Origin of the sequence: Flavobacterium sp. WC2409, from assembly GCF_041200085.1 — a bacterium.
In the GTDB taxonomy this organism is placed as follows: Bacteria; Bacteroidota; Bacteroidia; order Flavobacteriales; family Flavobacteriaceae; genus Flavobacterium.
This window is the reverse complement of sequence record NZ_CP165625.1, coordinates 1,896,443-2,011,785: the sequence shown is the minus strand read 5'-3', so window position 1 is coordinate 2,011,785 and position 115,343 is coordinate 1,896,443. Positions and strand designations below refer to the sequence as shown.

Annotated in this window: 93 protein-coding genes, 4 tRNA genes, 1 other RNA gene and 1 pseudogene (2 of these 99 running past the window's edge); 47 read left to right on the top strand and 52 right to left on the bottom strand. The window is 33.2% G+C overall.

The features are described from left to right. Nucleotides 1-789, bottom strand: a protein-coding gene (prfB, locus tag AB3G34_RS08630) for a peptide chain release factor 2 (protein ID WP_367770814.1) whose coding sequence is annotated in 2 segments (ribosomal slippage) — nucleotides 1-725 and nucleotides 727-789 — 1,098 coding nt in all; it reaches 310 nt to the left of the window's first position. Because the reading frame shifts where the segments join, the coding sequence is not laid out codon by codon here. An 89-nt stretch (nucleotides 790-878) separates the two neighbouring features. Between prfB and AB3G34_RS08625 the strand changes: the two genes are divergently transcribed. Then, nucleotides 879-1,898: a low specificity L-threonine aldolase gene (locus tag AB3G34_RS08625; RefSeq protein WP_369752154.1), complete on the top strand. Its 1,020-nt coding sequence runs from the start codon at nucleotides 879-881 to the stop codon at nucleotides 1,896-1,898. Between the two features lie 64 nt (nucleotides 1,899-1,962). On the opposite strand, the gene AB3G34_RS08620 is transcribed toward AB3G34_RS08625, so the two are convergent. After that, complete coding sequence (locus AB3G34_RS08620) at nucleotides 1,963-2,283, bottom strand: YbaB/EbfC family nucleoid-associated protein (RefSeq protein ID WP_367753977.1); 321 nt, start codon at nucleotides 2,281-2,283, stop codon at nucleotides 1,963-1,965. Nucleotides 2,284-2,417: 134 nt separating this feature from the next. On the opposite strand from AB3G34_RS08620, the gene AB3G34_RS08615 reads away from it, so the two are divergent. Both AB3G34_RS08615 and AB3G34_RS08610 read left to right on the top strand, forming a co-directional pair. Continuing rightward, nucleotides 2,418-4,478 carry a S9 family peptidase gene (locus tag AB3G34_RS08615; RefSeq protein ID WP_369752153.1) on the top strand — a complete coding sequence of 687 codons (2,061 nt, stop codon included), beginning with the start codon at nucleotides 2,418-2,420 and terminating at the stop codon, nucleotides 4,476-4,478. 70 nt (nucleotides 4,479-4,548) lie between these two features. Further along, nucleotides 4,549-5,589, top strand: coding sequence for a PLP-dependent cysteine synthase family protein (locus AB3G34_RS08610; RefSeq protein ID WP_367753975.1), 1,041 nt, complete (start codon nucleotides 4,549-4,551; stop codon nucleotides 5,587-5,589). 85 nt (nucleotides 5,590-5,674) lie between these two features. On the opposite strand, the gene AB3G34_RS08605 is transcribed toward AB3G34_RS08610, so the two are convergent. From AB3G34_RS08605 to gcvT, 5 genes are all read right to left on the bottom strand, one after another. Next, nucleotides 5,675-7,747 carry a hypothetical protein gene (locus tag AB3G34_RS08605; protein WP_367770807.1) on the bottom strand — a complete coding sequence of 691 codons (2,073 nt, stop codon included), beginning with the start codon at nucleotides 7,745-7,747 and terminating at the stop codon, nucleotides 5,675-5,677. 391 nt (nucleotides 7,748-8,138) lie between these two features. Then, nucleotides 8,139-8,996, bottom strand: a complete 858-nt coding sequence (locus tag AB3G34_RS08600; RefSeq protein WP_369752152.1) for an EamA/RhaT family transporter — start codon at nucleotides 8,994-8,996, stop codon at nucleotides 8,139-8,141. A gap of 84 nt (nucleotides 8,997-9,080) precedes the next feature. After that, complete coding sequence (locus AB3G34_RS08595) at nucleotides 9,081-9,794, bottom strand: YebC/PmpR family DNA-binding transcriptional regulator (protein ID WP_367774160.1); 714 nt, start codon at nucleotides 9,792-9,794, stop codon at nucleotides 9,081-9,083. Nucleotides 9,795-9,893: 99 nt separating this feature from the next. Then, nucleotides 9,894-11,933, bottom strand: coding sequence for a carboxy terminal-processing peptidase (locus AB3G34_RS08590; protein ID WP_369752151.1), 2,040 nt, complete (start codon nucleotides 11,931-11,933; stop codon nucleotides 9,894-9,896). Between the two features lie 110 nt (nucleotides 11,934-12,043). After that, nucleotides 12,044-13,126: a glycine cleavage system aminomethyltransferase GcvT gene (gene gcvT, locus AB3G34_RS08585; protein WP_369752150.1), complete on the bottom strand. Its 1,083-nt coding sequence runs from the start codon at nucleotides 13,124-13,126 to the stop codon at nucleotides 12,044-12,046. A gap of 218 nt (nucleotides 13,127-13,344) precedes the next feature. Here gcvT and AB3G34_RS08580 point away from each other — a divergent pair, with 218 nt between their 5' ends. The 6 genes from AB3G34_RS08580 (at nucleotide 13,345) to AB3G34_RS08555 (ending at nucleotide 17,217) form a co-directional block, all read left to right on the top strand. Further along, nucleotides 13,345-14,199 carry an NAD(P)H-hydrate dehydratase gene (locus AB3G34_RS08580; RefSeq protein WP_367770796.1) on the top strand — a complete coding sequence of 285 codons (855 nt, stop codon included), beginning with the start codon at nucleotides 13,345-13,347 and terminating at the stop codon, nucleotides 14,197-14,199. Between the two features lie 16 nt (nucleotides 14,200-14,215). Continuing rightward, complete coding sequence (locus AB3G34_RS08575) at nucleotides 14,216-14,683, top strand: hypothetical protein (protein WP_369752149.1); 468 nt, start codon at nucleotides 14,216-14,218, stop codon at nucleotides 14,681-14,683. 71 nt (nucleotides 14,684-14,754) lie between these two features. After that, entirely contained in the window at nucleotides 14,755-15,549 is a 795-nt protein-coding gene (locus tag AB3G34_RS08570) for a HipA family kinase (protein ID WP_367770790.1), read from the top strand. Then, nucleotides 15,527-15,910 (top strand): DUF3037 domain-containing protein, encoded by a 384-nt coding sequence (locus AB3G34_RS08565; protein ID WP_367753959.1) that lies wholly within the window; start codon nucleotides 15,527-15,529, stop codon nucleotides 15,908-15,910. The genes AB3G34_RS08570 and AB3G34_RS08565 overlap by 23 nt, the downstream gene beginning before the upstream one ends. Nucleotides 15,911-16,023: 113 nt before the next feature. Next, the gene (locus AB3G34_RS08560) at nucleotides 16,024-16,554 is read left to right on the top strand and encodes a carboxymuconolactone decarboxylase family protein (RefSeq protein WP_367753957.1); all 531 of its coding nucleotides are present in this window, start codon (nucleotides 16,024-16,026) and stop codon (nucleotides 16,552-16,554) included. 120 nt (nucleotides 16,555-16,674) lie between these two features. Continuing rightward, the gene (locus tag AB3G34_RS08555; RefSeq protein WP_367770784.1) at nucleotides 16,675-17,217 is read left to right on the top strand and encodes an NADPH-dependent FMN reductase; all 543 of its coding nucleotides are present in this window, start codon (nucleotides 16,675-16,677) and stop codon (nucleotides 17,215-17,217) included. 91 nt (nucleotides 17,218-17,308) lie between these two features. Here the strand turns inward: AB3G34_RS08555 and AB3G34_RS08550 are convergent, their stop codons facing one another. From AB3G34_RS08550 to cdd, 3 genes are all read right to left on the bottom strand, one after another. After that, nucleotides 17,309-17,812 (bottom strand): SRPBCC domain-containing protein, encoded by a 504-nt coding sequence (locus tag AB3G34_RS08550; protein ID WP_369752147.1) that lies wholly within the window; start codon nucleotides 17,810-17,812, stop codon nucleotides 17,309-17,311. A gap of 55 nt (nucleotides 17,813-17,867) precedes the next feature. Beyond that, nucleotides 17,868-18,377 (bottom strand): GNAT family N-acetyltransferase, encoded by a 510-nt coding sequence (locus AB3G34_RS08545; RefSeq protein ID WP_367770779.1) that lies wholly within the window; start codon nucleotides 18,375-18,377, stop codon nucleotides 17,868-17,870. A gap of 288 nt (nucleotides 18,378-18,665) precedes the next feature. Continuing rightward, nucleotides 18,666-19,622: a cytidine deaminase gene (cdd, locus tag AB3G34_RS08540; protein WP_369752146.1), complete on the bottom strand. Its 957-nt coding sequence runs from the start codon at nucleotides 19,620-19,622 to the stop codon at nucleotides 18,666-18,668. 413 nt (nucleotides 19,623-20,035) lie between these two features. On the opposite strand from cdd, the gene AB3G34_RS08535 reads away from it, so the two are divergent. Then, nucleotides 20,036-20,575: a YSC84-related protein gene (locus AB3G34_RS08535; RefSeq protein ID WP_367753947.1), complete on the top strand. Its 540-nt coding sequence runs from the start codon at nucleotides 20,036-20,038 to the stop codon at nucleotides 20,573-20,575. Between the two features lie 164 nt (nucleotides 20,576-20,739). Here the strand turns inward: AB3G34_RS08535 and AB3G34_RS08530 are convergent, their stop codons facing one another. The 4 genes from AB3G34_RS08530 to AB3G34_RS08515 form a co-directional block, all read right to left on the bottom strand. Continuing rightward, nucleotides 20,740-21,378: a hypothetical protein gene (locus tag AB3G34_RS08530; protein WP_369752145.1), complete on the bottom strand. Its 639-nt coding sequence runs from the start codon at nucleotides 21,376-21,378 to the stop codon at nucleotides 20,740-20,742. A 256-nt stretch (nucleotides 21,379-21,634) separates the two neighbouring features. Continuing rightward, complete coding sequence (locus AB3G34_RS08525) at nucleotides 21,635-22,795, bottom strand: FAD-dependent oxidoreductase (protein WP_369752144.1); 1,161 nt, start codon at nucleotides 22,793-22,795, stop codon at nucleotides 21,635-21,637. Nucleotides 22,796-22,825: 30 nt separating this feature from the next. Next, complete coding sequence (locus tag AB3G34_RS08520) at nucleotides 22,826-23,584, bottom strand: helix-turn-helix domain-containing protein (protein WP_369752143.1); 759 nt, start codon at nucleotides 23,582-23,584, stop codon at nucleotides 22,826-22,828. Between the two features lie 241 nt (nucleotides 23,585-23,825). After that, complete coding sequence (locus AB3G34_RS08515; RefSeq protein WP_369752142.1) at nucleotides 23,826-24,719, bottom strand: sugar phosphate isomerase/epimerase family protein; 894 nt, start codon at nucleotides 24,717-24,719, stop codon at nucleotides 23,826-23,828. A gap of 529 nt (nucleotides 24,720-25,248) precedes the next feature. On the opposite strand from AB3G34_RS08515, the gene AB3G34_RS08510 reads away from it, so the two are divergent. Genes AB3G34_RS08510 through AB3G34_RS08500 form a run of 3 tightly spaced genes read left to right on the top strand, consistent with a single transcriptional unit; the run spans nucleotide 25,249 to nucleotide 27,206 of the window. Then, a complete protein-coding gene (locus tag AB3G34_RS08510) occupies nucleotides 25,249-25,662 on the top strand; it encodes a DUF1348 family protein (protein WP_369752141.1) in 414 nt (137 codons plus the stop codon). A gap of 5 nt (nucleotides 25,663-25,667) precedes the next feature. Beyond that, entirely contained in the window at nucleotides 25,668-26,294 is a 627-nt protein-coding gene (locus AB3G34_RS08505) for a pyridoxamine 5'-phosphate oxidase family protein (RefSeq protein WP_369752140.1), read from the top strand. A gap of 24 nt (nucleotides 26,295-26,318) precedes the next feature. Then, a complete protein-coding gene (locus AB3G34_RS08500) occupies nucleotides 26,319-27,206 on the top strand; it encodes a helix-turn-helix domain-containing protein (protein WP_369752139.1) in 888 nt (295 codons plus the stop codon). A 3-nt stretch (nucleotides 27,207-27,209) separates the two neighbouring features. Here the strand turns inward: AB3G34_RS08500 and AB3G34_RS08495 are convergent, their stop codons facing one another. The 5 genes from AB3G34_RS08495 to thrA all read right to left on the bottom strand — a co-directional run bounded on the left by AB3G34_RS08495 (nucleotide 27,210) and on the right by thrA (nucleotide 32,982). Continuing rightward, nucleotides 27,210-27,350, bottom strand: a complete 141-nt coding sequence (locus AB3G34_RS08495; protein WP_369752138.1) for a hypothetical protein — start codon at nucleotides 27,348-27,350, stop codon at nucleotides 27,210-27,212. A gap of 260 nt (nucleotides 27,351-27,610) precedes the next feature. Continuing rightward, nucleotides 27,611-27,838, bottom strand: coding sequence for a hypothetical protein (locus AB3G34_RS08490; protein ID WP_367770754.1), 228 nt, complete (start codon nucleotides 27,836-27,838; stop codon nucleotides 27,611-27,613). 273 nt (nucleotides 27,839-28,111) lie between these two features. Next, nucleotides 28,112-29,401 carry a threonine synthase gene (gene thrC / locus AB3G34_RS08485; protein WP_369752137.1) on the bottom strand — a complete coding sequence of 430 codons (1,290 nt, stop codon included), beginning with the start codon at nucleotides 29,399-29,401 and terminating at the stop codon, nucleotides 28,112-28,114. Nucleotides 29,402-29,518: 117 nt separating this feature from the next. Then, nucleotides 29,519-30,439, bottom strand: coding sequence for a homoserine kinase (locus AB3G34_RS08480; protein ID WP_369752136.1), 921 nt, complete (start codon nucleotides 30,437-30,439; stop codon nucleotides 29,519-29,521). Between the two features lie 95 nt (nucleotides 30,440-30,534). Continuing rightward, nucleotides 30,535-32,982, bottom strand: coding sequence for a bifunctional aspartate kinase/homoserine dehydrogenase I (gene thrA, locus AB3G34_RS08475; RefSeq protein WP_369752135.1), 2,448 nt, complete (start codon nucleotides 32,980-32,982; stop codon nucleotides 30,535-30,537). Between the two features lie 662 nt (nucleotides 32,983-33,644). Between thrA and hutH the strand changes: the two genes are divergently transcribed. Genes hutH through AB3G34_RS08460 form a run of 3 tightly spaced genes read left to right on the top strand, consistent with a single transcriptional unit; the run spans nucleotide 33,645 to nucleotide 37,240 of the window. Further along, nucleotides 33,645-35,153 carry a histidine ammonia-lyase gene (hutH, locus tag AB3G34_RS08470; protein WP_369752134.1) on the top strand — a complete coding sequence of 503 codons (1,509 nt, stop codon included), beginning with the start codon at nucleotides 33,645-33,647 and terminating at the stop codon, nucleotides 35,151-35,153. Nucleotides 35,154-35,206: 53 nt separating this feature from the next. Next, nucleotides 35,207-35,851 carry a DUF47 domain-containing protein gene (locus AB3G34_RS08465; RefSeq protein ID WP_367753923.1) on the top strand — a complete coding sequence of 215 codons (645 nt, stop codon included), beginning with the start codon at nucleotides 35,207-35,209 and terminating at the stop codon, nucleotides 35,849-35,851. A gap of 36 nt (nucleotides 35,852-35,887) precedes the next feature. Further along, nucleotides 35,888-37,240, top strand: a complete 1,353-nt coding sequence (locus tag AB3G34_RS08460; RefSeq protein WP_369752133.1) for an anion permease — start codon at nucleotides 35,888-35,890, stop codon at nucleotides 37,238-37,240. A gap of 100 nt (nucleotides 37,241-37,340) precedes the next feature. Here the strand turns inward: AB3G34_RS08460 and AB3G34_RS08455 are convergent, their stop codons facing one another. The 3 genes from AB3G34_RS08455 to AB3G34_RS08445 all read right to left on the bottom strand — a co-directional run bounded on the left by AB3G34_RS08455 (nucleotide 37,341) and on the right by AB3G34_RS08445 (nucleotide 41,913). Beyond that, nucleotides 37,341-37,799: a DUF421 domain-containing protein gene (locus tag AB3G34_RS08455; RefSeq protein ID WP_369754090.1), complete on the bottom strand. Its 459-nt coding sequence runs from the start codon at nucleotides 37,797-37,799 to the stop codon at nucleotides 37,341-37,343. A 54-nt stretch (nucleotides 37,800-37,853) separates the two neighbouring features. Continuing rightward, nucleotides 37,854-39,224, bottom strand: a complete 1,371-nt coding sequence (gene rimK / locus AB3G34_RS08450) for a 30S ribosomal protein S6--L-glutamate ligase (RefSeq protein ID WP_367753917.1) — start codon at nucleotides 39,222-39,224, stop codon at nucleotides 37,854-37,856. Between the two features lie 139 nt (nucleotides 39,225-39,363). Next, entirely contained in the window at nucleotides 39,364-41,913 is a 2,550-nt protein-coding gene (locus AB3G34_RS08445) for an ATP-dependent Clp protease ATP-binding subunit (RefSeq protein ID WP_367753915.1), read from the bottom strand. Between the two features lie 254 nt (nucleotides 41,914-42,167). Here AB3G34_RS08445 and gyrA point away from each other — a divergent pair, with 254 nt between their 5' ends. Both gyrA and AB3G34_RS08435 read left to right on the top strand, forming a co-directional pair. Next, complete coding sequence (gene gyrA, locus AB3G34_RS08440; RefSeq protein WP_369752132.1) at nucleotides 42,168-44,816, top strand: DNA gyrase subunit A; 2,649 nt, start codon at nucleotides 42,168-42,170, stop codon at nucleotides 44,814-44,816. A gap of 49 nt (nucleotides 44,817-44,865) precedes the next feature. Next, the gene (locus AB3G34_RS08435) at nucleotides 44,866-46,134 is read left to right on the top strand and encodes a tetratricopeptide repeat protein (RefSeq protein WP_367757955.1); all 1,269 of its coding nucleotides are present in this window, start codon (nucleotides 44,866-44,868) and stop codon (nucleotides 46,132-46,134) included. Between the two features lie 51 nt (nucleotides 46,135-46,185). Here the strand turns inward: AB3G34_RS08435 and AB3G34_RS08430 are convergent, their stop codons facing one another. After that, nucleotides 46,186-46,947: an NlpC/P60 family protein gene (locus AB3G34_RS08430; protein ID WP_369752130.1), complete on the bottom strand. Its 762-nt coding sequence runs from the start codon at nucleotides 46,945-46,947 to the stop codon at nucleotides 46,186-46,188. 71 nt (nucleotides 46,948-47,018) lie between these two features. Next, nucleotides 47,019-48,197 carry an acetyl-CoA C-acyltransferase gene (locus AB3G34_RS08425; protein ID WP_369752129.1) on the bottom strand — a complete coding sequence of 393 codons (1,179 nt, stop codon included), beginning with the start codon at nucleotides 48,195-48,197 and terminating at the stop codon, nucleotides 47,019-47,021. A gap of 241 nt (nucleotides 48,198-48,438) precedes the next feature. Here AB3G34_RS08425 and AB3G34_RS08420 point away from each other — a divergent pair. The 5 genes from AB3G34_RS08420 (at nucleotide 48,439) to AB3G34_RS08400 (ending at nucleotide 54,579) form a co-directional block, all read left to right on the top strand. Then, nucleotides 48,439-48,522, top strand: a tRNA-Ser gene (locus AB3G34_RS08420). Between the two features lie 19 nt (nucleotides 48,523-48,541). Then, a tRNA-Pro gene (locus AB3G34_RS08415) sits at nucleotides 48,542-48,616 on the top strand. Between the two features lie 22 nt (nucleotides 48,617-48,638). Continuing rightward, nucleotides 48,639-48,712 (top strand) — tRNA-Arg (locus AB3G34_RS08410). 276 nt (nucleotides 48,713-48,988) lie between these two features. Continuing rightward, the gene (locus AB3G34_RS08405; protein WP_369752128.1) at nucleotides 48,989-53,806 is read left to right on the top strand and encodes a LamG-like jellyroll fold domain-containing protein; all 4,818 of its coding nucleotides are present in this window, start codon (nucleotides 48,989-48,991) and stop codon (nucleotides 53,804-53,806) included. 107 nt (nucleotides 53,807-53,913) lie between these two features. After that, the gene (locus AB3G34_RS08400; protein ID WP_367770711.1) at nucleotides 53,914-54,579 is read left to right on the top strand and encodes a M15 family metallopeptidase; all 666 of its coding nucleotides are present in this window, start codon (nucleotides 53,914-53,916) and stop codon (nucleotides 54,577-54,579) included. Nucleotides 54,580-54,583: 4 nt separating this feature from the next. On the opposite strand, the gene AB3G34_RS08395 is transcribed toward AB3G34_RS08400, so the two are convergent. The 5 genes from AB3G34_RS08395 to AB3G34_RS08375 all read right to left on the bottom strand — a co-directional run bounded on the left by AB3G34_RS08395 (nucleotide 54,584) and on the right by AB3G34_RS08375 (nucleotide 59,800). Continuing rightward, nucleotides 54,584-55,150 (bottom strand): hypothetical protein, encoded by a 567-nt coding sequence (locus tag AB3G34_RS08395; RefSeq protein WP_369754066.1) that lies wholly within the window; start codon nucleotides 55,148-55,150, stop codon nucleotides 54,584-54,586. A gap of 4 nt (nucleotides 55,151-55,154) precedes the next feature. Next, entirely contained in the window at nucleotides 55,155-56,333 is a 1,179-nt protein-coding gene (locus AB3G34_RS08390; protein ID WP_369754065.1) for a class I SAM-dependent methyltransferase, read from the bottom strand. Between the two features lie 2 nt (nucleotides 56,334-56,335). After that, nucleotides 56,336-57,427, bottom strand: coding sequence for an AI-2E family transporter (locus AB3G34_RS08385; RefSeq protein ID WP_369754064.1), 1,092 nt, complete (start codon nucleotides 57,425-57,427; stop codon nucleotides 56,336-56,338). A gap of 72 nt (nucleotides 57,428-57,499) precedes the next feature. Continuing rightward, nucleotides 57,500-58,738, bottom strand: coding sequence for an imidazolonepropionase (gene hutI / locus AB3G34_RS08380; protein ID WP_369754063.1), 1,239 nt, complete (start codon nucleotides 58,736-58,738; stop codon nucleotides 57,500-57,502). A 6-nt stretch (nucleotides 58,739-58,744) separates the two neighbouring features. Continuing rightward, entirely contained in the window at nucleotides 58,745-59,800 is a 1,056-nt protein-coding gene (locus tag AB3G34_RS08375; RefSeq protein ID WP_367770698.1) for a glutaminyl-peptide cyclotransferase, read from the bottom strand. Nucleotides 59,801-59,887: 87 nt separating this feature from the next. Here AB3G34_RS08375 and ffs point away from each other — a divergent pair. From ffs to fsa, 3 genes are all read left to right on the top strand, one after another. Beyond that, an RNA gene (gene ffs / locus AB3G34_RS08370) (signal recognition particle sRNA small type) lies at nucleotides 59,888-59,985 on the top strand. Between the two features lie 138 nt (nucleotides 59,986-60,123). Then, the gene (locus AB3G34_RS08365; protein WP_369754062.1) at nucleotides 60,124-60,927 is read left to right on the top strand and encodes an SDR family oxidoreductase; all 804 of its coding nucleotides are present in this window, start codon (nucleotides 60,124-60,126) and stop codon (nucleotides 60,925-60,927) included. A 145-nt stretch (nucleotides 60,928-61,072) separates the two neighbouring features. After that, a complete protein-coding gene (gene fsa / locus AB3G34_RS08360) occupies nucleotides 61,073-61,729 on the top strand; it encodes a fructose-6-phosphate aldolase (protein ID WP_367770693.1) in 657 nt (218 codons plus the stop codon). A gap of 68 nt (nucleotides 61,730-61,797) precedes the next feature. Here the strand turns inward: fsa and fahA are convergent, their stop codons facing one another. Further along, on the bottom strand, nucleotides 61,798-63,081 hold the full coding sequence (gene fahA / locus AB3G34_RS08355; RefSeq protein ID WP_369754061.1) for a fumarylacetoacetase: 1,284 nt from the start codon (nucleotides 63,079-63,081) through the stop codon (nucleotides 61,798-61,800). 107 nt (nucleotides 63,082-63,188) lie between these two features. On the opposite strand from fahA, the gene glyA reads away from it, so the two are divergent. The 7 genes from glyA (at nucleotide 63,189) to AB3G34_RS08320 (ending at nucleotide 69,772) form a co-directional block, all read left to right on the top strand. Next, a complete protein-coding gene (gene glyA, locus AB3G34_RS08350; RefSeq protein ID WP_367753887.1) occupies nucleotides 63,189-64,463 on the top strand; it encodes a serine hydroxymethyltransferase in 1,275 nt (424 codons plus the stop codon). Between the two features lie 129 nt (nucleotides 64,464-64,592). Continuing rightward, the gene (locus AB3G34_RS08345) at nucleotides 64,593-65,186 is read left to right on the top strand and encodes a tRNA-(ms[2]io[6]A)-hydroxylase (protein WP_367753885.1); all 594 of its coding nucleotides are present in this window, start codon (nucleotides 64,593-64,595) and stop codon (nucleotides 65,184-65,186) included. A 170-nt stretch (nucleotides 65,187-65,356) separates the two neighbouring features. Then, nucleotides 65,357-65,911: a helix-turn-helix domain-containing protein gene (locus tag AB3G34_RS08340; RefSeq protein WP_367753883.1), complete on the top strand. Its 555-nt coding sequence runs from the start codon at nucleotides 65,357-65,359 to the stop codon at nucleotides 65,909-65,911. Between the two features lie 23 nt (nucleotides 65,912-65,934). Continuing rightward, complete coding sequence (locus AB3G34_RS08335) at nucleotides 65,935-66,387, top strand: response regulator (RefSeq protein ID WP_367753881.1); 453 nt, start codon at nucleotides 65,935-65,937, stop codon at nucleotides 66,385-66,387. Between the two features lie 11 nt (nucleotides 66,388-66,398). Next, entirely contained in the window at nucleotides 66,399-68,189 is a 1,791-nt protein-coding gene (locus AB3G34_RS08330; RefSeq protein ID WP_369754060.1) for an ATP-binding protein, read from the top strand. A gap of 21 nt (nucleotides 68,190-68,210) precedes the next feature. Further along, nucleotides 68,211-69,251, top strand: a complete 1,041-nt coding sequence (locus AB3G34_RS08325) for a GMP reductase (protein WP_369754059.1) — start codon at nucleotides 68,211-68,213, stop codon at nucleotides 69,249-69,251. Between the two features lie 23 nt (nucleotides 69,252-69,274). Continuing rightward, complete coding sequence (locus tag AB3G34_RS08320) at nucleotides 69,275-69,772, top strand: GNAT family N-acetyltransferase (RefSeq protein WP_369754058.1); 498 nt, start codon at nucleotides 69,275-69,277, stop codon at nucleotides 69,770-69,772. On the opposite strand, the gene AB3G34_RS08315 is transcribed toward AB3G34_RS08320, so the two are convergent. The 6 genes from AB3G34_RS08315 to AB3G34_RS08290 all read right to left on the bottom strand — a co-directional run bounded on the left by AB3G34_RS08315 (nucleotide 69,773) and on the right by AB3G34_RS08290 (nucleotide 74,291). Then, nucleotides 69,773-70,342, bottom strand: coding sequence for a pentapeptide repeat-containing protein (locus AB3G34_RS08315; protein ID WP_369754057.1), 570 nt, complete (start codon nucleotides 70,340-70,342; stop codon nucleotides 69,773-69,775). A 70-nt stretch (nucleotides 70,343-70,412) separates the two neighbouring features. Beyond that, a tRNA-Arg gene (locus AB3G34_RS08310) sits at nucleotides 70,413-70,486 on the bottom strand. Nucleotides 70,487-70,572: 86 nt separating this feature from the next. Further along, nucleotides 70,573-70,713 (bottom strand): SsrA-binding protein, encoded by a 141-nt coding sequence (locus AB3G34_RS08305; RefSeq protein WP_367770674.1) that lies wholly within the window; start codon nucleotides 70,711-70,713, stop codon nucleotides 70,573-70,575. A 74-nt stretch (nucleotides 70,714-70,787) separates the two neighbouring features. Next, nucleotides 70,788-72,446, bottom strand: a complete 1,659-nt coding sequence (locus AB3G34_RS08300; protein WP_367770672.1) for a M56 family metallopeptidase — start codon at nucleotides 72,444-72,446, stop codon at nucleotides 70,788-70,790. Between the two features lie 4 nt (nucleotides 72,447-72,450). Then, nucleotides 72,451-72,810, bottom strand: coding sequence for a BlaI/MecI/CopY family transcriptional regulator (locus tag AB3G34_RS08295; protein WP_367770669.1), 360 nt, complete (start codon nucleotides 72,808-72,810; stop codon nucleotides 72,451-72,453). A gap of 260 nt (nucleotides 72,811-73,070) precedes the next feature. Then, complete coding sequence (locus AB3G34_RS08290; RefSeq protein ID WP_367770667.1) at nucleotides 73,071-74,291, bottom strand: MDR family MFS transporter; 1,221 nt, start codon at nucleotides 74,289-74,291, stop codon at nucleotides 73,071-73,073. A 97-nt stretch (nucleotides 74,292-74,388) separates the two neighbouring features. Between AB3G34_RS08290 and AB3G34_RS08285 the strand changes: the two genes are divergently transcribed. From AB3G34_RS08285 to AB3G34_RS08260, 6 genes are all read left to right on the top strand, one after another. Beyond that, nucleotides 74,389-74,991: a DUF1684 domain-containing protein gene (locus tag AB3G34_RS08285; RefSeq protein WP_367770664.1), complete on the top strand. Its 603-nt coding sequence runs from the start codon at nucleotides 74,389-74,391 to the stop codon at nucleotides 74,989-74,991. Next, nucleotides 74,991-75,647: a TatD family hydrolase gene (locus AB3G34_RS08280; protein WP_369754056.1), complete on the top strand. Its 657-nt coding sequence runs from the start codon at nucleotides 74,991-74,993 to the stop codon at nucleotides 75,645-75,647. The genes AB3G34_RS08285 and AB3G34_RS08280 overlap by 1 nt, the downstream gene beginning before the upstream one ends. 64 nt (nucleotides 75,648-75,711) lie before the next feature. Further along, the gene (locus AB3G34_RS08275) at nucleotides 75,712-76,425 is read left to right on the top strand and encodes a ThiF family adenylyltransferase (RefSeq protein ID WP_367753735.1); all 714 of its coding nucleotides are present in this window, start codon (nucleotides 75,712-75,714) and stop codon (nucleotides 76,423-76,425) included. A 44-nt stretch (nucleotides 76,426-76,469) separates the two neighbouring features. Further along, the gene (locus AB3G34_RS08270; protein WP_367770657.1) at nucleotides 76,470-77,141 is read left to right on the top strand and encodes an HAD family hydrolase; all 672 of its coding nucleotides are present in this window, start codon (nucleotides 76,470-76,472) and stop codon (nucleotides 77,139-77,141) included. A 55-nt stretch (nucleotides 77,142-77,196) separates the two neighbouring features. Beyond that, nucleotides 77,197-78,039, top strand: coding sequence for a DUF2911 domain-containing protein (locus AB3G34_RS08265; protein WP_369754055.1), 843 nt, complete (start codon nucleotides 77,197-77,199; stop codon nucleotides 78,037-78,039). 90 nt (nucleotides 78,040-78,129) lie between these two features. After that, nucleotides 78,130-79,491 (top strand): TlpA family protein disulfide reductase, encoded by a 1,362-nt coding sequence (locus tag AB3G34_RS08260; protein ID WP_369754054.1) that lies wholly within the window; start codon nucleotides 78,130-78,132, stop codon nucleotides 79,489-79,491. Nucleotides 79,492-79,497: 6 nt separating this feature from the next. Here the strand turns inward: AB3G34_RS08260 and AB3G34_RS08255 are convergent, their stop codons facing one another. The 12 genes from AB3G34_RS08255 to AB3G34_RS08200 form a co-directional block, all read right to left on the bottom strand. Continuing rightward, nucleotides 79,498-81,213 (bottom strand): sodium:solute symporter, encoded by a 1,716-nt coding sequence (locus tag AB3G34_RS08255; RefSeq protein ID WP_367770649.1) that lies wholly within the window; start codon nucleotides 81,211-81,213, stop codon nucleotides 79,498-79,500. A 115-nt stretch (nucleotides 81,214-81,328) separates the two neighbouring features. Then, on the bottom strand, nucleotides 81,329-83,860 hold the full coding sequence (locus AB3G34_RS08250; RefSeq protein ID WP_369754053.1) for a PIG-L family deacetylase: 2,532 nt from the start codon (nucleotides 83,858-83,860) through the stop codon (nucleotides 81,329-81,331). A 145-nt stretch (nucleotides 83,861-84,005) separates the two neighbouring features. Beyond that, entirely contained in the window at nucleotides 84,006-84,557 is a 552-nt protein-coding gene (locus AB3G34_RS08245) for a hypothetical protein (protein WP_367753723.1), read from the bottom strand. A 167-nt stretch (nucleotides 84,558-84,724) separates the two neighbouring features. Continuing rightward, nucleotides 84,725-85,210: a hypothetical protein gene (locus AB3G34_RS08240; RefSeq protein ID WP_367770644.1), complete on the bottom strand. Its 486-nt coding sequence runs from the start codon at nucleotides 85,208-85,210 to the stop codon at nucleotides 84,725-84,727. A gap of 169 nt (nucleotides 85,211-85,379) precedes the next feature. Continuing rightward, a complete protein-coding gene (locus AB3G34_RS08235; RefSeq protein WP_367753719.1) occupies nucleotides 85,380-85,691 on the bottom strand; it encodes a hypothetical protein in 312 nt (103 codons plus the stop codon). Between the two features lie 170 nt (nucleotides 85,692-85,861). After that, nucleotides 85,862-87,682, bottom strand: coding sequence for a hypothetical protein (locus AB3G34_RS08230; RefSeq protein ID WP_369754052.1), 1,821 nt, complete (start codon nucleotides 87,680-87,682; stop codon nucleotides 85,862-85,864). Nucleotides 87,683-87,790: 108 nt separating this feature from the next. Beyond that, a complete protein-coding gene (locus AB3G34_RS08225; protein ID WP_369754051.1) occupies nucleotides 87,791-88,966 on the bottom strand; it encodes an AI-2E family transporter in 1,176 nt (391 codons plus the stop codon). A 183-nt stretch (nucleotides 88,967-89,149) separates the two neighbouring features. Beyond that, nucleotides 89,150-89,518 (bottom strand): mechanosensitive ion channel domain-containing protein, encoded by a 369-nt coding sequence (locus AB3G34_RS08220; RefSeq protein ID WP_369754050.1) that lies wholly within the window; start codon nucleotides 89,516-89,518, stop codon nucleotides 89,150-89,152. A 172-nt stretch (nucleotides 89,519-89,690) separates the two neighbouring features. After that, nucleotides 89,691-90,275 carry a Maf-like protein gene (locus AB3G34_RS08215; RefSeq protein WP_367770637.1) on the bottom strand — a complete coding sequence of 195 codons (585 nt, stop codon included), beginning with the start codon at nucleotides 90,273-90,275 and terminating at the stop codon, nucleotides 89,691-89,693. Further along, on the bottom strand, nucleotides 90,262-91,194 hold the full coding sequence (locus AB3G34_RS08210; RefSeq protein ID WP_367770634.1) for a geranylgeranylglycerol-phosphate geranylgeranyltransferase: 933 nt from the start codon (nucleotides 91,192-91,194) through the stop codon (nucleotides 90,262-90,264). Before AB3G34_RS08210 ends, AB3G34_RS08215 begins: the two co-directional genes overlap by 14 nt. Before the next feature lie 70 nt (nucleotides 91,195-91,264). Beyond that, nucleotides 91,265-91,792: a KdsC family phosphatase gene (locus AB3G34_RS08205; RefSeq protein WP_367770631.1), complete on the bottom strand. Its 528-nt coding sequence runs from the start codon at nucleotides 91,790-91,792 to the stop codon at nucleotides 91,265-91,267. After that, the gene (locus AB3G34_RS08200) at nucleotides 91,776-92,549 is read right to left on the bottom strand and encodes a Rossmann-like and DUF2520 domain-containing protein (protein WP_369754049.1); all 774 of its coding nucleotides are present in this window, start codon (nucleotides 92,547-92,549) and stop codon (nucleotides 91,776-91,778) included. Before AB3G34_RS08200 ends, AB3G34_RS08205 begins: the two co-directional genes overlap by 17 nt. Before the next feature lie 195 nt (nucleotides 92,550-92,744). Here AB3G34_RS08200 and ccsA point away from each other — a divergent pair, with 195 nt between their 5' ends. The 4 genes from ccsA to AB3G34_RS08180 all read left to right on the top strand — a co-directional run bounded on the left by ccsA (nucleotide 92,745) and on the right by AB3G34_RS08180 (nucleotide 106,852). Further along, entirely contained in the window at nucleotides 92,745-95,936 is a 3,192-nt protein-coding gene (ccsA, locus tag AB3G34_RS08195; protein ID WP_369754048.1) for a cytochrome c biogenesis protein CcsA, read from the top strand. Nucleotides 95,937-96,202: 266 nt separating this feature from the next. Further along, the gene (locus tag AB3G34_RS08190; RefSeq protein WP_369754047.1) at nucleotides 96,203-96,673 is read left to right on the top strand and encodes a T9SS type A sorting domain-containing protein; all 471 of its coding nucleotides are present in this window, start codon (nucleotides 96,203-96,205) and stop codon (nucleotides 96,671-96,673) included. Between the two features lie 289 nt (nucleotides 96,674-96,962). Continuing rightward, nucleotides 96,963-103,739 carry a hypothetical protein gene (locus AB3G34_RS08185; RefSeq protein WP_369754046.1) on the top strand — a complete coding sequence of 2,259 codons (6,777 nt, stop codon included), beginning with the start codon at nucleotides 96,963-96,965 and terminating at the stop codon, nucleotides 103,737-103,739. Nucleotides 103,740-103,765: 26 nt separating this feature from the next. Next, complete coding sequence (locus tag AB3G34_RS08180) at nucleotides 103,766-106,852, top strand: LamG-like jellyroll fold domain-containing protein (protein ID WP_369754045.1); 3,087 nt, start codon at nucleotides 103,766-103,768, stop codon at nucleotides 106,850-106,852. Nucleotides 106,853-106,920: 68 nt separating this feature from the next. Here AB3G34_RS08180 and AB3G34_RS08175 read toward each other — a convergent pair whose 3' ends face one another. From AB3G34_RS08175 to AB3G34_RS08165, 3 genes are all read right to left on the bottom strand, one after another. After that, nucleotides 106,921-107,865 carry a tRNA dihydrouridine synthase gene (locus tag AB3G34_RS08175; RefSeq protein ID WP_369754044.1) on the bottom strand — a complete coding sequence of 315 codons (945 nt, stop codon included), beginning with the start codon at nucleotides 107,863-107,865 and terminating at the stop codon, nucleotides 106,921-106,923. 181 nt (nucleotides 107,866-108,046) lie between these two features. Then, nucleotides 108,047-108,832, bottom strand: a complete 786-nt coding sequence (locus AB3G34_RS08170; RefSeq protein ID WP_369754043.1) for an anti-sigma factor domain-containing protein — start codon at nucleotides 108,830-108,832, stop codon at nucleotides 108,047-108,049. Next, nucleotides 108,832-109,362 (bottom strand): RNA polymerase sigma factor, encoded by a 531-nt coding sequence (locus AB3G34_RS08165; RefSeq protein ID WP_367770607.1) that lies wholly within the window; start codon nucleotides 109,360-109,362, stop codon nucleotides 108,832-108,834. The genes AB3G34_RS08170 and AB3G34_RS08165 overlap by 1 nt, the downstream gene beginning before the upstream one ends. Nucleotides 109,363-109,593: 231 nt before the next feature. On the opposite strand from AB3G34_RS08165, the pseudogene AB3G34_RS08160 reads away from it, so the two are divergent. The 4 genes and pseudogenes from AB3G34_RS08160 (at nucleotide 109,594) to AB3G34_RS08145 (ending at nucleotide 115,152) form a co-directional block, all read left to right on the top strand. Next, nucleotides 109,594-110,820: pseudogene (locus AB3G34_RS08160) on the top strand (DUF4331 family protein). Nucleotides 110,821-110,897: 77 nt separating this feature from the next. After that, nucleotides 110,898-112,193 (top strand): hypothetical protein, encoded by a 1,296-nt coding sequence (locus AB3G34_RS08155; RefSeq protein ID WP_369754042.1) that lies wholly within the window; start codon nucleotides 110,898-110,900, stop codon nucleotides 112,191-112,193. A gap of 5 nt (nucleotides 112,194-112,198) precedes the next feature. Beyond that, on the top strand, nucleotides 112,199-114,412 hold the full coding sequence (locus AB3G34_RS08150) for a TonB-dependent receptor (RefSeq protein ID WP_369754041.1): 2,214 nt from the start codon (nucleotides 112,199-112,201) through the stop codon (nucleotides 114,410-114,412). Nucleotides 114,413-114,564: 152 nt separating this feature from the next. After that, nucleotides 114,565-115,152, top strand: a complete 588-nt coding sequence (locus AB3G34_RS08145) for a glutathione peroxidase (protein ID WP_367770599.1) — start codon at nucleotides 114,565-114,567, stop codon at nucleotides 115,150-115,152. 66 nt (nucleotides 115,153-115,218) lie between these two features. On the opposite strand, the gene AB3G34_RS08140 is transcribed toward AB3G34_RS08145, so the two are convergent. After that, a protein-coding gene (locus tag AB3G34_RS08140) for an N-acetyltransferase family protein (RefSeq protein WP_367770597.1) crosses the window boundary here: on the bottom strand, nucleotides 115,219-115,343 show its final stretch. It continues 373 nt past the right edge of the window; only the last 125 of its 498 coding nucleotides appear in the window; its start codon lies off the right edge, out of view — the gene reads right to left on this strand; the stop codon is at nucleotides 115,219-115,221.

Here is a 115,343-nt window from a genome sequence, read left to right as displayed (position 1 = left end):
CCCGTTGGTTTATGAAAAAGCTGTACTTTGGTCTCTACTTTGTTCACATTTTGACCTCCAGCTCCACTGGAACGCGAAGTTGTAATTTCAATATCAGCAGGATTAATGTCGATTTCAATACTATCATCAACAAGTGGATATACATAAACGGAAGCAAATGACGTATGGCGTTTGGCGTTGCTATCAAAAGGGGATATTCGCACTAATCGATGCACACCATTCTCGCCTTTTAAGTATCCAAAAGAATAATCGCCTTCAAATTCAAGTGTCACTGTTTTTATACCTGCAGCATCTCCTTTTTGAAAGTTTAACTCTTTTATTTTGTATCCATATTTTTCGCCCCACATCATATACATACGCATGAGCATTTCAGCCCAATCACAGCTTTCAGTTCCACCAGCACCAGCAGTTATTTGTACTACAGCACTTAAAGTGTCACCTTCATCCGAAAGCATGTTCTTGAATTCGATCGCTTCAATATGATTCTGAGTAAGATTATATTGTTCGTCTAACTCTTCTGCGGTAAGTTCACCTTCTTTATAAAACTCATAAGCTAGTTGCAATTCGTCAGTCATTTCAACTGCTTTATTGTAATCTTCGATCCATTTTTTCTTGTTACGAAGGTTTTTTACAATAACCTCTGCTTCCTTGGCGTTGTTCCAAAAATCAGGGGCAAAAGTCTTTTCTTCTTCGTTAGAAATTTCAATTAGTTTGGCATCAACGTCAAAGATACCTCCTCAACGCACCAAGGCGCTCTACAATACCTTTAATTTGTTCGGTAGTTGTCATAAATTATGTAATTTTGTGGGGCAAAAATAAGAAAATTTTATGCAGTGACAAGTGGTGACTTGTCTTTTAAATATTTATAAAATCAAGATATGGAAATAAATTTGGTCAGCGATACAATTACTAAGCCTAACTATGAAATGTTGCAGTACATGTTTAATGCCGAAGTGGGTGATGATGTGTACAAGCAAGATCCTACCGTTATTGAATTAGAAGATTCTATTGCACAAATTTTCGGTATGGAAGCGGGGCTTTTTTTTCCTTCTGGAACCATGGCAAATCAAACAGCTTTAAAACTACATACCCAACCTGGAGAACAAATAATTGCCGATAAATACGCTCATGTTTACCTGTATGAAGGAGGAGGAGCTTCTTTTAATAGTGGAGTTTCTTTTTGTTTGTTAGACGGTAATCGAGGAATGATCACTGCCGAGCAAGTAGCTGGAGCCATAAATGATCCCGAGTCTTATCACAGTCCGTTAACGAGTTTAGTTTGTGTAGAGAATACCACAAATAAAGGGGGAGGAGCTTGTTATGAAATTGAAGATTTAAAAAAAATAAAAGAAGTTTGCGTCGCTAACAATTTGAAATTTCATCTTGACGGTGCCCGAATTTGGAATGCATTGATTGCTAAAAAGCAAGACCCAAAGTCTTTTGGGCAACTTTTTGACACTATTTCAGTTTGCTTGTCAAAAGGGCTTGGAGCTCCAATAGGTTCTGTTTTACTTGGAGACAAAGCAACGATTCATCGTGCATTAAGAATTAGAAAAATATTAGGAGGTGGTATGCGTCAAGTGGGTTATTTGGCGGCAGCCGGACTATATGCTTTAGAACATAACATCAGTCGCCTTGCCGAAGATCATAGAAGAGCTAAAGAATTAGCAGCGGTATTGAATAAGTTGGATTGGGTCGCTTCTGTAGAACCTGTCGAAACGAATATTTTAATTTTTTCTTTGGCACCCAATTACGGGGATAAGCAATTGATTGAAAAGTTAAAACAAAAAAACATATCAATTAGTTCGATGGGACAAGGTAAGCTTAGAATGGTTACGCATCTTGACTATAGAGAAGTCATGCATACCTATGTTTTAGAAACTTTATCTAAGTTATAAATTAAAAGTGGTGAATTAGAAAATTTCAACTATTGAGACTCCTAATTCACCACTTATTTTTTTACTATTTAAACAAATTGTCCATACCTGGAATCATTGGCATATCCATTTTTGCAACAGCATCTAGTTCCGCTTCATTTACTTTAGTTGCTTTCTCGATCGCTTTATTAAGTACTAAAATCATATAATCTTCCAGTTGCTCTTTGTCTTGCAATAAGTCATCAGCAATGGTTATTGATTTTATTTTTCTGTTGGCTGTAATTGTTACTTTCAATAAACCATCAGTACTTTGTTCGTCTACTAGAACTGAATCCAAACGTTTTTTTGTTTCCTCAATTTTATTTTGGGTTTCTTTCAATTTACCCATCATTCCCATTAAATCCATTTTTCCTATTTTATAAGTTATTGAAACACGAAATTACTATATTTGAAGGAATAACCAATGTTAAATAACATGAAAAGCTTTTGTATTCTAATTCTGCTTTATGTTATTTTTGTAAAAATTTGAAAGTTCAATAAATGACAGAAAAGATACAAGCACCAATAGCAAAGAAGATTCCTACTCAATTAGAAAAGTTTGACGACATTAGAATCGATAATTATTTTTGGTTAAAGGATAGGGAAAATCCAGAAGTCATTGATTATCTTAATAAAGAAAATGAATATTATGAAGCAATGACGGCTCATACTAAGGATTTTCAAAAAGATTTATATGAAGAAATGAAAGCTAGAATTAAGGAGGATGATGAGTCGGTTCCTTATTTATACAATGGCTACTACTACATTACCCGATTTGAAAAAGGAAAAGATTATCCTATTTATTCTAGAAAAAAGGGAAGCCTTTCGGCAAATGAAGAAATAATGTTTGACTGTAATGAATTGGCGAAAGGCCACAAATACTTTCAATTAAGCGGGCTTAGCATTAGTATTGATAATAATCTGGCAGCTTATGCAGTAGATACCGTAGGAAGGAGAATTTACACATTGCATGTTAAAAACCTTACTACAGGAGAAATTTTAAAGGATAAAATCGAAAATACTACTGGAAACTCAACGTGGGCCAATGATAACCAAACTATGTTTTATACCAATCAAGATGCTAAAACCTTGCGTTCTGATAAAGTTTTAAAACATAAGTTAGGTAATGAAACTACAGATGATGAGTTAGTTTATTTTGAAGAAGACGATACTTTTGATGTCGCGGTTGGAAAGGAAAAATCAAAAAAATATATTTTAATAAGCTCTTCAAGTACTTTAACAACGGAGTTTAGAACTTTATTAGCCGATAATCCTAACGGAAAATTTAAGGTTTTCCAAAAAAGAGTCCGCGGACTGGAATATAGTATTTCGTATTACGGAGGTAGTTTTTATATTGTTACCAATAAAGATAAAGCAACTAATTTTAAGCTAATGAAAACGCCTGAAAAGGCAACCAATAGAAAAAATTGGGAAGAAGTAATCATGCACCGCGAGGATGTTTTGCTAGAAGATATTGATATTTTTAGAGATTTTCTTGTAGTTTCTGAGCGTAGTAATGGTTTGAACAGAATCCGTATTATGCCATGGAATGGAGACACGGAGTATTTTTTACCATTCGAAAGTGAAACCTATACGGCTTATACTACTGCTAATATTGATTTTGATACTGATATTCTTCGTTATGGCTATCAATCTATGGCAACACCGTCATCAGTGATTGATTTCAATATGAAAACCAAAGAAAAAGAAGTTAAAAAAGAGCAAGAGGTTTTAGGGGGACAATTTGATAAAAACAATTACCACGAAGAAAGAGTTTGGGCTACGGCCAAAGATGGTACCAAAGTGCCTATTTCGATGGTGTACAAAAAAGACCTGAAGAAAGATGGTACAAACCCCTTGTTATTATATGCTTATGGTTCATATGGACACTCCATGGACGCTTATTTCTCTTCAACAAGACTTTCGCTACTGGACAGAGGATTTGTTTATGCGATTGCACATATTAGAGGGGGAGAGGATTTAGGGAGACCTTGGTATGAAGGAGGAAAATTAGCCAAAAAGAAAAATACATTTACTGATTTTATAGATTGCTCAAAATATGTAATCGAGCATCAATACACATCTGCAAAACATTTATATGCTGAGGGAGGTTCTGCAGGAGGATTGTTAATGGGAGCGATTATTAATATGGCACCACAACTGTATAATGGTGTTATTGCTCAAGTGCCTTTTGTGGATGTAGTGACCACAATGCTAGATGATTCTATTCCATTGACAACAGGAGAATATGACGAATGGGGAAATCCTAATGTTAAAAAGTATTATAAATATATGAAGTCGTACTCGCCATATGATAACTTAAAAGAGAAAAAATATCCTAATATTTATGTTTCTACAGGTCTTCATGACTCTCAAGTGCAGTACTGGGAGCCTGCAAAATGGGTGGCTAAGATGCGAACATTAAAAAAAGATGATACGGTTTTATACTTAGATACTAATATGGATGCTGGTCACGGAGGTGCTTCAGGTAGGTTTGAAGCACTTAAAGAATTAGCTAAAGAATTTAGTTTTTTATTAGATTTAGAGAAAATTAAAAAGTAATTCGAAATTTTTTGTTAAATTTGCAACGTTTCGAGGTTGAATAAAATTGCCCTTGATTAACTATTTTTTTATGAAAGAAGAAATAAACGCTTATAATAATGTTTTAGAATTAATAGGTAACACACCACTTATTAAGCTAAATAAAGTCACCGAAAAGTTAGAAGGAAATTTCTATGCTAAGGTAGAAGCTTTTAATCCGGGACATTCCTCAAAAGATAGAATCGCATTATACATTATTGAAGAGGCTGAGAAAAAAGGAATTTTATCCCCAGGAGATACTATTATCGAAACAACATCAGGTAATACTGGTTTTAGTTTAGCAATGGTAAGTATCATTAAAGGGTACAATTGCATTCTTGCCGTAAGTTCAAAATCATCAAAAGATAAAATCGACATGCTTCGCAGTTTAGGAGCAAAAGTTTATGTATGTCCAGCTCACGTATCAGCAGATGACGAACGCTCTTATTATAATGTTGCCAAAAGATTACATGAAGAAACGAAAGGATCTGTATATATCAATCAATACTTCAATCAATTGAATATTGATGCCCATTATAAATCAACTGGACCAGAAATATGGAAGCAAACAAATGGAAAGATTACCCATCTTGTTGCTTGTAGTGGTACCGGTGGTACTATTTCAGGAACTGCAAAATATTTAAAAGAACAAAACCCTAATATTAAAGTGCTTGGAGTAGATGCTTTTGGTTCTGTATTGAAAAAATACCATGAAACAAGAGAATTTGATAACGACGAGATTTATCCATATAGAATAGAAGGTCTAGGTAAAAACTTAATTCCATCGGCTACCGATTTTGACATGATCGATAAGTTCATGAAAGTAACTGATGAAGAGAGTGCTCATACCGCAAGAGAAATCACTCGTAAAGAAGGATTGTTTGTAGGGTATACTTCAGGAGCTGTGATGCAAGCCATCAAGCAATATGCTGAAGAAGGAGAATTTGATGCAAACAGTAATGTAATAGCAATCTTCCCAGATCACGGTTCTCGTTACATGAGTAAAGTGTTTAGCGACGACTGGATGAATGAACAAGGATTCTTTGACAGTGTCAATGAAGAAGAAGTTCAAAAAATAGAAATGATAAAATAAGTTTATTATTATAAATTTTAAAAGTCCCATCTGCTTTTGCAAATGGGACTTTTTTATGGAATAGAATTGGCAATAATTATTTTATTTAGTCAAGCAATTCAGGATTGCTAAGAATTAATTCTATCTTTTTAATTATGATTGTAATTTGGTTCATTTGTAATTCTATATTTCTAAAAAAGAGACTAATATCTCTATTGACCCAACTTTCAGAAATTACTCTTGAACCCAAACTAATTCTTAAAACGGCACTTGCAATATCATTTGTATATTTTACATTAACCGCTTGGCCGATATGACATTTTTGGGCAGCAAGCCGAATGATTTCTATAGAAGAATCTTCAAATTGATCCGATAAATCAGAGTTTAATAAAGTATACATTTTTTTTACTTTATCAACAGATAAGGCTTCATTATCTTTAAAAATAAAGAAAGGAAAAATGGTACGGATATTTCTTATTCCAAATTCTTTACTATTATAACTATTTGTTTTGGCTTCGTCGGCATAAATAGGTTCTAAAAAACCTGCGTCTTTTATGGAGTCTTCAACAAAATTACAAAACATTTCAACACCCATATTTCGGTATAAAATGGGGGTTTTGTAATATCTATCCATTTCAACTATGGCAGCATTCCAGCGCATATAAGACCCGTAATTATAACCATCTGACAATTCATTGGAGCAGAACCATGAAGCAGGCCAATCAGAATGATTGTAATATTGGGTTAAACCTGCGGGTAATGAGGTTTTTACAGAATGAATTAATTTATTGACATTTTTAGGTAGAATTAATGCGCCACAATAGGGAGGACCGGTAAAGAATTTACTCCCTGTAATAGTTACAATATATCCTTTGTTTAGGTAATTTTGTATGTCTTTTGGATCTAGTCTTAACTGTGAACCATCTACAATAATCTGAATTGATAAATCTTCAAGTGTATTTAGCTTTTTAATTAATTGGTCACTAGGAGCTTGATAGCCTAATTTAGATTGATCCATAGTATGCAACACAACATGTCTGCCTAAATCTTTAGTTTTAGAAACAGCATTAAATACTTCTTCGTCTAATTGCTTAGCCGATTTTAACGCGCCATTTTCATCTCTAAAAGGGATTTTAATTACATCGACATCTCTAAATCCTTCAATTTTATCCCCTTTTTTAATTGGATAATTAAGCGCTGTTGTGTTTTCAAAATGACATCCTTTCAAGGCCGAAGCCACACCACTACCTGTTTCATCAGAGGCTACCAAAATATGTGTAATTTCTTTATCAGAAATAATTTGTGTTATAGCCGCTATTTGAAGAGAGGAATCTGTACCTGATGGGGAAAAAATTATTTCACATTCTTCATTTAGTTTAAATATTTTTCGAAGATTATTTTTTAACAATTCCGAAAACTCGATAGTTGTTTCTTTAAAACCGTTTTTCAAGCTATTTCTAATTAAAATACTTCGCACTTTATCTGTTTTGTCAAAAGCAAAATTGGAAACGCTTGAAGCTGTTGATGAGGCAAATGTAAATGCATCCGGTCTGGGGAATGGGCGACAACCATATTTGTTTAACAAATGAATTTCGTCAATATTCAATCTAAGATCACCTCCAGCCATCAATAAATATTCGGTAGGTCTTGCTAGATTTTCAACAATAGGTTTCCAAGATGAATTAACTTCTGTATTTGGATTTTTTAAGCCGTGAAAAGACTGTAGCTCTTCGTTTTTTATGGTAGATACCGTACATAAATCGGCATCATTTTTAATTAAGTTAATTAAGAGATAATCAAGGTCTTCTAATTTTTCCTTATCGTCTTTTGGGAGTAAATTATAAAATATTCGAATCACTTCAAGTGCTGCTATATCACATAAAACAGCATCTTTTTTTTCGTTATTCAACGCTTTGTACCAGAGCTGCCATTCAATACCATAGCGTAAATAAACTAAAGCTAAAACGGGCTTGTCTAGGTAGGACGAACCAATTATAATTGATTTATTGGGTACAATTTTAAAAATAGTAGGGGCACTAGTAGAGGTAATAATATTGATGTTATTTACCTTTGGTACGGTATTAAATCTTTTTAAAATACGAACCAAATAGTTTACATTTTCCTTTTCAAATAAACTTGTTCTATTATATTGATTTTCAATTAGAATGTTGTTTGTCATAGATGTTATAATTTAAAACGTTCCTTAGAACGATATTCTTTATTAGGAATAGTTGTACGATTCATTTATTTTAATCAGCAGCTATATCCTTTGGAAAATCATTGTAAATAAATGACTTTTCCTTGTGTATTATTTGTGTTAATTTTTAACGACTTAACTTTCAAACGATTAATTTCTAAATGGTTTAAAAAACCTTTAGTTTTATGGGCTTCGCATAGATCAAAAGTCAGACAAATATAATGAACTTGCATTTATCAAAAAAAATATAAAAAACTACTCGTTTACTAACGTTCCTTACTTTAATTTATGCGTATTTGATCGGTTGTATTTATGAAACAAATAGTTAGGTAATATACCAATTATAAACACTAATTATTCAATATTATTTTTATTAATTCAGGACCTGAGAAAAAGCAATAAGTACAATAGAAACTAAGGCAAAAAATAAACCGATATAATTTTTTGTATTCAATTTTTCTTTAAATATTAAAATACCTACCACGCTTCCTATGATAATTACGCCCATATTCATAGCCGCAAAAACAGTCGATGGATTTTTGGCGAAAGCCTGATGTGCTTTAAGATAAAATAAAATATTCCCAAAATTAAACAGTCCTACAAGCGTTCCAAAAAGTATATTGTTACTTTTAAATGGCACTTTTTTTAAAGCTATTTCGTAAAGTGCTACTGCCAAAATTAAAAGGAGCGAAATACCAAATACAATAAATAATGAAGTTGTAAAAGGAAGGCTTGTCGCCAAAGCGATTTGTTTGAATAAGATGTCAATAGCACCAAACCCAACTAATACGACTGCTGGATAAATCCATTTATTGTTAGCGTTATCTGTTTTTTTAGAAAGAATCAATAACAAAGCGGGTAGGGCAATCATGAAAGCAACCAATTTAAGGCTGTTAAACTCTTCGTTAAATAATAACCAAGCTGCCAGTATAGGAATGAAGAGTGAAAGACGTTGTGCAGCATCTGTTTTTACAATTCCCATATGCTTGATGGAAGCTGCTAAAAATAGGAATATAGTGGGCAATAAAATCCCCAACGGAATATAAATCTCCCACGGTATCGACGCATCAATTAAGCTTAAATCTGGACTAAAAAAGAAATAACAAAGTATTAGTGCGAAAACATAATTCCAAGCTACGATTTGTGTCGTACTAATGGTATATTTTCGAGCAACTTTAAAGATAACGCCTACTGTAACGCTACATAATATACTTAAAAGAAGAAATAACATTCGAATCGATTTTAAAATTTTCAATAATTTCAAACAAAAAACTCCAGCCGAAGCTAGAGTTTTATCTATTATAAGAAAGAAGTATTATGCTTCTTCCATTGTATGATACACGTTCATTACATCATCATCTTCTTCCATTTTTTCAATCAATTTTTCTACATCAGCCATTTCAGCTTCAGTTAGTTTTTTAGTGATTTGCGGAATTCTTTCAAATCCAGAAGAAAGGATTTCTAAATTACGATTTTCCAATTCTTTTTGAATAGTTCCAAAGCTTGTAAAAGGAGCGTAGATTAAAATTCCATCTTCGTCTTCAAAAACTTCTTCGGCACCAAAATCAATTAATTCTAATTCTAATTCTTCAGCATCCAATCCTTCAGCAGGAATTCGGAAGTTGCACGTATGGTCAAACATAAATTCTACTGAACCTTGTGTTCCCATTGTACCGTTGCATTTGTTAAAATAACTTCTAACATTGGCAACTGTTCTATTATTATTATCTGTAGCAGTTTCTACTAATATTGCAATTCCATGTGGTGCGTACCCTTCAAATAGAACTTCTTTATAGTTGGCAGTATCTTTATCGGTTGCTTTTTTGATAGCACGTTCTACATTTTCTTTAGGCATATTAGCTGCCTTTGAATTTTGAATAACGGCTCTTAATCTTGAGTTAGCTTCAGGATTTGGTCCACCTTCCTTAACGGCCATTACAATATCTTTTCCAATTCTGGTAAATGCTTTAGCCATTGCTGACCAACGTTTCATTTTTCTACCTTTTCTGAATTCAAACGCTCTTCCCATTTCTAATTTATTATTTTGAACTGCAAAAATACAGTTATTCCTTATTTTACCAAAATCATAGTATCTTCTTTTCAATAAATTAAGGTAATTAGTGCTTTTTTAATTTCTTTTCAAAGAATTTGCGTCATCAAGTATCGATATTGCCTCATTTAAATAGTGATTTGTTTTCAAATTTTCCAATTGAAATTTGTTATTCTCGTTCTCGTTTGGATAAAGGGTTAATAGAAAATTATTTATATTGGAATTGTAAATGTTTAATCCGTTATTTCGGGTTTCAAAAGAGTTTATAAGTTCCCATAATTGACTTATAATAGTTTGTTCTTTGAATATGGCATCGATAGTTATTGGTACAGCCGATTTAGGTTTTTCAAGGAGTTCTTCAATTTTTTTATTGATTTGAATTACTTCATTCAAAGTCGGGTTTACTGCAATTCTATTTTTACTGTTTTCCACTATTTTTGACACCGCTTTAGTAGACATATAGGGTAAAAAATAAATAGTACTTGCAATACTGTCATTTTTTAAGGCAGTGGGGCTATTGCTCTCTTTTTGAGTAATAGTTTCATAAATTGCAGGTAGTTTTATATTTGGAATTACACCAATTCCTTGATGGCTTTTCCCGTTTATTCGGTAAAACTTATTAATGGTTATTTTTACAAAGTTTTCATCATCATTATTTTCTAGAGGAAAAATAGATTGCATAGTTGCTTTTCCTACTGAAGTACTTCCCACTAATATTGCCCTATTGTAATCCTGAAGTATTGAAGAAAAAAATTCACTTGCTGAAGCTGAATTTCCGTTTATAAGCACCACGATCGGTTCTTTATAAATCATTCCTTTGTAGGGGTCGTTAATAACCGTTCGGTCTTGGTTATTGTTAACTACAATAGAAATCGGACCAGAATCAATGAACATTCCTGCCAATTTTATGGCTTCTTCCATCGAGCCACCACCATTATCGGTTAAATCGATAATTAACCCTTTTATATTGTCTTTTTGTAATTTAAGTACTTCCATGGCAGTGTCTTCGGCACAACCTTTTCCATTATTTCCTTCCAGATCACCATAAAAACTTGGAATCTTTACATAACCGTATTTCTTATTGTTGTTTTCTATGACAAAGCTGTAAACTGAATTCCCCTCATCTTTAATTAGTTGTTTCTCTACGACCACATCAAATGACTTGCCTGAATTCCGTCTTAAGGTTAACATGATTTGTTTATTAGAATCGGATAAAATCATATTGGATATAGACTCCAGTGTAGCGCAGGAAACCTGCAGGGTATCTTTAAGGTTTGAAATGGAAACAATTTGATCTCCTTTTTTTATTTTACCAGTTTTAAAGGCAGGACCATTGGCATCTAGATCTTGTACAATAATTTCATTTCGTTTATTTAAATTCACATTCATTCCCAGTGAAAGGTGTTCTTTTGATAAAGAAGCTACAAAACTAGATTTTGAATCATTACTGAAATAAGCAGTGTGTGGATCAAAATAGGAACAAAAAATGGTAAAAAGAGCTTCTTGATAATTAATTTCATTTTGAAGGATGGCATTTATTTTACAAAGTTCATTTTCTATGATTCTGTTTTTTGTTTCTTTTTCTAATGAAGTGAAATGTAAATTTAAGGAGTCTCTGTTTTCATTTGCAGCGGCGATATCTTCAAGAATTTCGTATCGCACTTTTTTCTTCAAAACTTTTTCTACATCTATTTGCTGCATGTAGATTGGAAATATTTTTTTGTAAAACCGAATAGTATCTTTCTGTTCATAATCAATATTTTCCAATTTCATTTTTTCTAAAATCGACTGATTTCGTAAGAGATCTCCTTTATAAACAGAAATAATGTCTGTCAAAAAGCTACAGTTTTTATTTTTTATAAAATCATCAATATTTAAACGGTACTTTTTAGCAAGTAAATCGTATTCGGATTTTAAGAAAACATTTCTGGAATTGTCGAGATTGTCAATGAAAGTATCAAAAACAAAAACCGATAGACTGTCGTCTACCGGTTTAGGCTGAATATGTTTGTTTTGTATAAGTGTGTTTATTTTAGAAAGTATCTCACATGTTTTAACCTCATTTTGAGCAAGTGCTAAAAACGGAAACAGGAAAAATACGATTAAAATTTTATTCATAAAAAAAGAAAGCGTTTTGGTTATTATAAAATTACATAAAGCAACTTTAAATTCGCTGTTTTTTATGATTTATAACCGCCAATTTTAAAATTAGCGGTTAAATAGCTATTTTATTTCTTGTAGAATGGCAATTTTACCACTTTCGCAGGAACATCATTTTTTCTGATGCGAATATAGATGTCGTTATCCAATGCGCTGTTAGCTACAGTTACATAACCTAGACCAATTCCTTTGTTCATTGATGGAGACATTGTTCCTGAAGTTACAATCCCAATTACAGCTCCAGTTCCGTCTACGATTTCGTAGTCATGTCTTGGTACTGCACGTTCTTGCATTTCAAAAGCAACTAATTTTCTAGTAACACCTTCTTCTTTTTGTTTTTTCAAGTTTTCAGAATTCGTAAACTCTTTTGTGAATTTAGTAATCCATCCTAATCCAGCTTCAAGTGGAGAAGTGGTGTCGCTAATGTCATTCCCGTACAAACAGAAACCCATTTCAAGACGCAACGTATCTCTTGCCGCTAAACCAATTGGTTTGATTCCAAAAGCCGCTCCAGCTTCAAAAACTTTATTCCATATTTGTTCCACTTCAGTATTTTTGCAGTAAATCTCAAAACCTCCTGAACCAGTGTAACCCGTTGCAGAGATAATCACATTGTCAATTCCAGCAAAATCAGCCACTTCAAAATGGTAATATTTTATGGCAGCCAAATCTATTGAAGACAAAGATTGCATTGCTTCAACTGCTTTTGGTCCTTGAATCGCTAATAAGGAATAGTCTTCAGAAATGTTTTTCATGTCCACTCCCAAATCATTATGAGATGAAATCCAGTTCCAGTCTTTTTCAATATTCGAAGCATTTACAACCAATAGATACTGTTCTTCTTTCATTTTATAGATAATCAAATCATCTACAACACCACCTTTATCGTTTGGTAAACAAGAATATTGTGCTCTTCCTATTGTCAATACAGAAGCATCATTTGAAGTCACTTTTTGGATCAAAGCCAAAGCATTTGGACCCGAAAGCAAGAATTCCCCCATGTGCGAAACATCAAAAACACCCACAGCATTTCTAACTGTTTCATGTTCAGCATTCACCCCTTCATATAAAATAGGCATATTGTATCCAGCAAACGGAAGCATTTTTGCTCCCAAACTTTCGTGTATGTGCGTAAGCGCAGTATTTTTCATTGTGTGTGTATATAAAATTTGAAGTCGCTAAATTATTGAAAAATTATCATATTAAAGGCATTAAATATGTAAATTCAATACTATTTAGGAGCTATATCCAGCTTTGCACTGCAATCTTTTTATTTTTAAAGAAAAAATAAAAAGGATTTCCATTTCAATCTGGGCTAGGGGATTTCGTTTCCCTATTAATTTTGTATTTTTAAACAAATAATTCAAAAATGAAACAGCCCATTTCTATTCATAAAGCCGAAATCATACAACGTTACAAACCCATTGATTCTCAAACGCACAAGGGGATTCAGGGGCACGCATTAATTATTGCAGGAAGTTATGGAAAGATAGGAGCAGCCGTACTGGCTTCCAGAGCTTGTCTTAAATCGGGTTGCGGACTCGTAACGTCCTATGTTCCTGAATGTGGTTATGAAATTCTGCAAATTTCAAATCCCGAAGTCATGACGCTTACCGATGAAAGCGAGAAATATATTTCCAACATTACATTCAACATAAAACCACAAGCGATTGCTATAGGTCCAGGTTTAGGACAAGAAACAGAAACTCAAAAAGCATTTCTTAATTTTCTAAAAACCAACAAAATTCCGCTAGTAATCGATGCCGATGCCTTAAATATTTTGTCAAAAAATAAAGATTTGCTGAAATTATTACAACCAAAAACTATCCTAACGCCACATCCCAAAGAACTAGAACGACTAATAGGAAAATGGACTTCAGACGAAGATAAATTCGATAAAACGATTACTTTTTCTAAACAATACAATGTCGTTATTGTAATGAAAGGCGCGCCAACGCATATTATTGATGGGGATACGGTTTACGAAAACACAACTGGAAATGCCGCTTTGGCAACAGCGGGAAGTGGTGATGCACTCACTGGAATAATTACTAGTTTACTGGCTCAATCGTATGAACCTATTGACGCTGCAATTCTCGGCGTTTACCTTCACGGTTTGATCGCGGATATTGCTTTGCCTGAAACGGGCTATCAATCCTTTATCGCTTCGGATATTATTAAGTATTTAGGAAAAGCATTTTTGAGTTTAGAAAAAAACAAATAATTTAATCGCTATTAACATGAAAAAATGGAAACTACTAATTGTTCTATTTATTTTTATTTCCTGTTCTCCAAAAGACAGAATTATGGAGGGGGATTTAGCCTTTAAATCCGTTGAAGTATTTAATTATTATAATCTGGATCAAAAGAATATTAATAAATGGGAAAATATTTTGGATAGTATACGTCAAATAAAAGATCCTAGTAGAAATGATTTAGATCTTTTAGAATATTTTGATAATTTAAAAAAATATAAAGTCATTGATTCTCCTTGGGTCAGGGTAATGTTTAATGATTCTGTTAAGATAGTATATTTTGATGAGGCAGATTATAAATTGCTAAAGCCTTATGTTTCTCATGATTTAGTGAATAATAATAGGAAAGTGACATTAAAAATGAATATAGAAGTAAGAGATGAGTCTATTTATTATTGCAAGCAACTTCTATCGATAAAAAAAAGCAAAGGGAAAACCTATACTAGTAAGTAGTAGGATTTTTAATGCTTCCAGTTAAACTCACTTAACTTATTTGTAAGTTTGTACTTCAGTAAAACCCGAATATGAAAACCAACTTCAATCTTCGAACCGTAAATGTTACGCGGTACATCACTCCTTTGCGGGAAGGCGGTTCCTTGCCTGCTTTGGCGGAAGCCGATGATGATTTCAAATACGTACTTAAATTTAAAGGTGCTGGTCATGGTGTAAAAGCCTTAATCGCCGAATTGATTGGTGGTGAAATCGCACGTGCATTGGGTATTAAAATGCCAGAACTTGTCTTTGCTAATCTCGATGAAGCCTTTGGACGAACAGAGGCCGATGAGGAAATTCAGGATTTATTACAAGGAAGTCAGGGGATGAATCTAGCACTGCATTTTTTATCGGGAGCGATTAATTTCGATCCTGTTGTAACCGTTGTTGATCCCGTTTTGGCTTCGCAAATTGTATGGCTGGATGCTTACATTACTAATGTGGACCGAACGTTTAGAAACACCAATATGTTGATTTGGCATAAAGAATTATGGCTTATTGATCATGGCGCAAGTTTGTATTTTCATCATTCTTGGACAAATTGGGAGAATCATGCTCAAAGTCCGTTTGCCTTGATCAAAGACCACGTATTATTGCCTCAAGCATCCGCATTAACTGAAACGGATACCGCTTTCAAAAAACTATTAACTCCAGAAATTCTTCAGGAGATTGTTAGCCTAATCCCAGAGGATTGGTTGCAATGGGAAGACGTAGAAGCCACACCTGCCGAATTGAGAAATGTATATTTACAGTTCCTATTGACCCGCTTAAATCATTCAGAAATTTTTATAAAGGAAGCACAAAATGCAAGAGAAAAACTTATATGAGTATGCTGTAATTCGGGTTGTACCTAGGGTAGAGCGCGAAGAATTCCTGAATGTAGGGGTTATTCTATTTTGCAAAAAAGCCAAATTTATAAAAGTAATTCATGCTTTAAACGTTGAAAGAGTTCTTTCTTTTTCGACAGAAGCTGATGTAGAACAAATCCAAATGAACTTATCTGCTTTCGAAAAAGTAGCACACGGTACAAAAGATGGTGGGTCAATAGCAGTAATGGATATTCCGTCTCGTTTTCGTTGGTTAACGGCCTTGCGCAGTTCCGTAATTCAAACTTCAAGACCCCATCCAGGATTGTGTGACGATTTAGAAAAAACCATTCAACGCTTGTTTGAAGAGTTAGTGCTGTAAATTTCAAAGAAATAAATCGTCCATCAACTGGCGTTTATTATCCATTTTATACTGTTTATTGCTGTCGCATCTTTGCTAAGTCAAAATTGACAACCAATTTAAACAAAAATAAAATGACAACATTTACAGTTCCAACTAGAGAACAAGTAGCCCCAGCAAACCAAGACATTTTTGACAATCTACAAAAAGCATTGGGTTTTGTACCAAATTTATACGCTACTATCGCGCATTCTACTAACGGATTATCTCGTTTTTTGGCTTATCAAAATGCAAAAACTTCTTTGAATAATAAAGAAAAAGAAGCAGTGAATTTAATAGTAAGCCAAGTCAATGGATGTGTTTACTGCCAAAGTGCCCATCTGGTTTTAGGTAAAATGAATGGGTTCTCGGATGACCAATTGTTAGACATTCGTAAAGGTAAAAGTACGGATACCAAATTAAATGCTTTAGTACAACTTTCAGCAGAGATAGCTGCAAACAAAGGAAATGCAAGCACAGAAGCAGTAGATGGATTTTTTGCACAGGGCTATACTAATGAAAATTTAGTAGATTTGATTTTGCTTGTAAGCGATAAAACGGCGATGAATTTTTTGCATAATTTAACTCAAGTTCCTGTAGATTTTCCTCTGGCTCCTGCGTTATAAAAATAGTATATTCTGTAAGATACTACAGAAGGAATATGGTTATAAAATTGAATTTAGAAAAGTAAAAACTAATTAACGAGGTTAGTTTTTACTTTTCTATTTTTGAAATAAATAAGAAAAATGAAACAGATTACGACTATTATTGCTATTTCGGGAAGTTTGAAATCAACTTCAGCAAATAGTAATATTTTAAGGGAAATAGCTAAAATTGCTCCAGAAAATGTTATTCTAAATATAGTTGATGGATTGGATCAATTGCCTCATTTTAACCCTGAAATAACCGAAGGAATACCCACAGTTACCTATTTTAGAAACCAAATTAAAGCGGCTGATGGCATTATATTCTCTACCCCCGAATATGCTTTTGGTATTCCCGGAGTATTAAAGAACGCTTTAGATTGGCTCGTTTCTTCAGGAGAATTGAATGATAAACCAGTTGCTGCAATCAGTGTATCTCCCATGCAAATGGGTGGCGACAAGGCATTAGCATCGTTGTTATTAACGCTTTCGGCCTTGGGGACTAATACACCCCAAAAAGCGACTTTGACTATTGGAACCATCAAAAGTAAAATGAATGAAATAGGGGTAGTTACAAATCCTAGTACGCTTCAAGAATTAAATGGAGTTCTTGTCTCTTTGTTAGAGAGCATACATCCTAAATAAACCAAGTTTTTCATTATGTTCTGAGCTTAAATTAATGCTGATAATCTCAGCTATGATTCACTAATTTGTTGTTTTTGGATTGGGTTTTTAGTTATATTTTATTTTCTTGAAATAGCCTTTCTAATTGTTCAAGACAAGTTGTAATGCCTTGCTCAAAACCCATTTCAATCATAGTTTCCACTTCTTTTTCAGTGTTATAGAACATTTTGAATTCTACCAAAGTACCTGAATCACTTGGATTAAAAATAATAGATCCAGTTGAAACGGGTAGGGAAGTGTTTAAATTCCCCTCTTCATCACAAAAACCATCTTTAATTTCCAAACTTTCGTATGGTTTTATTGCAGTATAATCCATTCGACTCCAGTGCTTTTCGTTTTTGGGGCCTACCATCGCATACAACCAATAGCCACCAACGGTAAAGCTTATGGATTTGGTCTCGGCTTTCCATGGTTGTGGTCCCCACCATTTTTCCAAGTATTCACTTTCGGTATAAGCACGCCAAACTTTATCACGAGGAGCTTTAAAGACTCTGGATACCAAGATAGATTTCTCTTTTAAATCTTTTATAACGAGTGTTTTGCTATTGTTTGCCATTTGATTTTAATAGTATTAAATGAATAGTTTATAATCTTGAAAATGAAGTGTTAATTTAGCTTAATTTTTTCTCTAAAACCATAAACTCCAAAGGTTTTTCAGAGATTGAAATATGAACATCACTGCTAGGGAAAGGATCTCTTTCTCCAGTATCTGCATAACCATGACGCTGGTACCATGCTATTAATTCAGTTCTAACAGATATGACAGTCATTACAATTTTTGGTAATCCCAAGGCCAAAGCTTGCTTTTCAGCTTCTTTTAAAAGTTGTTTTCCAATACCACTATTTTGCAGGTTAGGCGAAACCGTTAACATTCCTAAATATAGTTTTTGCGCTTTTTCAATCAGTAATACAGAACCTATTATTTGGTCGTTCTCCGTAAATTTAAGAATCGTATTTTTAGCATCAGCCATGATTTCCGTAAGTTCCGCTTCGGTAGTTCTGAGTCCTTCTAGAATGTTGGCTTCGGTGGTCCATCCTTTTTTAGAAGAAGCACCACGGTAAGCTGAATTGATTAATGTATTTAAGTGAGAAACATCTTTTAAGCTTGCTTTTGTAATCATGATATTCAAGATATTCTAAAATGGGATTGATCATACAAATTTAGATAAAAAGTACAATAAAAAAGAGTTTCAAGGAATTTCTTATTGAAGACCAAAACTTATTTGGGCGTCACCCCAAATCGGACTGATTGTATGCTGTGAGAATGCATCTTCCGCTTTGAGGTCGGGCTTTTGGCTTTATCTTTATTTTTTTGAAAGGAAAAAATAAAGGATAGCGCCGCAATCCCTTACGCTTTAATTTGGTGTGATTTAGGAGATTATAATGTACCAAATAAGAAGGTAATGACACTACACCATTTCTTTTGTGTTTAATGTATTGCCATTTTTTTTGCTATTTACGCTGTAGTATTCTACAGTAATATCCTTTGCTACTACTGCCAATATATCTTTAGTAGCCGATAATTGACTGCATTTATTGTTTTTGGCTTCAACTAAAATAGCCCGATAAATATTGTTGTATGAATCTCCGTTCATGATTAACAAAACGATTGCCGCTTCTAAAGGTGACATACTTGGATTGTAAGCGGCATTTTCTGCATAGGAACCTACATAAGCACCATAATTTGTAGCTATACAAACACCAGAATAATCACATGTATATGGAGAGTAGGATGTATTGGCAGCATTAAAGGCTGCAATTACAAATGGATCTGCATGAACGGGAATCATTTGTAAATTATTATTTTGTGCCAACATTAATCGGGTAGTAACCCCTAGGTCCTGTGGACCAAATGCTTGTGGAAGTAAATTAGACAAGGAATTACTCTCATTATTAATTAAAATGGTAATATCTTTTGTTGAAGGACAATTTGTAATTTCATACAAAAACTGGCGACAATACCCACATGGAGCAGCAGAAATAGCAAGATAGTCGATACCTGTTTCCCCATAACTTATAGCGTGCGCTATAGATGCTTGTTCAGCATGAACGGTAAAAGACAATGCCTGATCTTGAAATTCAATATTAGCACCAAAATAAATAGCTCCAGAAATTCCATGTGCAACAGCACCCACTTTAAAACCTGATATAGGGGACATGGCGAACTTAGTGGCATAGGGTACTAAATAATTCATTAATTCCTGCAAATTTAGGTGCAAACTTTGCATCAGGGACTGTACTTGCTGTGGAGATAAATACCCTCCATCTGTAGAATTGTTCATGTAACTTAAAACCTTGTGTTGCTTTTCATCAGTTTTTGATAAATGAATATCTGACAAATCGATTTTTTTACCCTGTACTTTCATAACATTTGCTTTAGTTTCTACTCCTTTGGCTTTTCTAATGGAACCTTTTTTTGAGAATGTACTAGACTCGTCTTTATTTTAGAATTGAGATGTAATTTCTGAGTTCTAATAAAAGGACCATTTATTGTTCTTACTTTTTAATCTAGCTGAATAGTAATAGATTAGAATGTTTTATTTATCAAATTTCTATAAAAAATAATATTTTTTATAACGTATAAATACCTGTTTTTTATAAGCCTATTTTTTTTAAATAAAATACAGACAATTGATAAAAACACTCAAAGCAAACTATTAGTAAATATAGTTAGGGTATTAATAATTAAAACACTGATAATCAGTAGTTTTTAAATATTTAAATGATTTTTTCGTTATCTTTAATATAGAAAAATAGCAACAATTAAATTATTTAAGACATGAAAAATTTAAATATTATTTGGGTAATAGTATTGGCATGTGCAATCAATGCTACGCCTGCAATAGGGCAATCAAAAGCCAAAAAGAATAGAATTATTGCCGACAGTAATGCAGCAAAAGTAGAGTTCATTAAAAGTGATCCGCTAATGAAAGGGCTTTTTGACAAAGCAACTGGTTATGTCATTTTCCCTAATGTGGGTAAAGGAGGGTTTGGTATTGGTGGTGCTGCTGGTAATGGAACGGTATATGAACACAATAAGATTGTTGGTCTGGCCAAATTATCACAACTAAGCATCGGTTTTCAAGCAGGGGGACAAGCGTACCGAGAGGTTATATTTTTTGAATCCAAAAATGAACTGGAAAGATTCAAAGACAGCCGATTTGAGTTTGCAGCCCAAGCCTCAGCTGTAGCGGTAACTGCAGGCGCATCAGCAAACGTAAAATATACTGATGGCGTCATGGTATTCACCATGCAAAAAGGGGGACTCATGTATGAAGCTTCTATTGGTGGTCAAAAGTTTAATTTTAATAAACTCTAATGATTTTTAGAAGTAGTTGATTAGGCTTCTACTCACTTTTGAACATAAATAAATCAAGTCATAAAAAAGCGACTAACTCATTGTAAGTTAATCGCTTTTTTATGTTGTATTCGTTTAAATATAGAGTAATTCAATACTTGTTCTGAATGTTGAACTCCTATTATCTAGTTTTTATTCAATAAAACATCAGCATGCACTGCCACTTCGCTCCATGTTTTACTTATCCCGTCTTTACCTGTATGCAAGGCTTCACATGCTTTGTTGATAGATGCAACTGCTGCAAGTCCATCCCAGTTTTCTAAATTCATCACTCCATCAAAAGCCAAGCTTGTATCGCTATTTTCAGTGAATTTTAAAGGGATGTTGGCTGTCTTTCCATTCAATGTCACATCGATAGAACAATTGTTTTCACCAGTAACTTTAAACTCACCTGAAATAAGTTCCGTGTTTTTCATTACTCCAAAAAAGAATTTTAAAATCTTAGGATCTCTTGTTCCTGTAGCATCATTGGTAAATAAACTGCTTACTGGAATACTAAATTTAGTCCCGTTTAAAGCTTCAAATGCTGTTTTTCCTTGACCAGAATTGGTTAATGTTATTTCTTTAAATTTCCCTCTCACAGCTACTTTATCGGTTGTTTTGTAAGCGGTAAAACTCACTTTTGTAGAATCATTAATTAGACTGTAGTTAGCTTCAGTGGTCTGAGCTTCTGGAGTTGATTCTTCATTACTTTTTTTAGTATCCTTACAGCTAATAGTTGTAATCAGAATCATTCCTAGAGCAATCAGTTTTAAGTTTTTCATTTTGATTTACTTTTTTAATGTTTACTGTAAAATTAAACATTATAAAATGGAGCAGTGGTGTTATTATAAAATGATAGTGTTAAATCTTACAAAAGAGAATGTTAATATCTGTTAATTGAAAATATCTTCTGGGATACGAACTCTTTAAAAGGAGCGATTTTTATCAGTGAGAAGTGGTGAAAGTTTATTTTTTCTATTTTACTCATTGTTAAAAGCTTCAAATCCTACTTTTGAAAACCGCTATTCCATTTTCTTTTTAGTGTCCGCCAAAGAATCCCAACATGCTATCCAATGCATTTTCTGAATGCATTAGTTCGCCATTTTCAAGTGATTCTTTTGCAATAATTACTGCTCTTTTTTGCATCGCATTTTCATAGAAAGCTAGCGCTTCTTGGATGCTATTGTATTTATTAGTAGTTAAAAATTCACTCAATTCCAATGCATCGAGCATCGCCATATTCACTCCCTCGCCTGCAAAAGGAGGCATCACATGCGCAGCATCACCAATTAGTGTTACATTTGGGAGTGTATTCCAATTTTGGTCAAATGGGATACAAAATATTGGTCGCGGGATTAATGGTGTTGCACTTTTTTCAATTAACTCATACCAAATACTATCCCAGTCACCATATTCTCTTTTAAACCAGTCTAACAATTGTGCTTTATTTGTAAAGTCCAAGCCACTTGTAGCTCCCCAATTTTCATTGGTCTTAAAACTGATGTAAAAACCAATTTCACCATTTTCTTTTTGGCCTAATAAAATGTCTTTTTTGTTGCCAAAAGCCATTACTTTTCCGCCACGAAGTAAGTTTGATATTTGTGGAGCAATTTTTTTGGCATTATAAATTGTTCCTTCAAGCATGGTTATTCCTGAATAAAATGGAGCAACCTCAGTTAGATACGGACGTATTTTGGAATTGGCTCCATCAGCAGCAATGACCAAATCAGCATATGCTGAGGTTCCATTTTTAAAATGCATCAACCAACCTTCGTTTTGTTGTTCCATTGAAACAAAATGGCAGTTCCAAATCACGGTTTCCGATTCTAAGGAATCCAATAGTATCTTTCTTAATGCACCACGACCTATTTCTGGGCGAAAATTTATGTTGTCAAAATTTTCATCTGGTTTTGTCTCATGGTTGCTGTAAAATACTTGGGCTTGTTCATTTACAATCAGCATTTTATCGGCGCCAGCAAGAAAATTTTCTTTAAACTCGGTGAGTAAATTAGCAGAACGTAGCGCTGCCAAACCTGATTCATCATGCAAATCTAGTGGTGATCCTTGCACACGAGCAGCTGTATTTAAATCTCTTTCATACACTTTTACATTGGCGCCTTTCAACTGTAAAAGTCTTGCCAGTGTAAGACCACCTGGCCCACCGCCAACTATGGCAATTTTTTTATTTTGTATTAACATGTTTTTGTCTCTAAAAATTATTTTACAAAATTATTTTGAAGAGAGTGTTGATAATAGTATAAATCGGTCGTTTTTATTTTTAAATAATTCTTTGGGTACCACACCCGAAAATTTTTTGATTTCTTTTATAAAATGAGTTTGGTCTGCAAAGTTCATTTCGGGGAATAGTTTCCCTTTAGCAATATGGTCTAGTGATGCTCTGAATCGTAATATTTTACAAAAGGCATTTAATGAAAGCCCAAATTGATGATTGAAATACCGATTAATTTGACGGCTACTCCAACCAATTTTTTCGCTAAATTCTTTTACAGTAATAGCTCCATTTGTGACATAAATTAGTTCGAATAATTTTTGTTTGCGTGCATCAATTGTTTCAGGTAAAAGAGAATAAATTTTTTTTGATGCTTTTTTGCAAAAACGATCAAAGTCTTTCAAATCATCTGAATCGAAATCCCAATAATCGTTTGGTAAATGTTTCCCACTATTAAGAATATCAGCAACTGGTTCATGAAATAAGTACTCTACAGCAAGTAATTTAAAGCTAACGGCAAATAGCAATCCATGAGCAGGAATTGTGGCATGATCGTGTCGCTGAGTACCTACGCCAAGAAGTGAGATGCGAAAAGAAGTTGTAGCCGACTCAAAAAGCGATAAATCAATGCGTCCATCGGGTAATCCAATAGTTTCTTTATTGCTGTCTGTTCGATTGTGAAGGCACCAAAAACTTTCTACATAATCCGATAGTGCTTTGTCTGGTTGGATTTGTATGTATTCAAAGTCATTGTTCATTTTATCTTTCTATTAGAGTGATATGACGATTTAAAATGAAATCTAATGTTTTCTTGCTAAAAGTGGTTTGCAAGTTATGAAAACATAGCATCACAAAGTCTCCTGAATCCTATAATTATTTAGTTTGTAATAATACATCAAAACTGTGCAAAGTCAGAGTCATTTGCGCAGTGATAACACTTTGTGGAGATGTGTATTCAATTATTTAGCTTGTTTGCAGCTAACTTTTATAAATGTATAATCAAAAATATTTCTGAAGCTCTTTTTTAAAATAAATAGCACTATCAGAAGCACTTTTCATAGAATTGTCCAAGAAATTGCCACCTTGTTCTAAATAATAATATTCTAGACCTGATTTTTTGGCATCGGGTAATATTTCTTCATAGTTTATAGAACCGTTACCTAGCTCAGTATAATCTTTAGTAACTTTATCCATGTCCTTTATATGCCACATGGTATATCTACCTGGTTGATTTTGTACCAATTCTTTGGGAGTGTATTTGGAGGAATGCATTACCCAATACATATCCATCTGTAGTTTAACTAGAGATGAGTCTGTCTCATTAATAATAATATTAAATCCATTTTCGCCGCCTTGGTCTATAAATTCATAACCATGGTTGTGGTAAGCAAATCCGAGTCCCGCATCAGTTACTTGCTCGCCTATAACATTAAGTTTTTCAGACATCAACTTGAAGTTATCAATGGTCCGTTGTTGTGGAGCTATCCATGGCCAAGTGATATATTTACTGTTTAAAGTTTGCGCTCCAATGATACACTGATCAACAAAACGTTTTAGCTCGTCTTCAGATTTTTCTAAATAGGGAGAAAAACCATAATGACCACTACTAACAGATAAGTTCAAATCATCTAATATTTGCTTAAATTCCAAAGATTTATATCCATAATACATGTCTTTCTCATTATCAAAACCATAGACTTCAAAATCTTGATAACCTATTTTTTTTAAATACTTTAAGGTGTTCAACGGATCTCTAGCCATTTCATCTCGTATAGAATAGAGTTGATAACCCATTTTGTATTTTGGATTGTTAATTGCAGATAAATAAGATCCAGGTAGAATTACAGCAAACCCTATTATTCCTGATTTCTCAATAAATTTCCTTCTATTCATTTTCTTCGTTTTAATTTGGATTCAAACAAGAGTTTTTTTGCTAGTTGATAGTAGCTATAAAATGGCTCAATACATCAACGATTTGTTGACTTTGTGCTATAAATAAAATCTTTTCTTTTAGATTCAAAATTAAGTTTTTTCCTTATTAAAAACTAATATTGTACTTAAATAGAGGTCGTTATGGTCTTGATAAAAAAAACGAATGAGAATCACTTCGCAGTCGCTTGTATAGAATAGCTGTTTCAAGTGTTTTCCTAAAAATGCTTTAAATTGCTCGTACGACTTAATCTTTGTACTTACTTTATCTTTTCCTAACACACTTTCAATATGTGCAGCAATTGGAAGTTTTACGTTTAAAGTGGGTTCTGCCGTATCCAAAAAATTGATAGGATGGGCAGCTTCCAATAAAATCCCAAAATGAGAAAATTGTCCATGGATATGCGTACATTATCTAAGTTTTGGATTGGCAATATCTGATAACTTTGATATTCTAAAATTTGAACAATAATAATCGTAAAAATAATAACCCATGGAACAGAAATTACCACTTCCGCCTTTTAATATGGAAACTGCCTTACAAAAAGTACAATTGGCCGAAGATGCTTGGAATAGCCAAGACCCAGAACGTATTGCATTAGCATATACCATTGATACTGAATGGCGCAACCGTACTGAGTTCATCAACGGCAGGGAAGCTGTAAAGGAATTCTTGAAGCACAAATGGGAGAAAGAGCTAAATTATACTCTTAAAAAAGAATTGTGGGGTTTTCGTGAAAACCGTATGGCAGTTCGTTTTGAGTACGAATACCATAACATTGAAGGGCAATGGTTTCGAGCGTATGGTAACGAAAATTGGGAATTTGACGAAAATGGTTTAATGCGCAAACGTTTTGCGAGCATCAACGATTTACCTATCGAAGAAAAAGACCGAAAGTTTAGATAATCGATATGGCACTGCATTTCCATAAAATTGCTTTTACTGATGCAGTGAAAGCATTACAAGAGGCTCATGGTAGCCGCAATAGCTATGAACGAATGGAAAAATTAAACGAGGTCGATGGATTGACACATAACGAAATGGCATTTATTGCCAATCGGGATAGTTTTTATATGGCTTCGATAGGCACTAATAATTATCCGTACATTCAACACCGTGGTGGTCCAAAAGGGTTTTTAAAAGTGCTGGATAAAGATCGTATTGCATGTATTGATTTCTCAGGTAATAAACAGTATATAACGGTGGGAAATCTGGTAGACAATGCTAATGTATCATTGATCTTGATGGATTATCCAGCAAAAGCACGGCTGAAAATCTATGCTAAAACTGAAATTGTAGCACTCAAAGACAATCCTGAGTTTTACACTACACTCGATTTAGGCGATTATAAATTTCGTGGAGAGCGGATAATGGTCTTTCATATTGAAGCTTATGATTGGAATTGCCCGCAACATATTACAGCTCGCTTTACGGCAGACGAAATTCAAATTGCCTTACAACCACAGCAAGCGTATATAAACAAACTGGAAGAAAAAAATAAATTGCTTGCCGCCAAATTGAAAGAAGCAGGGTTTTAATTAAATTTACAAAAAAAGAATACGATGCTAGACGACGCTACTTTTACATTAATCAATCCTCAAAATGGGAATTTGGCTTTCAAAATTTTCACTTTTGAAGACAACAGCTCTTTTGATCACTTGCAACGACTTAATTATTATTCATTGATTTGGATTAAAAAGGGGAGTGGCAGAGTAAAAGTAGACTTCTCTGAATATGATTTTTCAGCAAATTCATTATTAGCTTTTGCACCCTATCAACCTTTTATGTTGTCTACCCATGAAAAAATGGAAGGTGTAGTGTTGCATTTTCATCCAGACTTTTTTTGCATTCATAAACATCAGGCCGAAGTAGCTTGTAACGGTATTTTGTTCAATAACATATACGAACCACCGTTTGTATTGATTGATGAATCTGCTTCAAATACGCTGAATATGGTAATAGAGCAGATAAAAATAGAAATGCAAAATCCAGCTTTGGCACAGTACGAACTGTTGATTTCGTACCTAAAAATTTTGCTCATCACGGCCTCCCGATTAAAAGACCAGCAGGGAATTCAAGAGCCAAAGGAAGCGCCAGATACTAAAGAACCGTTTATCCTTCAAAATTTAAAAAATTATATCGAATTGCATTTCAGAACTAAACATTCTGCAAGTGATTACGCCGATTTGTTGCACATCACACCAAAAGCATTAGCCAAAATTACCAAGAACCATTTCAATAAAACCCTAACTGTTCTAATATCGGAACGAATTATTATCGAAGCCAAAAGAGAATTGTATTTATCTAATAAAGCAGTAAAAGAAATCGCATATGAGTTAGGCTATGACGACGAACATTATTTTAGTCGTTTCTTTAAAAACAATGCAGCTGTCTCTCCTCAAATGTATCGCGATACTGTTGGTTTCGCTCGTGCAATGAGTACTTCTTGATTATTAAGGGGTAAGTTTTAGGGAGTTTGCGGCCCAAGCCTCGGCCGTTGCGGTAACGGCAGGCACTTCCGCAAATGTAAAATATACTAATGGCGTGATGGTATTCACCATGCAAAAAGGCGGACTCATGTACAAATACTCCATTGGCGGCCAAAAGTTTGATTTTAACAAATTGTAACACTTTTTTCCAAGTACATTTTGGGCGTAACCCCAAAGCAGAAAGTTAATTTTAAAAAGAATGAAACTGCTACTTTGGGGTCGGGCTTTTGGCTTTATCTTTATTTTTTTAAAGAAAAAAAATAAAGGATACCGCCGCAATCCCTTACGCAGTTGCGTTGTTATTTAATTATCATTCTATTTTTGTGCTCACGAGTGGGGTACACTTCAAAGAGCATTATAATTTCTTATATAAATTGTTTTATTCTTCTAATTTCCTCGTTTTTCAAAGGTATTATAATAATTGTAAGATCCGTTGATGATGGGAGTGTAGTATCTTTTAATCTCCAATTGTTAAAATTTTCGTTATAATAAATTTGTAAATTATCTGTAATAAAAGCATCTTTTGTTTCAATCCAATTATATGCAATTTTTGATCTAATTTGGAATCTACCTAATTCTTTAATATTTGTCATATTTTTTTTAATAAATATAATTCTTTAAAAGCAAAGCACAAAGTTAATACCACCAGCTCCAGTAAATAAGTCTTTTGACCTTTATTGTTCTTTTTTTACAATTCGAAAATAAAATAATTCAAAATAATCAAATTATTAGAAATTATTTTGGATTAAAAAAAGAATTTTATCTAAACTACTCCAATTTTAAAATAATAATCAGTCAGGTTAGTCCATAAAAAAACGAATGAGAATCACTTCGCAGTCGTTTGTATATAATAGCTGTTTTAAGTGTTATCCTAAAAATGCTTTGAATTGCTCGTAGGTTTTTATTTTAGTACTTACTTTCTCTTTTCCTAACACACTTTCAATTTGTGCAGGAATAGGTAATTTTACATTTAATGTTGGTTCCACCGTATCTAAAAACTTGATTGGGTGGGCCGTTTCTAAGAAAATCCCAAGTGCATTACTATGGTTTTGTAATTCTTTTTTCAATCCTAAATAACCTACAGCTCCGTGCGGCTCCGCAATGTACCCATCGGTATTGTAAATGGTTTTCATGGCTTCTATAGTATCTTCATCTGAGAACGTAAACGAAGAGAAATCTTTTTTGAACTGCTCCAAATCGTTTTGATACATTTCCTGAATTCGAACAAAATTACTTGGATTACCTACATCCATAGCATTCGAAATCGTTGCTTTAGAAGGTTTAGGATCGTAGATTCCGTTTTCTAAGAAACGAGGTACCGTATCATTCACATTAGTTGAGGCAACAAAATGCGCTACAGGTAATCCCATTTTTTTGGCGATAATTCCAGCGCATATATTCCCAAAGTTTCCACTAGGACAAGAAAAAACCAACGGTTTGTTTTGGCTTTTTAAAGCTTTATAAGCAAAGAAGAAATAAAACATTTGTGGCAACCAACGCGCAATATTAATCGAATTCGCTGAGGTCAAGTTGTGGTGTTTTAAGCTCTCATCTAAGAACGCTTTTTTTACCATATCCTGACAATCATCAAAAACACCATCTACTTCTAGCGCTCTAATGTTTTGTCCCAAAGTGGTCAATTGACGCTCTTGAATGTCGCTCACTTTCCCAGAAGGGTAAAGGATAATCACTTCAACGCCATTTACACCTAGGAAACCGCTAGCTACAGCACCACCTGTATCTCCTGAGGTCGCTACTAGAACCGTATTTTTACTGTCTTTTTTATCTTTGTTAAAATACCCCAAACAACGGGACATAAATCGCGCACCAACATCCTTGAAAGCCATTGTAGGTCCATGAAACAATTCTAAGGAATAGATTCCTGTTTCGACTGCTACTACTGGGAAATCAAAGCAAAGGGTTTCGGCAATAATTTCTTTCAGTTTGGTTTCAGGAATTTCATCACCTACAAATTGACGAATCGCCTGAAAAGCAATTTCTTCATTGCTAAGATTTTCGATAGTATCAAAAAAATCTTGAGGTAAAGGCGTTATCGTTTCCGGAAAATACAATCCTTTGTCGCTTGCTAATCCTTGTATTACGGCTTCTTGAAAAGAAACTTTTGGGGCGTTATGGTTTAAACTGTAGTATTTCATTGGTAAAAATGATTTTTGATTGGAGATTAACGATTTTAGATTTATGATTTTCTCGCAACAAGAGTTACTTCTAAAATCAAAAATAGTTAATCAAAAACCTTAAATTTTTATTTAATATTATATTATTCTCACACCATCAGGATTCACTTTTGAAACATGAATCTCGTACGGTAATTTCATTTCGTCATAAACAGCACTCATGGCTTTTGCAATTTTATTTGCGGTAGCTTCTCCTTTGCTTAAAGCAAAAATAGAAGGACCAGAACCTGATATCCCAGAACCCAAAGCACCATTTTCTAAGGCAGTTTGTTTGATTAAATCAAATCCCGGAATCAATACAGAGCGCAACGGTTCCACAATTTCGTCATGTAATGAGCGACCTATTAAATCGTAATCTTTGGTATACAAACCAGCGATTAATCCACCTACATTTCCCCATTGCATAATGGCGCTTTTTAGGGAAACAGTTTGTTTCAATACCGAGCGTGCATCTGATGTTTTTAACTCAATTTGCGGATGAACCACGGTAGCGTATAACTCTGACGGACTTTCGATTTTGATTATATCCAGCGGCGCGTAACTGCGCACTAATGTAAAACCACCCAATAGAGCAGGAGCCACATTATCAGCATGAGCGTTTCCGCAAGCTAGTTTTTCGCCTTGCATGGCAAATGGAACCAAATCTTTGATTTCAAAAGGTCTTCCTAGCAATTCATTAATTCCAAAAACCGCTCCTGCCGAACTGGCAGCACTACTTCCAATTCCGCTTCCAGCTTTGATGTTTTTGTAAATTTCGATTTCAAATCCTGTATCCGAATCTAAGGCTTCTAGCATCGCCAAAGCGGCAACTCCAGCAACGTTCTTTTCGGTTTCAAGAGGCAAGTCGGCACCTACTAATTTAGTGATGCGTATTCCTTTTTGATCTGATTTTCGAATAACCATTTCGTCACCCACATTGTCTAAACACAATCCTAGGACATCAAATCCACAAGATAGATTGGCAATTGTAGCGGGGCAAAATATTTTTATTTCATTCATGATTTTTTGTTTCAGGTTTAAAGTTTAAAGTTTCAGGTTAAAAAAGTGCTTTGAAACAAAGATTTAACTTGAAACTTTAAACTTTAAACTAATTTTTAAACATTCCCTATCCTAATTACATCGGCAAAAATTCCCGAAGCAGTAACCGCAGCACCAGCACCAGCACCTTTTATTAATAAAGGTTGGTCTACATAGCGATCCGTGTAAAACAAAACGATATTGTCTTTTCCTTCTAAGTTGTAAAACGGATGGTCTTTTGGGATGAATTGCAAACCTACGCTTGCTTTTCCATCTTCAAACTGAGCAACAAATTTTAAGCGGCTTTCTTTGGCATTGGCTTCCGCCAAAATTCCTTCAAAATGGCTAGCATATTGTGTAAGGGATTTAAAGAATTCTTCATTATTTGCTGTTTCCATGCATTCGATTGGAAGGAAAGATTTGTTTTCAATTTCTTCAATTTCCATTTTATAACCGCTTTCTCGAATTAAAATCAAGATCTTTCTAGCAACATCAATTCCGCTCAAATCAATCTTTGGGTCTGGCTCTGTAAATCCTTGCACACCTGCTTCTTTCACTACATCATGAAAAGAATTATTGACATCAAAATTATTAAAGATAAAATTCAAACTTCCAGATAAAACTGCTTGTATTTTATTTACTTTATCACCCGATGCGACTAAGTTTTTAACCGTGTCAATGATCGGTAATCCTGCACCAACATTCGTTTCAAACAAGAAAGGAGCATTGTATCTTCGAGATAAACTTTTTAGACTTTTATAATTGTCAAACGCTGATGAACAAGCAATTTTATTACAAGTTACTACGGCAACACTCTCTCTTAAATAGTGTGCGTAAGTTTCAGAAACGCTTGCATTTGCTGTAATATCTACAAAAATACTGTTGCGTAAATTGAGGTTTTTTACTTGCTCAATGAACAATTGTTGGTCTGCTTTTTCTCCATTGTCCAAAAGTGTTTGCCATGATTTTAGATCAATTCCATCTTCATCAAAAAGCATTTTTCTAGAATTGGCCAAAGCAATAACTCTTAGGTTTATTTTTAAGTTATCTTTTAGGAACTTCTTTTGTTGGCTGATTTGATCGATGAATTTTTCACCTACATTTCCAACACCCATAACAAAAAGGTTTAGTTGTTTAGTGTTGTCTTCAAAAAAGCGTTCATGAAGCGTATTCAAGGCTTTTTTAACATCTCTTTCGTTAATTACTGCCGATATGTTTCTTTCTGAAGCACCTTGAGCAATCGCACGAATGTTCACGTTGTTTTTTCCTAAAGTACTAAACATTTTACCGCTTAATCCTTGGTGGTTTTTCATGTTTTCACCCACTAAAGCAATAATGCATAGGTTTTTTTCTACAATACAAGGTTCGATTTTGTTTTGTAAAATCTCTATTTCAAAAGCCTTATTGATGGCTTCTTCAGCGACTACAGCATCTGAATTTAGAATTCCAATACAAATAGAATGCTCGGATGAGGCTTGAGTTATAAAAATAACATTCACATTGGCCTGTGATAAAACTTCAAACAATCTTTTTGAAGATCCTAATACACCAATCATTCCAGGTCCTTCCAGTGTGATTAAAGTGATGTTATCAATGTGGCTGATTCCTTTTACTGGATTTCCATTTGCAGTAGCATTATTCGATATATATGTTCCTTCCGCATCTGGCTCAAAAGTATTCTTGATATGAATAGGAATATTTTTTCTTAAAACAGGTTGAATTGTTGGGGGATATAATACTTTGGCACCAAAATGTGACAATTCCATTGCTTCTTGGTACGAAATTGTTGCGATAGGTTGCGCTTGCTTTACAATTTTAGGGTTGGCAGTAAACATTCCGTTTACATCTGTCCAAATTTCTAAATCAGTTACGTCTAATGCTCCAGCTAAAATTGCTGCAGTATAATCGGATCCACCACGACCTAAAGTAGTAATGATTCCATCGACAGACGAAGCAATAAATCCAGGCATAACCACTACCTGACTTTCATTAGAAGCAAAATAATCAACGATTAATTGATTTGTTATTTCAAAATTTACAGCTGCTTTTCCAAAATTAGTATTGGTTTTAATCAACTCGCGACTGTCTTTATAACCGCTATTTTTTAGATTTTGTTTTAAAGCTTCTGCAATAATATAAGAAGACAATAATTCACCAAAACTTAAAATAGTATCGGCAGTTCTAGCAGAAAGTTCTCCTAAAAGGTAACAGCCATCCAATAATGTTTCAAGATGGTTGATGATTCTTTTAATATGGCTCAACAAACTACTTTGCTCGCTTACTGGAATAAATTCTTTTAATGTATCTAAGTGTTTTTTCTCAATTTCTGCAACTATTTCTTTGTATCCTTCATCATTTGCAGCTGCTTTTTGGGAAGCCAACTGAAGTAAATCAGTTACTTTACTTAGTGCAGATACGACTACGATTAATTGATCTTGTTTTGCTTGTTTTTGGACTATGTCTAGGACTAGTTTTATATTTTGTGCATTGGCAACCGAAGTTCCGCCAAATTTTAATACTTTCATTTTATTTGTTTTAATTTAAAAAAATGCAATGTCTTTTATACATCCAATACCTTTCTTTCTTAAAAAAGAAAAATATAAAATTGGATTATATGTAAAATGTATACCCCTAAGGGGTAGTAGTTGTTGTTGTAGTAAAAGTAGAAGTAACAGAAATGGCAACTCTGTTTTGAGTTGTTATCGAAGAATGATATGTAGTTCTGTTGTTGTTCATTATGATGTGACAAAAATACAGTTTTTTATAAAAATGAAAAACCTTTATTCCGTTTTTGCGAATATTTCAAAAATAAGGATATTATTCACCTCTGATTATGTATTCCTTATTATAAAGGCTTTTTATTGTAACTATTGTTGATTTTTTTTTAAGTAGGAAAGAATTTGAGTAGTTTTTTTGTTGTTTTTTTTATTTGAAACCATTCAAACAGGTGTTTTTTGCTTGTATAAGCTAAAGAATAAGCCACTCTATTGATTCATTTTTCATTTTTTGAATGCAAAAAAGGGTGTGCTTTTTAGTTTTAGTGCTTATTTATAATGGTTTTGTGAGTAAATTATGGGGTAAATTTATAATGCAGGTATGTTTTGATAAGTATTTTAAATTATTAGCAATATATGTTGCTTTTTAATATTGATTTATTGAATTTTGGCTACTCAAAATTCAATACGAAATGGATAATACACATTACATAAGTACCGAGATACTTTCCCTAGAAATAGTTCAAGAAATTATAGCACAACATAAATCGATAGAACTTTCAGAAGAAGCAAAAGTTAATATTCAAAAGTGTAGAGATTATCTAGATAAAAAAATGGCTTCCCATTCGGAACCTATTTATGGAATTAATACTGGTTTTGGTTCTCTTTGTAATGTAAAAATTTCAAATGAAAACTTATCAAAATTGCAAGAAAACCTAGTGAAATCACATTCTTGTGGAACTGGTGAAGAAGTACCAACAGCTATTGTTAAACTTATGTTGCTGCTTAAAATTCAATCGTTGAGTTATGGACATTCAGGGATACAATTGCAAACAGTAGAGCGATTGGTCGCTTTTTATAATAATGACATATTACCAGTAATTTATACGCAAGGTTCATTGGGTGCTTCTGGAGATTTAGCACCTTTAGCTCATTTATCTTTGCCATTATTGGGAGAAGGAGAAGTTTATTTTGAAGGAAATAGAGTGTCTTCCAAAGTAATCATGGAACGTTTCAATTGGGAACCCATCGTTTTGAAATCCAAAGAAGGACTGGCTTTATTAAATGGTACACAATTTATGAGTGCTTATGGGGCTCACATTTTAATGAAAGCGAATAAGTTCTCTTATTTAGCTGATTTAATTGGAGCAATGTCTTTGGAAGGGTTTGATGGTAGAATAGAACCCTTTAATGAGTTAATTCATTTTATTCGTCCTCATAAAGGACAAATAGTAACGGCAAATCGCGTGAAAGACTTTTTAGAAGGAAGCGAAATTATTGAGCAAGAAAAAACTCATGTTCAAGATCCGTATTCTTTTAGATGTATTCCTCAGGTTCATGGTGCATCAAAAGATGCGATGGATTATGTGAAAAAAGTGTTTAAAACAGAGATTAATTCCGTTACAGACAACCCAAATATATTTATCGAAAGTGACCAAATTATATCAGGAGGAAACTTTCATGGTCAGCCTTTGGCATTAGCATTAGACTTTATGGCAATTGCTTTGGCTGAATTAGGGAGTATTTCTGAGAGAAGAACGTACCAATTAATATCTGGATTGCGAAATCTACCTGCTTTTTTAGTTGATAATCCAGGATTAAATTCGGGATTAATGATTCCTCAATATACAGCTGCAAGTATTGCAAGTCAAAATAAACAATTAGCAACACCGGCAAGTGTTGATAGTATTGTCTCAAGTAATGGACAAGAAGATCATGTGAGTATGGGTGCCAATGGTGCTACAAAAGCATTGCGTGTAATGGATAATTTGGAGCGGATTTTAGCCATTGAATTGATGAATGCTTCTCAGGCAATTGAATTTAGAAGACCTTTAAAATCGAGTGATTTTATTGAAATGTTCTTGAGTTCTTATAGAGAAGAAGTCTCATTTGTAAAGGAAGATAGAATTTTACATTATGATATTGAGAAAACTGTTGCTTTTTTAAACAGTTTTCAAATAGAAGATGATTTGTTAAATTAAGGTTGGTTTCCAAAAAATAAATCAATTAAATTTGTACCCTAAAAAAATATAAAATGTCATTAAATAGTATATTCCAATTTTTAGTTCCGAAGGATAAAAAATTCTTTCCTCTTTTCGAAGAGGCATCTAGTAATTTAATTGAATTAGCTTCCAATTTACATGAGGCAGTGAATCTTCCTTTGAAGGAAAGAGAAGTTCTTTTTCAAAAGATTGATGCATTAGAACAAAAAGGAGAGGATATTACGCGCCAAACTAATCTAGAGTTGAGTAGAAATTTCATTACTCCATTTGACAGAGAAGATATTCACTCATTAGTGACTTCAATTGATAATGTGGCAGACCGTTTGCACGGTGCTTCTAGTATTATGCGCTTGTATCAAGTGGATAAAATTACGAAGTCAATTAGAAAATTAACAGAAATCAATCTTGACGCTTGTCAAAATATTGATGCAGCAGTTAAGGAGTTGAGGAATTTAAAAAATATTCCAAATATTACTGCAGCTTGTGCTAGAATTTCGAAATTAGAAAATAAATCAGATACAGTTTATAATAAAGCTGTTTTTGAGATTTTTGAAAATGAAACAGATGCTAAAAACATAATTAAATATAAAGAAGTATTATCTATTTTAGAAACTGCGACTGATAAATGTAAAAGTGTTGCAAGTGTTTTAGAATCAATTGCCGTTAAGCATTCTTAAAAATTTCGAAAATTTCTAAATCTTTCAATTAAAATTATGTTTACTCTACTAATAGTTATTATAGTATTGGCCTTGATTTTTGATTACATCAATGGTTTTCACGATGCCGCAAATGCCATTGCTACCGTAGTTGCAACCAAAGTTCTTTCCCCATTTCAAGCAGTTGTATGGGCTGCTTTTTTTAATTTCTTAGCGTACTGGGTTTTTGGTTTAGGTGTTGCTAATACTGTTGCAAAAACGGCTGATTCTAGCCAGATTAACTTGACCGTAATTCTTGCGGGAGTTGTTGCGGCCATCATCTGGAATCTAATTACTTGGTGGCAAGGGATACCTTCTAGTTCCTCTCATACTTTGATTGGAGGTTTTGCTGGAGCGGCTATTGCTCATGCCATTGCCGTACACGGATTTTCTGATTATGTTATTGTTGAAGACGGAGTAGAACACATCAAGCACTGGTATAATATTGTAAGTTGGTACAAAGCAGGCAAAGATGGAGGGATGCCTTCAGGTGTCGTTATTATCATTGCATTTATTGTATTGGCACCTCTTTTAGGAGCAGTCATGTCGTATTTTATTTCTATTTGGTTACTCAATGCCTCAAAGAAGAGCTTGTTGCCTAAATTGTTTACAATAGCATTAATGATTGGCTCTGTTTTATTTGTTTATAACCAAATGGTACCTTTCGAAAAAATAGAAAACCCAAGATTTGTAACTTCTGTTTTTTGGAGTATAGTATTTGAATCACACAATATAAAGTGGTTTTTAGTAGCTTTTATAATCATATCGATATCCATTTTTGCTTTAGTATTTAGTAGTTTAAATTTACATAGAGCGGATGCGGTTTTGAAAAAAATGCAGTTGTTGTCTTCGGCAGCTTTTAGTTTAGGACATGGAGGAAATGATTCGCAAAAAGTAATGGGAATTATTGCAGCAGCAGTAGCTGTTTATATTAAGACCAGCGGTGTTGATATTGTAAGTCTTCCTGAATGGTTGCAAGTGGTTTTGCCAAATGATGAAAAAGGAATTAAAGGAGTAATGCCAGAATGGATTCCATTGGCTTGTTATACTGCTATTGCTATAGGAACTTTAAGTGGTGGCTGGAAAATTGTAAAAACAATGGGGTCAAAAATCACTAAAGTAACATCATTTGAAGGAGTTGCTGCAGAAACTGCTGGAGCTTTGACACTTTATTTTACGGAGCATTTTAAAGTTCCAGTAAGTACAACTCATACTATAACGGGTTCGATAATAGGGGTAGGTTTGACTAAACGTATTTCGGCTGTTCGTTGGGGTGTAACGGTAAGTTTGTTATGGGCATGGGTTTTAACTATTCCGGTTTCAGGATTATTGGCAGGGTTAGTATATTATATTCTAAGATTGTTTATATAATCTGAAAATAAATATTTACTAAAAAAAAAGAGATCCAGTTTTAAATTAAACTTGGATCTCTTTTTGTTTTTATAAGTCAGTAAAAGTTATTTTTTTTAAACTAGTGGATTGTTTTTTTTACTTTTTTCTTTCTTTTATAAAGACTCTGTTTCAAATTGATATTGCCAGTAATAATACTAATGTTGCCATCAATCTCTAACATTGATAATTTCACGTCCTTAAAATGCTCCACTCCATGTTCTCTCATTGCTTCTCTCAATTCTTCAGAGGTGATGTTTAACTTACTTAAAGTTTTAAATTCTAATGTTCCATTGTGAATTAAAATCTCAGGCTTTTCTATAAAGAAATTATTGAATTTTTGATATTTGAACATTAACTTTTTTAAAATAAAATTGATGCCAAATAAAATTGTCGCAGCAACTAAGCCTCCGTAAAGACTCGTGTTGTTCCCAACCATTGCATTTTGAACCGAATTACTAATTAGTAATATCAAAATAACATCGGCTGTATTGAGCTGTGACAATTCTTTCTTACCAAAGATGCGCAAAGCAATCACCATAAAAAAATATACAGTTGCACTTCGAATGACTATGTCAAGATAAGGATTCACTTTTTATTTTATCTTAAAATTCTTCTCGATGGCTTTAATCATTTCGCCTGCGATATCTTTGTTTGTGGCGCCTTCGATTCCTTCAAGTCCTGGAGAAGAATTTACTTCTAATAGTAATGGCCCTTTTGCAGAACGAATAATATCTACACCTGCTACTTTTAAGTCCATCGCTTTTGCCGCTTTTATGGCTATGCGTTTTTCTTCGGAAGTTGCTTTTATTACTGTGGCTGTTCCGCCAAGGTGTATGTTAGCTCTAAATTCACCTGGCATAGCTTCACGTTGAATAGAAGCGACTACTTTTCCGTCGATCACAAAACAGCGAATGTCTTTTCCATCGGCTTCTTTGATAAACTCTTGAACTAAAATATTGGCATTTACACTTTTAAATGCATTAATAACACTTTCTGCCGCTTTTTTTGTTTCAGCGAGTACAACTCCTTTTCCTTGAGTTCCTTCTAATAACTTTACAATTAATGGAGAACCGCCTACCATTTTTATTAAATCATTTGTGTCCAGTGGAGAATTAGCAAATCCAGTAGTAGGAATACCAATACCGCTATTTAATAATAATTGGAGGGAATATAACTTGTCGCGAGATTGTGTAATAGCGCTTGCAGAATTTAAGCAAAATACTTTTAATGCTTCAAATTGCCTAGTTAAAGCGCAACCATAAAAAGTGATACTTGGTCGTATTCTTGGAATAATAGCGTCAAATTGATTTAAAATGATACCGCCTCTATAATGAATTTCGGGAGTTTGAGCGTCTAGTCTCATATAACATTCTTTAATGTTTAAAAAATGCATTTCGTGACCACGCATTTCACCCGCTTCCATGATACGTTTGTTAGAGTATAATTCAGGATTACTGGCCAAGACACCAATGCGGAGACCTGTTGGTGCTTTTTCAGCATTTACATATAATTCTTTTAGTGCTTCTGAAGTGGGTTGACCTAAAAGGTATTTTTGCTCTGGATCAACAAGGACTCGACCACTCATGGCTTCTCTACCCAAAAGCATTCGAAACCCCATTGAATCTCTGTTGGTCAATGTCATTTCGATAGGCCATGTTGATTCTCCAATTTGTAAATTAGTTTGAATTACATACCGTTGTTCTCTAAATCCACTAGAGCTTTTGACTATTCTTTTGTCGATTAAAGGAGCTTCGCAATGAATAACGGTCTTAAGGTTGTTTTGAATAGGATTTATGTCAAATCGTACCCAATTGGATTCGTTTTTTATGAAAGGAGCAATATTTATTGCATGTAGAGCCGATGTTTTTGCGCCCGAATCTACACGTGCTTTAATCGTGGGGATTCCTAATTCAGGAAAAGAACACCATTCCTCACTCCCTAGTATTACTTTATTTAGAGGCATATTTTTATTTTTGTTTGATTTGTATTATAAAATTCAAATGTAAATATATGTTTTTAATATTGGGTATAATTAACGTAAAGAAAAAGTCCGTTACTTTATATAAAGTAACGGACTCTTTAATAAATTAGAGGATGTATGCTTATGGGTTTGTTGGTTCACCAGCTTTATGTACATGTACATTTAATTCTTGTGCTCCATCTTCTATATCCATAAAAATCTCATCTCCTGATGTAATTTTTGAAGTTATAATTTCTTCAGCAAGCGCATCTTCAACATATTTTTGAATGGCTCTTTTTAGAGGCCTAGCTCCAAATTGTCTGTCAAATCCTTTTTCAGCAATAAAAGATTTTGCTTTATCAGAAAGGGTTAATTGGTATCCTAATTCAGAAACTCTAGCATATAATTTTTTTAATTCAATTTCGATAATCAAATCAATATCGTGTTTTTCTAAAGCGTTGAAAACGATTACGTCATCAATTCTGTTTAAAAATTCGGGTGCAAATGTTTTCTTAAGCGCATTTTCAATAATACTTTTTGAATTATCATCTGCTTGAGCAACTTTGGCAGCGGTACCAAAACCAACACCTTGACCAAAATCTTTCAATTGTCGTGCTCCTACATTAGAAGTCATGATGATGATTGTATTTTTGAAATCAATTTTTCGGCCTAAGCTATCTGTCAAATACCCATCATCAAGAACTTGTAGCAACATATTGAAAACATCAGGATGTGCTTTTTCTATTTCATCTAATAAAACAACACAATAAGGTTTGCGACGTACTTTCTCAGTTAATTGTCCACCTTCTTCGTATCCAACGTATCCTGGAGGCGCTCCAACTAAACGCGAAATTGCAAATTTCTCCATGTATTCACTCATGTCAATACGAACCAATGCATCTTCGGAATCAAATAATTCTTTAGCTAGAACTTTGGCCAATTGTGTTTTTCCAACTCCTGTTTGACCAAGAAAGATAAATGAACCAATAGGTCTATTTGGGTCTTTCAATCCTGCGCGATTTCTTTGAATTGAACGCGCAATTTTAAGTACAGCTTCATTTTGTCCAACTACTTTGCTTTCTATGAGCTCCGGTAGTTTGGCTAATTTGTTACTTTCGGTTTGAGCGATACGATTAACAGGAATTCCTGTCATCATCGAAACTACATCGGCAACATTGTCCTCTGTAACTTCGATTCGGTTGTTTTTAGCATCCTCTTCCCATTGTTCTTGAGCAATTGCTAATTCTTTTTCGATGCGTTTTTCATCATCACGAAGTTTAGCTGCTTCCTCATATTTTTGTTTTTTGACAACAACATTTTTTAGTTCACGGATATCTTCTAATTGACGTTCTAAATCAAGAATTTTTTTAGGTACCTCAATATTGGTAATATGAACACGTGAACCTGCTTCGTCTAAAGCATCGATAGCCTTGTCTGGTAAAAATCGTTCAGACATGTATCTATTTGTCAACTTTACACAAGCCTCAATCGCTTCGGGTGTATAAGTAACATTATGATGGTCCTCGTATTTGTTTTTGATATTATTTAAAATCGTAATCGTTTCCTCAACTGATGTTGGTTCAACAATTATCTTTTGGAAACGTCTTTCTAAAGCACCGTCTTTTTCAATATATTGTCTGTATTCATCAAGAGTAGTTGCTCCAATACATTGGATTTCTCCTCTTGCTAATGCAGGTTTAAACATGTTAGATGCATCTAGTGAACCAGTTGCTCCTCCAGCACCAACAATGGTGTGAATTTCATCAATGAAAAGGATGATATCATCATTTTTTTCCAATTCATTCATTACCGCTTTCATGCGCTCTTCGAACTGACCTCTGTATTTAGTTCCCGCAACAAGACTAGCTAGATCCAATGTTACTACCCTTTTGTTGAATAGGATTCTTGACACTTTCTTTTGTATGATGCGTAAAGCTAAACCTTCTGCAATAGCAGATTTACCAACTCCAGGTTCTCCTATAAGCAGTGGATTGTTTTTTTTACGTCGGCTCAAAATTTGGCAAACACGTTCAATTTCTTTTTCACGTCCTACAACAGGATCTAATTTTCCTTCTTCGGCCATTTCGGTTAAATCTCTTCCGAAATTATCTAAAACAGGTGTTTTGGATTTTTTGTTGGATTTATTGGCGGGATTATTAAAATTACCTTCTTTAAGACTGTCATCTTGTCCTGAATCTTCATTGTAGGAGTCGGTTGCTCTTGGTAAATTTTCTAAGAATTCTTCTTCGTTTGGTGTCATATTTATGTACTGTTCTTTAGCTACGTCATAATCTATTTTAAGTTTATTTAATAGCTTGGTTGTGGGATCGTTTTCATTTCTTAATATGCACAATAATAAATGTGCAGTACTTACAGAGGAACTTTGAAACACTTTTGCTTCTAGAAAAGTAGTCTTCAATGCGCGCTCGGCTTGACGTGTCAAGTGTAGGTTTTTCTTTTCTACATTAGTATCTAAAGTAGGGTTTGCGGGGCTAAGTATTTCGACCTTTCGTCTTAAATGATCTAAATCAACAGAAAGGTTATTTAATATTTGAATTGCTTTACCATTACCATCTCGAAGGATACCTAGCATCAAGTGTTCAGTACCTATAAAGTCATGACCCAATCGCAAAGCTTCTTCTTTGCTATAGGTTATAACGTCTTTTACTCTTGGTGAAAAATTATCATCCATAATATATATTTAGTATATGTAAATTTAGTGAATTACTATTTGAAAAACAAAAATCGTTCCTAAGAAGTCGTGTCAGCTAATTGACAAAAAAAAAGATAAAATAATGTTGAATATTTGTTAATTTATTAAACAAAAGCGAATGTTAATTTGTTAATAAATCATTGAAATAAGTAAGTTAAAATGCTTTGAAAAATTTCAGAAAGCCGTATATTGGCACGTTTTGAAACTAATATAATTATTTAATATAACAACTTATGTCTGAAGGAGAAAAGTTAATTCCTATTAACATAGAAGATGAAATGAAAACGGCTTACATTGATTATTCGATGTCAGTAATTGTATCAAGAGCACTTCCAGATGTTAGAGATGGCTTGAAACCAGTACATCGTCGAGTACTATTTGGTATGCATGATTTAGGAGTTAATTCAAGATCTGCGCACAAAAAGTCCGCAAGAATTGTCGGAGAAGTTTTAGGTAAGTATCACCCTCACGGAGATACCTCAGTTTATGACGCCATGGTTCGTATGGCTCAAGAATGGAGTATGCGTTATTTATTAATTGATGGTCAAGGTAACTTTGGTTCAGTAGATGGAGATAGTCCTGCTGCAATGCGTTATACGGAGGCTAGAATGCGTAAGATTTCGGAAGAAATTTTAGCGGATATTGATAAAGAAACAGTTGATTTTAAATTAAATTTTGATGATACGCTTCAAGAGCCAACAGTAATGCCAACTCGTGTTCCTACTTTATTGATAAACGGTGCCACAGGTATTGCAGTAGGTATGGCTACTAATATGCCTCCTCACAATCTTACGGAAGTAATTAATGGGACATTGGCCTATATGGACAATAATGACATTGAGGTTGATGAATTAATGAACCACATTAAAGCACCAGATTTCCCTACCGGTGGTATAATTTATGGTTATGAAGGAGTTCGAGAAGCTTTTAAAACAGGTAGAGGTAGAGTAGTGATGCGCGCCAAAGTTGGCTTTGAAGAAGTGGATGGTAGAGAATCTATTATTGTAACTGAAATTCCTTATCAAGTCAATAAGGCAGATATGATTAAGCGTACTGCTGACTTAGTAAATGAAAAAAAAATAGAGGGTATTGCAAATATTCGTGATGAATCAGATAGAAACGGTATGCGTATCGTTTATATCTTGAAACGTGACGCTACGCCTAACGTAGTTTTGAATACTTTGTATAAGTATACCCAACTGCAATCTTCTTTTAGTGTTAATAACATTGCAATTGTAAAAGGTCGTCCTCAAATGTTGAATCTGAAAGACTTGATTCATTATTTTGTAGAACACCGTCATGATGTAGTGACTCGAAGAACTCAATTTGAACTAAAAAAAGCAGAGGCTAGAGCACATATTTTAGAAGGATTAATCATTGCTTCTGATAATATTGACGAAGTGATTGCCTTAATTAGAGGTTCTAAAAACACTGAGGAAGCTAGAGAAAAATTAATCGAAAGATTTAAATTGTCAGATATTCAAGCGCGTGCAATTGTAGAAATGCGTTTGCGTCAATTAACTGGTCTGGAACAAGACAAGTTAAGAGCTGAGTATGACGAATTGATGAAATTAATTGAACATTTGAAAGCGTTATTAGCAGATGTGAACTTAAGAACTGCATTGATCAAAGAAGAATTAGAAGAAATTCGGGATAAATATGGTGATGAACGTCGTTCTCAAATAGAGTATTCTGGTGGGGATGTAAGTATCGAAGATTTAATTGCTGATGAAAATGTAGTAATTACAATTTCACATGCAGGATATATTAAGCGTACAAATCTAACGGAATATAAAACTCAAAATAGAGGAGGAGTTGGACAAAAAAGTGCTGGAACGAGAGATCAAGATTTCTTAGAGCATATGTTTGTGGCAACAAATCATCAATATATGATGTTCTTTACTCAAAAAGGGAAATGTTTCTGGATGCGTGTTTATGAAATTCCTGAAGGAAGTAAAACGGCTAAAGGGAGAGCAATCCAGAATTTGGTAAATATAGAGAGTGATGATAAAGTGAAAGCGTTTATTTGTACTCAAGATCTAAAAGACCAAGATTATATTAAGAGTCATAACTTAGTTATGGTGACTAAAAAAGGTCAGGTTAAGAAAACATCATTAGAGAAATATTCTAAACCTAGAATAAATGGGGTTGCCGCTATTACTATTAAAGAAGGTGATGAATTATTGGAAGCTAAATTGACAAATGGTGAAAGCCAAATTATATTAGCTGTTAAGTCTGGGAAGTTAGTTCGTTTTGAAGAAACTAAGACGCGTCCAATGGGAAGAACAGCTTCTGGAGTACGTGGAATTTCTCTTAAAGATGATAATGATGAAGTGATTGGCATGATTACTGTAGATAAGGATGCTGTAAACGATTCTCAAGTCTTAGTAGTAACTGAAAATGGATACGGAAAACGTACTAAATTAGTTGATGAAGATGGAGAAGATGTTTACCGTATAACTAATCGTGGTGGTAAAGGAGTGAAAACTTTAAATATCACTGAGAAAACAGGAAGTCTTATCTCTATTAATGCAGTAACTGATGCAGATGATTTAATGATCATCAATAAATCAGGATTGACTATTAGAATGGCGGTTGAAGATTTACGAGTGATGGGACGTGCTACTCAAGGTGTGAAACTGATTAATCTAAAAGGGAAAGATTCTATTGCTGCAGTTACAAAAGTAATGAAGGATGATGAAGAAGAGGTTGTTGTTGACGAAGACGGAAATGTTATCGAAGTAGAGACAATTGAAAGGGTGAAACCTGTTCTTGAAGTTCTTGAAGAAGAAGTAGGAGTTGATGATGATTCAAATGACGAAGAAGACGAGGAAGTTGAAGATGAGGTTGAAGAGGATGACTCAGACGACGATGAAGCATAGTTTAAATAAATAAAAAAAGAATAATTATTAAATAACAAAAATGAATATTATGAAAGGTAAATATGTAATACTTGCATCAGCATTATTGATATCAGTAGCTACTTTTGCTCAAAAAGATGAAATTAAAGCGGCAGAAAAAGCATTAAAAAAAGGCGATTCTCAAGAAGCTGCTACAATTTTGAAAGGTGCTGAGTCTTTAATTTCAAATGCATCAGACTCTGAAAAAGCACAATTTTTCTTTGTGAAAGGAAATGCTTTTTTGGACTTGGCAAATAAAAATATAGATACTGATAAAAATTTATCTATAGCATCTGCGGCTTATTTGGATTTGCTGGCAGCTGAGAAAGCTTCAGGAAAATCAAAATATTCAACTGAAGCAGCTACTTCAATTACAGCAATAAAATATAAGTTGATAAATAGTGCGATAGCTGATTCTAAAGTGAACAAAGATCTTGAAAGTGCTCAAAAATTATATGACGCTTATTTATTAGATAAAAAAGACACTTTAAATTTATATTATGCAGCGTCTACTTATGTAAATGCAAAAGAATATGACAAAGCGTTGAAATTGTACGATGATTTGAAGACAATGAACTATTCTGGAAAAGGAACAAGTTATTTGGCTGTAAATAAATTGACTAGTGAAGAAGATCTTTTTGCTACCGTTCAAGAAAGAGATAGAATGGTGAAAATGGGAACACATGAAAAACCACGAACTGAGGTTATTCCATCAAAAAGAGGAGAGATATATAAAAATATGGCTTTAATTTTAGTTGAAAAAGGGAGAACTGATGAAGCTAAAAAAGCAATTGCTGAAGCTAGAGCGAATAATCCTGATGATGATTCATTAATTTTGACAGAAGCTAACTTGTATTTAGAAACTAAAGATTTTGATAAATATAAAAAATTAATCTCTGAAGCTTTAGAAAAAAATCCTAATGATGCAGATTTAGTTTTTAATTTAGGAGTTGTTAGCTATAATGCTAAAAATGTAGTTGATGCTGAGAAGTATTATAAAAGAGCAATTGAAATTAAGCCTGATTATGTAAATGCATATCTTAATTTGGCTATTATGAAACTGGACGGTGACAAAGTTATTTTTGAGGAAATGAATAAATTAGGAAACTCAGAGAAAGATAACAAGCGTTACTTAGTTCTTAAAAAACAAAGAGAAGTAGTTTTTAAAGATGCTTTGCCATATTTAGAAAAAGCAAATGAATTGGATCCTAAAAATGAAGAGGTTAAAAACACGTTGATAAGTGTTTATGGTGCTTTAGAAATGACTGAAAAGAAAAAAGCATTAAAAGATAAAATGTAAATCTTACATATGCATAAAAAAACCTATCTGTTTCAGATAGGTTTTTTTTTGTTATATAATTTTTTTGATAACCCTAAGTTTGTGTGTGTGTTTGTTTATTTCTGGATTGTATATGCCTAAGTGATCTAATCTGTCTATTCTTATTTTTCCACTTGCATGAATGATGTAGTTGTTTTCCATGATGATTCCTACATGGATAATATTTCCATCTTCATTGTCAAAAAAAGCCAAGTCTCCAGGTTCACTCTCTTCAATAAAACTTAACGCTTCCCCTTGAGTTGCTTGTTGTGAAGCATCTCTTAATAGTTTATAACCATTTAGTTTGTATACCATTTGAGTAAAACCGGAGCAGTCTATACCAAAAGGAGTTTTTCCTCCCCATAAATAGGGAGCGTTTAAATATAAAAAAGCAGTATTGATCAGTTCTTTTTTGTCTTTAATGCCATTTATTTTTGTGCCTTCGAAATAAAAATTATTGACGTTAATCTCATTGTTATTTATAAATGATAATGACGATCCTAAAGGGATAGGAATTAATAAATTAGAATTTCCAGTTATGTATTCAATCAAGTCACCATTGAGAATAATCGTATCATTTGAAAGTTGAATGTAATTAGCCTCAGAAATCAATTGATATTGTTTAGAATCTACCCAGCCTTCGTAATCATCAAATTGCATTTTGATGCGAGACCATTGCTTAAATTGTTCAATAATTTCGAAATGTTCACCAAATAAAACTTGAGAAACAATTTCGCTTTTATCACTGGGTTCAAATCGTAAGGGGATTATTGCTAGATTACAAATTCCGAACATTTAGATCAATTTATAAGTTGAAATTATGGGTTGTAAGATTTTGGTGCTTAAAACCCATAATTTATGATTATTTAAGCTCTTTCAATTACAATGGCAGAAGCGCCACCACCACCATTACATATAGCAGCAGCTCCAATCTTACCGTTATTTTGTTCTAGTACATTGAGTAGCGTAACTATAATTCGTGCCCCAGAACAACCTAATGGATGTCCTAGTGAGACAGCGCCACCGTTTACGTTTACTTTGTCATTATCTAAACCTAAAATTTTGGCATTTGCAAGTCCTACAACTGCGAACGCTTCATTGAATTCAAAGTAATCAACTTCGGCTGTTGTTAAGCCAACTTTGTCTAGCGCTTTAGGCAATGCTTTTGATGGACTTGTGGTAAACCATTTGGGTTCTTGAGCCGCATCTGCATAGCTTTTTATGTATGCAAGTGGTTTTAGTCCTAATGACAATGCTTTTTCTTCACTCATTAAAACTAATGCAGCAGCTCCGTCATTAATAGTAGAAGCATTTGCAGCTGTAACCGTACCATCTTTAGTAAATACAGCATTTAATGTAGGGATGCGATCTATTTTTACGTTTGTAAATTCTTCATCTTTAGAAACTATAATTGGGTCTCCTTTTCTTTGTGGGACAGCAACTGGAACTATTTCATTATCAAATTTACCAGCTTCCCATGCTTTTGCAGAACGAGTATAAGACTGTATAGCGTAATTATCTTGATCTTCTCTTGTGAACTTATATTCAGATGCACATAAGTCAGCGCAAACTCCCATTGCGTTGTTGTCATAAGCATCCGTTAAACCATCTTTTTGCATTCCGTCAACCATGGTTGATGGACCAAACTTGGTTCCTGTTCTCAAATTCATATAATGTGGAATCAAGCTCATGTTTTCCATTCCTCCAGCTATGACGATCTCTGCATCACCACACTGAATTGCTTGGGCTCCTAGCATTACTGATTTCATACCAGATGCACATACTTTATTTATTGTAGTACAGGCTACGCTATCAGGTAAGCCAGCATAAATTGCTGCTTGACGCGCAGGAGCTTGTCCTACACCTGCCTGAACGACATTTCCCATAAAAACTTCGTCAACTAAATTTGGATCTAGATTTATTTTGTCTAAAGCTCCTTTAATTGCAATTGCACCTAATTTTGGTGCAGAAACGGTAGATAATCCCCCCATAAAACTTCCGATAGGTGTCCTAACGGCAGAAACGATAACAACTCTTTTGTTCATAACTTATAAAATGTTGGTTTATATAGCAAATTTACTCTTTTTTGAACAAATTTTTGTTTTTGACTAAGTATTATATTTTTTCAAAATTAAAGTGAATTTTTATTTCAAGCTATATGTTTGATTGTGAACTGTTTTTAGAATAATGTCAAAAAAACATAAAAAAAAGCCTTAAAATAGTTGTGGGAAACGTAAAGTTGTCTTAAATTTGCAACCGCAAAACGAGACACGTTTCTTTGAGCTTGGAGGGGTGCCAGAGTGGTAATGGAGCAGTTTGCTAAACTGTCATCGAGTAATCGGTGCCAGGGTTCGAGTCCCTGTCCCTCCGCTTTATATTTTTTGCAGTACGGGGTGTAGCGTAGCTCGGTTATCGCGCCTGCTTTGGGAGCAGGAGGCCGCAGGTTCGAATCCTGCCACCCCGACTAATTTTCTTACACGAGCAATGGAGGCATAGCTCAGCTGGATAGAGCACCTGCCTTCTAAGCAGGCGGTCGAAGGTTCGAATCCTTCTGCCTTCACTTAATTACCCTTGTATAATACTAGTAGTCAGTATTTTACAAGGGTTTTTTTTGTTCTAGTTTTAAAGTAGTTACCCGTTTATTTGTAGTGTTTTGAAAGTTGATTCTTTTAAATTTGTTCTAATCTGACTTGATTCTATTTTAGAAAAAATGTTTTTAATCGATTATTTTAGTATTTAGTCGAAATAATTTTGTTTATTTTATTGTTTTTCGTAAGTGTTTTGTTTAATTTTAAGGACTATTAAGTGATATTTATTATAATTAATTACAATCGCCATGAAGTTAAAATTACTCAAAAAACTTTTTTTTATAATTTTGTTACTTAGTTCATTAATTAATTTTGCACAAACAGCAACTATAAATGTAAGTTATGGTAGTCCTGCAATCAATATTTCAAATGGCGGGTCTGTAGCCTTTGGTTTATCTGGTGAAATTGAGTTTTCAGTAACCAATATCCCTACAAATGGAAATCCTACTTTAAATATTCAAAGTATTTCTTCTAGCAATTTAAATTTTGTTATTTCGTCTATTCCTTACATTTCTGATGATAAAATTAAAAAAGGAGATGTTGGTAAATTTAAAATAAAAAGGAATTCGTATAGTTGTGGTACAGGTTCTTCTGTTATTACTATAGATTCAAATATTGGACTTTTTTCTTTTACGGTAAGTTTTGATAATAGACCTTCTATTTCAGTTTTAGGAGGAACGCCAACACAGCCAATTTCTAATGGACAAACAGTACCTACTTCGGCTACTGGAACCTTATTTGGAACGGTTACTGTGGGAGCATCTGCTTCAAGAACGTATGCAATCGTTAATACAGGAACTTGTCCTTTGATATTGGGGAGTTTAACTTGTTTTGGTTATAACCCTTCAACTGGAGTACAATCAGCAGATTTCTCAATAGTACTTCTTACTGCAACTACAATAAATCCAGGTGGTGTTGCGTATTTGATGGTGAAATTCACACCACAATCAACTGGTACTAAAGAGGCTATTATTTCAATTCCTAGTAATGATTCTGCAAAGCCTATTTACACTTATGTTGTGAGTGGTGAAGGATATGACCCAACTATAACAGGTCCGGGAGGAGGAAATCCTGATTTTAGACTTTGGCTTAAAGCTACAAGAGGAGTTAATTTAGCTACTGGGGTAAAGATCCCTTTATGGAAGGATTTAGGATCTCTTGGAAAAGATGCGTCACAAACTACGATTGCAAATCAGCCCACTTTTATTGATGCAGCCAGTGGCAATATAAATTACAATCCTGTTGTGAAATTTCAAAATGATGGTTCAGGAATTAGTCAATTTTTATACAATATTGATAATGGATATTATACCCATGAAACTTTTATAGTAATGGAGCCAGATGTTACTATTGATGGATCTACATCGCCTATGACAATTATTTCAGGAACTTCGGCAGCAAACCCATCTTATCCTATAATTTCAGGTGAACATACTGGAATTGGATTTGGAAATTTTTCAACTCGTTTGACAAATGAAAGATTATGGTTTAATCAATGGCAAACAACTACGACTACTCCTTATTTTAGTACTGGAGACGCAATAGGGAATTATTCTAAAGCAGGAATAATCAATACTAGAAATAAAACAACTACTGCTTCAGATGGTGTCGATTTACTGTTTAATACAAATACAGTTGGAACTTTGGTTAGTTCAAGTGTTAGCTTTTCTAATTTGGGTTATCTTGATGGATCAACTTGGAAAGGTACTCCATATAATATTGGTAAAAATATAAATAGCGGGACGAATTATGGGAATCTAAATGGTAGGGTCGCAGAAATATTATCATATGCTTCTCGTGTTTTAGATGGGAATCGTCCAAAGATTGAAACATATCTTGCTATAAAATATGGAATTACTTTAGGAATTAATGGTACAAGTAAAGATTATATTAATTCTGCTGGGGGAATCATTTGGAATAGTACTTCAAATGCAGGTTTTAATTATAACATTGCTGGAATAGGTAGAGATATAGCATCAGATTTATATCAAAAACAATCAAGAAGTTCCAATGACAATAATGAGGTAACAATTGGTTTAGGGGTCATTGCAAGTACCAATAGTGCTAATATCAATGAATTTGTAATAGATAAAAATTTTTTAGTTTGGGGTTCAGATAACGGTACTTATTCTGCGGGTAGTTCAAATGTTACAACAATACGTACTGGTTTAACTAGTTCAGTAACTAAAATTAATAAAAAATGGAAAGTGGTAGAAACTGGAGGAGATGTTGGGAATGTATTTGTTGGGATTCCGGTAGCAGCTTTTAGTGCATTTTCAAAATTAGCAACAGAAGAATATGCATTGATTGTTAGTGACAATAGCGCGTTTAATGATGGCGACATAGTTGATGTAATTCCACTAAAATCCGATGGTAATGGTAATTTACAAACTTGGTATGATTTTGACGGAACTAAGTATTTCACTTTTGGTAAAGTGCCTAAAGTTGAATCTAAAGAATTGGTAAGTATTGGAGCTAGTAATTTTTTAGTAGGTGAGTATGCTTTGAATCTTAATAGTGGTTCTTTTACTATTGGTTTTTGGTTGAGAAATGACGGTACAGTAGCTGCTAATAAAACCATAATGAGTAAAGGAATTAATTTAGAATTACGATTAAATTCCGCTAATAAAATTGAAGCTTTATGGGACGGTAGTTTGAAATTTGTTTCAAATACTGCAGTTGCAGATGGAAAATGGCATAATATAGTAGCAATTTACTATCTAGGTAGTGCAGATCTTTATATAGATGGAGTATTGGATTCATCCACTTTTAATCTTCAAAATCCAACACCTAATTATTCAAGATATTCTGTAGGTGCACTTTATGTAAATAAAAACGATATTAGAACTCCATTTTATGGTGAAATTGATGAAATTCATATCTGGGATACGGCATTAACATTAAATCAACTCAATTATTTGATGAATCAGGAAATTAATAAATTTGTTGATAATACTGCTGATGGTGCCATATTACCACATAATATTTCCAGTAATGAGATTAAATCAATTCCTTGGACTACATTAAAAGCCTATTATGATTTTAATACATTTTATGGAACAACCATTGAAGGATTGACAGATGAACGAAATTTTTTAAGAATCAAATATCTAAATAAAAATAAAATTATAGCTGGGGTTCAAACCGCTCCATTGCCCTATGAAACTATCGCTGACGGTGCATGGAACGATTCGTCTATTTGGAAAAATGGCGCAATTCAAACTATTCCTAATGCAGTTTCAATTGTTAATGTTGGACTAACAGTAAATGGAAACATTGTGAAAATTAAACATAATGTAACTTCTACCGGAAATAAAACAGTTTTAGGATTGTTTGTGGAAGGTACAGACGCAACTACTTATAAAAAATTATCAATTAATAACGATACTAAAATACAAATTTCACATTATTTAAAATTGGATGGTTTAATAGATTTAACTGGGCAATCCCAATTAGTTCAAACTTTGAATAGTGAGCTCGATGTTTCAAGCATAGGTTTTATAAAAAGAGACCAACAAGGAACAGTAAATAAATATAATTATAACTATTGGTCTTCTCCTGTAGGACCTATAAATGGTACGGCAATTAATAATAACTATACCGTAGATGGTGTTTTTAAAGATGGAACTACAACAACTCCGTTAGCGATTAATTGGGTTTCTGGTTATGATGGTAGTGCATCCCCTTTAAGCCTTGCAAGGTATTGGTTGTATAAATTTGAAAATGGTTCTGAATATGCTAATTGGATTCATTTTATTGAAACGGATCCCATTCGACCTTCTCAAGGATTTACATTAAAAGGAGCTGGTGTTTCTGGATCTACCCAAAATTATACATTTAAGGGAAAACCTTTTAATGGATTAATAAATAGCAATACGGTTTTGGCAGATAATTTATTTTTGGTAGGTAATCCTTATCCTTCTGCTTTAGATGCTTTTGAGTTTATAAGAGACAACATTTCTGTTGCAAATGGAGGAAATAATTCGGTAAATATAATTGATGGAACGCTTTATTTTTGGCAACATTCCCCTAGCAATGGCACTCATATATTGTCAGGTTATACAGGAGGATACGCGACATTGACTTTAGTAGGAGGGGTTGCCCCAGTTGCGCCGGTGGGGATTAGTGGTGTGGGTACCAGTACTAAAATTTCATACCAGTATATTCCGGTTGGACAAGGTTTTTTTGTAAATGGAGATGTGAGTATTGGTACTTCAGAACCAATTATCTTTAATAATAATCAACGGGCTTTTGTTAAAGAAAGTGACGTGGATGATTTGTCAGTTCCAATTTCTAATACTTTATTTAAGAATAGTGTTTCAAATAAAACTAAAAAAACAGATCATTTTAATGATAATAGTAATGATATCGTATATAATATTTATAACACTAAAATTAGATTGGGCTTTAACACCGTTAATAAATTCCACAGAGAATTACTTATAGGATTTATGAATGAGTACGCAACCGATGGTGTAGACGTAGGGTACGATGCATATCAAATTGACACTCAAGATAATGATTCTTATTTTTTAATTAATAATTTAGAATATACTATACAAGGAGTTGGATCGTTTGACACATCAAAAACATATTCGTTGGGAGTTGTAGTTGATACACCAGGAGCTGTTCAGTTTATGATTGATGCAGTAGAATTCTTACCTTCAAATACTAATATAAGTATTCATGATAAAGAAACATCTACTTATTACGATATCACAAATGGGACTGCTGAAATTGATTTAGTTGCAGGATCTTATAACAATCGATTTGAATTAACATTTGAAACGGCTAAGACGCTTGCTGTTGAAAAGAATGAATTAAAGAATTCGAATTTATTGATTTATAATAATGACTTGGAAAAGAAGATAAATATAACTAAAAAAGCAGATGTAATAATTGATGAAGTTTCAATATATAACATTCTTGGTCAAAAATTAATTGGAGTTGACAATTTATCAGGTTTAGATACAATTGAAATTCCTTTCAATTTACAACGAGGAACTTATATTGTAAAAATTAATACTAATAAAGGAATGATAAGTCAAAAAGTTTTAAAAAAATAAAGATATATTTTCCGTAATTAAAACAAAAAAAACGCTAACACTAGCGTTTTTTTTGTTTTACTATTTAAATCACTTCAAATGTTTTATTTTTATAAAAAAATATATTTATGAATTCTTCTTTTAAACTTGGTTTTTTAATAGGTTTCTTTTTATTATTTATTTCTTGTAAAGCACAAGTTGCTATTCCTAACAAACAGATAAAAGATATAGTACTAGTAAACGACACCACATTTGTAAATTTAAAGGATTATAGTACTGATTTTGCTTATGATATGAAATATGCTACCGAGGATAATTTTTTAAAAGCCAAAGTGTATGATTGTGCCGAGTGTTTTCTAAGAATGAAAACGGTAAATGCAATCATAGAAGCTAATAAATTGTTCATGGATCAAGGATATAGAATTAAATTCTTTGATTGTTACAGGCCTTTAGATATTCAAAAAAAGATGTGGCAAATAGTTTCCAATCCAAAATATGTTGCTGATCCAAGTAAAGGATCAATCCATAATAGAGGAGGTGCAGTAGATATCACTTTAGTTGACAAGCGTAGCGGAAAAGAACTTGAAATGGGAACTCCTTTTGATTTTTTTGGAGAAGAAGCCAGTCATGGTTATTCTAATCTTTCAAAAAAAGTTATTAATAACAGGAAACTGCTAAAAAGAGTAATGGTAAAAGCTAATTTCAATTCCTTTGATTCAGAATGGTGGCATTATAATTTAAAATCGGCTTTAAATGATAAAGTATCCAACGTAAAATGGAGTTGTGTAGAATAATTATTTATTCTACACAACGTAAGTTTTTGATGAAATACGTATCAGGTTCATACATTTGACTGTTTAGTTCTGATTTAAACTCTTTCCTAATTACATAGTCCTCACTTTCCGTTAAATATTTTATTCTCATCATCGATAATGGTGAGCTTTTTAAGTCTTCTAAACTTCCTTTCATAAACATAAATATTCCAGAGGTTACTCGATTGTCAAAACCATTCTCATCTCTAAGCATAGTTCCACAATTTTCTTGATCGATATGTATCATGGTAATTATTTTACCATTATTTAATTGTAAGAATAATTTTGAATTTTTATCAAAGCAATTTGCTTTAAGAAAGCCTTTACTTTTTTGAATGAGTTGCACATTTAATGTTGGCAATCCGTCGGTTAATGCCAATGAATAAAAAATATAACTGGAGTTTCCGGCAAAAATTTTCTCACTCATTAAGTATTCTTTGGTCGATTTGTAAGTTCCTATGGAGTCAGTGACGTTTGAGCTATAATCACAAGGTGTTTGAGCAAATAAATTTCCAGTAAATAAGAAGAATGCTATTACAATTAGTTGTTTCATTTTATTATATTTTGTTGCAAATTAAAACTATTTTATTGTTATTTTCATCAGTAGTAAAAAAACAATATATATCCCCACCTTCTTTTATTTTCCATTTTTTTCGAATGGTTTCGACTGTATCTGGAAAATTACGAGTAGTGATGTTGGCTTTAGTGTTGGATAGAAAGTTTTTCATTTCTGTTTTGCTATAAGAAAAGCAGTTTTGAATTAGAAAAATTCTACCAGGAAATTCTATTTTTTCTTGAGAAGTGTATAAATGAGAATGTTTATGTAATTTATTTAAACTAAAGAAAATAGCAATTTCATCAAACCCTCCTGATTTCATTATTGCACTATTGGGTTCGTACAAATATTTTTGAGGTAAGGCGTAACTTGGAATGACGCCTTGTTTATTGAAAACAAATTCAAAAAAGTCTGTTTTATCTTTTAGAATATTAACTGTTTTAATAGTTGTTTCCCCAAGGTAGTCTTTGTGTAATTCCCATAATAATTCTTTTACTTCATTGTCAACAGCTACAATATGGATTGTTTGTACATGCTTTAATTCCGATAATCCGGCTGATAGATCAAGTAAAGGGGCTGTTTTTATAAGAATAGCATTTGAGTTTTTAAAATAATAATCAAGATTATCAGGAACATTTGGCAAACAATCTTTAATCATAAAAACTTTTCCTTTGGCATCGTTGCGTCTTGAAGGGTCGATATAAATCCAATCCCATTTGGTATTTAATGATTTTAAAGTCTCTAAACTATCAGCTGGATAACAACTAATATTTTTAGTATTTAATTGCTCAAAATTATGTTTAACAATAGATGAAAGTGCGGGATTAATTTCACAATGAGTGACCGCTGTAATTTTTTTTGCAAAATAATAATCATCGACACCAAAACCACCTGTAAGATCAATTAACTTTTCTCCTGAAACTAAAGTACTCTTGTAAACTGCTGTTTTTTCAGATGAGGTTTGTTCAACAGAAATTTTGCTAGGGTAAATTATATTTTTAGTGTTAAACCAAGTTGGTAATTTATCTTTTGATTTTGTTTTGGCTTCTATTTGATTCAAAATTGTAATCCATTCAATAGTAGGAAAAGGGTTTCTTTGAAGCGCTAATTTTGAAATTGGTACTTCTAAATTTTTGTCAATAAATTCTTGAATTTCAGTATCTAAAATGGAATGTTGCAATTTTATATTTTTTCAGTTAAAACAGACACGATTTTGTTGTTTGGGAAAAATTCCTTGGCGATAACTTTCATAATTGTATAAATAGGGATTGCCACGACCATCCCGAAAATTCCAAAAGTTATTCCGCTAATTAGCGTGACCAAAAATATTTCTAATGGATGTGACTTAACACTTTTTGAAAAAATGATGGGCTGGCTGATGTTATTATCTAAAATTTGAACAATGAGAAAACCAATTACTACATATATTGTTGTAGGAAGCATTTCAGTTTTAAAATCGGTTCCAATAGCACTGATAAGTGTTAGTATGGCTGATAAAACTGTAGCTATTATAGGGCCTATATAAGGAATTACGTTTAGTAGGGCACATAAGAATGCAATAATAAAAGCATTCTTACTTCCAAAAATGATTAGAACTATGAAATAAAGTATAAATACTACAGTCAATTGAACCAGTAGACCAATAAAATACCTAGTGAGTAACTGATTTATTTTTTCAACTGAGTTTAGAATTTTTTCTTCATTGGAATCTGGAAGTATTTTTTTTGCTTTTTCCTTAAAAATTTTCTGGTCCTTTAAAAAGAAAAAAGTAATAAAGAAAACAGATGCTAATCCCATCCCAAACCCAGCAACAAGATTAATTATTGTATTGATAAAGTCAGTAAAAAAATTATAATTAATCTTAGAAGACAAATTGGAGTTATTTAAGATTCCTTGTAGATCTATATTATGTATGTTAAAGTAGTTTTCTATATTATGTTCTAATATTGTAAGTTGACTTTGAAGTAAATTAGTATCTAATAGGGATAAGTTTTCTGCTTGTGAAATGATAAGTGGGACAAAAAGAAGTACAAAACCTACAAGTATAAATACAAATAGTAACAAGGTTGTTATAGTTGCAAATATTTTTTTAAATTTAAGTCTTTGATTTAAAAATAAGAGAAATGGGTTTGCGATTAAACAAAGGATGAGTGAAATACACAAATAGAGAATTACAGTTTGTATTTTATATAAAAAATACAAAACACAACATACTATAACAATAGTTGTTAATGCTCTTAAGATCCCGTTTGAGATTATTTTTGATGTAATCATTAAAAAATAATTTAGTGATAAAGATATAAAAAGTAGCAGTCTCAAAAACAACTTTAGAGGTAGTTTATTTTATCATTCAATACCGTTTCCTTCAATAAAAACAGTCTCAATTAAATTACTGCCAAATGCATAAGGCAGTTGATAATAAGAGGGGATAGGTCTGGTAAGAATAAGATTTGCTTTTTTACCAATCGTTATACTACCATGAGTTTCTGAAACTCCCATAGCATAAGCTCCATTTATTGTGGCGGCGTTTATTGCTTCTTCAGGTGTCATTTTCATTTTGATACAAGCAGTTGCAACTACAAAATTCATATTTCCAGATGGTGTAGAGCCTGGATTGTAATCTGTAGCTAGTGCTAATGGCAATCCTGCAGCTATCATTTCACGTGCTGGAGTATATGGAATGCTCAAGAAATAGGAACAAGATGGCAAAGCAACTGGCATTGTTTCAGTATTTTTCAAAGCTTCGATATCTTCTGACTTCATTACTTCGAGATGATCTACAGATAGCGCATTGTGTTTTATTCCTGCTTGAACTCCTCCAATGGAGTTGAATTGATTGACATGAATTTTTGGCTTTAAGCCAAAGCGAATTCCCGCTGCCATAATTTGCTCCGTTTCCGCAACAGTAAAATAACCTGTTTCACAGAAGACGTCAATATAATCAGCGAGTTTATTTTGTGCAATTTCAGGAAGGATTTCGTTGACTAATAAATCAATATATCCTTGATGATTTTCTTTGTATTCTAAAGGAAAGGCATGAGCACCAAGAAAGGTTGCTTTTATAGCTATAGGATAGTTTTGCGACAAACGCTTGATTACTCGCAGCATTTTCAATTCCCCTTCAACTGTAAGTCCGTAACCCGATTTGATTTCAACAGCGCCCGTTCCTAAACGCATGACTTCTTCCAGCCGTTCTTTGGATTGGTTGTAAATTTCTTCTTCGGTGGTTGCATTTAGCTTTTGAGCTGAATTTAATATTCCACCACCACGATTGGCAATTTCTTCATATGTCAATCCATTGATGCGATCCACAAATTCTTGCTCTCGATTCCCTGCATATACAATATGAGTATGACTGTCACACCAGGTAGGTAAAACCATTTTTCCAGTTGCATCAATGGTTTTGTCAGCTATTAGTTTAGGAAGATTCTCCATCAAACCAAAATCGGCAATCAAATTATCTTTGATTACTAAAAAGGCATTTTTAATAGTTGGAAGCATTCCCATTTCGGCACCAGAAACTTTAGCGACCGAAGTTTCCCGTACTTGGAGTAATTCCTTAATATTGATAAGTAGTGTTGTCATTTAAAATTATTCAGAAACCGTTATTTCAAAAAGCGTATCCCAGTTTTTTCCAGTTACAAAAATGGTTTTGGTTTTTGGATTGTAAGCAATTCCGTTTAAAACATCTGCATCAGCATTTTTAATAAATTTTTTCAAGCCAGACATATCTAAAATTCCTTCTACTGCTCCAGATGTTGGATTCACAACTGCAATGGCGTCTTTTTGCCATACATTAGTATAGATTTTACCATTAATCCATTCCAATTCATTGATGGATTTAATTTTAGAATCTCCAGAATAAACATTGATATAATCTATCATTTTTTGGTTTTCAGGATCCATCTTCCAAATTTTCTCTGTTTTATCAGTTTGGTAAATGTATTTACCGTCATTTGTCATTCCCCAACCTTCAATTTCCTTGTCAAAATTAAACGTCTTGATTTTTTTAAACGTCTTTAAATCATAGATAAATCCTACTTTTGATTGCCATGTTAATTGGTATATCTTATCGTTTAATATAGTAACTCCTTCACCAAAATACTTTTGATCTAAATCTATTTGATTATATACTTTTCCTGTTTTATAATCGTATTTTCTAAGGTATGATTTTCTACCTTCGGGATTACCAGTACTTTCATATAGCGTGTCTCCATGAAATTCTAGACCTTCCGTAAAAGACATTGTATCGTGTGGGTATTTATTCACGATTTTGTAATTCAAAAGTTTTGGTTTTACATTGGACACGAGTTCAACTCTAGAAGTGGCTTCAGCATTTTCTCCGCCATAATATACTAATGCTTTGAGGTTTTGGTACCCTAGTTTTTGATCTTTTAGTTCAAATAAAATCGGATCTCCTCCTTTTTTTGAACCTACTTTTACATCATTTACATAATATACAATGCTGTCAATAGTTTTCGAATTGGAGTTGGTTATTGCTAAATTAAGTTGGTCTTGTTGTGTATATTTTTCTTTAAAATTGGTAATATCGAAGGTAAATAAAGTATTTTCTCCTTTTTTTGTATCTCCACAATTAGAAAGTGTCATTCCTAATAAAATGATAGATAGTAAGTTATATTTTTTCATGGTTTAAATTTTGAATAGACCAATATACAATGTTATTTTAAGAGCACAAAGCGCTTGCAAAAATATAAAAAGATTGTATATTTGCACCGGCAAGTCCTACACGACCAGCTCCTGCAGACTCCCCCAGGATGGGAACATAGCAAGGGTACGTGGTTGAGCGGTGCGATGTAGGTCGCTTGCCATTTTTTTTTAATCTGAACTTGTTTCAGATTTTTTTTTGCCAATTTTGAAATATTTTCAAAATATATAGAATAGTAGTCTTCCTTATGGAGGATTTTTTTATTTTTGGTCTATTCTAAAATACAGTTAAACAACAATCAATTATGAGTAAAGTAGTTTTAGTTACAGGAGGTTCCTCAGGAATAGGGAAATCTATTGGGGAGTTTTTACATCAAAAAGGGTTTGTTGTTTATGGAACGAGTAGGAATCCAGAGCGGGTTTTGAATTCGGTTTTTCCACTTGTTGCATTAGATGTTAGAGATACAGCATCTATTCAATCGGCTGTAGCCAAGATTATTGCTACATCAGGACGATTAGACATTGTAATTAATAACGCTGGTGTTGGGATAACAGGTCCACTAGAAGAAATTCCAACTGTGGAAATGAAAAATCATTTTGATACTAATTTCTTTGGACCTATTGCAGTGATGCAAGCTGCATTGCCACAAATGCGCGAACAAAAATCAGGTTTAATAATAAATATTACTTCGATTGCAGGCTATATGGGATTGCCATACCGCTCGATGTACTCGGCCTCAAAAGGAGCACTTGAATTAATTACGGAGTCTTTGCGCATGGAGGTGAAATCTTTTGGGATTCATATTACTAATGTAGCACCTGGAGATTTTGCTACTAATATTGCTTCAGGACGGTACCATGCTCCTGTAATTCCAGGATCGGCTTATGAGGTTCCTTATGGGAATACGCTAAAAACTATGGATGAACATGTCGATAGTGGAAGTAATCCTAATGAAATGGCTGAAGCGGTTTATGCTATTATTCAAACAAAAGATCCTAAAATTCATTATAAAGTAGGGGCTTTTATGCAAAAGTTTTCGATTGTATTGAAACGAATACTTCCGGATAAAATGTATGAAAAAATGCTAATGAATCATTATAAGTTGTAATTTTGCACCGGATTTTATTGATTTTGCAATTGCGTGAAGGATCGCAGTGAAAATCCTCCCGTTTTTTAGGGAGATTGTAACGTAGAGCCTGACCCTTGTGGTCACGCCCAAAAAAAAAGAACACACAATTTAATATAGAAATAGTATGAAGTTTTTTATTGACACGGCTAATTTAGCTCAAATTAAGGAAGCGCAAGCATTAGGGGTTTTGGACGGAGTTACGACTAATCCATCATTGATGGCTAAGGAAGGAATTACTGGAAAAAACAACATTATGAAGCATTATGTTGACATTTGTAATCTTGTTGACGGTGATGTAAGTGCTGAAGTAAATGCGCTTGATTATGATGGAATGGTTAAAGAAGGGGAGGAATTAGCTGATTTGCATGAGCAAATTGTGGTAAAATTACCTATGACTAAAGAAGGAGTTATGGCGGCAAAATACTTCTCAGATAAAGGAATTAAAACGAATGTAACTTTAGTATTCTCAGCGGGTCAAGCATTATTAGCTGCTAAGGCGGGAGCTACTTATGTTTCTCCATTTATTGGTCGTTTAGATGATGTTTCTACGGATGGATTGGCTTTGATTGAAGAAATCAGATTGATTTATGATAACTACGGTTATGAAACTCAAATTCTTGCAGCTTCTGTACGTCACACGATGCATATTGTAAACTGTGCGAAAATTGGTGCTGATGTTATGACTGGACCACTTTCGGCTATTTACGGATTGTTGAAGCACCCATTAACTGATATTGGATTGGCACAATTCGTTGCTGATTTTGAAAAAGGAAATAAATAATATTTTTTCACTTATAAAAAAAGGCCCGTTTCAATTGAAACGGGCCTTTTTTATACTTTTATGTTTTTTTATTTTCGTACAAACGGCGGTAATAATTTGGAAGAAACTTCTCCAAAACCAATACGTACTTGCCCGTTTTTACAGAAACCTTTCATGATTACTGTATCATTGTCATTGATAAATTTACGTTCCGTACCGTCATTTAACGTGATAGGATTTTTCCCTCCCCAAGTCAATTCAAGCATAGAGCCGTAGCTATCTGGAGTAGGTCCTGAAATAGTTCCTGATCCCATCATATCACCAGAATTAACGCGACAACCGTTTGAGGTATGATGAGCTAATTGTTGGTTCATAGTCCAATACATGTATTTAAAGTTGGAGTTGCTTACTACGGTAGGTTCAGCATTTTCAGGTTGAATAGCTACTTGTAAATTGATATCAAAAGAGTGTTTTCCTTTTTGTTGTAAATAGGGTAGCGGACTTGGATTTTGTTTTGGTCCAGGAACTCTAAATGGTTCTAATGCATCCATAGTTACAATCCAAGGTGATATTGACGAAGCAAAGTTCTTTGCTAAGAATGGCCCTAGGGGCACGTATTCCCATTTTTGAATGTCACGGGCACTCCAATCATTTAATAAAACCATTCCGAAGATATAGTCTTCGGCTTCGTTGATAGGAATAATTTCTCCCATTATATTTGCATCAGTAGTGATGAAGGCAGTTTCCAATTCAAAATCAATTAAACGAGAAGGACCAAATACAGGAGTGGTTTCACCAGCTGGTAATGTTTGTCCCATAGGTCTGTGAACAGGAATCCCGGAAGGTACAATAGTAGAACTTCTACCATGGTATCCTACAGGTATATGAAGCCAGTTTGGTAATAAAGCATTTTCAGGATCGCGAAACATTTTTCCTACATTTGTTGCGTGTTCTTTGCTAGAATAGAAGTCAGTATAGTCACCAATAAGAACTGGTAATTGCATTTCTACATCGGCTATATTAAAAATTACAATGTCTCTATGTTTTTGGTCGTCTCGTAGTTTTGGATTTGTGCTGTCAAAAATGTCAGCAATACGATTACGAACCAATCTCCATGTTTTTTTACCATCAGAGATAAAGTCGTTCAACGTGTCTTGCATGAACATATCATCAGTTAATTCAATACCTGCAAAGTAATTTAGTTGTTGTAAAGCACCTAAGTCAATTGCATGATCACCTATTCGAGTTCCTACTGTAACAACATTTTCTTTGGTAAGAAAAACTCCAAAAGGAATATTCTGAAGAGGAAAGTCACTATTTTCAGGGACTTCAATCCATGATTTTCTGTTAGTATCGTTGGCTGATATCGGCATAATATGTTAATTGTTTTGTTGAAAATTATAGTTCAAATATATCATAATCTAGCAGTTTAGCAAACGTTTTTTTGTATTTTTGCTTCAAATTAACTAAAATCAAAGAAATGCAACGCGACGAACAAATTTTTGACCTTATTCTAGAAGAACAAGAAAGACAAATACACGGATTAGAACTTATTGCCTCAGAGAACTTTGTAAGTGACGAAGTAATGGAAGCAGCTGGATCTGTATTAACTAATAAATATGCTGAGGGTTATCCTGGTAAAAGATATTACGGTGGTTGTGAAGTAGTAGATGTAATTGAACAAATCGCTATTGATAGAGCTAAAGAATTGTTTGGAGCCGTTTATGCAAATGTACAACCACACTCTGGTTCACAAGCAAATACTGCGGTTTATCATGCTTGTTTGAAGCCTGGTGACAAAATCTTAGGTTTTGACTTATCGCATGGTGGGCATTTAACTCATGGATCACCAGTAAACTTCTCAGGACGTTTATATTCTCCTGTATTTTACGGAGTGGATGCTGAGACAGGACGTTTAGATTATGATAAAATTCAAGAAATTGCTACTAAGGAGCAACCAAAATTAATTATCGCAGGAGCTTCGGCTTATTCACGTGATATGGATTTTGAGCGTTTTAGAGTAATTGCTGATAGTGTAGGAGCAATTCTATTTGCTGATATCTCTCATCCTGCAGGTCTTATCGCTAAAGGATTGTTGAATGACCCAATTCCTCATTGTCATATTGTATCAACTACAACACATAAAACATTACGTGGACCTAGAGGAGGATTAATCTTGATGGGTAAAGATTTTGAAAACCCAATGGGATTAACTACACCAAAAGGAGAAATCAGAATGATGTCATCATTATTAGATTTAGCTGTTTTTCCAGGAAATCAAGGAGGACCGTTAATGCACATTATCGCTGCTAAAGCGGTTGCATTTGGAGAAGCATTACAAGATGAATTCTTTACTTATGCAATGCAATTAAAGAAAAATGCAAATGCTATGGCAGATGCTTTTGTAAAAAGAGGATACAATATCATTTCTGGAGGAACGGATAACCACATGATGTTAATCGATTTAAGAAATAAAAATATTTCTGGTAAAGATGCTGAAAATGCATTAGTAAAAGCAGAAATCACAGTAAATAAAAACATGGTTCCATTTGATGATAAATCACCATTTGTCACTTCAGGAATTCGTGTAGGTACTCCAGCAATTACAACTCGTGGATTAGTAGAAGAAGATATGGAAACAATTGTTGCTTTAATTGATAAAGTATTAATGAACCATACTAATGAAGCTATCATCGAAGAAGTAGCAAATGAAGTGAACGAAATGATGAGCGAAAGAGCGATCTTCGTTTTTTAATTTTATAGTTTCAAGTTTCAAGTTTCAAGTTTAAAGTTTTGTGATTGCCTAAAATCATTGCAAAACTTTAAACTTTTTTTGTTATTTACTTAACTTTAAACATTTTTTTAAACCTTAAACAAAAGAAAAATGGGTGTATTACGGTTACAATTGCCAACAGATCCAAGATGGGTCAATATAGTGGAGAAAAATATTGAAGAAATCTTGACAGATCATGCTTGGTGTGAGCAAAAAGCAGCCACAAATGCAATAACAATCATTACCAATAATTCAGAGCATCAAGATTTGGTTAAGGACTTATTGGCTTTAGCCAAAGAAGAAATTGAACATTTTGACATGGTACATAACATCATTATCAAAAGAGGATTGAAGCTAGGACGTGAACGCAAAGATGATTATGTAAATGAATTGTACTTATATATGAAGAAAAGCGGAAATGGTAGTAGAGTTTCTAGTTTGGTAGAACGATTATTGTTTTCCGCTATGATTGAAGCGAGAAGTTGTGAACGTTTTAAAGTGCTTTCAGAAAACATTCAAGATGAAGAATTATCGGTATTCTACAGAGATTTAATGGAAAGTGAAGCGGGGCATTATACTACATTTATTACTTATGCTCGAAAATATGGTACGGGAATTGATGTAGAGAAGCGCTGGAGAGAATGGATTGACTTTGAAGCTTCGGTTATTGCGAATTATGGTAAAGGCGAAACAATTCATGGATAAAAAAGGCGTTTTAAATTGTTTCATCTATAAAGGAGAAACAATTTAGAATCAATTATTTGTAATAATAAAAAAATATATTTTTTGTTTAATGAGTATGTTTTTTTCTCCAATTATTATTTTTAATATATATTTATCACTTGAATGTTCAAAAAAATTAAATTGTAGCCTAAATGAAACTCTATATAAAATATGATGGAATCGTTGCTTGTAGAGTAATTTTACAAGAACAATTAGAACGATTAGATATAAAACACAAGCTGCTAGATTTAGGAGAAATTGAGATTAGTGATAGTGTTTCGGATGAATGTTTTGCTGAACTTCAAGATTCATTAAATCGATATTCTATTTTTATTGTCAATAATGAAAAAAGTCAGCTCATTCAAAGGATAAAAGATACTATTGTTGAAATGATTTATGAGAATGATAAATTACCAGCGGTAACTATTTCTCAATATTTATCGGATAAACTAAATTTTAGTTATGGATATTTAACTAATATTTTTTCTGAAAACACGTATTCTTCGATAGAGAATTTCATTATTATCCAAAAAATAGAAAGAGCCAAAAAGTTAATTATTGAAGATCAATTGACCTTAACGGAGGTCTCGTATAAATTAAACTATAGTAGTGTAGCTTACTTATCAAGTCAATTTAAAAAAGTTACAGGATTGACTCCATCTGCATTTAAAAGGATTGTAGATAAAAGACGAAATTTATCAAATTAATAAATAAAAAGACCCCAATAAATATGATTTCACATAAAGATTCAATGCGTATTTTGATTGCTGATGATGATGAAGATGATCGCACATTTTTTAGTGATGCAATGATGGAACTTAAAATGAATAATAAGTTAACTTTATTTAATGATGGTAAAGATCTAATGGAATATTTAGCAAATCCAGATATTATTTTGCCGCATTTACTTTTTTTAGATCTAAATATGCCGCGTAAATCGGGATTTGAATGTTTGAAAGAGATACGATCGGATATTAGATTTAAGGAGGTATCCATTGCTATATATTCCACTTCATCATCAGAAAAAGATATTGAAGAAACTTTTATTGAAGGGGCAAATATTTACATCAAAAAACCAAATGACTTTACTAAACTTAAAAAAGTAATTAAAGAGGTTTTAAATATCAATTGGCAATTTCATTCTTCAGGATTAAATAAAGAAACTTTTTTCTTTAGCATATAAGAAGCAAAACCATGAAGTTAATAAAACTGTATAAAAACTCACAAGTCTTCAAAATAGCATTAGGTATTGCTATAGCGGTGGTGGTTTATATAGCTTCGGTTTTTTATACTCAAATGCGTAGCTTAGACTCTTCTGTTAATTTAATTGCAAATGCTACCGAAACGCAATTAGAATTAGAAAAAGTCTTGTCTGTTATTAGTATTTATGAAGCTAATCTTAGAAGTTATATTATCACTAAGGATGAGTCTTATTTAGAAAATAGATTTTTGAGAAAAGGGGAAATTGAGTCTAATTTTAAACGCATTAATAAATTAGTAGTTAATAATCCAGCTCGAGTTAAAGATGTTAAAAGGCTCAAAGAACTAATTGATTTTCGATTTGCACTTTTCAGAGAAACGCTACTTTTAGCAAAAAGTAGTAATCCAGATAGTAAAGTATTAAACGCAAAGCTTCAAGAAAGCAATAATTTTACGGAGTCCATGAAAAACTTCGTTTATAAAACAATAAACGCTGAGGGGGATAAAGTTAAAATCCATAATGACAATCATCAGTTTGAATTGCAAGATTCTATAATAAGTGCTTTTTTACTGGTTATTCTTTCACTATTGATTTTGCTATTGTCCTTTAATAAAATGAATGTTGATATTTATGAACTGAAGAAAACCAATGATGAATTACAGTTTTTAAATCGTTCTTTTAATGAAGCGGAGAAAATTGCTGGTTTTGGTCATTGGAAAATTAATTTAGAGAGAAATACCTATACATTATCTGACAATTTCTTTCGTCTGTTGGGTTTAGAGCCACAATCATTTACTCCTAGTTTAGAGAACATTTCAAAATATATTCATCCGGATGATGTCGATTATGTAACCCAAATGCATTTGGATTCATTAAAGACCTATAAACCTACTTCATTGATGTTCCGTTTTGTATTACCAAATGGTGATTTAAGATACGTAATGTCAGTAGGTAGTTTTACCAAGAATGGTAAAGGCGAAATGGTTAAAACAGGGGTTAACTATGACATGACAGATCAATTCAAAAAAACGATTGAATTAGAGGAAAATAATAAAGAATTAAAAAACATCAATGAAGAATTAGAGTCTTTTAATAATATTGTGAGTCATGACTTACAGGAACCTCTTCATAAAATTCAAATGTTTATTTCCAGAATTGAATCTAAAGAGTTAGGTGCAATATCTGATCAAGGGAAAGTATACTTTTCTAAAATTAGAACTTCGGCTAATAAAATGCAAACCTTGCTAATCGACTTGGTAAATTACTCCAGAACAATTAAAGGTGATAAAATTTTTGAAGAGACAAATTTAAAAGAATTAGTTCTACAGGTTGTGGATGATTTATCTTCGGATATTGAAGATAAAAAAGCTGAAATAAATGTAGAAAATTTGCCTACTGTTAAAGTGATTTCATTTCAGATGGAACAACTTTTTATAAATCTAATTTCTAATTCACTCAAATACAGTCAAGAAGATGTTGCCCCTATAATATCAATATTTTCAGGAAAAATTGATGAAAATGAGGTGTATAATAATGAAATTATTACTAATGAAGATTATTATAAAATAGTCATAAAGGATAATGGAATTGGTTTTAAACAAGAATATGCCGAAAAAATATTTATTTTATTTCAACGTTTAGAAACTGGTTCGAAGTACTCTGGAACGGGACTTGGTTTAGCAATATGCAAGCGAATAGTTGAAAATCACGATGGATTTATAAAAGTAGTATCAGAACCTAATGTAGGCTCTGAATTTTCTATTTTTATACCAAAGAAAGTTTAATTTTTTATAAAAAAGAAAATTATGAGAATAGAAATGGATCTTAAGCTAGGTTTCAAAGATGTAATGATTAGACCCAAACGTTCTACTCTAAAAAGTAGATCTCAGGTTTCTTTAGAACGAGAATTTAAATTTTTACATAGTACGGCTACTTGGATTGGGATTCCAATCATGGCTGCTAATATGGATACGGTCGGTACATTTGAAATGGCAAGTGCATTAGCCAGAGAAAAATTATTTACAGCAATTCATAAACATTATACTGTTGATGAATGGACTACTTTTTTAAAAGAAGTTGCACCAGAATTTTATGAATACATTGCTATAAGTACAGGAACAGGTAAAAATGATTCTAAAAAAATTGCCGAAATACTACAAGCAAACCCATTACTTAAATTTATTTGTATTGATGTAGCCAATGGCTATTCGGAGCATTTTGTAAATTTCTTGAAACAAACCCGTAAGCAATACCCTGACAAAGTAATTATTGCAGGAAATGTAGTTACTGGCGAAATGGTTGAAGAGTTGTTATTAGCGGGAGCAGATATTATTAAAGTAGGTATTGGTCCAGGATCAGTATGTACGACTCGAGTTAAAACAGGTGTTGGATATCCGCAGCTGTCAGCAATTATTGAATGTGCGGATGCGGCTCATGGTTTAGGAGGACACATCATAAGTGATGGAGGTTGTTCTACTCCTGGAGATATAGCCAAAGCTTTTGGCGCAGGATCCGATTTTGTTATGCTTGGAGGAATGCTGGCAGGACATACAGAAAGTGGTGGAGAACTAATTGATATTAACGGGCAGCCGTTCAAAAAGTTTTATGGAATGAGTTCTACAACAGCAATGGACAAGCATGTTGGTGGTGTGGCTGAATATAGAGCAAGTGAAGGAAAGACCGTTGAGGTGGCTTTTAAGGGAAATGTAGCCAATACTTTATTGGATATTCTTGGAGGATTGCGAAGTGCATGTACGTATGTTGGCGCTTCAAGGTTAAAAGAATTGACAAAAAGAACCACTTTTATTAGAGTGAGTGAACAGGAAAACAGAGTTTTTTCAAATTAATAATTTTATTTACAACATAAACTATGATTACGATTTCTAATGCTACTTCTAAAGATTTAAAACTAATTAAAGATATAGCATATGCTACTTGGCCAGATGTGTATGGTAAAATCTTGTCTAAAGAACAATTAGACTTTATGTTATCTGCTTTTTATTCTGAAGAGACTTTATCGGATAATATGATCAATAAAATGCATCATTTTATATTGGTTTATGACGACGTTACTTGTCTTGGTTTTGCGTCCTATGAGCATAATTATTTGGGTAAAAAAGAAACTCGTTTGCATAAAATATATTTACTTCCAGAAGCACAAGGTAAAGGAGCAGGAAGAGCTTTAATTGATGTAGTAGCCTCTTATGCTGCTGAAAATGATTCTAATTGTATTTCTCTAAATGTAAATAGATTTAATAATGCCTGCACTTTTTATCAAAAAATGGGTTTTACTATAGTGGGGGAAGAAGATATAGAAATTGGTCATGGTTACTTAATGGAAGATTACAAAATGGAGAAACAATTGTAATTATACCACAACAATATCGTGTTTATGCAAAAGTCCTTTTACGGTAGTTAGAGAGAAAATAGCCTTTTTTAACTTCGTTTTGGTGGGATCAATAGTGTAATTATAACTACTTCTAAAATTAGCTTTGTTGGCAATTGCTTTTTCAAATTCAGCTCGATATAAATCACAATTATTGAATTGTACTTCGGTCAGGTCGGCACTCATAAAATCGACTGCTACAAGGCTACAATTCGTAAAAGTAGTTCCTTTTAACTTTAGGGTATAAAATTTAGAAAAGTCAAGAATACAGTCTTTAAAATGGATTTCAAAAATTAGTTTGTCACACATAGCAAAGTTAACTTCCTTTACTTTACAATTATTAAAATAAACGGTTCGCAAAGCAACATGGTTTATTTTTGAGGTATTAAAATTACAATTGTTAAAACTACAATCGATAAAGGTAACCGCTATAAAATTGCATTGTGAGAAATCACAATTTGTAAATGTGCAAGATTCAAATTCCTTGAAATTGACATCTTCTACACCGTAGGTGATATCATTGTATTGTAAATCAAGGTTGTATTCTGGCATTTGGTTCTGGTGTGAATTATATAAAAGCAAAAACGCAATTATCAAATAAGTAGATAATTGCGTTTTTTTGTGACCTCGACTGGATTCAAACCAGTAACCTCTTGAGCCGTAATCAAGTGCGCTATTCAGTTGCGCCACGAGGCCTTAATGCGGGTGCAAATATAAGCAATCTTATTAGTTTTGCAAGTCAATTTTAAAATAAAATTAAAATTTATTTCATGTTATTTGCACTAGTCTAATGCTCTTGTAGTTACATAATATCTAAATCCAATAATTGCCATTTGCCATTTTTTGGCTTTGGCCAAATCTAATCTTTGCTTCGTAAAACTGGGTAAGATAAGTTTGTTGAGTTGAGCTACTATTTTAAACATAGTTGGATTTATTTTTTTCAAAGATATAAAAAAAGACGGTCTTGATATTGACCGTCTTCAATGATTTATAATTTCTATTTATTTTCATTTAGCTTGACTTCGTATTCTTCCATTTGCTTTTCGAACACTTTCATTTTTTTTTCAAAAATTTCCATTTGAGCATTAAAAGGTTCCATTTGTTTATCAAACTCTGCCATTTTTTTGTCAAATGCTTCCATTTCGGGTGCTATGGCTTCCATTTTTTTGTTGAACTCTTCCATTTTTATATCAAAGTCTTTCCAAGCTTTTTTATCTCCTGTGATTGGATCTCCTTTCGGAGCCTTTGGAGCCTTGGGAAAATTAGGGGCTTTTGGAGCTTTAAAATTAAAAGTAGGTGGAGTTGGAGGAGTTGGAGGAGTTGGAATGTCTTTATTGTCAGAATATTGAGTTCTTGTTTTAGTAATTATTCTAATTGTATTTTTGTTAGAATTCGTAGCATTAGATTTTCTTACATCCATTGTTTCAATATCTTTTGAATCCAATTCATCTAATTCCTTTTTACTCATTTTTTTTCCGTTTATAAAAATTTCGGTGTCATTTGGAATACCATTACTATTTTTAGTGATTATTTTAATGGTTGATTTTTCGTCATTTTTATTAACGTCCATAGTCTTAATTACACTGGGATCTAATGCGTCTAAGTCAGCTTGACTTGCTTCTTTACCATCAATATAGATAGTTTTTACTTTTTCATTATCGCCATCTTTTGTAGAGTGCACGGTGACAGTTCTCGTTTTTTTGATGGGGTCAGGGCTACTTTGACTAAGTTCAGTTTTTAAGTCGTTATCTGGACTTTCTTTTACCGTAGTCATTGTTTCTTTTACTTTTTCCTGTGCAACTACTTCAATTTGAAATAGAAATACAAAGGCAACTAGAGCAGGAAGTATTGATAAGTACTTCCAAGAATTCCTTTTTTTTGATTGATTTTTGTTTAACATAACGATTCGTTTTTTGATTAATGATTGATAAAAATGATTGGTAATGGCAACACAATTTTCCTGTGTTGTTATTTTTAGAAGCGTGATTTGATAGGCTTTTTTGTCTGATATTTTTTTTAATGCTTCACTGTCAGCAATGAATTCAAGGTTTTGCAAAATCGCTTTTTTATACAACCAAATAAATGGATTGAACCAAAAAACAATACAAAACAATCTCGAAATCAGAACGTCAACAGTATGGTGTTGTTCACTATGAATTTTTTCATGCTCTAAAATATTTTCTAACTCGATAGGGCTGTATAATGCCGAATTGTAAACAATAGTATTAAAGTATGAAAATGGTGCTAGATTTTCTTTTATGTCAATAAGTTTAAAATCAGCCTGTTGTTGAGTCGATTTTCCTTTTAAGACCCTTTGTAAACTATAAAAATCATAGGCAAATTTGGCTAGCAATAAAAGTATCCCAAGACTGTAAGTTAAAATAGTTAGTATTGGTAAATAGTCTTCAAATGATTTTTCTTCTATATAATTCGATGCAGGAATATTGGACCAATTTGTATTTGTTACAACAGGCTCCACCCAAATTATTTTTGTAAAAATTACAAGAGGTAAAACCACGGACGTAATTAATCCACTTAATAAAAACCAACGATTACTGGTAAAAAAAGTTTCCTTTCGCAACATAAAATGGTAGCTTACAAAAAACAACGCAAGTAATCCACTGGATTTGATGAGATAAATAAATAGCGTTTCCATACCTTTATTTTTTATTTTCAATCATTTCCAGAATCTCTCGCAACTCCGCTGCCGAAATTTTTTCCTCCTTGGCAAAAAAGGAAACCATGTTTTTATAGGAACTATTAAAATAATTATCAATAGCGGTATTCATAAATTTTTTTCGGTACTCTTCAATAGTAACAATAGGAAAGTATTGATGAGTTTTTCCATAAGCATGATACGATACATATCCTTTCTCTTCTAGATTCCGTATAATAGTCGATAAGGTGTTATAATGTGGTGGATCAATTGTGATTTCTTCCATTACTTCTTTTACAAACGCTTTTTTTAGCTTCCATAAAATGTGCATGATCTCTTCTTCTTTGTTTGTCAGTTTTTGCATAGCTCAAGTTTTATTTGGGCGTTCCCCGCAAAAAAAAGCGGGGGCAGGCTATTCGGCTTTATCTCTTCGTTTCACTACGAGGATATCGCCTACTATCCTTAACGCAATTCAAACTTACAACTATTTTTTTAGTTTTACAACTAAAATTGCAGTTATAAAACTATTTTTATAGTTATAAAAAATAAAATATTGGTAATCAGTTAATTTTCATCAATTTTAACGCGATATATTGAATAGGAGTTCTGTAGGAAAACTTAGATTCAGGCTAGTTTATTTTCTAATTTTAGCAGTTTTTGGATCCAAATACAACATAAAACTGCCGAAATACCAAAAGTTCCCATAACGAACCAATTTACTTGGTAACCAAATCGAGCAATAATTTCAAGTCCCACTTTAGAACTCACAATATGAGCTAAACTAAAGCTCATGGTATACAATGCCATATAACGCCCTTCATGTCCTTTAGGTGCCCTACTCATCGCAAAAGTATTCGAAAACGGAAAAGCAAATATTTCACCAATAGACATCATAATCATGGCAATTATAAGTATTCCTGCCCAAACATTGATGAGTAATAAATAAAAACTAGCTGCCATTATCGATGCTCCCCAAAGAATAATTTTGAGTTTCTGCACTTTTTTTCTTTCAAAATAACCCACAAAAGGCATTTCTAATGCAAAAATCAATAAACCATTTAAGGTCATCAATAAACCGGTTTGCAATTCACTCAAACCAAATTTTTCACTATGATATAAAGGTAAAGTGGTGAATAATTGAAAGAAAATCATTGCTGTGACAAAGCTAACAAATAGAAAAATCCAGAAAATGGTATCCTTAAATACGGAAGCGGCCTCCAGTATGGTGGCATGTGGGTCATGGTGTGAGGATTTTTTCTTTTCTTTTACCAAAAGAGCAAAAATCAAAATCGCCACAATGCAGGAACTACCATCAACCCAAAACAAACCTTGATATCCAATTCCCATGATAATCAAACCACCCAAAGCGGGGCCAGCTGCAAAACCTAGATTTACAGCCAATCGAACTAATGTTAAAGAGCGTGTTCTATTTTCGGGTTTTGCATAAGCACCTAATGAAACAAACATCGCTGGTCGGAACATATCAGCCAAAGTCATAATGCTAAACATTCCAAAGCACAATCCCCAAAAACTGGTAATATATTGGAGCGCAAAAAAGAAAACACCACTACTAAATAAACTAAAAACCATTACTTTATAAAAGCCAATTTTGTCAGATAGTTTTCCTCCGAGCCAAGAACCCAACATGGAACCCAGACCAAATGCGACCATAATCCAACCTACTTCACCATACGAAAACTGTAAGTCTTCCTTTAAATATTTAGATAAAAAGGGCAATACCATCGTTCCCGCTCTATTGATAAAGGTGATGAGTGTAAGAATCCAAATTTCTCTTGAAAATCCCTTGAAATTATTGATGTAACGTTGAAAAGCAGTTATTAGCATTATTAAATAGTAAATTTTTACAAAGGTAGAAAACTTTGTAACTTAGAGTCTTTGTCCCTTTGTAACTTTTAAACTATTTTTGCTGAAACAAAAAAAAATGAAAAAGTTTTTATCCTTAGTAATACTGCTTCAGTTAAATTTTGGTTTTGCCCAAGAAAAATATGATAGTAGTGACGCTGAAAAATTTCAAAAGGAAATCAATAGTGAATATGCTGATGCAAAAACGAGTCCTTTGATGGCTGAAGATTTAGCTGTTTTTAAAACTTTAGACTTTTATCCTATTGATAAAAAATACGCTGTTATCGCTCAATTTATTAGAACTGATAATGAGAAACCTTTCGAGATGAAAACGTCAACAGATAGGAAACCAGTTTATGTAAAATATGGTGAAGCACATTTTACCATCGACGGTAAAAAGATGAAACTTAATATTTACAAGAATATTGAGTTATCAAAACAAAAAAAATACAAAGACTATTTGTTTTTACCATTTTCAGATTTAACTTGTGGAAATGAGAGTTATATAGGAGGGAAGTACATTGATTTAAAAACACCAAAAGGCAATACAATCGCAATTGATTTTAATACATCATACAATCCATATTGTGCCTATAGTCATAAATATTCTTGTCCAAAAGTGCCTTTGGAAAACGACTTGAATATAGAGATAAAAGCAGGAGTCAAAAAATTTCACGACTAATGGATTTTTTTAATTTACATATTCATAATTCGACTAATAATCCAAATGTGTTGGAGTTGGTCAATCAATATCCTTGGGAATTTGATGCCAATATTCCATTTTATTCCATAGGAATTCATCCTTGGTTTATTAACGAACAGCGTCTTGAATCCGATTTAGAAATTATTGAAAGTAAATTACAAGAGCCCAATTGCCTTGCTATTGGCGAATGTGGACTTGATAAACGAATTGAAATTCCAATGGAATTGCAACAAACGGTTTTCGAAAAACAATTGCTTTTAGCTCAAGAATACAAGAAACCAGTTGTACTTCATTGTGTAGCTGCTTTTCAAGAAGTAATAGAGACCAAAAAACGCTTGCATATTTCGGTTCCCATGATTATTCATGGTTTTTCCAAAAATGCACAAGTGGCCAAGATATTAATCGATAATGGGTTTTATATTTCTTTTGGGAAATATTTATTGCGAAATCCTGAATTAGAAACTGTTTTTAGTTCTACACCTAGCGATCGTTTTTTTTTAGAAACAGATACAGTAGTAGAAACAATTGATGAAGTATATGCGTTGGCGGCAAAATATAAAAGATGCACGGCAGCCGAATTGCAACAAACAATAAAAAATAATGTTCAAGTTGTTTTTAAAACAGACTTGATTTAAGATAACTAATATTCAAAAGGTGAAGTTTTTTGAACTTTAAACCTTAAACTTTAAACAAAAAACAATGGCAGAGTGGACAGAACGAGCGGAACTTTTATTTAAAAAAGAAGGATTAAATAAATTACAAAATGCTAACATTTTGGTCGTGGGACTGGGTGGTGTTGGGTCTTTTGCGGCTGAGTTTTTAGCAAGAGCAGGAGTAGGAAAGATGACTATTGTGGATGGAGATGTTGTAGACATTACAAATATAAACAGGCAATTACCGGCACTACATTCTACTGTAGGGCTACCGAAAATCACTATTGTAGGCGATCGATTGATGGATATTAATCCGGAACTACAATTGACACGTGTACAGGAATTCCTTTCACCAGAGCGCGCATTTGAAATTGTTTCTGATGAGTTTGATTACGTTTTGGATTGTATTGATAGCGTAACACCAAAACTAAATTTAATAATTGGCGCCAAGCGAAAAAGAGTTAAAATTATTTCTAGTATGGGTGCCGGTGGAAAAATGGAAGCGGCAAAAGTGAAAGTAGCTGATATTAATAATACAGAGAATTGCTTTTTGGCAAAAACCATTCGAAGACGATTAAAAGAACATAAAATAGACAAGCTAAAAGTCGTTTTCTCTTCAGAAATTCAAGATGAAGAAAGTTTAAAAATGACAGATGGTTCTAATTATAAAAAATCATTTTATGGAACAAACAGTTATATGCCAGGATTATTTGGGTTATATGCTGCAGAAACTGTGATTCGTTATTTGCTTAAAAAATAATATGCTGTTTTAAGAAATTAGAACTAAAAAAATAAACTTATAAAATGATACAAACTGTAATTTTTGATATGGATGGTGTAATTGTAGACACGGAACCGGTACACCGTTATGCTTATTTTCAGCAATTTGGGGAATTGCAAATTGATGTCACCGAAGAAATGTTTACCTCATTTACAGGAAATTCGACTAGAAATACATTTCAAAAAGTAAAAGATATTTTTCAGCTTGAAAATGATGTGGAAGATATGATTCAGAGAAAACGCACTATTTTTAATGACGCTTTTGATAAAAAGGAAGATTTAGAATTATTAGTAGGTGTAGAAAACTTAATTAAAGATTTTCATCAAAAGGGGATGCAATTAATTTTAGCCTCTTCGGCTTCAAAAGTAACAATAGAACGCGTTTTTAACCGATTCAAATTGCATGATTATTTTACGCATATTGTAAGTGGGGAAGATTTCCCAAAATCCAAACCGCATCCTGCTATTTTTGAGCATGCTGCTTCATTATCTGTAGCTCCTAAAGATAATTGTATTGTAATAGAGGACAGTACAAATGGAATAAAAGCAGCAAAAGCTGCTGGAATATTTTGTGTTGCTTACAATAGTTTTCACTCCAAAGATCAAGATCTATCAGAAGCTGATGTGATCATCAATCATTTTTCAGATATTAATTTTGAAACAGTTTCACAATATAAAAATGGAATTAAGGAATAATTAACATTTACAAATGCCTGAATTTGTAAATTTGAAAAAACATAATTTATTAAATATGAAAAAAATACTGATTGCTTTAGCTATTATCATTACTCAATTTACAATTGAGGCACAAGTACAAACTCCACAACAAAGCCCTAAAGCTACGATAAACCAAATGGTTGGATTGACAAATGTTGAGATTGTATATTCAAGACCTTCGGCTCGTGGTAGAGCTGTTTTTGGTAATTTAGTTCCTTTTGGTAAATTATGGAGAACAGGTGCTAATGAAAACACAACAGTATCTTTTAGTGATGATGTTGTAATTGACGGAAAAACGTTGAAAAAGGGAAAATACGCATTATATACAGTTCCAAGTAGCCAAAACTGGGATGTGATTTTTTATTCAACTACAGATAACTGGGGAACTCCACAAGAATTTAATGAAGCAAATGTAGCATTAAGAACAACTGTAAAAGAAGAATCTATGCCAAAAGCAGCGGAGACTTTCACTATTGGACTTAGCGGTTTAGATACTAATTATGGGTATTTAGAAATGTATTGGGAAAATTCTTATGCTGCTTTAAAATTTGAAGTGCCTACACAAAAAATCGCTACTGCAAGTATAGAAAAAGCTTTAGCAGGGCCTAACGCAGGTGATTATTTTGCATCAGCTCAATACCTTTTTCAATCGAACGGTGACATTGTAAAGTCTAGAACTTATATGGATAAAGCGTTAGAACTAAGCACTGAAAAACCATTCTTCTATTTGCGTCTAAAATCATTGATTCAAGCGAAACAAGGTGATAAAAAAGGAGCAATTGAAACGGCAAAATTATCTTTAGTTGCAGCTGAAAAAGCGGGGAATCAAGATTACGTTAAAATGAATAAAGACAGTATTTCTGATTGGAGTAAGTAATTAAATTATTCTGCTTTAAGCATGAACATATTTGTTTTTGAAATCAGTAATTAAGTCACATAATTTGACTTAAAATATAAAGTCTAGGTAATGTATTCTACGTTAAAATCTTTCTTCATTGTTATAAGTCTTTGTTGTATTAATCCAGTTTTTTCGCAAGTAGTTAAGAAAGCTATTGTCAATACAGACTCAAACGGGTATGTTGTAACAATTGATACAGAGAATCTTGTAAATGAAAAAATACTGTTATGCTATACTTATGGTATTAAAAAACAAGATATTATTCTAGATAGCATTACTGTCAAGTCCCCGAAACAGAAAGTTGTTTTTACAAAAAAAAATAAAATTATTGGAGTTATTTATAAATTAATGCTTCAATCTAAGCCTACAGAATATGTAGAGCTGTCAATAGATAACGGTGATAGAATAGGATTAGAATTGAATGAGAAAGCGATAGCAAATGTAAAATGTTTGTATTCTAATCGTACTATTGACTTTCTGGACTACCAGAAAAAAATCAATTCTAAGACCCTTACAGCAGATCAAAAAATAGCATTAGGTAAATCAATAATTGCTAAGTATCCCAATTCATCTCTAAGTTTGTATTTAAAAATTGAAAATAAAATTGCTGAGAAAAAACCAGATGATTTAGCTTCAAAATACAAATACCGAGATTCATTTTTCAGTTTTATAAATAAAAATGATAAGCAATTGATATTGATGCCTAATGTCTATACGTTACTATACACGTACATTAGAGTGCTACCTCTAAATAATGAAAACTATTCAAAGGATTTAGATATTTTGTTTGATGGTATGAATTGTAAAACAGGTACTTACGGCATTTTTTCTAAATGGATTATGTCTAATTTATATTATTTTGATGACGAAAATTTAGAACAAACGTTAGAATATTTTTCTAAAAAATATATAGACGGAGTAACCTGTGATGTGTTAACGGATCAGGAAAAAAGTGGTTTAAAAGCATTAATTAGCACCAATAAAGTCTTACCTAGGTTATCTAAAATTCCTGATTTCAGTATGGAAGATCAAAATGGTCAAAAATTCAATCTGTCTAATATATATGCACAAAATGAGCTTACGTATTTGGTTTTCTTTAGCCCTACATGTCATCATTGTATGGAAACTGTACCTTTAGTTAAAAACTATTTTGATCAATTTAAAGCTTATTTTAAAGACAGAAAGATTCAAGTTGTATCGGTATTAAATGACAGTGATGAAAGTCAGTGGATTAAATTTATCACTGACAATAAATTGACAGACTGGATTAACTTAAAAAACACTGACGATAAAAAACAATATTTAGTAGATTTTAATGCCTATTCAAATCCAAATTTCTTTTTATTAGATAAAGATGGAAAAATACTTTTAAAATCATTTAACCCTAATGCTTTGGTGAATATATTCAATTCTCATTTTGTAAAGAAATAACTGAATTTACTTTTTAGAATTTCTACAAACAGTCCATTGCAGTAATGATGACAGAATTATAGTCAACATAGCTCCAATAAAGTTAAGCCATAAATATCCTAATTTGGCCTCGCCACTTGGATACACATGAATGGCAAAATAATAAATTATAAAAATTGTCATTTGACTTACTAAAGCGCTATAAAATATTGCTTTGGCTTGTACATGTTTAATATAGAAACCTACAAGGAATATCCCTAATACTGTACCATAGAATATGGAGCCTATTATGTTTACCAACTGTATTAAATTTTCAAATAAGGTCCCTATGCAAGCAAAAAGAATAGCGATGATACCCCATAATAAAGTGAAGAACTTAGTGGCATTTAGATAATGCTTTTCTGACTTTTCTTCTTTTAGGTTACGCTTGTATATATCTATAGCTGTTGTGGATGCTAATGCATTTAATCCCGATGCGGTAGAAGACATAGCTGCTGATATAATAACTGCTAGTAATAACCCGATAAGCCCTTTTGGTAAATAATTTAGAATGAAATGAAAGAATACATAATCTTTATCATTCGTTTCACTATGGCTATCCGCTTTTAAAATTATCTCTTTAGCTCTTTCTCTTAAATCTTTTTCCTTCGAGGATAAGGCTATTAATTCCTTTCTAAGAATTGGATTGTCATAATCTTGGTTGAGTTGGTCAATATATAATAGATTGATTACTTTTTTATCTTCTGATAGTGCATCCAATTGTTTTTCTAAACCATGATATTCTTCTTTGTATTGTGATTTTTCAATCGTTATTTTATTATTAGGATTGAAGTTTAAAGGAACTGGATTGAATTGAAAAAAGACAAAAACCATTACTCCAGTTAACAAAATAAAGAACTGCATTGGAACTTTTAAAAGGCCATTCATAATCAATCCCATCTGACTTTCTCGGACTGATTTTCCTGATAAATAACGTCCTACCTGTGATTGATCTGTTCCAAAATATGCTAATGCCAAGAAAAATCCTCCCGTTATTCCACTCCAAAAAGTATATTTTTCCTCGGGATCAGTAGAGAAATTTACAATATTCATTTTATCATTTGCACCAGCAATATGCAAGGCATTACTAAAAGTCATTTCGTTTGGTAAAAAATGCAATATGAGAAAAAAGGTAATGAACATCCCTGACATAATCACAAACATTTGTTGTTTCTGGGTTACATTTACCGCTTTAGTCCCTCCCGAAAATGTATATATAATTACTAGAACACCAATAACAATGTTCATATAAGTAAGATTCCAGCCTAATATTGCTGACAAGATGATAGCTGGTGCATAAATGGTAAGTCCTGTTCCTAATCCTCTTTGAAATAAGAAAAGGATTGCAGCTAATGAACGGGTTTTTAAATCAAATCTTTTTTCTAAATATTCATAAGCAGTATAGACTTTGTACTTATGATATATTGGAATAAAAGTGAGGCAAATAACGATCATAGCAATAGGTAATCCAAAGTAAAATTGAATAAATCCCATACCGTCATGATAAGCCTGTCCTGGAGTTGACAAAAAGGTTATAGCACTAGCTTGTGTAGCCATAACCGAAAGCCCTACAGTATACCATGGGGTCTCGTTACCACCTAGAATAAAGTCTTCAACATTTTTACTTCCTTTGGTTTTCCAAGCTCCGTAAATTACTATAAATAATAGGGTTACAATAAGTACAATCCAATCGAATAGTTGCATATTTTAAGAGTATAATTTCATTATTAGATAAAAGATCAAAATATAAATGGCATTTGCTATAAGCACCCATGTATAATTTTTTTTCCAATTTTTTGTTTTTTTTGCCTCCATAGTATTAGGGTTTTATTTTCTGATCAGGAATTGTTGTTGGATTTTTTAATGAAATCATATTGGACAATAATCGATAAGCTCCTGAGACTCCTGCGGGTAATTCTCTAAATAAACTCAAACCTGTATAAATGTAATATCCTTTTCCATAAGGAGCTACTAGTAATGCACCATTTTTTGGTGTTTCTCCTTTGTCATTTGAAGATAGGATAGGAGTGAAGGCTTTATCGTATTCACTTGGGTAATATAAACCTTGTTCTTGTGTCCATCCTTCGAAGTCAGTAGCGCTAATTTTGTTTGGATAATTTAAAATGGGGTGATTCGGTGCTAAAAATTTTACTTTTGCATCTTCTTCAGTAACACGATCACGAGACATGGTTAAAGGATAAGGAGCTATTTCTAGACCAGGATTTAAATCAGGTGTGTTGTATTGTACCAGCATTGTTTTTCCTCCTTTTACAAAATCAAAAAGAATTTTTTGTTTGTTTGTTAATACTTGTACGGTATTATAGGCACGGATTCCAGTAATAATAACGTCAAAAGGGGCTATTTTTTCAGGGGAAATTTCATCTGGATTCAATAGGGTAACGATATATCCCATTTGAGTTAAACTCTCAGGAACTTCATCACCCGCGCCCATAATGTATCCAATTTTTTGATTATTAATTTTTAAATCTAATTTAATAAATTTTGATTCTGCTGGCGCTAATACTTGCTGCTTCGTGATATGACTGTAGTCAATTATTACTTGGTCCGTATTATAAATTTTATTGTCAATTACCGCTATACTTTTTGCAATAACTTCAGATGGTTCTTTGGGAGGAGTTACTTCAAAGTAAACAATTTTTTCGGTTCCTTTTTTGTCTAAATTAAATGGAATTGATGTTGGAGAAGCAATCCATTTTTCAGGTAAATCAAGTTGCAAATCTCCTTTAATATTGTCTTTTCCAGATTTAATTTTTACAGCTATTGCTTTATGGCTTCCTGTATTAAAAAGCGACACTTTATCAAGGATACTTGTTGTAACTGCAGGAACAATGTCTAGATAATTATACATTTCTCCTTTTACATTATCATTGTATTTGTAAACAACAGTGCGATCAAAAGGAATTTCGACTCCATTAATCTTCATATTGAAAATTACTTTTACCTCTCGAATAATATCTGGGATTCCAATATTTTTTTGATCATTTACCGTATACATCCCTACAGTTCCTTTCTCTTTAAGCCAATACGGCTGAGTGTAATCAATTGTTGAAGGTAATTGTAAATTGAGATTTATGTTTTCTAAAATGTTGTTTTTTAAATCTTTGTTTTGAACAATCGTTTTTTGCTCTGGTAAAGTTTCAACACTTACTAATTGTATTGATACTGTACTTCTATTTATAGCCTCCAGTTTTAAACCAACAATACTTCCAGGAGTTGCTTCTTGCTCTGTCGCAACTGCTTCTAGATATAAGCCAGCACAAGCTGTAATAATTTTTTTCAGTTCTTCTGATTTTACCGGTTTCCAATGGTCTTCATCTAATGATTGGATCATTTGATAGACTTTGACCAAGTTGGGAATACTAGCCGAAGGATTTGTAAAATCATATTTAGACGTAATTTCCGCTATTAAATCTCCAATAGGTTTTCCGCCTTTAATGCGATTCCAACTCGTGTCTATTCCTTCAAAAATATTGGATTTATCTTTTAAGGATTCACCATTAATCAATTCAAGATATTCAGAATCCGCCCCACGACTTCCAGTACTTCCAAAACCTTGTGATTGATGGCTACTTCTACTTAATGCTGCAATTTCCTGATTTGACTTCCCTAAATCTGGATAGTAAACACCAGTTTGTATTGTTGTTAAATTGGTTTTGTCTGCCCCATCAAATTTTTCTTTACTTCCATAAAACCACCAAGAAGTATTAAAAAACTGGCGTTTGGGTTGCCATGGTTTTACTAATTTTAATTGATCTGCAAATATGCTAGGATTATTAGTTAGGCTAAAGCTTTCAGTACTTAAAATTGCCGAAGAGGTATGATGACCATGAGTTGTACCTGGTGAGCGATGGTCAAAACGATTGATGATAACATCGGGTTGGAATTTTCTAATGGCCCAAACTACATCGGAAAGTACTTTTTCTTTATCCCAAATTTGTAATGTTTCATCAGGATTTTTTGAAAAACCAAAATCATTAGCTCTTGAGAAAAATTGTTCACCACCATCAATTTTTCTAGCTTCTATCAATTCTTGAGTACGTATTACACCTAATAGTTCTCTTAATTGCGGGCCTATTAAATTTTGACCTCCATCACCACGTGTTAAGGAAAGATACCCTGTTCTGGCCTTGGTTTCATTTGATAAATAAGAAATTAATCGGGTATTTTCATCGTCTGGATGTGCAGCAATGTAAAGAACTGATCCTAGGAAATTAAGTTTTTCAATTTGATTATAGATTTCAGCTGAAGTTACTTTTTGAGGTTTTTGTGCTAAAAGTATTTGAAAGGAAATTAGAATTAGTAAGGTTAAAATATATTTATTTTTAATCATTTTTCGGAAATTAATTTACAATTACCTCAAATGTAGTAATTATATATTTTTCATTTAATTGTTTTTTAATTTTCTTAACCAAAAAGGATATGGCAAAAAAAAAGAGCATCATTTACGATGCTCTTTTTTAATTTAAATAAAAGGATTAATTTCTTCTATTATTATGTTTATTGTTTCCTTCTCCATGACCTTTTCCACGACTGTTTCCATGTCCTTCATCATGTCTTTCATTTCTATAATTATTTGATTTTCTATGGTTATCAGCATATCTACGATTTTGTGTGTATCTATGGTTATCTGATCTTCTATCATTATTTCTATATCCAATAGATCTTTGATTTTCACCTCTATATCCTTTGTGGTATCTTACTCGATCATGATTGAAATTTGAGTAAGGTCTGTTACCATGGTAGTCATTTAATACTACTTTATATCCTCTGTTTAAATCGTAATTACGATATTGTCTTGGTAAATATCTCGATCTAACCCATCTACCACTTCCAAAATAAATAAACTGAGAAGCACGTATATCATAATACGCTTGAACATCAGGTAAATAATAATAATCAACATTTGCATATCCTGAAGGTCCCCATGATGGAGCTGTACCTATATTTAAACTTACTGAAACTTGAGCTTGTGTAGCACTTGATATGAGTAGAATTATTCCAACGGCAATTAGTTTTAATGATTTCATCTTTTCTATATTTTTAAATTAATTTTTTTAAATTTTTATTCATTTAGTATATACTTTAAGATAGAATCCAACAACTGTGCCAGAATGATTTTATTAACGATTAATTGGGTATATGCCAAAAAAAAAGAAACGCATTATACGTTTCTTTTTAACAATGTAATTATAAATTAATGTTTGCTTTTTCCGTGACCTTTATTTCCATTTCCTCCTTTATGATTCCCATTATCCTTATGGTTATCATTATCTCTATGACTGTCATTATGGTTGTCATTCCTGTTACCAATTGATCTTTGAGGTTGTCCTTTATACCCTTTGTAATATTTTACTTTGTGTTGTTTGTAATAGGTATAAGGTGTTCTTCCGTGATAATCATTTAATACTACTTTATATCCATTGTATAAATCATAGTTTCTATATTGTCTCGGAAGATATCTTGATCTTACCCATTGACCACTTCCAAAATAAATAAATTGAGAAGCTCGAATATCATAATAAGCTTGGACATCTGGTAAGTAATAATAATCAACTTGATCATAACCAGAAGGTCCCCAGGAAGGAGGTGTACCAATATTTACGTTTACTGAAACCTGTGCTTGTGTAGCACTTGTTACCAATAGAACTATTCCAATTGCAATTAATTTTATAGTTTTCATTTTTTCTATTTTTTATTTTAATTTTTAAAGTATTGAATTTTCAATACATAATACTAAAAACAACTATGATGCCAAAACACTTATATTAACAGTTATTTAAGTCGAATATTTATATAAAAAAAGAAGTGTTATAAACACTTCTTTTTTTATATAGTTGTTAATTATGTACTTATAGTAATAAAATTAATAAAAGTATAATAATAATAATTGCTCCTACGGAAAGGTACAATCCATTTCCAGATGATCTTAAGTTTTCTTTTATTTCACGAACTTCTTTTCTAAGTTCTTTTTTTTCTGAAGATTTTAAAGATGATTTGTCCATCTCTTTTATTTCTTCTAAGCGGTTTAACATTGTTTGAACTTCTGCAGGAATTTCTTTTGGTTCTGAAGTTGGTACATTTTTTTCAGCAGCAAACATAGAACTTGGACAGGCAGTTAATGATAATACCATTATCATTAAATAAAAACTTAGTTTTTTCATAGTTATTTGGTTTTAATTTTGTTTTTTTAACTGATATAAAGATAATAATAATCTTATAATTAGATTTGTATAATTAACAACAAAAATTATAATATTCACACATATTCAATAAATTAAAATAAATTTTAATTTATTGAATATTAAACATATGAAAGCTAAATAGAAGTTGATTATTTAAACAAGACTGTTCTAGGTTTAGCTAACTCGAAGGTTTGAAAACCAAAATCTGTGGTCTGAAAAGCATTAGTTCTAAAAACATTGTCCCCTTCAAAAGGAATTGTTGGGTAGTACGAAAGTGAAAATTGAAAGGAACTAAAAACTAAATAGTCATTACTTATTATAACGCCAATTCCAATTTTAGAATAGGCCTTGCTTTTTTGTACGCTACTTTGACTATTTCCAATAACGGCAATGGTATAATTAAAATAAGGATTCATGCGAAACCCACCAATATCTTTTGGAGCATAGGATTGTGTTTGTAGTGTCATGACCATTTTATTTGTTCCATACACCGCACTATTAAATCCTTGGATCCCATAATTTTCATTAATTGAAAGTTGATCCCCAATCGAGTTTTTCCGATTTAATCCAATAAGTACTTGCGGTTTTATAAACTGTCTAAATTTCCACTTTCCCAGCTCTATTAAGTGGGTGAAATAATTGGCTTGAAAGGAAAAGGCTGACTGCTCTGTTTTAGACTGATTAAAAAAAGTACCAACTTCTAAATTGGTACTCAAAAATCCCCATTTATGATAATTACCAAACGAAATTTGGGCGCCTAGATAAGGCCTCCAACTTTTATTTTTGTATTGATAACCTGCAGTTATTCCGTAAATTCTTCCAATGGGAACATCTTCAATGATTCCATTTTTAAAGATGTACTTGTCTTCAATAAATTTTCGGGTATTGATACCTATTCCCATTAGTAATGATTTTTCATTCGAATAAAAATCGATTGGGTCATAATCAATTGAAGGACTTTCAATATAATTCTTATTCATAAAACCCCCTGCTAAAATCAGATTTGTTGTTCTTTCATTTACTGAGTTTGCTTTAAATATATTAAATGCTTTTCCTAACCAAAAATCATGAGAGCTGTATTTGAAATTTTGTTCTACATAAATCAAGTCTCTTCCTTGTAAGGTATCTTTTCTAAATTGTTGTTCTAAAAAAATACCTCCAGCCCATTTAGTTAGTGGAGAATAAAATGGTCTTTCAATATCGATACTTTTAGTATAATTATTTTCAAGATCAGTTTGGTATTTTAATTTTGTTTTAATGAAAGTATTCTTAATATTAGGGATGGTATAAGCTAAGTTATTGGCATTTTTTCCATCACTAAAGCGATTTGTAAAACGATAGTCAAATTGTTGTCCAGTACCAAAAAAGTTATTTTCATTTAGTCCTACAGAAATACGGGAATTTGAAACTTCAAATTTTGGGATGGTACTCCATGAGTCCAATACCCGAATGTACACATCAACAGAGTCACTTGTTTTACTAATTAATTCTTCCGAAATGGTTACTCTGTTAACAAATCGTTGTGATCTAATGATACGTTCAGACTCTTGAATTATGAAAGAATTGTACTCACTGTTTTTTTTAAATAGCAGTAAATTTTTAATAGCCAATTCTTTCGTTTTAAGATGGAGTCTGTTTCCTGTTCTTTCTGACCAATTTCGGGGATAAGCAGTTGTATCAGAATCAGAATACCCAAAAGGATCCAGTGTCACTATTGTTATGTTCCGAATAATTTTCCCTTGCAGGTTTTTGTGTGTTTTTTGTTTTGGAATTTTAGCTTTTGCTGTAGCTCTTATAGGCTGAAAAATCAAACCATGCATAAATTTCGTAAACTTATTTTTTTTTGAATACGTTTGAATAGATTTGTACATGTCTGCACTGTCTTTCTCTACTTTGTTTATTTGTGAAAAGGATAATTGACAGCAAAAAAGCATCAAAAATAATAGCGCTATTTTTTGTTTAGGAGACATTTATAAATATTTTTAATTTACAAGAATTAAAAAGCGATATGTTGTCAAAATTGATGAATTAGAATCTATGATTGCGACATTAATTTAAATCGAGTGGTCTAATTTTTGTTAAACCTGCTCTATATCATTTTCAAAAACCATATCATCAGTCAATTTATTTTCTCCTGAATTATTTGTTTTTTTAGAACTATAATTGGTGTCTTTTTTATTTTCCCAAATAATTTTTTTAGGTAAATTATCGCCCATTAAATAGCCCCAAGGTTCTAAAGTTTCTATCTGGTCAAAAACAATTTTTAAAACAGCTAATATTGGTATAGCCAAAAACATTCCTGAAATTCCTGCAATGGCACCACCTATAATTATCCCTATTATTGAAACGAAAGCATTAATTTGTACTTTGGTATTAATGATTAAAGGTACAAGAATATTATTGTCTATTATCTGAACAACTACATTTACTCCTACAACTCCCAATATTATTGATAAATCGGGCGTTCCAGTTAGTGATGCTAAAAATGTCAAAAAACCTGCAATTAAAATACCTATGTAAGGGATAAGGTTTAATATTCCTGTTATAATACCTAGTAATATATAATACTGTATACCAATAAAATAGAGTCCAATGCTAGTTAAAATAGAAACTAAAATCATTTCTATTATTAAACCAGAGATGTAGTTTTGTACAGCACTTTTTATTTGGGCTAAAATGCTTTGTAATTTCTCATGAAATTCAGCTCTAAATAACTTAGTTAAAAATAAAACAAAATGTTTTCTATACAAAAGAATGAGGAAGGTATAAATAGGAATTAAAGTAATACTCATCAGAGTATCAGTAACTGATAGTAGAGTTGTACCAATACTTTCTTTTCCTTTTTTTACGGAGTTTTCCGTAACGTCTTCAATGTATTTCCTTTGTTCCCATAGACTTACCTGAAAATTGGTTCTTATAAAGCGTTGTATGTCAGTAATGAATAGGTTAATGTTTTTTCCGATTTTTTCAAAATCACTGGCTATATCACTAATTTGGTATGAGATAAACGCTAGAATTCCTAAAATAAACAAAACAAAAAGGAGTACGGTGATGCTCACTGCCAATGCATTAGGGAAACGTAATTTTGAATTTAAAAAAGAAACAATTGGTAATAGTAATACCGCAAATAAAAAGGCTAATAATACAGGAATGAAAACATCTTTTCCCATATAAAAAATATAGGTGATACTTATTATGCTTATTAAAGTAAAGCTAAGCCTGATGTAAAAAGGATATTTAATGGTGTTGTTCATGCTATGTTTGTTTTTAAAATAAACAATAAATTCTACTGAAATCACTTACTATTCAACAAGCAAATTTGATGTTTTAATACTAATTTTGAGTTATATGTTTTTTTATATTTTTTATATAATTACCACTTAAAAAAGAAACTTTTGGATAGAATATATTGAAAACAAATGTTAGATATCTAAATATTAGTCTACAAACTCGTTATCGTCAAAATGAATTTTCATTATTGATATTCCTTTTTGAAAAAGGAGGTTGTTGGGGTAGACAATTATTTCACCGTCTTTTGTAACTAATGCTACATGAAATGCACGAATATCCTCAATTTCAGCAATGATAGGGAAATCTTTATCATGTATTCGGATAACATCTCCAATTTTAAAAGGAAACGAAAAGAATAAAATAATTCCAGATGTGATGTTACTTAAAATGGACCATTGGGCAAACATGGCTACCCCTACAACAGTTGTAATAGAGGAAATTGCAATGATGATATCTTTGGTTTGTACTCCCCAGATAAGTATTAATGCTATTATTGCCAGTATATTAGTAAGCAAATTAAGATACTTAATGACCAGATTGGTTCGATGTACAATTCGATTTGTTTTTTCTGCAAAACGCCTAACTAATTTGGAAACAATAATCCGCAATAAAAAAAACACAAATAGGAGAATCCCAGTTGCGAATACTTCTTTTGTAAAATTATTAAAGAAAGTCATACGATACGTTTTATGCTAAGTTACTCAAATATTCGTACACTTTATCAACTGGTAATCCCATAACATTAGCATACGAACCTTCAATTTTTGATACACCAATGAACCCAATCCATTCCTGAATTCCATATGCACCTGCTTTATCATATGGCTTGTAATTATCTATGTAGTACAAAATAGCTTCGTCACTTAATTCGTTAAAAGTAACTTTTGTAGTTTCGGATATAACTTCAGTTTTTACATTAGTTTTAAAACAAACGGATGTAATTACATCATGCGTAGAATTTGATAATGATTTTAAGATGGCAAAAGCATCTTCTTTATCTTTTGGCTTGCCTAAGGCTTTGTTGTTATGCCAAACGATGGTGTCACTGGTAATCAATATTTCATTTTCGTTTAATTCTCCTTCAAATGCACTTGCTTTTAGTTTAGCTAGATAATCAGTGATTTGACCTGCTTTTAATTCTAAAGGGAATATCTCTTCGATTTCTTTTAATCGAATTTCAAAATCCAATTCTAAATCTTTAAAAAACTGTTGTCTTCTAGGTGATCCAGATGCTAAAATGAGCTTGTATTGATTTAATTTATTTTGAAGCATTATATTTTATATTTAAAGTAATAATTACAATTGATAAAATTCCGAAAAGAAGAATCCATTTTAAAAGGATACTGAGTTTATGAAAGTCTTTTTTGTTTTTTGATTCCCAACTTTTTATCGAAAAGTAAATGAGTGGTGCCAAGACAAATACAATCGAATAAAGGGCTGCAAATTGTAAATTATTAGCCATAAAATAATTCTTGATATATACAAGAAGTGAAATTATTGGAATAAAACTTAAAGCAAAAACTAGTTTTGATGTCCTTTTAACTCCTAAAACAATTGGTAGTGTTTTCATTCCCTGATTAGAATCTCCATTTATATCTTCTAAGTCTTTGATGATTTCCCTTAAAAAATTAATTAAGAAAGCAAATACAGCGTAATCAAGTAGTATGGAAAAAAGTACGGCCATTATTTGTTGGTTTTCAGAAGTAATGGCGGGGTATAAATCAAAAATTCCAATAATCACGACACTGAATGATAGCAATAACGCAACGACAAAATTACCAACTAGCAACATTTGCTTCAAGCTGGTTGCGTAAATATATAGTGTTGCGGCAATTAAAATAAAAATGGAGGCAAATCCTGGTTTAGATATTACATTGGATAAATAAAAACCTATCGCAACACCAGTTACGTTTAAAACAGCATAAATATTATATGCTGATGTTTCCGAAATGCTTCTCCCTACAATTAGATTATTTGGTTTATTTTCTAAGTCTGTATCTTGGTCAAAAATGTTATTAATCACGTATCCTGCAGCAGCTATCAATACCGTACTTAATACAAGTAAAAGGTATTGCCAGTCGTTTAATGCCAAAGGAATATTTTGCATTTTCAAAAAACCAAACCTAAAAACGAGTTGCATGAAAGCAAGCAGAAGTAAGTTTTGGTATCGAATAAGTTTTAGAAAATTCATGGTTGTTTTTTTTCTGTGCGAGTTCTCTTTTTCTAATTAATGATGACTGAAAATGGTAATCAAAACCGATTTAATCGTGTTTTCCGTCAAAATATTCCATCCATTTTCCTTGTACTTTCATCACTTGCTCAATAACATCACGGGCAGCACCTTTTCCTCCATTTTTATGCGAAATATAAGTTGAAATCCCTTTAATTTCTGGACTAGCATCTTGTGGACAGGTTGGTAATCCTACTAATTTCATAACGTGATAATCTGGAATATCATCGCCCATATACAGTACTTGCTCTGGGTTTATCGAATACAGTTCTGTATATTCTTTAAACGTTTCTACTTTATCGGGTGTTCCTAAATGAATGTCGGTAATACCTAAATTACGCAAGCGCACACGAACCCCTTCATTACTTCCTCCAGAAATAATACAAACGTTATACCCGCTTTCCACAGCTGCTTTCAAAGCGTAACCGTCACGAATATTCATAGTTCTTAGAATTTCACCTTCGGTGGTTACAAATACGGAACTGTCTGTAAGTACGCCGTCAACATCAAAAATAAACGTAGTGATGTCATTCATTAATTCTTTATAACTTTTTGCCATTATCTTGTATTGATTGTGTTAGTATTTTATAAATGTTGGATTGATTGCTATTTGTTAAAAATAATTGATGTGCTTCAATGGTTTGCTTGTCATTACGTATCGCAGGACCGGTTTGTGCTTCCTCTGGTGATAGGGTCATTATTTTTTGAGCGGTTTCTTGAATTAGTGGTTGTAAAATAGCAAAAGGAACTTGGTGTTCCTTGCAGATTTCATTTCCTAAATGGTATAAGTGATTGGTGAAATTATTGACAAAAACGGCCGCTACATGCAAGGCTTTTCTTTGTTCAGAGTTAATGGTATACACTTTTTCGGAAATGGATTTTGCTACTTTATCTAATAATTGATAATCCGTTGCATTTTCACTTTCTAAACAAATAGGGATGGTTTTAAAATCGACTTCCTTGTTTTTAGTAAACGTTTGTAGCGGATAAAAGACCCCTTTTCGATTGTTATTATTTAAATTATCCAATGAAACACTACCAGAAGTATGAACAACCAATCTGTTTTTGAACTGTAATTGATCAGAAACCTTGGTTATAGCATCATCAGTAATGGCTATTATATATAAATCAGCTTCTTGCAGCTCAGCATAATCAGTAACAATTTTTTTAAAGTCAAGTAAATGAGCAAGAGTTTCTTTTTTTCTTGAATATACTTGAACTAATTCAATCTCGTTCCCATTGTTTTGGGATTTTTGTAGTGCAGCTATCAAATGTTGCGAAACATTTCCAGAGCCAATAATAATAACTTTAACCATTTGACAAAATTAGCAATTTTTTTTAAAGTCTTTACAACTATTCTTACGTTGCATTTTTTATAAAATCCCTAAAAAAACAATCTATTAGTTGTTGTAAAAGGCTTAATTTTAGATTAAATTAACAATTGCTCAAATATAGAAGTCAACATTTTTAAGTACTTTTGTGGCACTTTTAAAAAACACAATTCCTTTAAAATGAATAAAAAATTATTCTCCATTTTATTTTCTACACGATTAATGGCCATTTTGTTCTTGACTTTTGCGATTGCAATGGGTACAGGAACTTTCATCGAAAGTAAATACAATACTGACACTGCTCGAATTTTAGTTTATAACACTTGGTGGTTTGAAGCTATAATGGTGTTTTTTATGATTAATTTCATTGGAAATATAAAGCGTTATCAGTTATTAAAGAAAGAAAAATGGGCTACATTATTACTTCATTTGGCTTTTATTTTTATTCTTTTGGGAGCTTTTGTAACTCGCTATATCAGTTATGAAGGAATGATGCCAATACGTGAAGGTGCTGCCGAAAATCAATTTTATTCTGATAAAACATTTCTTACTGTCTTTGTTGATGGGGAATACAAAGGCGAAATGAAACGTAGAGTTTTTGAGAAAAAATTATTGCTTTCTCCAGTTACTAATAATGATTTTACAATTTCTGATAAATTTGCAGATACTCCTTTTGAAATAGAATACAAGAATTTTATTATGGGAGCCAAGGAATATGTAAAGGCGGATTCAAAAGGTATATTATATTTAAAATTAGTAGAAGCAGGTGATGGTGGTCGTGAAGAACATTTCTTGAAAGAAGGAGAAGTTCAAAATATTCACAACGTTTTATTTGCTTTAAATAAACCTACTGAAGGAGCTATAAACATCAATACAACTGGAACTGCATATACAATCCAGACTCCTTTTGAAGGTAATTTTATGCGAATGGCTGATAAACTTCAGGGAGCTGTTACTAAAGATATTGTACAACCTTTAATGATGCGATCTCTTTATAGTATTGGAGAAAAACGTTTTGTATTTCCTGATCCAGCTGTAAAAGGGGTGATAGATTATGAATCGAGTAACGATTTTAAAGCTAAAAATCATGAAGATGCTTTAGTGTTGAAAGTAAAAGCCGAAGGTCAAGAAAAAGAAGTTACCATTGTAGGTTCAAAAGGAAAAGTAGGGCAGTTTCAAACCGTAAAAATTGGTGCGATAGATTATACTTTTTTCTATGGTAGTAAAGCATATGTTTTACCCTTTAAAATAAAATTGAATGATTTTATAGCTCAAAAATATCCTGGTACGGAGAAAAGCTATTCTTCATTTGAAAGTAAAGTTACGGTTCAAGATAGTACTGAAACTTTTGACGCCAGAATTTTTATGAATCATGTTTTGGATTACAAAGGGTATCGTTTCTTTCAGTCTTCATTTGATCCAGATGAGAAAGGGACTGTACTTTCAGTAAATCATGATTCTTGGGGAACAGGGATTACATATGCTGGGTATTTCATGTTGTTTTTTGCGATGATGGCTATAATGTTTACGAAGCATTCTCGATTTACTGATATAAAAAGAAAATTAGAAGTGGTAAAAGATAAAAAAGCAAAACTGCTGACTGTTTTAGTTTTATTGTTAAGTTTTAATGGTTTTGCGCAAGTTCATAATCACGATCATGATGCCAATGGAAATCATGCCGATCATGCTGAAAATGAGAGCCACATGCGAGTAGCTCCTACGGAAAAACAAATAGATTCCTTGATTAATAAATTCAAAGTATCTGAAGAACATGCTTCCAAGTTTGGACGATTGGTCATTCAAGATGCGGGTGGTAGAATGAAGCCTATTAATACTTTTTCATCTGAATTATTACGAAAAGTGAGTCATTCTAATGATTATAAAGGGATGAATTCTGATCAAGTTTTCTTATCTATATCTCAATATGCTCAATTATGGATTGAAGTGCCTTTGATTTATTTAAGAAGTGGAAACGATAGTATCCGAAAATTAATAGGTGTAGATGTTAAAGCTACAACAGCTCCTTTTATAGCCTTTTTTGATGCCAAAGGGAATTATAAGTTATCACCTTATTTGGATGCGGCTTACAAGGCGGCTAATCCAAATCAATTTGAAAAAGACTTTATTGAGACGGATAAGAAAGTAAATTTAATGGAATCAGCATTAAGTGGTAGTATTTTAAAAATATTCCCCATACCAAATGATCCTAATAATAAGTGGATTTCAACATTAGAGTTGGAACATGCTGGTTTAAAAGGTATGGATTCTACGTATACTAAAAGTGTTTTACCGTTGTATTTTGGCGCTTTAAATCATGCTTCTATATCAAATGATTATAAAAATGCGGATGATTTAGTGGAAAGTATTCATGGGTATCAAAAGAAATTTGGGATCAAAGTGTTACCAAGTGATGACAAAATTTCATTGGAGATACTGTACAACAAATACGATTTACTTCAAAAATTACCATTCGCTTATTTATATGCTGCCATATTGATGATGTTGTTTGTTATCCTTCAAATTTTCAAGGATAAAAAAGTATTGCGTTTTCTAGTAAATGCGATGCATATTGTTATAGCTACTTTGTTTGTACTGCATACGGTAACTCTAGGAGCACGCTGGTACATTTCAGGGCATGCGCCATGGAGTAATGCGTATGAAGCGATTGTTTACGTAGCTTGGGCAACGATGTTTTTTGGGCTAGCATTTGATATTAAATCGAAACTGACTGTGGCGTCTGCAGCATTCGTATCGGCAATGATTCTTGCAGCTGCTTATGCCAACTGGATTGATCCAGAAATAGCTAATTTACAGCCTGTACTTAATTCGTATTGGTTAATGATTCACGTAGCCGTTATTGTGGCTAGTTATGGACCATTTGCACTCGGAATGATATTAGGTTTTGTTTCCTTGTTATTGATCTTTTTCACCAATGAAAAGAACAAAGCTAAAATGGATTTGAATATTCAAGAGATCACCTATATCAATGAAATGGCATTAACTATTGGATTGATTATGTTAACTATTGGTAACTTCCTTGGGGGACAATGGGCCAATGAAAGTTGGGGACGTTACTGGGGATGGGATCCAAAAGAAACTTGGGCATTAATCAGTATCATGGTTTACGCTTTTGTGATTCACGCTCGATTTGTTCCTTCTTTAAGAGGGAAATGGATTTTTAACTTGATGAGTATGTTTGCTTTTGTGTCTATTTTGTTCACCTATTATGGTGTGAATTTTCACCTAGTAGGATTACACTCTTACGCCAGTGGTGAAGCACATTCTCTAAGTTGGATTTGGTATTCTCTTGGAACAATTTCTTTTATAGGAGCTGTTACTTATCCAAAATATAAAAAGTATTACAAGAAATAATTTTTTGTTTAATTAAAAAAAGGTTCAACTGACAAAGTTGAACCTTTTTTTTGCGGTTGGTATTGCTATAGAATACATGCTTTATTGTTGAAATTTCAAGGTTTTAACGTTTTTTAATTAATTAAAAGTTTGTTTTTAGGTTTATATCAATAAAAATTATGTAATTCATCGGATTAATTGGTATTTAATCTATATTTGTTAAGAGTTTCTTAATTTTAAAGTTCCATTGAGCGACTTTTATATAGATTTTTTTTAATTAGTTGCTTATGAGGTATATACTATTGCTTTTTACCGTGACCTTTCAAGGACAAGTTCTACATCATCAAATGTTATCGTCGCAAGGTAATACCAAAAAACTTTCAAATGGAATAGTTATTAATCAAACTATTGGTCAGCAAAGTATCATTGGGACTTCAAAAGATGGTTTTGTTGTTATGCAAGGTTTTCAACAAAGCCTTTGGAGTAACTATATTGCTACCAATACTGTAGCTGTAATTTCGACGAAAACTTACCCTAATCCATTTGCAAATACTATTAATTTTCAATTTTCTAAATCAATTACGGAACCAATAGCTATTCATGTTTATGATAGTAGCGGGCGTTTAGTTTTTCAAGGAAATAGGAGTGCAAATGGTACAATTTTGAGTGTTGATTTATCAAATTTACCTACCTCTCCTTATTTAGTTAGTCTCAAGTCTAATGCATTCACATATTATACTCAAATTATAAAACTATGATAAAAAACTACTCTTTAATTGCTTTTATTATAGGATGTTATTATCTGTTTTCTCAAAAAACAGATCTGTTTTTTTATGAAAAATCTACAAAACATAATAAGAAAAAAACCTTTCCTAAACTAATCTTTAATTACACTAAGGGGATTAGTTGATTTTTGTTGAGATAGTTTTAACCAAATAGTAGATTATAATTTGGGTTGAATCATAAATCAACATGATTTTATAAGATCATTATTAACTACACATCAATTAGTTCTAAAAGTTCATTTCAATATTAATTCATTTCATCATGAAAAAAATAATTATACTATTACTGTTTTTTGTTGCAACTAAAAATTTTGCACAAACTAATGGAATTACATACCAAGCCGTAATAATGAATACTCAGGCTAACCAATCTTCTGGGGTAATCAATCCCAACCTGCCTTTAGTTGAAAAAGATATTTGTATGGTTTTTAAATTTATTGATGAATTTTCAAATATTGAATACCAGGAAACAGTTCAAACCACAACCGATCTATTTGGAATGGTTAACTTAATTATTGGTTCGGGTATACAAACAGGTGGCTATGCCGATTCTTTCAAAGCAGTGGTTTGGAACTCATCAAATAAAAGTTTAGTTGTTGGAATAGGTACAGATGGGAATTGTTCTAGTTATACAGAGATTAGCAACCAGCCGTTTAACTACGTTCCATTTGCTTTTTCGTCTCAAAATGCTGAAAACGTCACAGGTATTGTTTCTATTGAAAATGGTGGAACAAATGCGACTACGGTTTATGGTGTTAAAACTAATTTTGAAATTGAAAATGTTGACAATACCAGCGATTTAGATAAACCAATAAGTAGTTTAACACTATCTTCTTTAAATGGAAAAGAAAGTTTAGTTAATAAAAGCATTGATGTTGCTTTTGATGGGGCATCAGATACAAAGTACCCAAGCGTAAAATCAGTTAAAACATATATTGATAATAGTTCAAATTCTACTGCAGTAGCCTTAGCGGCAGAAGTAATTAGAGCAACGACCGCTGAAACGGCAAATGCTACGGCAATTTCAAATGAAAGTACCAGAGCCACAACAGCAGAAACAGTAAATGCTACAGCCATTTCAGACGAAAGCACCAGAGCAACAACAGCGGAAACGGCGAATGCTACAGCCATTACAGACGAAAGCACTAGAGCAACGACCGCTGAAACGGCAAACGCTACAGCCATTTCAGACGAAAGTACCAGAGCAAGAACTGCTGAAAATGCAAACGCTACAGCCATTTCAGACGAAAGTACCAGAGCAACAACTGCAGAAACTGCAAACGCTACAGCCATTTTAGATGAAAGCACCAGAGCGACGACAGCCGAAATGGCAAACGCTACGGTGCTTTCTACAGAGGTTACTAGTCGTACAAATGCAGATTTATTAAAAGAAGATTTAGTTAATAAAAGTTTAGATGTTACTACTGATGGGGCATCAGATACAAAGTACCCAAGTGTAAAATCAGTTAAAACATATGTTGATGCTAGTTCAAGTTCTGCTTCACTAGCTTTAGCTGTAGAAGTAATAAGAGCAACAACTGCCGAAACAGCAAATGCCACAGCCATTAGTTCAGAAACAACTAGAGCAACAACAGCTGAAACGGCAAATGCTACTGCAATTAGTTCAGAAACAACTAGAGCAACAACCGCTGAAACGGCAAATGCTACAGCCATTTTGGATGAAAGTACTAGAGCAACAACAGCTGAAACGGCAAACGCTACAGCCATTTTAGACGAAAGCACTAGAGCAACAACGGCAGAAACCGCAAATGCGACAGCTATTTCAGACGAAAGTACCAGAGCAACAACGGCTGAAACGGCAAATGTTACAGCCATTTTAGACGAAAGTACTAGAGCAACAACAGCCGAAACGGCAAATGCTACATCCATTTTAGACGAAAGCACTAGAGCAACAACAGCTGAAACATTTAATGCCACAGCTATTTTAGATGAAAGTACAAGAGCAACAACCGCTGAAACGGCAAATGCTACAGCCATTTCAGACGAAAGTACCAGAGCAACGACCGCTGAAATGGCAAACGCTACAGCAATTTCAGACGAAATTACTAGAGCAACAACAGCCGAAACGGCGAATGCGACAGCAATTTCAGACGAAAGTACCAGAGCTACTACCGCTGAAACCGCAAATGCTACAGCAATATCAGACGAAAGCACTAGAGCAACAACCGCTGAAACGGCGAATGCTACAGCCATTTCAGATGAAAATACTAGAGCAACAACAGCAGAAACGGCAAACGCTACAGCCATTTTAGATGAAAGTACCAGAGCAACAACGGCTGAAACGGCAAATGCTACAGCCATTACAGCCGAAAGTACTAGAGCAACAACCGCTGAAACGGCAAATGCTACAGCCATTTCAGATGAAAGTACCAGAGCAACGACCGCTGAAACGGCGAACGCTACAGCCATTTCAGACGAAAGTACTAGAGCAACAACAGCTGAAACGGCAAACGCTACAGCCATTTTAGACGAAAGTATTAGAGCAACAACAGCAGAAACGGCAAACGCTACGGCGATCACAGACGAAATTACTAGAGCAACAACAGCCGAAACGGCGAATGCGACAGCTATTTCAGACGAAAGTACCAGAGCAACGACAGCCGAAACCGCAAATGTTATAGCTATTTCAAACGAAAGCACTAGAGCAACAACTGCTGAAACGGCAAATGCTACAGCAATTTCAGACGAAAGCACTAGAGCAACGACAGCCGAAACGACGAATGCCACAGCCATTTCAGATGAAAGTACCAGAGCAACAACGGCTGAAACAGCGAACGCTACAGCCATTTCAGATGAAAATACTAGAGCAACAACAGCAGAAACGGCAAATGCTACAGCAATTTCAGATGAAAGCACCAGAGCAACAACAGCTGAAACCGCAAATACTACGGCGCTTTCTACGGAGGTTACTAATCGTACAAATGCAGATTTATTAAAAGAAGATTTAGTTAATAAAAGTTTAGATGTTACTACTGATGGAGTATCAGACACAAAGTACCCAAGCGTAAAATCAGTTAAAACATATGTTGATGCTAGTTCAAGTTCTGCTTCACTAGCTTTAGCAGTAGAAGTAACAAGAGCAACAACAGCTGAAACGGCGAATGCTACAGCCATTTCAGATGAAAATACTAGAGCAACAACAGCTGAAACGGCAAATGCTACTGCAATTAGTTCAGAAACAACTAGAGCAACAACCGCTGAAACGGCAAATGCTACAGCCATTTTGGATGAAAGTACTAGAGCAACAACAGCTGAAACAGCAAATGCTACAGCCATTTTAGACGAAAGTACTAGAGCAATAACAGCCGAAACGGCAAATGCTACAGCTATTTTAGACGAAAGTACTAGAGCAACAACAGCCGAAACGGCAAATGCTACAGCAATTTCAGACGAAAGCACTAGAGCAACAACCGCTGAAACGGCGAACGCTACCGCAATTTCAGATGAAAGTACCAGAGCAACGACAGCCGAAACCGCAAATGCGACAGCTATTTCAGCCGAAAGCACTAGAGCAACAACAGCTGAAACGGCAAATGCTACTGCAATTAGTTCAGAAACAACTAGAGCAATAACAGCTGAAACCGCAAACGCTACAGCCATTTCAGATGAAAGTACCAGAGCAACGACCGCTGAAACAGCGACCGCTACAGCCATTTCAGATGAAAGTACTAGAGCAACAACAGCTGAAACGGCAAACGCTACAGCCATTTTAGACGAAAGTATTAGAGCAACAACAGCAGAAACGGCAAACGCTACGGCGATCACAGACGAAATTACTAGAGCAACAACAGCCGAAACGGCGAATGCGACAGCTATTTCAGACGAAAGTACCAGAGCAACGACAGCCGAAACCGCAAATGTTATAGCTATTTCAAACGAAAGCACTAGAGCAACAACTGCTGAAACGGCAAATGCTACAGCAATTTCAGACGAAAGCACTAGAGCAACGACAGCCGAAACGACGAATGCCACAGCCATTTCAGATGAAAGTACCAGAGCAACAACGGCTGAAACAGCGAACGCTACAGCCATTTCAGATGAAAATACTAGAGCAACAACAGCAGAAACGGCAAATGCTACAGCAATTTCAGATGAAAGCACCAGAGCAACAACAGCTGAAACCGCAAATACTACGGCGCTTTCTACGGAGGTTACTAATCGTACAAATGCAGATTTATTAAAAGAAGATTTAGTTAATAAAAGTTTAGATGTTACTACTGATGGAGTATCAGACACAAAGTACCCAAGCGTAAAATCAGTTAAAACATATGTTGATGCTAGTTCAAGTTCTGCTTCACTAGCTTTAGCAGTAGAAGTAACAAGAGCAACAACAGCTGAAACGGCGAATGCTACAGCCATTTCAGATGAAAATACTAGAGCAACAACAGCTGAAACGGCAAATGCTACTGCAATTAGTTCAGAAACAACTAGAGCAACAACCGCTGAAACGGCAAATGCTACAGCCATTTTGGATGAAAGTACTAGAGCAACAACAGCTGAAACAGCAAATGCTACAGCCATTTTAGACGAAAGTACTAGAGCAACAACAGCCGAAACGGCAAATGCTACAGCAATTTCAGACGAAAGCACTAGAGCAACAACAGCTGAAACGGCGAACGCTACGGCGATCACAGACGAAAGTACTAGAGCAACAACAGCTGAAACGGCAAACGCTACAGCCATTTTAGACGAAAGTATTAGAGCAACAACAGCAGAAACGGCAAACGCTACGGCGATCACAGACGAAATTACTAGAGCAACAACAGCCGAAACGGCGAATGCGACAGCTATTTCAGACGAAAGTACTAGAGCAACGACCGCTGAAATGGCAAACGCTACAGCAATTTTAGATGAAAGTACCAGAGCAACAACAGCTGAAATGGCAAATGCTACAGCTATTTCAGACGAAAGTACTAGAGCAACAACAGCTGAAACGGCAAATGCTACTGCAATTAGTTCAGAAACAACTAGAGCAACAACCGCTGAAACGGCAAATGCTACAGCCATTTTGGATGAAAGTACTAGAGCAACAACAGTTGAAACAGCAAATGCTACAGCCATTTTAGACGAAAGTACTAGAGCAACAATAGCAGAAACGGCAAACGCTACGGCGATCACAGACGAAATTACTAGAGCAATAACAGCCGAAACGGCGAATGCTACAGCTATTTTAGACGAAAGTACCAGAGCAACAACGGCTGAAACGGCAAATGCTACAGCTATTTTGGATGAAAGTACTAGAGCAACAACAGCCGAAACGGCAAATGCTACAGCAATTTCAGACGAAAGCACTAGAGCAACAACAGCTGAAACGGCGAACGCTACCGCAATTTCAGATGAAAGTACCAGAGCAACGACAGCCGAAACCGCAAATGCGACAGCTATTTCAGCCGAAAGCACTAGAGCAACAACAGCTGAAACCGCAAACGCTACAGCTATTTTAGATGAAAGCACAAGAGCAACAACGGCAGAAACAGCGAACGCTACAGCCATTTTGGATGAAAGTACTAGAGCAACAACAGCTGAAACGGCAAACGCTACAGCCATTTTAGATGAAAGTACCAGAGCAACAACCGCTGAAACGGCGAACGCTACAGCCATTACAGCCGAAAGTACTAGAGCAACAACAGCAGAAACTGCAAACGCTACGGCGATCACAGACGAAATTACTAGAGCAACAACAGCAGAAACGGCGAATGCGACAGCTATTTCAGACGAAAGTACCAGAGCAACGACAGCCGAAACCGCAAATGCTATAGCTATTTCAGACGAAAGCACTAGAGCAACAACTGCTGAAACGGCAACTGCTACAGCAATTTCAGACGAAAGCACTAGAGCAACGACAGCCGAAACGACGAATGCCACAGCCATTTTAGATGAAAGTACCAGAGCAACAACGGCTGAAACGGCAAATACTACAGCAATCGCAGACGAAAGTACTAGAGCAACAACAGCTGAAACAGCAAATGCTACAGCTATCTCAGACGAAAGCAGTAGAGCCTTAGCCTCTGAATCTGCTATCGAGACCAATTTGGCTACAGAAACTACAAATCGTATCAATGCTGATTTATTGAAAGCTGATTTGGATTCACCAACCTTTACGGGAACTCCATTTGCTCCAACAGCTGCATCTTCAACTAATTCGACACAAATAGCAACAACTGAATATGTAACAAGTGCAATTACCACTTCTGGTAGTAATTTTTTACCCTTGACCGGTGGAGCCTTAAGTGGTTCTTTAAGCGGTACAACGGGAGACTTTTCATCTAATTTTAAAGTTTCGTCATTAACTTTAATGGGATCTAGTACATGGGATTTTGCACCGTTTGGATCTGGAGTTACATTGGTTCAGGGCGGTTGTTGTAGAAGATTAACAATTGATAATAATGGAAGATTTGGTATAGGAGCAAACTATACCCCATTGTATCAATTAGATGTTGAAGGTGATGGCCGATTCACTAGTTCGGTAACTGCAACTTCTTTTATAATGGATGGAGGAACTTCTTCCCAATTTTTAAAAGCAGATGGAAGTACTGATACTAATGTTTACCTCACAAGCAGTGATAATGCTACTAATGTAACAGGAATAGTTGCAATTGCTAATGGAGGAACGGGGTCGTCAAGTCAAAATTTTGTGGACCTGACAACTACCCAAACAATATCTGGAACTAAGACATTTGATTCAGATTTAAATACTAGCGGAGACCTAACCGCGGCTTCTTATATAAAATCAGGAGGTACATCATCACAATATTTAATGGCTGATGGTTCTGTCTCTTTGGCAGCAACTCCTGTTCGAGAAGTTGCAGATGAATTTTCGGCAACAGCTAGTCAAACTAGTTTTACTTTGACTCAAGTTCCATCATTAAATAGTATAGTAAAGATGTATGTGAATGGAATTAGAATTAGTAATACAGCTTATTCCTTGTCAACTGGTACATTAACGTATAATCCAACTAATAATGGTGGATATTCATTATCCGTAAGTGATAGAATTCAGTTTGATTATTTTTATTAATACAGCACTAATAAAATAGTTACACTATGAAGTTTTATAAAAAAATATTTTACTTTTTTTTGATTTTTGTCATTTCTCAAGGATATGCTCAAAATTCTTTAGATGTTTTAGGTTTAGACAACACAACACCAGCTGCTGTAGCCTATAGTTTACGGAAATTAAGTTCCTCCTACGTTGGCGATGCCATTCAAGTGCGTCGTAGTAACGATAACGCTACTCAAGGTATAAGTTTTGATGGTAATGGAGATTTAGATACAGCTTCATTATTGGCCTTTGTAGGAGCTAATGATGGTTTTGTAACTATATGGTATGATCAAAGTGGTAATGGTAAAAATGCAGTTCAAAATATACTCCTAAATCAACCAAAAATTATTACTGCAGGAGTTATTGAAAGATCGAATGGATTACCTAGTATTATTTTTTCAGGTTCGCAATTTTTAGTCGTAACATCCACTATGTTTAATAATGATTTAACAGGTTGTCTTGTTTATAAAGCCTCGAGTTTAAACACACGAAGTGGCGGTGGCGGAAGTTGGTATAATATGAACGGTATCTTTGGTTCTGAACAACCTGGCGGTACTACTGACTTCGCGTACGGTATTTACAATAATAAATTCACTGCAGGAAACGGTCCCTCTGATAAGTCATTAGGAGGAAATGCCGCAGTAAACGATAATGTTATAAGGATACATTCCTGGACCAGAAATAGTATAAATGGGCAAATGAATTTATATGCCAATAGTGCCAGTGATGGCACTGTAAATCTTAACACTGGAACTTCTTCTGCTGTGACATCGGTAGCAATAGGGGCAAATCAAACTTTTAGTGGTGGACAAGTATTTTACAATGGAAATGTTAGTGAGTTAATATTATTTGCGGCAGTATTAGCTAACCCACGTCAAAAAATTGAAAACAATCAAGGTAATTACTACAGTATTTGCTTATTAGATACCCAACCTAACTCAAATAACCAGTCAGTTGTATTGGGGGGGTCACCTACTACTTTAAGTGTTTTATCTAATGATCCTACAGCAACATATCAATGGTATAGTAATAATATAAAATCTAATTCAGGAGGAACATTACTTTCTGGAGAAACAAATAACAATTATACACCAAGTGCCACTAATGAGGGAACTTTATACTACTATGCAATTATTTCCACAGCAACAATTACCTGTTCTAGCAATGTTTCTGGATATGTACGAGTTGGTATTGAAATTACTAGTCAGCCTTCAACTAGTAATCAAACAGTAATTCAAAATAATACTGTAAATAGTTTAAGTGTTGTAGCAACAGGAAGTAGTATTACTTATCAATGGTATAAAAACGTAAGTAAAACCAATACTGGTGGAACACTAATTACTGGAGCTACAAATAATTCTTATACCCCTGATAGTACTGATTTAGGTACTAATTATTACTACGTCGTTATCTCTGGTAATAATACTGTTTTGGTAAGTAATCCATCAGGAGCAATCAAAATTACTACAAATCCTATAATTTGGAATGGAAATATAATAACGTTTAGTAAGGCTGACTATGCTAATTATAACCTAGTTCAAAATCAGGATGTTCTAACTAATACGGTAAAGATTACTAGAGCAGATGACCAAGGCTTATTTAATATCGCTGCAGAAAGTAGGTTCGGAGGAAGTTCTCCTTCAAATACGGAATGGGCAGAGGGTTTATTGTCAAACTATGCAAACTTAACTTATAGAACTTGGCAACAAGCTGTTAATTATTCTCCTCCTACTAGTGTAAATAAAACGTATGTGGTTCATTTAATAGCTGAAAATATTTTTTTAGAATTAAAATTTCTTTCATGGACTGACTCCGGAAATGGAGGTGGATTTTCGTACTCTAGAACTACTCCTTGCACCCCACCATCAGAGCCTATAGCAAGCGATCAAAATCATAATTCTCCAGCTACGGTTGCAGATTTGGTTGCAACAGGTACAAATATTAAATGGTACTTAGCTGATACAGGAGGAAGTCCTTTGCAAGCAAATACTACTTTAACATCAGCGACTTATTATGTAACTCAAACGGTTAGTAGTTGTGAAAGTACAAGAAAAGCAATTTCAGTAACTATTATTAGCTGTTTATCGCCTGCTCTTAGTAATTTTAATGCTGTTAATAAGACTTATTTTGATGGTAAATATACTGTTTATCAGCCAACTAGTAATAGTTCTGGAGCCTTTACTTATACTAGTAGTAATTTATCAGTAGCTACAGTAAGCGGAACAACAATAAATATTATTTCCGCTGGGAGTACAACAATAACAGCTACTCAAGATCTTGATGGAACCTATTGTAGTGGAAGTATCGCATCTATTTTGACGGTAAATAATATTTCAGTTTTAACTAAAAATGGGGAGCTAACGACCTCTAAAACTAATTATGTAAATAAAAATGGAGCTATAGGTGGTGATTTTGGGGTTGATAAAAATGGGCTCACTATACAATCAAAAACGTACGATTTAACAACTGACTTGGTTATGCATTTAGATGCTGGCAATACCGCCAGTTATCCTGGTTCTGGAACGACTTGGACGGATTTAAGTGGTTTGGGAAATAATGGGATATTAATAAATAACCCTGTTTATAATTCTTCTGATGGTGGTAATCTAGTGTTTAATGGTTCCAATACTTATGTAAATGCACCACTTACAAAAACAGCTTCATGTACATTTTCAGTTTGGGCAAAATCAACCAATACTAATTCAAATAAAATGTTGTTTAACGCTGGAAATGATGGTGCTGGTCCAGATTTATTTTTCAGTGGCAACGTTCTGAGTTGGAATACCTGGGATAGCTCCAATAATCCTTTTGGAAATATACCTGCAACTTCAGCAAATGGTAATTGGCATAATTATGTGGTGGTTAACGATGCTGTGTCTAATACAGCAAAAGTGTATTATGACGGAGTGCTTTATGGAACTGCCGTTTATAAAAATGCCTCGGCTAATACTAACTTATATATCGGAGGTACTACCGGTGGATATCAGTGGGACGGTGCTATTGGGAATTTCCAAGCTCATAATAGAGTTTTGACTCCAGCAGAGGTTGCTCAAAATTTTAACCATTTTAAAATAAGGTATGGCCTGTAGCTGTGGTTTAAAATTTACTGCAAATTATAATTATATAAAAATTGCATAACTCATGTTTAGTACATTATTTAGCCCTCTTTTATAACCTCCTTAACAGCCGCTTCATAATTCCGGATGCTTTTCGCTTTTTTGATTTTCTTATGCACTTTGTGTGGATTAGAAAAAATAACAGAGAAGTATTCCCATAAGTGATGCATTTTCAATAGAATATGCGTGGAACCAGATAACGATTCACTATATCCTTGATACAATGTTTCATGAAATTCACTAAATAGCTCCATTTTATTTTTTGGATATTCGGTGGTGTTATTTTTAATCATACTAGGTAAAAAAGGATCGGCAATTAAACCTCTTCCGATCATCCAATGGTCAATAGAAGGGAAGCGCTTTTGCATTTCATGGAATTTAGTTACGGATGTAATGTCTCCATTGTAATACAGTTTTACCTTGCTTTGATCTACGCAAGTTTGAAAAGCATCTAAATGTACTCCACCTTTGTACAATTGTTTCCCTAATCGTGCATGTATAGCCACATTTTTTACTGCGTACTTTTCTAAAATAGGCAATACATCTAGAATTTCCTCTGTAGTATCATAGCCTAAGCGCATTTTCATGGAAACAATAATATCCGATTCATTATGCACTTTGTGTAAAATCTGGTTGATTTTTTCAGTATTACTAATCAATCCTGAACCCATTCCGCACTTTGTTACCATAGGATAAGGGCAACCTAAATTCCAGTTTAGTTCTTTATAGCCTAGTTCCTGAACATACTTTGAAACAAACAAAAACTCATCGGCATCATTAGTTATGATTTGTGGAATAACTTCTAATTCTGAATTGTTCTCCGGCAATAAATCACGCTGATAAGAGGATTTTATAACTAGTTTTCCATTTAAACGGATATAAGGAGCATAATAAGTGTCAATTCCACCAAAAATCTTGTTTTGTGCGTTTCTAAAACGAAAATCGGTAAATCCTTGTAAAGGGGAGGAAAGTAAGGTGTAGTTCATGTAGTATTTAAAAATGCAAATATAACATACTTTTGATTGTAATGCTTTTCATTTAACAGTTATGTTATTTGAGGTCTTTTTAGGTTTTTTAATGCATCTAAAAAAAGGAGTTGATAAGATGGAAAAAGCCAGACTTTAAATAGAAAGTCTGGCTTTTTTATGAATTGAAATTTTATAATAATTATACTTTTCCTAACGTGTATAATTGTTCCATTGTAGGAGTCAAGCTTCCTCCGGCAGGCTCCAGCGTAATTCCAAAAGCTTCAGCATCACCAGTACTGTTTACAGCAAAAATACGTTGGTTGTTTTTATCAAAATTATCAAGTAATCCAATACTTGTAGGAGTTAAAGGATTTAGTTTTAATGCCCAAACTTGATACACCATTCCTTTTGGAGGTTCTGGTAATCCAGCAGCATCTACATAAACCACTTGTGTCTCTTTATTCCAATATACTTTGGCAGACGACTCTGGTGCAACCGATTGACCACCAAGTGCTACTACCGTATTTTTCACATCTCTTACTACAGCTAAACTAGTTTCAGTAGCTTTATTTTGAAGTTCTAATGTTTGAAGTTCTTTCTCCATTTTTACTTTTTCCACTTCAGTTTTAACGACTTGATTATTAGTCAGGTTTAATTGATTGTACTGGTAACCTACACCTACCATTAGGAGTATAGCTGCAGCCCAACCAATATATTGTGACCAATTTCTAGTTGGTTCCAATTCGATTACTTTAGCATGTTTTAATTCGAGTTTGGCTTTAATTTTTTCATAATTTGCGACCGAATGAAAAGGGGAGAAGCTAGATGATAATGCTACAATTGACTTTTCAATTGCGATGATTTCATCATTAATTTCATTGTCGTTTTTTGCCTTAGTGGCAACGGCTTCACTTTCGGTTTCACTAAGAAGACCATACACGTAAAGTTCTAAAATACCGGAGTCTATATATTCTTTATTTTCCATTATACTTTCAAATAAGTTCTTAAATCATTTATACAATTTCGATTGTGTGTTTTTACCGTTCCTAAAGGGATATTTAACTCTTCCGAAGCTTCTTGTTGAGTATATCCTTTAAAAAACAGTAAATCTATTATTTGAATACATTTGGGTTTCAATCTTTTTACAAATTCTTGAATCCCTATTGTATCCACCTTATTAACGAGTTTGTTACTGTCGTCTAATAGATTTACGAAATTATCTGAAGAAAGGTTTTTTTGGCTATTGTTAAAATTTTTAGATCTTAGTTTATCTATAGAAGTATTTCTGGCAATATTTAGAATCCAAGTATAAAATCGGCCTTTGCTTTCATTATAGGAATCAATGTTTTTCCATATTTTGACAAAGACTTCTTGAAGAACGTCTTCGGCCTCTTCTCTATTTCTAACTAAAACATTAATGACAGAAAATAAACTTTTTGAATACATATCATATAGATGTGTAAATGCTCTTTCGTCTTTTTTGTAAATCAATACTAATAAATCTTCTTGGGTCATAATGTATAAGTTTAACTATTACAAACTTATACAAACTTATTCAGATTTAAATTAAATAATTCAATATCTAATTTAAAAAAAATGGGATTTAAAAATTTTGTGTTTTTTTTAATATTGTAAAATACTGATTTACAATAAGTTGATTAAAAAATTAAGTTTTTTTTAATTATTTTAAAACCAAATCGGAAACATTCCCGTAAATGCTTTTATAACCTTTTAAATTATAACAAAATGAAAAAAACAAAAATGATATTGGGTCTGTCGCTAATTGCGATTTCAGGTCTAATTCTAGTAGCAGCGGATCACGTAGATGCTCCATCAGTAACAGGTAATGCAGCAGACATTACAGACGTATACACTTTTCAAGGACAAGAAACTAGTAATTTAGTTTTTGCAGTTAACACACAAGGATTATTAAGTCCGAATGCTACAGCAGCTGCTTCCTTTAATGAAAATGTAATGATTGAAATTAATATCGATAATACAGGTGATAATGTAGAAGACTTAGTAATACAAGCAATTAGAAAAGGAGATAAAATGTATTTCTTCGGACCATATGCACCTACAACAACTGGTACATCTAGTACGATTAAAACAAGTGCAGCTTCTGGAAGTGTAGCAATTTCTAAATACGGAGCTTCAGCTGTAACTTCAACAGAAAACGGAATGAAATTTTTCGCTGGACCAAGAGACGATCCATTCTTTTTTGACTTAGGTCAATTTCAAGCAATCCTTGGAGGGACAGCTTCAGGATTCAACAATCCAGGTACAGATACTTTTGCAGGATCTAATGTACTTTCAGTAGTTGTTGAGGTTCCAAAAGCAATGTTAGGTACAGCAAGTACTTTAAATGTATGGGCAGAAACTAAGAAAAAACAATAATAAATTTTATTTTAAAAATTGAAAATTATGAAATCAAATAAATTCAAAATCATAACTTTTGCACTTGTATGTGCAGTAGCTACAGTAAGCTGTAACAAAGACGATAATAATGATCCTATGGCAAGTGCCGAGTTCTCAGGAACATATGTACAACAAGATCAAATGGCTAGACCAGCAATAAATACTGTTTTTATCGCTTCAGGTCAACCTAAAGACGATTTTAATGCAGCCATTCCTTCTGCAATGGGAGCAAAATACCAATCTATTTTTCAATCTAGATTAATGGCTTTAAACCCTGCATTTACAACTAATGCATTAGGTTTAACAGCTGCTCAATTTACTGGAGTACTAGCAACAGATGTTTTAAACGTAAAAACTACTGGTAAAACTACGTTCTTCGATGGAACAAATGTTTTAACAGGTAGAGCATTGGCTGATGACGTTATTGATGTAGAATTGATATTGATCTTTGGAGGTACAAATGGTGCAGCTAACCCTGGACTTACTTCTGATCACGTGGATGCAAATGATAAACCATTTACAGCTTCATTCCCTTACTTAGCAGCTGCTTGGTAATAGATAACAAAAAAACAGAGTGCTTTTATAAATTAAGTACTCTGTTTTTTTTAATAATGAATAACAAACAATAGATTATGAAAACGTATAAATTAATCCCCATTTTTGTTTTTACAATCCTTTTTATTTTTGCTTGCGATAATAAAACAACTCAAATTACAAAAGCCGCTGACTACAATAAATACTTGCATATTGCAGGAAATGAATCAATAGATTTTGCAAATAAAGAAATTGAATTTTGGCAATCTAAATATGATGCAGCACCAAATCAAAAAACATTTTTAGATGTAATTGCATCAAAATATGCTACCCTTTTTGAATATAATGGTGATATAAAAAACTTATATAAAACCGAAGATTTATTGATCCAATCAAATGAAGCAAATAACTATTCAAAAGTTTCAACTTTACGGTCTTTAGTAAGAAATTATATTGCACAACATCGCTTTAAAGAAGCGTTAGTTTTGGCCAATAAAGCATTTGCCATTGGTGAAGGACGTAACGAAACTCAAAAATTACTTTTTGATGTTCAAATGGAATTAGGGAATTTTCCTGAAGCATTAACAAATTTGAATGCTTTAAAAGACATGAATGATTATGATTATTTGATTCGCTTAGCGAAATGGAATGACCATAAAGGCGATTTGAAAACCGCTATTACTTTCATGGAAAAAGCAAGAGATATAGCAGAAAAAGAAGACAATAAAACACTAAAAATATGGTCTTATTCAAATCTTGGAGATTTTTACGGTCATGCCGGAATGATCCAGGAATCATATGGTAGTTATTTAAAAACATTAGCAATAGATCCCAATTATTCCTATGCTTTAAAAGGAATTGCTTGGATTGTATTTTCTCATGAAAGAAATACAACCGAAGCAAAAAGAATTGTGGAAGCTATTGAAATTACACATAATGCCCCAGATTTATTTTTATTGAAAGCTCAAATTGCTCAATTTGAAGGTGATAAAAAAGAAGCTGATTTAAATAAAAAAGCATATTTCGATATGTTGAATGCTACTAATTATGGTGCAATGTATAATAAGTACAATACTTTAATTTATGCCGACGATCAAGCAAATGCTGCAAAAGCATTAGAAATTGCAAAAATTGAAGTAGATCATCGACCTACACCAGATTCATATGACTTATTGGCTTGGTCTTATTTAAACATGGGGCAGCAGGAAAAAGCTTTAGAAATTGCTAAAGAACATGTACTAGGAAAATCTTTTGAACCTAATGTCCAATACCATTTGGCTATGATTTACAAAGCGAATAATGACACTCAAAAAGTAGCTACTATAAAAAAAGAATTGCTTTCTAGTATATATGAATTGGGACCCAATTTTGAAAAAAAGGTAAATCAATTATAAAACAGATGAGATATTTTTTAGCAATTCTACTGTCTATAACTGGATTAGTATCCCACAGTCAAGTTCAAAAAGGAACTATAGTTGATGAATTTGGTAACCCAATAGAGAACGCATATGTAGTAAATACAAATTCAGAAAGTCATGCACATACGAATGAATTAGGAATGTTTAGTATTGATAAAACGGTATTGGCAGATGTCTTAAAGATTAGCGCATTGGGTTATAAAAAACAGAATTATACCATTACCAACTCTGAAATTAGAATCGTATTGGGAGATGATATTTTTAGACTGAATGAAATTGTTATTCAGCAAAAGTTATCAGCGATGAATGTTATTTCAAAAATAGATTTGCAAACTACTCCAGTGAATTCTTCTCAAGAAATTCTTAGAAAAGTACCTGGATTATTCATAGGACAACATGCCGGTGGAGGGAAGGCTGAACAAATATTCTTGAGAGGTTTTGACATTGATCATGGTACTGATATTGCCATTTCGGTAGATGGTATGCCAGTAAATATGGTTTCGCATGCGCATGGGCAAGGTTATGCCGATTTGCATTTTGTGATTCCTGAAACAGTAGAAAAAATAGATTTTGGAAAAGGCACGTATTATGCGGACAAAGGGGATTTTGCAACCGCAGGATACGTTGCCTTCCAAACTAAAGAAAAATTAGACAAAAGTAGCATCAGTGTCGAAGCGGGCCAGTTTAATACACTAAGAACAGTAGGTTTATTCAACTTATTGGGTAAACAAAAAAAACAATCCGCCTATCTAGCTACTGAATATATTCTAACAGATGGCCCATTTGATTCCCCCCAAAATTTTAATAGGGTCAATCTGTTAGGAAAATATTCAGCTATATTAGATGATAATAGTAAATTTTCTATTTCTGCTTCCCGTTTTTCCAGTAAGTGGGATGCTAGTGGCCAAATACCACAACGATTGGTAGATAACGGTACTATTTCTAGATTTGGATCAGTTGATGAAACGGAGGGCGGAACTACGGCAAGAACTAATATCATTGCGACATTAAGTAAACCCATTGATGAAAATACGTTTTTGAAAGCAAATGCTTTTTATTCTAAGTATGAATTTGAATTGTATTCTAACTTTACTTTTTTCTTAGATGATCCTATCAATGGAGATCAAATTAGACAAAAAGAAAACAGAAATATTTACGGTATGAATGCAGAGTTAAACAAAAAACTAAAAAGTAGCGATTGGGATGTATTGTTTCAGTTGGGTGTAGGTTTTCGTGCCGATGCAACAACGGATACCGAATTGTCACATACTTTAAATAGAAGTACAACATTAGAAAGAATAAAATTAGGTGATATTGATGAAGCAAATGGGTTTACGTATTTAAATTCAGAAATTAAATTCGGAAAACTGCTCATCAATCCAGCCGTACGTTTAGACTATTTTAAATTCAATTACCAAGATAAATTAGCTGCAATTTATAAAACACAGTTAGAAACGGAAGTGAAAATTTCGCCAAAGTTGAATTTTATCTATTCTCAAAATAATGATTTGCAGTTTTTTGTAAAATCGGGTATTGGTTTTCATTCTAATGATACTAGAGTAGTAGTTCAAAACAATGGAAAAGAAATTCTACCAACAGCTATTGGTACTGATATTGGTACCATTTGGAAACCATTTCCTAAACTAATTGTGAATTCTGCTTTGTGGTATTTGTATTTAGAACAAGAATTTGTTTATGTGGGTGATGCTGGAATCATTGAACCAAGCGGGAAATCAAAACGCATGGGAGTCGATTTAGGTTTGCGTTATCAGCTAAATGACTATTTGTATTTTGATGCTGATGCAAATTATACTTATGCTCGAAGTATTGATGAGCCGAAAGGTCAAGATTACATTCCATTGGCTCCAGATTTCACCTCTACTGGTGGATTGAGTTTTCAAAAATGGAACGGATTTTCGGGAGGAGTGAGGTATCGTTATTTAAAAAGTCGCCCTGCCAATGAAGATAATTCTATAGTGGCAAAAGGATATGCTATAGCAGATTTCAATATAAACTATACCTATAGCAAGGTGACTTTTGGGGTGTCTATTGAGAATATATTGAATTCAAAATGGAACGAAACACAGTTTGCAACAGAATCAAGATTACAAAACGAGCCCAATAGTGTAGAAGAAATTCACTTTACCCCTGGAACACCGTTTTATATGAAAGGAAAGATTACTTATGCATTCTAATAATAATAAAAGTGATAGTTTGTTTTTGGTTGGAAAACCTAGTGTTTTTTTTGTTTGGCACTAGGTTTTTTTTAACAGTTGTTCATTATTAATAAAAAGTTAATACGAACTATTCTAAATACAATTTGTTTATTTTTATAAAAAATTTAAATATGAAAAACCTATTATTTATAGCTTGTTCAGCACTATTACTTTTTAGTTGCAAAAATGAAGCTCAAAGCAAAAAAGCAGATAAAAACAAAACCGAAATGGCTATGGAAAAACAAAACATTTACCAGTTTAAGGTAGAAGATTTATCAGGAAATACTTTTGATTTTGCCTCTTTGAAAGGAAAAAAGGTAATGATTGTAAATACGGCTTCAAAATGTGGATTGACACCACAGTATAAAGACTTGGAAGCTATTTATAAAGAATACAAGGATAAAGGATTTGTAATTGTTGGTTTTCCTGCAAATAATTTTGCTTCACAAGAGCCAGGAACAAATGAAGAAATTGCCTCTTTTTGCCAATTAAATTATGGAGTAACTTTTCCTATGATGGACAAAGTATCCGTAAAAGGTGATGATATGTGTGCTATGTATCAGTTTTTGACACAAAAATCTAAAAATGGATTGCAGGATTCTGATGTAGAATGGAATTTTCAAAAATATCTAATAAATGAAAAAGGGGAACTTGAAAAAGTAATTTCTCCAAAAACGTTACCAACAGATGCTTCTGTTATCAATTGGATTAAAGCCTAATAATAAAAAAATAGAGTTAAAGCTAATTCACTATTTCGATATCCAAATAGTGAATTAGCTTTTTTTTTATTCTAAAATCAACTGCATAAAAACAGAATGTAACCAACGGTCAAATTTAAATCCTGATTCTTTTATTATTCCTACTGTTTTGAAACCAAATTTTTCGTGAAAGTCTACGCTACTTTGATTTT

Bases quoted from the DNA above. Each gene is read 5' to 3' on its own strand.
- AB3G34_RS08625 (WP_369752154.1), top strand. From the start codon at position 879: ATGGAAATAAATTTGGTCAGCGATACAATTACTAAGCCTAACTATGAA.
- AB3G34_RS08620 (WP_367753977.1), bottom strand. From the start codon at position 2,283: ATGGATTTAATGGGAATGATGGGTAAATTGAAAGAAACCCAAAATAAA.
- AB3G34_RS08615 (WP_369752153.1), top strand. From the start codon at position 2,418: ATGACAGAAAAGATACAAGCACCAATAGCAAAGAAGATTCCTACTCAA.
- AB3G34_RS08610 (WP_367753975.1), top strand. From the start codon at position 4,549: ATGAAAGAAGAAATAAACGCTTATAATAATGTTTTAGAATTAATAGGT.
- AB3G34_RS08605 (WP_367770807.1), bottom strand. From the start codon at position 7,747: ATGACAAACAACATTCTAATTGAAAATCAATATAATAGAACAAGTTTA.
- AB3G34_RS08600 (WP_369752152.1), bottom strand. From the start codon at position 8,996: ATGTTATTTCTTCTTTTAAGTATATTATGTAGCGTTACAGTAGGCGTT.
- AB3G34_RS08595 (WP_367774160.1), bottom strand. From the start codon at position 9,794: ATGGGAAGAGCGTTTGAATTCAGAAAAGGTAGAAAAATGAAACGTTGG.
- AB3G34_RS08590 (WP_369752151.1), bottom strand. From the start codon at position 11,933: ATGAATAAAATTTTAATCGTATTTTTCCTGTTTCCGTTTTTAGCACTT.
- gcvT (WP_369752150.1), bottom strand. From the start codon at position 13,126: ATGAAAAATACTGCGCTTACGCACATACACGAAAGTTTGGGAGCAAAA.
- AB3G34_RS08580 (WP_367770796.1), top strand. From the start codon at position 13,345: ATGAAACAGCCCATTTCTATTCATAAAGCCGAAATCATACAACGTTAC.
- AB3G34_RS08575 (WP_369752149.1), top strand. From the start codon at position 14,216: ATGAAAAAATGGAAACTACTAATTGTTCTATTTATTTTTATTTCCTGT.
- AB3G34_RS08570 (WP_367770790.1), top strand. From the start codon at position 14,755: ATGAAAACCAACTTCAATCTTCGAACCGTAAATGTTACGCGGTACATC.
- AB3G34_RS08565 (WP_367753959.1), top strand. From the start codon at position 15,527: ATGCAAGAGAAAAACTTATATGAGTATGCTGTAATTCGGGTTGTACCT.
- AB3G34_RS08560 (WP_367753957.1), top strand. From the start codon at position 16,024: ATGACAACATTTACAGTTCCAACTAGAGAACAAGTAGCCCCAGCAAAC.
- AB3G34_RS08555 (WP_367770784.1), top strand. From the start codon at position 16,675: ATGAAACAGATTACGACTATTATTGCTATTTCGGGAAGTTTGAAATCA.
- AB3G34_RS08550 (WP_369752147.1), bottom strand. From the start codon at position 17,812: ATGGCAAACAATAGCAAAACACTCGTTATAAAAGATTTAAAAGAGAAA.
- AB3G34_RS08545 (WP_367770779.1), bottom strand. From the start codon at position 18,377: ATGATTACAAAAGCAAGCTTAAAAGATGTTTCTCACTTAAATACATTA.
- cdd (WP_369752146.1), bottom strand. From the start codon at position 19,622: ATGAAAGTACAGGGTAAAAAAATCGATTTGTCAGATATTCATTTATCA.
- AB3G34_RS08535 (WP_367753947.1), top strand. From the start codon at position 20,036: ATGAAAAATTTAAATATTATTTGGGTAATAGTATTGGCATGTGCAATC.
- AB3G34_RS08530 (WP_369752145.1), bottom strand. From the start codon at position 21,378: ATGAAAAACTTAAAACTGATTGCTCTAGGAATGATTCTGATTACAACT.
- AB3G34_RS08525 (WP_369752144.1), bottom strand. From the start codon at position 22,795: ATGTTAATACAAAATAAAAAAATTGCCATAGTTGGCGGTGGGCCAGGT.
- AB3G34_RS08520 (WP_369752143.1), bottom strand. From the start codon at position 23,584: ATGAACAATGACTTTGAATACATACAAATCCAACCAGACAAAGCACTA.
- AB3G34_RS08515 (WP_369752142.1), bottom strand. From the start codon at position 24,719: ATGAATAGAAGGAAATTTATTGAGAAATCAGGAATAATAGGGTTTGCT.
- AB3G34_RS08510 (WP_369752141.1), top strand. From the start codon at position 25,249: ATGGAACAGAAATTACCACTTCCGCCTTTTAATATGGAAACTGCCTTA.
- AB3G34_RS08505 (WP_369752140.1), top strand. From the start codon at position 25,668: ATGGCACTGCATTTCCATAAAATTGCTTTTACTGATGCAGTGAAAGCA.
- AB3G34_RS08500 (WP_369752139.1), top strand. From the start codon at position 26,319: ATGCTAGACGACGCTACTTTTACATTAATCAATCCTCAAAATGGGAAT.
- AB3G34_RS08495 (WP_369752138.1), bottom strand. From the start codon at position 27,350: ATGGAGTATTTGTACATGAGTCCGCCTTTTTGCATGGTGAATACCATC.
- AB3G34_RS08490 (WP_367770754.1), bottom strand. From the start codon at position 27,838: ATGACAAATATTAAAGAATTAGGTAGATTCCAAATTAGATCAAAAATT.
- thrC (WP_369752137.1), bottom strand. From the start codon at position 29,401: ATGAAATACTACAGTTTAAACCATAACGCCCCAAAAGTTTCTTTTCAA.
- AB3G34_RS08480 (WP_369752136.1), bottom strand. From the start codon at position 30,439: ATGAATGAAATAAAAATATTTTGCCCCGCTACAATTGCCAATCTATCT.
- thrA (WP_369752135.1), bottom strand. From the start codon at position 32,982: ATGAAAGTATTAAAATTTGGCGGAACTTCGGTTGCCAATGCACAAAAT.
- hutH (WP_369752134.1), top strand. From the start codon at position 33,645: ATGGATAATACACATTACATAAGTACCGAGATACTTTCCCTAGAAATA.
- AB3G34_RS08465 (WP_367753923.1), top strand. From the start codon at position 35,207: ATGTCATTAAATAGTATATTCCAATTTTTAGTTCCGAAGGATAAAAAA.
- AB3G34_RS08460 (WP_369752133.1), top strand. From the start codon at position 35,888: ATGTTTACTCTACTAATAGTTATTATAGTATTGGCCTTGATTTTTGAT.
- AB3G34_RS08455 (WP_369754090.1), bottom strand. From the start codon at position 37,799: ATGGTGATTGCTTTGCGCATCTTTGGTAAGAAAGAATTGTCACAGCTC.
- rimK (WP_367753917.1), bottom strand. From the start codon at position 39,224: ATGCCTCTAAATAAAGTAATACTAGGGAGTGAGGAATGGTGTTCTTTT.
- AB3G34_RS08445 (WP_367753915.1), bottom strand. From the start codon at position 41,913: ATGGATGATAATTTTTCACCAAGAGTAAAAGACGTTATAACCTATAGC.
- gyrA (WP_369752132.1), top strand. From the start codon at position 42,168: ATGTCTGAAGGAGAAAAGTTAATTCCTATTAACATAGAAGATGAAATG.
- AB3G34_RS08435 (WP_367757955.1), top strand. From the start codon at position 44,866: ATGAAAGGTAAATATGTAATACTTGCATCAGCATTATTGATATCAGTA.
- AB3G34_RS08430 (WP_369752130.1), bottom strand. From the start codon at position 46,947: ATGTTCGGAATTTGTAATCTAGCAATAATCCCCTTACGATTTGAACCC.
- AB3G34_RS08425 (WP_369752129.1), bottom strand. From the start codon at position 48,197: ATGAACAAAAGAGTTGTTATCGTTTCTGCCGTTAGGACACCTATCGGA.
- AB3G34_RS08405 (WP_369752128.1), top strand. From the start codon at position 48,989: ATGAAGTTAAAATTACTCAAAAAACTTTTTTTTATAATTTTGTTACTT.
- AB3G34_RS08400 (WP_367770711.1), top strand. From the start codon at position 53,914: ATGAATTCTTCTTTTAAACTTGGTTTTTTAATAGGTTTCTTTTTATTA.
- AB3G34_RS08395 (WP_369754066.1), bottom strand. From the start codon at position 55,150: ATGAAACAACTAATTGTAATAGCATTCTTCTTATTTACTGGAAATTTA.
- AB3G34_RS08385 (WP_369754064.1), bottom strand. From the start codon at position 57,427: ATGATTACATCAAAAATAATCTCAAACGGGATCTTAAGAGCATTAACA.
- hutI (WP_369754063.1), bottom strand. From the start codon at position 58,738: ATGACAACACTACTTATCAATATTAAGGAATTACTCCAAGTACGGGAA.
- AB3G34_RS08375 (WP_367770698.1), bottom strand. From the start codon at position 59,800: ATGAAAAAATATAACTTACTATCTATCATTTTATTAGGAATGACACTT.
- AB3G34_RS08365 (WP_369754062.1), top strand. From the start codon at position 60,124: ATGAGTAAAGTAGTTTTAGTTACAGGAGGTTCCTCAGGAATAGGGAAA.
- fsa (WP_367770693.1), top strand. From the start codon at position 61,073: ATGAAGTTTTTTATTGACACGGCTAATTTAGCTCAAATTAAGGAAGCG.
- fahA (WP_369754061.1), bottom strand. From the start codon at position 63,081: ATGCCGATATCAGCCAACGATACTAACAGAAAATCATGGATTGAAGTC.
- glyA (WP_367753887.1), top strand. From the start codon at position 63,189: ATGCAACGCGACGAACAAATTTTTGACCTTATTCTAGAAGAACAAGAA.
- AB3G34_RS08345 (WP_367753885.1), top strand. From the start codon at position 64,593: ATGGGTGTATTACGGTTACAATTGCCAACAGATCCAAGATGGGTCAAT.
- AB3G34_RS08340 (WP_367753883.1), top strand. From the start codon at position 65,357: ATGAAACTCTATATAAAATATGATGGAATCGTTGCTTGTAGAGTAATT.
- AB3G34_RS08335 (WP_367753881.1), top strand. From the start codon at position 65,935: ATGATTTCACATAAAGATTCAATGCGTATTTTGATTGCTGATGATGAT.
- AB3G34_RS08330 (WP_369754060.1), top strand. From the start codon at position 66,399: ATGAAGTTAATAAAACTGTATAAAAACTCACAAGTCTTCAAAATAGCA.
- AB3G34_RS08325 (WP_369754059.1), top strand. From the start codon at position 68,211: ATGAGAATAGAAATGGATCTTAAGCTAGGTTTCAAAGATGTAATGATT.
- AB3G34_RS08320 (WP_369754058.1), top strand. From the start codon at position 69,275: ATGATTACGATTTCTAATGCTACTTCTAAAGATTTAAAACTAATTAAA.
- AB3G34_RS08315 (WP_369754057.1), bottom strand. From the start codon at position 70,342: ATGCCAGAATACAACCTTGATTTACAATACAATGATATCACCTACGGT.
- AB3G34_RS08305 (WP_367770674.1), bottom strand. From the start codon at position 70,713: ATGTTTAAAATAGTAGCTCAACTCAACAAACTTATCTTACCCAGTTTT.
- AB3G34_RS08300 (WP_367770672.1), bottom strand. From the start codon at position 72,446: ATGGAAACGCTATTTATTTATCTCATCAAATCCAGTGGATTACTTGCG.
- AB3G34_RS08295 (WP_367770669.1), bottom strand. From the start codon at position 72,810: ATGCAAAAACTGACAAACAAAGAAGAAGAGATCATGCACATTTTATGG.
- AB3G34_RS08290 (WP_367770667.1), bottom strand. From the start codon at position 74,291: ATGCTAATAACTGCTTTTCAACGTTACATCAATAATTTCAAGGGATTT.
- AB3G34_RS08285 (WP_367770664.1), top strand. From the start codon at position 74,389: ATGAAAAAGTTTTTATCCTTAGTAATACTGCTTCAGTTAAATTTTGGT.
- AB3G34_RS08280 (WP_369754056.1), top strand. From the start codon at position 74,991: ATGGATTTTTTTAATTTACATATTCATAATTCGACTAATAATCCAAAT.
- AB3G34_RS08275 (WP_367753735.1), top strand. From the start codon at position 75,712: ATGGCAGAGTGGACAGAACGAGCGGAACTTTTATTTAAAAAAGAAGGA.
- AB3G34_RS08270 (WP_367770657.1), top strand. From the start codon at position 76,470: ATGATACAAACTGTAATTTTTGATATGGATGGTGTAATTGTAGACACG.
- AB3G34_RS08265 (WP_369754055.1), top strand. From the start codon at position 77,197: ATGAAAAAAATACTGATTGCTTTAGCTATTATCATTACTCAATTTACA.
- AB3G34_RS08260 (WP_369754054.1), top strand. From the start codon at position 78,130: ATGTATTCTACGTTAAAATCTTTCTTCATTGTTATAAGTCTTTGTTGT.
- AB3G34_RS08255 (WP_367770649.1), bottom strand. From the start codon at position 81,213: ATGCAACTATTCGATTGGATTGTACTTATTGTAACCCTATTATTTATA.
- AB3G34_RS08250 (WP_369754053.1), bottom strand. From the start codon at position 83,860: ATGATTAAAAATAAATATATTTTAACCTTACTAATTCTAATTTCCTTT.
- AB3G34_RS08245 (WP_367753723.1), bottom strand. From the start codon at position 84,557: ATGAAATCATTAAAACTAATTGCCGTTGGAATAATTCTACTCATATCA.
- AB3G34_RS08240 (WP_367770644.1), bottom strand. From the start codon at position 85,210: ATGAAAACTATAAAATTAATTGCAATTGGAATAGTTCTATTGGTAACA.
- AB3G34_RS08235 (WP_367753719.1), bottom strand. From the start codon at position 85,691: ATGAAAAAACTAAGTTTTTATTTAATGATAATGGTATTATCATTAACT.
- AB3G34_RS08230 (WP_369754052.1), bottom strand. From the start codon at position 87,682: ATGTCTCCTAAACAAAAAATAGCGCTATTATTTTTGATGCTTTTTTGC.
- AB3G34_RS08225 (WP_369754051.1), bottom strand. From the start codon at position 88,966: ATGAACAACACCATTAAATATCCTTTTTACATCAGGCTTAGCTTTACT.
- AB3G34_RS08215 (WP_367770637.1), bottom strand. From the start codon at position 90,275: ATGCTTCAAAATAAATTAAATCAATACAAGCTCATTTTAGCATCTGGA.
- AB3G34_RS08210 (WP_367770634.1), bottom strand. From the start codon at position 91,194: ATGAATTTTCTAAAACTTATTCGATACCAAAACTTACTTCTGCTTGCT.
- AB3G34_RS08205 (WP_367770631.1), bottom strand. From the start codon at position 91,792: ATGGCAAAAAGTTATAAAGAATTAATGAATGACATCACTACGTTTATT.
- AB3G34_RS08200 (WP_369754049.1), bottom strand. From the start codon at position 92,549: ATGGTTAAAGTTATTATTATTGGCTCTGGAAATGTTTCGCAACATTTG.
- ccsA (WP_369754048.1), top strand. From the start codon at position 92,745: ATGAATAAAAAATTATTCTCCATTTTATTTTCTACACGATTAATGGCC.
- AB3G34_RS08190 (WP_369754047.1), top strand. From the start codon at position 96,203: ATGAGGTATATACTATTGCTTTTTACCGTGACCTTTCAAGGACAAGTT.
- AB3G34_RS08185 (WP_369754046.1), top strand. From the start codon at position 96,963: ATGAAAAAAATAATTATACTATTACTGTTTTTTGTTGCAACTAAAAAT.
- AB3G34_RS08180 (WP_369754045.1), top strand. From the start codon at position 103,766: ATGAAGTTTTATAAAAAAATATTTTACTTTTTTTTGATTTTTGTCATT.
- AB3G34_RS08175 (WP_369754044.1), bottom strand. From the start codon at position 107,865: ATGAACTACACCTTACTTTCCTCCCCTTTACAAGGATTTACCGATTTT.
- AB3G34_RS08170 (WP_369754043.1), bottom strand. From the start codon at position 108,832: ATGGAAAATAAAGAATATATAGACTCCGGTATTTTAGAACTTTACGTG.
- AB3G34_RS08165 (WP_367770607.1), bottom strand. From the start codon at position 109,362: ATGACCCAAGAAGATTTATTAGTATTGATTTACAAAAAAGACGAAAGA.
- AB3G34_RS08155 (WP_369754042.1), top strand. From the start codon at position 110,898: ATGAAAACGTATAAATTAATCCCCATTTTTGTTTTTACAATCCTTTTT.
- AB3G34_RS08150 (WP_369754041.1), top strand. From the start codon at position 112,199: ATGAGATATTTTTTAGCAATTCTACTGTCTATAACTGGATTAGTATCC.
- AB3G34_RS08145 (WP_367770599.1), top strand. From the start codon at position 114,565: ATGAAAAACCTATTATTTATAGCTTGTTCAGCACTATTACTTTTTAGT.